This window comes from Leeuwenhoekiella sp. W20_SRS_FM14 (assembly GCF_052119605.1).
In the GTDB taxonomy this organism is placed as follows: domain Bacteria; phylum Bacteroidota; class Bacteroidia; order Flavobacteriales; family Flavobacteriaceae; genus Leeuwenhoekiella.
Genome location: NZ_JBGQOK010000003.1, coordinates 57672 through 173014 on the forward strand (window position 1 = coordinate 57672; position 115343 = coordinate 173014).

The 115343-nt window shown below is 36.7% G+C and carries 103 protein-coding genes, 1 tRNA gene, 2 other RNA genes and 1 pseudogene (2 of these 107 cut by a window edge); 48 read left to right on the forward strand and 59 right to left on the reverse strand.

Annotated features, from left to right (window positions below; translation table 11 throughout):
• The 4 genes from pheT to ACEN25_RS06415 all read left to right on the forward strand — a co-directional run.
• Positions 1 to 648, forward strand: the 3' end of a protein-coding gene (gene pheT / locus ACEN25_RS06400) for a phenylalanine--tRNA ligase subunit beta (RefSeq protein WP_441802192.1). 1779 nt of this gene lie to the left of the window's left edge; only the last 648 of its 2427 coding nucleotides appear in the window; its start codon lies off the left edge, out of view; the stop codon is at positions 646 to 648.
• Between the two features lie 69 nt (positions 649 to 717).
• Positions 718 to 1440, forward strand: coding sequence for a hypothetical protein (locus ACEN25_RS06405; protein ID WP_441802193.1), 723 nt, complete (start codon positions 718 to 720; stop codon positions 1438 to 1440).
• On the forward strand, positions 1437 to 1943 hold the full coding sequence (locus ACEN25_RS06410; RefSeq protein ID WP_441802194.1) for a hypothetical protein: 507 nt from the start codon (positions 1437 to 1439) through the stop codon (positions 1941 to 1943). The genes ACEN25_RS06405 and ACEN25_RS06410 overlap by 4 nt, the downstream gene beginning before the upstream one ends.
• A gap of 150 nt (positions 1944 to 2093) precedes the next feature.
• Complete coding sequence (locus ACEN25_RS06415) at positions 2094 to 2684, forward strand: hypothetical protein (RefSeq protein ID WP_441802195.1); 591 nt, start codon at positions 2094 to 2096, stop codon at positions 2682 to 2684.
• Between the two features lie 74 nt (positions 2685 to 2758).
• Here ACEN25_RS06415 and ACEN25_RS06420 read toward each other — a convergent pair whose 3' ends face one another.
• Entirely contained in the window at positions 2759 to 4384 is a 1626-nt protein-coding gene (locus tag ACEN25_RS06420) for an ABC-F family ATP-binding cassette domain-containing protein (protein ID WP_441802196.1), read from the reverse strand.
• A gap of 171 nt (positions 4385 to 4555) precedes the next feature.
• Between ACEN25_RS06420 and ACEN25_RS06425 the strand changes: the two genes are divergently transcribed.
• Positions 4556 to 5971: a TlpA family protein disulfide reductase gene (locus tag ACEN25_RS06425; RefSeq protein WP_441802197.1), complete on the forward strand. Its 1416-nt coding sequence runs from the start codon at positions 4556 to 4558 to the stop codon at positions 5969 to 5971.
• 86 nt (positions 5972 to 6057) lie between these two features.
• Here ACEN25_RS06425 and fsa read toward each other — a convergent pair whose 3' ends face one another.
• From fsa to ffs, 3 genes are all read right to left on the reverse strand, one after another.
• On the reverse strand, positions 6058 to 6711 hold the full coding sequence (gene fsa, locus ACEN25_RS06430; protein WP_028376112.1) for a fructose-6-phosphate aldolase: 654 nt from the start codon (positions 6709 to 6711) through the stop codon (positions 6058 to 6060).
• Positions 6712 to 6834: 123 nt separating this feature from the next.
• On the reverse strand, positions 6835 to 7638 hold the full coding sequence (locus tag ACEN25_RS06435) for an SDR family oxidoreductase (protein ID WP_441802198.1): 804 nt from the start codon (positions 7636 to 7638) through the stop codon (positions 6835 to 6837).
• A 45-nt stretch (positions 7639 to 7683) separates the two neighbouring features.
• Positions 7684 to 7783: signal recognition particle sRNA small type (ffs, locus tag ACEN25_RS06440), an RNA gene on the reverse strand.
• A gap of 88 nt (positions 7784 to 7871) precedes the next feature.
• On the opposite strand from ffs, the gene ACEN25_RS06445 reads away from it, so the two are divergent.
• The 15 genes and pseudogenes from ACEN25_RS06445 to ACEN25_RS06515 all read left to right on the forward strand — a co-directional run bounded on the left by ACEN25_RS06445 (position 7872) and on the right by ACEN25_RS06515 (position 24384).
• Positions 7872 to 8930, forward strand: coding sequence for a glutaminyl-peptide cyclotransferase (locus ACEN25_RS06445; RefSeq protein ID WP_441802199.1), 1059 nt, complete (start codon positions 7872 to 7874; stop codon positions 8928 to 8930).
• Positions 8931 to 8938: 8 nt separating this feature from the next.
• Positions 8939 to 10477: a hypothetical protein gene (locus ACEN25_RS06450; RefSeq protein ID WP_441802200.1), complete on the forward strand. Its 1539-nt coding sequence runs from the start codon at positions 8939 to 8941 to the stop codon at positions 10475 to 10477.
• A 9-nt stretch (positions 10478 to 10486) separates the two neighbouring features.
• A complete protein-coding gene (locus tag ACEN25_RS06455) occupies positions 10487 to 12997 on the forward strand; it encodes a T9SS type B sorting domain-containing protein (RefSeq protein WP_441802201.1) in 2511 nt (836 codons plus the stop codon).
• 476 nt (positions 12998 to 13473) lie between these two features.
• On the forward strand, positions 13474 to 14808 hold the full coding sequence (locus ACEN25_RS06460; RefSeq protein ID WP_441802202.1) for a hypothetical protein: 1335 nt from the start codon (positions 13474 to 13476) through the stop codon (positions 14806 to 14808).
• 180 nt (positions 14809 to 14988) lie between these two features.
• Complete coding sequence (locus ACEN25_RS06465; protein ID WP_441802203.1) at positions 14989 to 15690, forward strand: HAD family hydrolase; 702 nt, start codon at positions 14989 to 14991, stop codon at positions 15688 to 15690.
• Positions 15691 to 15792: 102 nt separating this feature from the next.
• Positions 15793 to 16836 carry a M28 family peptidase gene (locus tag ACEN25_RS06470; protein ID WP_441802204.1) on the forward strand — a complete coding sequence of 348 codons (1044 nt, stop codon included), beginning with the start codon at positions 15793 to 15795 and terminating at the stop codon, positions 16834 to 16836.
• 170 nt (positions 16837 to 17006) lie between these two features.
• Positions 17007 to 17432 (forward strand): DoxX family protein, encoded by a 426-nt coding sequence (locus tag ACEN25_RS06475; RefSeq protein WP_441802205.1) that lies wholly within the window; start codon positions 17007 to 17009, stop codon positions 17430 to 17432.
• Positions 17433 to 17641: 209 nt separating this feature from the next.
• Positions 17642 to 18367: a DUF2490 domain-containing protein gene (locus tag ACEN25_RS06480; protein WP_441802206.1), complete on the forward strand. Its 726-nt coding sequence runs from the start codon at positions 17642 to 17644 to the stop codon at positions 18365 to 18367.
• A gap of 1 nt (position 18368) precedes the next feature.
• The gene (locus tag ACEN25_RS06485) at positions 18369 to 19385 is read left to right on the forward strand and encodes an inorganic phosphate transporter (protein ID WP_028376120.1); all 1017 of its coding nucleotides are present in this window, start codon (positions 18369 to 18371) and stop codon (positions 19383 to 19385) included.
• Between the two features lie 141 nt (positions 19386 to 19526).
• Positions 19527 to 20126 carry a GNAT family N-acetyltransferase gene (locus tag ACEN25_RS06490; protein ID WP_441802207.1) on the forward strand — a complete coding sequence of 200 codons (600 nt, stop codon included), beginning with the start codon at positions 19527 to 19529 and terminating at the stop codon, positions 20124 to 20126.
• Positions 20127 to 20457: 331 nt separating this feature from the next.
• Positions 20458 to 22746, forward strand: a pseudogene (katG, locus tag ACEN25_RS06495) (catalase/peroxidase HPI).
• A gap of 204 nt (positions 22747 to 22950) precedes the next feature.
• Positions 22951 to 23247, forward strand: a complete 297-nt coding sequence (locus ACEN25_RS06500) for a hypothetical protein (protein WP_441802208.1) — start codon at positions 22951 to 22953, stop codon at positions 23245 to 23247.
• Positions 23248 to 23268: 21 nt separating this feature from the next.
• Positions 23269 to 23544: a hypothetical protein gene (locus ACEN25_RS06505; protein ID WP_441802209.1), complete on the forward strand. Its 276-nt coding sequence runs from the start codon at positions 23269 to 23271 to the stop codon at positions 23542 to 23544.
• Between the two features lie 187 nt (positions 23545 to 23731).
• Positions 23732 to 24025 carry a type II toxin-antitoxin system HigB family toxin gene (locus ACEN25_RS06510; protein WP_441802210.1) on the forward strand — a complete coding sequence of 98 codons (294 nt, stop codon included), beginning with the start codon at positions 23732 to 23734 and terminating at the stop codon, positions 24023 to 24025.
• A gap of 2 nt (positions 24026 to 24027) precedes the next feature.
• Entirely contained in the window at positions 24028 to 24384 is a 357-nt protein-coding gene (locus ACEN25_RS06515; protein WP_441802211.1) for a helix-turn-helix domain-containing protein, read from the forward strand.
• A gap of 572 nt (positions 24385 to 24956) precedes the next feature.
• Here the strand turns inward: ACEN25_RS06515 and ACEN25_RS06520 are convergent.
• The 3 genes from ACEN25_RS06520 to ACEN25_RS06530 form a co-directional block, all read right to left on the reverse strand.
• Positions 24957 to 25032: transfer RNA gene (locus ACEN25_RS06520), tRNA-His, on the reverse strand.
• Between the two features lie 87 nt (positions 25033 to 25119).
• Positions 25120 to 25836 carry a bacillithiol biosynthesis deacetylase BshB1 gene (gene bshB1, locus ACEN25_RS06525; protein WP_441802212.1) on the reverse strand — a complete coding sequence of 239 codons (717 nt, stop codon included), beginning with the start codon at positions 25834 to 25836 and terminating at the stop codon, positions 25120 to 25122.
• A 196-nt stretch (positions 25837 to 26032) separates the two neighbouring features.
• Complete coding sequence (locus ACEN25_RS06530; RefSeq protein ID WP_441802213.1) at positions 26033 to 27208, reverse strand: trans-sulfuration enzyme family protein; 1176 nt, start codon at positions 27206 to 27208, stop codon at positions 26033 to 26035.
• Between the two features lie 129 nt (positions 27209 to 27337).
• On the opposite strand from ACEN25_RS06530, the gene ACEN25_RS06535 reads away from it, so the two are divergent.
• The 4 genes from ACEN25_RS06535 to ACEN25_RS06550 all read left to right on the forward strand — a co-directional run bounded on the left by ACEN25_RS06535 (position 27338) and on the right by ACEN25_RS06550 (position 30790).
• Positions 27338 to 27802 carry a GNAT family N-acetyltransferase gene (locus ACEN25_RS06535; protein WP_441802214.1) on the forward strand — a complete coding sequence of 155 codons (465 nt, stop codon included), beginning with the start codon at positions 27338 to 27340 and terminating at the stop codon, positions 27800 to 27802.
• A 75-nt stretch (positions 27803 to 27877) separates the two neighbouring features.
• Complete coding sequence (locus tag ACEN25_RS06540; protein ID WP_441802215.1) at positions 27878 to 28675, forward strand: MBL fold metallo-hydrolase; 798 nt, start codon at positions 27878 to 27880, stop codon at positions 28673 to 28675.
• 141 nt (positions 28676 to 28816) lie between these two features.
• Complete coding sequence (locus ACEN25_RS06545; RefSeq protein ID WP_441802216.1) at positions 28817 to 29944, forward strand: lactonase family protein; 1128 nt, start codon at positions 28817 to 28819, stop codon at positions 29942 to 29944.
• Between the two features lie 78 nt (positions 29945 to 30022).
• Positions 30023 to 30790, forward strand: a complete 768-nt coding sequence (locus ACEN25_RS06550; RefSeq protein WP_441802217.1) for a hypothetical protein — start codon at positions 30023 to 30025, stop codon at positions 30788 to 30790.
• A 104-nt stretch (positions 30791 to 30894) separates the two neighbouring features.
• Here the strand turns inward: ACEN25_RS06550 and ACEN25_RS06555 are convergent, their stop codons facing one another.
• The 3 genes from ACEN25_RS06555 to ACEN25_RS06565 all read right to left on the reverse strand — a co-directional run bounded on the left by ACEN25_RS06555 (position 30895) and on the right by ACEN25_RS06565 (position 37448).
• Positions 30895 to 32529 (reverse strand): amidohydrolase, encoded by a 1635-nt coding sequence (locus ACEN25_RS06555; protein ID WP_441802218.1) that lies wholly within the window; start codon positions 32527 to 32529, stop codon positions 30895 to 30897.
• Positions 32530 to 32627: 98 nt separating this feature from the next.
• On the reverse strand, positions 32628 to 34376 hold the full coding sequence (locus ACEN25_RS06560; RefSeq protein ID WP_441802219.1) for a TonB-dependent receptor: 1749 nt from the start codon (positions 34374 to 34376) through the stop codon (positions 32628 to 32630).
• A gap of 54 nt (positions 34377 to 34430) precedes the next feature.
• Entirely contained in the window at positions 34431 to 37448 is a 3018-nt protein-coding gene (locus tag ACEN25_RS06565) for a tetratricopeptide repeat protein (protein ID WP_441802220.1), read from the reverse strand.
• Between the two features lie 343 nt (positions 37449 to 37791).
• Here ACEN25_RS06565 and ACEN25_RS06570 point away from each other — a divergent pair, with 343 nt between their 5' ends.
• From ACEN25_RS06570 to ACEN25_RS06580, 3 genes are read left to right on the forward strand one after another with little or no spacing between them, the layout of a single operon-like run.
• The gene (locus ACEN25_RS06570) at positions 37792 to 38475 is read left to right on the forward strand and encodes a cell division ATP-binding protein FtsE (protein WP_028376135.1); all 684 of its coding nucleotides are present in this window, start codon (positions 37792 to 37794) and stop codon (positions 38473 to 38475) included.
• Between the two features lie 15 nt (positions 38476 to 38490).
• Positions 38491 to 39381, forward strand: a complete 891-nt coding sequence (locus ACEN25_RS06575) for a glycosyltransferase (RefSeq protein ID WP_441802221.1) — start codon at positions 38491 to 38493, stop codon at positions 39379 to 39381.
• Positions 39374 to 40306, forward strand: a complete 933-nt coding sequence (locus tag ACEN25_RS06580) for a glycosyltransferase family 2 protein (RefSeq protein WP_441802222.1) — start codon at positions 39374 to 39376, stop codon at positions 40304 to 40306. Before ACEN25_RS06575 ends, ACEN25_RS06580 begins: the two co-directional genes overlap by 8 nt.
• On the opposite strand, the gene ACEN25_RS06585 is transcribed toward ACEN25_RS06580, so the two are convergent.
• Positions 40293 to 40691: a sugar 3,4-ketoisomerase gene (locus tag ACEN25_RS06585; protein WP_441802223.1), complete on the reverse strand. Its 399-nt coding sequence runs from the start codon at positions 40689 to 40691 to the stop codon at positions 40293 to 40295. The genes ACEN25_RS06580 and ACEN25_RS06585 overlap by 14 nt on opposite strands.
• Positions 40660 to 41781 carry a glycosyltransferase gene (locus tag ACEN25_RS06590; RefSeq protein WP_441802487.1) on the reverse strand — a complete coding sequence of 374 codons (1122 nt, stop codon included), beginning with the start codon at positions 41779 to 41781 and terminating at the stop codon, positions 40660 to 40662. The genes ACEN25_RS06585 and ACEN25_RS06590 overlap by 32 nt, the downstream gene beginning before the upstream one ends.
• Before the next feature lie 38 nt (positions 41782 to 41819).
• Here ACEN25_RS06590 and ACEN25_RS06595 point away from each other — a divergent pair, with 38 nt between their 5' ends.
• Complete coding sequence (locus tag ACEN25_RS06595; protein WP_441802224.1) at positions 41820 to 42971, forward strand: glycosyltransferase family protein; 1152 nt, start codon at positions 41820 to 41822, stop codon at positions 42969 to 42971.
• Here ACEN25_RS06595 and ACEN25_RS06600 read toward each other — a convergent pair.
• The 6 genes from ACEN25_RS06600 to typA all read right to left on the reverse strand — a co-directional run bounded on the left by ACEN25_RS06600 (position 42940) and on the right by typA (position 49744).
• A complete protein-coding gene (locus tag ACEN25_RS06600; protein ID WP_441802225.1) occupies positions 42940 to 43950 on the reverse strand; it encodes an acyltransferase family protein in 1011 nt (336 codons plus the stop codon). The two genes, ACEN25_RS06595 and ACEN25_RS06600, sit on opposite strands and share 32 nt — an antisense overlap.
• A complete protein-coding gene (locus ACEN25_RS06605; protein WP_441802226.1) occupies positions 43947 to 45236 on the reverse strand; it encodes an O-antigen translocase in 1290 nt (429 codons plus the stop codon). The genes ACEN25_RS06600 and ACEN25_RS06605 overlap by 4 nt, the downstream gene beginning before the upstream one ends.
• A complete protein-coding gene (locus ACEN25_RS06610) occupies positions 45229 to 46329 on the reverse strand; it encodes a DegT/DnrJ/EryC1/StrS family aminotransferase (protein WP_441802227.1) in 1101 nt (366 codons plus the stop codon). Before ACEN25_RS06610 ends, ACEN25_RS06605 begins: the two co-directional genes overlap by 8 nt.
• Complete coding sequence (locus tag ACEN25_RS06615) at positions 46326 to 47327, reverse strand: GNAT family N-acetyltransferase (protein WP_441802228.1); 1002 nt, start codon at positions 47325 to 47327, stop codon at positions 46326 to 46328. The genes ACEN25_RS06610 and ACEN25_RS06615 overlap by 4 nt, the downstream gene beginning before the upstream one ends.
• 147 nt (positions 47328 to 47474) lie before the next feature.
• Entirely contained in the window at positions 47475 to 47822 is a 348-nt protein-coding gene (locus ACEN25_RS06620) for a hypothetical protein (RefSeq protein WP_441802229.1), read from the reverse strand.
• Between the two features lie 128 nt (positions 47823 to 47950).
• Entirely contained in the window at positions 47951 to 49744 is a 1794-nt protein-coding gene (gene typA, locus ACEN25_RS06625; RefSeq protein WP_441802230.1) for a translational GTPase TypA, read from the reverse strand.
• A 588-nt stretch (positions 49745 to 50332) separates the two neighbouring features.
• Here typA and kdsA point away from each other — a divergent pair.
• The gene (kdsA, locus tag ACEN25_RS06630) at positions 50333 to 51148 is read left to right on the forward strand and encodes a 3-deoxy-8-phosphooctulonate synthase (protein WP_441802231.1); all 816 of its coding nucleotides are present in this window, start codon (positions 50333 to 50335) and stop codon (positions 51146 to 51148) included.
• A gap of 77 nt (positions 51149 to 51225) precedes the next feature.
• Here the strand turns inward: kdsA and ACEN25_RS06635 are convergent, their stop codons facing one another.
• Together ACEN25_RS06635 and ACEN25_RS06640 are read right to left on the reverse strand one after the other, a co-directional pair.
• The gene (locus ACEN25_RS06635; protein WP_441802232.1) at positions 51226 to 52122 is read right to left on the reverse strand and encodes a hypothetical protein; all 897 of its coding nucleotides are present in this window, start codon (positions 52120 to 52122) and stop codon (positions 51226 to 51228) included.
• Between the two features lie 275 nt (positions 52123 to 52397).
• Positions 52398 to 52745: a DUF1801 domain-containing protein gene (locus ACEN25_RS06640; RefSeq protein ID WP_441802233.1), complete on the reverse strand. Its 348-nt coding sequence runs from the start codon at positions 52743 to 52745 to the stop codon at positions 52398 to 52400.
• Between the two features lie 470 nt (positions 52746 to 53215).
• Between ACEN25_RS06640 and ACEN25_RS06645 the strand changes: the two genes are divergently transcribed.
• From ACEN25_RS06645 to ACEN25_RS06675, 7 genes are all read left to right on the forward strand, one after another.
• Positions 53216 to 54826 (forward strand): BCCT family transporter, encoded by a 1611-nt coding sequence (locus ACEN25_RS06645; protein WP_441802234.1) that lies wholly within the window; start codon positions 53216 to 53218, stop codon positions 54824 to 54826.
• A 2-nt stretch (positions 54827 to 54828) separates the two neighbouring features.
• The gene (locus ACEN25_RS06650; RefSeq protein ID WP_441802235.1) at positions 54829 to 55686 is read left to right on the forward strand and encodes a universal stress protein; all 858 of its coding nucleotides are present in this window, start codon (positions 54829 to 54831) and stop codon (positions 55684 to 55686) included.
• Between the two features lie 107 nt (positions 55687 to 55793).
• On the forward strand, positions 55794 to 56423 hold the full coding sequence (locus ACEN25_RS06655) for a hypothetical protein (RefSeq protein WP_441802236.1): 630 nt from the start codon (positions 55794 to 55796) through the stop codon (positions 56421 to 56423).
• Positions 56424 to 56500: 77 nt separating this feature from the next.
• Positions 56501 to 56794, forward strand: a complete 294-nt coding sequence (locus tag ACEN25_RS06660) for a winged helix-turn-helix domain-containing protein (RefSeq protein WP_441802237.1) — start codon at positions 56501 to 56503, stop codon at positions 56792 to 56794.
• A 104-nt stretch (positions 56795 to 56898) separates the two neighbouring features.
• Entirely contained in the window at positions 56899 to 58275 is a 1377-nt protein-coding gene (gene creD, locus ACEN25_RS06665) for a cell envelope integrity protein CreD (RefSeq protein ID WP_441802238.1), read from the forward strand.
• A 63-nt stretch (positions 58276 to 58338) separates the two neighbouring features.
• Positions 58339 to 59013 carry a DUF1361 domain-containing protein gene (locus ACEN25_RS06670; protein ID WP_441802239.1) on the forward strand — a complete coding sequence of 225 codons (675 nt, stop codon included), beginning with the start codon at positions 58339 to 58341 and terminating at the stop codon, positions 59011 to 59013.
• Positions 58997 to 59407, forward strand: coding sequence for a DUF2809 domain-containing protein (locus ACEN25_RS06675; protein ID WP_441802240.1), 411 nt, complete (start codon positions 58997 to 58999; stop codon positions 59405 to 59407). The genes ACEN25_RS06670 and ACEN25_RS06675 overlap by 17 nt, the downstream gene beginning before the upstream one ends.
• 223 nt (positions 59408 to 59630) lie before the next feature.
• On the opposite strand, the gene ACEN25_RS06680 is transcribed toward ACEN25_RS06675, so the two are convergent.
• Positions 59631 to 60836: an NAD(P)-dependent oxidoreductase gene (locus tag ACEN25_RS06680; protein ID WP_441802488.1), complete on the reverse strand. Its 1206-nt coding sequence runs from the start codon at positions 60834 to 60836 to the stop codon at positions 59631 to 59633.
• 148 nt (positions 60837 to 60984) lie between these two features.
• On the opposite strand from ACEN25_RS06680, the gene ACEN25_RS06685 reads away from it, so the two are divergent.
• The 4 genes from ACEN25_RS06685 (at position 60985) to ACEN25_RS06700 (ending at position 63766) form a co-directional block, all read left to right on the forward strand.
• Entirely contained in the window at positions 60985 to 61806 is an 822-nt protein-coding gene (locus ACEN25_RS06685; protein WP_441802241.1) for a GIN domain-containing protein, read from the forward strand.
• An 81-nt stretch (positions 61807 to 61887) separates the two neighbouring features.
• Positions 61888 to 62289: a transfer-messenger RNA gene (ssrA, locus tag ACEN25_RS06690) on the forward strand.
• A gap of 620 nt (positions 62290 to 62909) precedes the next feature.
• Positions 62910 to 63245, forward strand: coding sequence for a cyclic-phosphate processing receiver domain-containing protein (locus ACEN25_RS06695; RefSeq protein ID WP_441802242.1), 336 nt, complete (start codon positions 62910 to 62912; stop codon positions 63243 to 63245).
• A gap of 20 nt (positions 63246 to 63265) precedes the next feature.
• On the forward strand, positions 63266 to 63766 hold the full coding sequence (locus ACEN25_RS06700; RefSeq protein ID WP_441802243.1) for a YqiA/YcfP family alpha/beta fold hydrolase: 501 nt from the start codon (positions 63266 to 63268) through the stop codon (positions 63764 to 63766).
• Between the two features lie 220 nt (positions 63767 to 63986).
• Here ACEN25_RS06700 and ACEN25_RS06705 read toward each other — a convergent pair whose 3' ends face one another.
• Together ACEN25_RS06705 and ACEN25_RS06710 are read right to left on the reverse strand one after the other, a co-directional pair.
• Entirely contained in the window at positions 63987 to 64109 is a 123-nt protein-coding gene (locus tag ACEN25_RS06705) for a hypothetical protein (protein WP_441802244.1), read from the reverse strand.
• Positions 64110 to 64130: 21 nt separating this feature from the next.
• Positions 64131 to 64274, reverse strand: coding sequence for a hypothetical protein (locus ACEN25_RS06710; protein WP_441802245.1), 144 nt, complete (start codon positions 64272 to 64274; stop codon positions 64131 to 64133).
• A 166-nt stretch (positions 64275 to 64440) separates the two neighbouring features.
• On the opposite strand from ACEN25_RS06710, the gene ACEN25_RS06715 reads away from it, so the two are divergent.
• Together ACEN25_RS06715 and ACEN25_RS06720 are read left to right on the forward strand one after the other, a co-directional pair.
• Positions 64441 to 65442, forward strand: a complete 1002-nt coding sequence (locus ACEN25_RS06715) for a hypothetical protein (RefSeq protein WP_441802246.1) — start codon at positions 64441 to 64443, stop codon at positions 65440 to 65442.
• Positions 65442 to 66176 carry a LytR/AlgR family response regulator transcription factor gene (locus tag ACEN25_RS06720; protein WP_441802247.1) on the forward strand — a complete coding sequence of 245 codons (735 nt, stop codon included), beginning with the start codon at positions 65442 to 65444 and terminating at the stop codon, positions 66174 to 66176. The genes ACEN25_RS06715 and ACEN25_RS06720 overlap by 1 nt, the downstream gene beginning before the upstream one ends.
• Positions 66177 to 66215: 39 nt before the next feature.
• On the opposite strand, the gene hsdR is transcribed toward ACEN25_RS06720, so the two are convergent.
• The 11 genes from hsdR to ACEN25_RS06775 form a co-directional block, all read right to left on the reverse strand.
• The gene (gene hsdR, locus ACEN25_RS06725; RefSeq protein WP_441802248.1) at positions 66216 to 68600 is read right to left on the reverse strand and encodes an EcoAI/FtnUII family type I restriction enzme subunit R; all 2385 of its coding nucleotides are present in this window, start codon (positions 68598 to 68600) and stop codon (positions 66216 to 66218) included.
• 1 nt (position 68601) lies between these two features.
• Positions 68602 to 70008: a KAP family P-loop NTPase fold protein gene (locus ACEN25_RS06730; protein WP_441802249.1), complete on the reverse strand. Its 1407-nt coding sequence runs from the start codon at positions 70006 to 70008 to the stop codon at positions 68602 to 68604.
• Entirely contained in the window at positions 69998 to 71314 is a 1317-nt protein-coding gene (locus ACEN25_RS06735; RefSeq protein WP_441802250.1) for a restriction endonuclease subunit S, read from the reverse strand. Before ACEN25_RS06735 ends, ACEN25_RS06730 begins: the two co-directional genes overlap by 11 nt.
• On the reverse strand, positions 71311 to 72795 hold the full coding sequence (locus ACEN25_RS06740) for an N-6 DNA methylase (protein ID WP_441802251.1): 1485 nt from the start codon (positions 72793 to 72795) through the stop codon (positions 71311 to 71313). The genes ACEN25_RS06735 and ACEN25_RS06740 overlap by 4 nt, the downstream gene beginning before the upstream one ends.
• Before the next feature lie 46 nt (positions 72796 to 72841).
• Complete coding sequence (locus ACEN25_RS06745) at positions 72842 to 74008, reverse strand: PD-(D/E)XK nuclease family protein (RefSeq protein ID WP_441802252.1); 1167 nt, start codon at positions 74006 to 74008, stop codon at positions 72842 to 72844.
• A gap of 1 nt (position 74009) precedes the next feature.
• Entirely contained in the window at positions 74010 to 74477 is a 468-nt protein-coding gene (locus tag ACEN25_RS06750; protein ID WP_441802253.1) for a DUF6998 domain-containing protein, read from the reverse strand.
• A 50-nt stretch (positions 74478 to 74527) separates the two neighbouring features.
• Positions 74528 to 75040 (reverse strand): hypothetical protein, encoded by a 513-nt coding sequence (locus ACEN25_RS06755; protein WP_441802254.1) that lies wholly within the window; start codon positions 75038 to 75040, stop codon positions 74528 to 74530.
• A gap of 6 nt (positions 75041 to 75046) precedes the next feature.
• Positions 75047 to 76279, reverse strand: coding sequence for a PD-(D/E)XK nuclease family protein (locus ACEN25_RS06760; protein ID WP_441802255.1), 1233 nt, complete (start codon positions 76277 to 76279; stop codon positions 75047 to 75049).
• A 6-nt stretch (positions 76280 to 76285) separates the two neighbouring features.
• Positions 76286 to 77797, reverse strand: a complete 1512-nt coding sequence (locus tag ACEN25_RS06765) for a hypothetical protein (protein WP_441802256.1) — start codon at positions 77795 to 77797, stop codon at positions 76286 to 76288.
• Between the two features lie 256 nt (positions 77798 to 78053).
• Complete coding sequence (locus ACEN25_RS06770) at positions 78054 to 79418, reverse strand: PcfJ domain-containing protein (protein WP_441802257.1); 1365 nt, start codon at positions 79416 to 79418, stop codon at positions 78054 to 78056.
• A 62-nt stretch (positions 79419 to 79480) separates the two neighbouring features.
• Entirely contained in the window at positions 79481 to 80398 is a 918-nt protein-coding gene (locus ACEN25_RS06775) for a helix-turn-helix transcriptional regulator (protein ID WP_441802258.1), read from the reverse strand.
• 93 nt (positions 80399 to 80491) lie between these two features.
• On the opposite strand from ACEN25_RS06775, the gene ACEN25_RS06780 reads away from it, so the two are divergent.
• On the forward strand, positions 80492 to 80692 hold the full coding sequence (locus ACEN25_RS06780; protein ID WP_441802259.1) for a hypothetical protein: 201 nt from the start codon (positions 80492 to 80494) through the stop codon (positions 80690 to 80692).
• 55 nt (positions 80693 to 80747) lie between these two features.
• Here ACEN25_RS06780 and ACEN25_RS06785 read toward each other — a convergent pair whose 3' ends face one another.
• The 4 genes from ACEN25_RS06785 to hxlB form a co-directional block, all read right to left on the reverse strand.
• The gene (locus ACEN25_RS06785) at positions 80748 to 81839 is read right to left on the reverse strand and encodes a cadherin repeat domain-containing protein (protein WP_441802260.1); all 1092 of its coding nucleotides are present in this window, start codon (positions 81837 to 81839) and stop codon (positions 80748 to 80750) included.
• A 5-nt stretch (positions 81840 to 81844) separates the two neighbouring features.
• Positions 81845 to 82600 carry a hypothetical protein gene (locus ACEN25_RS06790; protein ID WP_441802261.1) on the reverse strand — a complete coding sequence of 252 codons (756 nt, stop codon included), beginning with the start codon at positions 82598 to 82600 and terminating at the stop codon, positions 81845 to 81847.
• 380 nt (positions 82601 to 82980) lie between these two features.
• Positions 82981 to 83610 (reverse strand): 3-hexulose-6-phosphate synthase, encoded by a 630-nt coding sequence (hxlA, locus tag ACEN25_RS06795; RefSeq protein ID WP_441802262.1) that lies wholly within the window; start codon positions 83608 to 83610, stop codon positions 82981 to 82983.
• Between the two features lie 38 nt (positions 83611 to 83648).
• Positions 83649 to 84230 carry a 6-phospho-3-hexuloisomerase gene (gene hxlB, locus ACEN25_RS06800; protein WP_441802263.1) on the reverse strand — a complete coding sequence of 194 codons (582 nt, stop codon included), beginning with the start codon at positions 84228 to 84230 and terminating at the stop codon, positions 83649 to 83651.
• Between the two features lie 199 nt (positions 84231 to 84429).
• Here hxlB and ACEN25_RS06805 point away from each other — a divergent pair, with 199 nt between their 5' ends.
• On the forward strand, positions 84430 to 85272 hold the full coding sequence (locus ACEN25_RS06805; RefSeq protein WP_441802264.1) for a helix-turn-helix domain-containing protein: 843 nt from the start codon (positions 84430 to 84432) through the stop codon (positions 85270 to 85272).
• Positions 85273 to 85282: 10 nt separating this feature from the next.
• Here ACEN25_RS06805 and ACEN25_RS06810 read toward each other — a convergent pair whose 3' ends face one another.
• From ACEN25_RS06810 to ACEN25_RS06835, 6 genes are all read right to left on the reverse strand, one after another.
• The gene (locus ACEN25_RS06810) at positions 85283 to 86422 is read right to left on the reverse strand and encodes a cytochrome-c peroxidase (RefSeq protein WP_441802265.1); all 1140 of its coding nucleotides are present in this window, start codon (positions 86420 to 86422) and stop codon (positions 85283 to 85285) included.
• A 10-nt stretch (positions 86423 to 86432) separates the two neighbouring features.
• Entirely contained in the window at positions 86433 to 87899 is a 1467-nt protein-coding gene (locus ACEN25_RS06815; protein ID WP_441802266.1) for a hypothetical protein, read from the reverse strand.
• On the reverse strand, positions 87886 to 89346 hold the full coding sequence (locus ACEN25_RS06820) for a RagB/SusD family nutrient uptake outer membrane protein (protein WP_441802267.1): 1461 nt from the start codon (positions 89344 to 89346) through the stop codon (positions 87886 to 87888). Before ACEN25_RS06820 ends, ACEN25_RS06815 begins: the two co-directional genes overlap by 14 nt.
• A 10-nt stretch (positions 89347 to 89356) precedes the next feature.
• Positions 89357 to 92713 carry a SusC/RagA family TonB-linked outer membrane protein gene (locus ACEN25_RS06825; RefSeq protein WP_441802268.1) on the reverse strand — a complete coding sequence of 1119 codons (3357 nt, stop codon included), beginning with the start codon at positions 92711 to 92713 and terminating at the stop codon, positions 89357 to 89359.
• 10 nt (positions 92714 to 92723) lie between these two features.
• A complete protein-coding gene (locus ACEN25_RS06830; RefSeq protein WP_441802269.1) occupies positions 92724 to 93836 on the reverse strand; it encodes a FecR family protein in 1113 nt (370 codons plus the stop codon).
• 76 nt (positions 93837 to 93912) lie between these two features.
• The gene (locus ACEN25_RS06835; RefSeq protein WP_441802270.1) at positions 93913 to 94518 is read right to left on the reverse strand and encodes an RNA polymerase sigma-70 factor; all 606 of its coding nucleotides are present in this window, start codon (positions 94516 to 94518) and stop codon (positions 93913 to 93915) included.
• A gap of 502 nt (positions 94519 to 95020) precedes the next feature.
• Here ACEN25_RS06835 and ACEN25_RS06840 point away from each other — a divergent pair.
• Both ACEN25_RS06840 and ACEN25_RS06845 read left to right on the forward strand, forming a co-directional pair.
• Positions 95021 to 98053, forward strand: a complete 3033-nt coding sequence (locus ACEN25_RS06840; protein ID WP_441802271.1) for a beta-L-arabinofuranosidase domain-containing protein — start codon at positions 95021 to 95023, stop codon at positions 98051 to 98053.
• 34 nt (positions 98054 to 98087) lie between these two features.
• The gene (locus tag ACEN25_RS06845) at positions 98088 to 98864 is read left to right on the forward strand and encodes a 3-keto-disaccharide hydrolase (RefSeq protein WP_441802272.1); all 777 of its coding nucleotides are present in this window, start codon (positions 98088 to 98090) and stop codon (positions 98862 to 98864) included.
• Positions 98865 to 98874: 10 nt separating this feature from the next.
• Here the strand turns inward: ACEN25_RS06845 and ACEN25_RS06850 are convergent, their stop codons facing one another.
• Together ACEN25_RS06850 and ACEN25_RS06855 are read right to left on the reverse strand one after the other, a co-directional pair.
• Positions 98875 to 99099, reverse strand: coding sequence for a tautomerase family protein (locus tag ACEN25_RS06850; protein WP_441802273.1), 225 nt, complete (start codon positions 99097 to 99099; stop codon positions 98875 to 98877).
• Positions 99100 to 99153: 54 nt separating this feature from the next.
• The gene (locus ACEN25_RS06855; protein WP_441802274.1) at positions 99154 to 100038 is read right to left on the reverse strand and encodes a DUF808 domain-containing protein; all 885 of its coding nucleotides are present in this window, start codon (positions 100036 to 100038) and stop codon (positions 99154 to 99156) included.
• Positions 100039 to 100245: 207 nt separating this feature from the next.
• On the opposite strand from ACEN25_RS06855, the gene ACEN25_RS06860 reads away from it, so the two are divergent.
• Together ACEN25_RS06860 and ACEN25_RS06865 are read left to right on the forward strand one after the other, a co-directional pair.
• A complete protein-coding gene (locus tag ACEN25_RS06860) occupies positions 100246 to 101112 on the forward strand; it encodes an SdiA-regulated domain-containing protein (RefSeq protein WP_441802275.1) in 867 nt (288 codons plus the stop codon).
• A 224-nt stretch (positions 101113 to 101336) separates the two neighbouring features.
• Entirely contained in the window at positions 101337 to 104942 is a 3606-nt protein-coding gene (locus tag ACEN25_RS06865) for a ShlB/FhaC/HecB family hemolysin secretion/activation protein (RefSeq protein ID WP_441802276.1), read from the forward strand.
• 171 nt (positions 104943 to 105113) lie between these two features.
• Here the strand turns inward: ACEN25_RS06865 and ACEN25_RS06870 are convergent, their stop codons facing one another.
• The 13 genes from ACEN25_RS06870 to ACEN25_RS06930 all read right to left on the reverse strand — a co-directional run.
• Positions 105114 to 105992, reverse strand: coding sequence for a sulfate/molybdate ABC transporter ATP-binding protein (locus ACEN25_RS06870; RefSeq protein WP_441802277.1), 879 nt, complete (start codon positions 105990 to 105992; stop codon positions 105114 to 105116).
• Positions 105989 to 106660, reverse strand: a complete 672-nt coding sequence (gene modB, locus ACEN25_RS06875) for a molybdate ABC transporter permease subunit (protein WP_441802278.1) — start codon at positions 106658 to 106660, stop codon at positions 105989 to 105991. Before modB ends, ACEN25_RS06870 begins: the two co-directional genes overlap by 4 nt.
• Entirely contained in the window at positions 106657 to 107061 is a 405-nt protein-coding gene (locus tag ACEN25_RS06880) for a TOBE domain-containing protein (protein WP_441802279.1), read from the reverse strand. The genes modB and ACEN25_RS06880 overlap by 4 nt, the downstream gene beginning before the upstream one ends.
• Positions 107054 to 107866 carry a molybdate ABC transporter substrate-binding protein gene (modA, locus tag ACEN25_RS06885; RefSeq protein WP_441802280.1) on the reverse strand — a complete coding sequence of 271 codons (813 nt, stop codon included), beginning with the start codon at positions 107864 to 107866 and terminating at the stop codon, positions 107054 to 107056. The genes ACEN25_RS06880 and modA overlap by 8 nt, the downstream gene beginning before the upstream one ends.
• 130 nt (positions 107867 to 107996) lie before the next feature.
• Positions 107997 to 108704: a DsbA family oxidoreductase gene (locus ACEN25_RS06890; RefSeq protein ID WP_441802281.1), complete on the reverse strand. Its 708-nt coding sequence runs from the start codon at positions 108702 to 108704 to the stop codon at positions 107997 to 107999.
• A 66-nt stretch (positions 108705 to 108770) separates the two neighbouring features.
• Complete coding sequence (locus ACEN25_RS06895; protein ID WP_441802282.1) at positions 108771 to 109421, reverse strand: hypothetical protein; 651 nt, start codon at positions 109419 to 109421, stop codon at positions 108771 to 108773.
• 8 nt (positions 109422 to 109429) lie between these two features.
• Positions 109430 to 110083, reverse strand: a complete 654-nt coding sequence (locus tag ACEN25_RS06900) for a YIP1 family protein (RefSeq protein WP_441802283.1) — start codon at positions 110081 to 110083, stop codon at positions 109430 to 109432.
• Between the two features lie 13 nt (positions 110084 to 110096).
• Complete coding sequence (locus ACEN25_RS06905) at positions 110097 to 111146, reverse strand: flavin monoamine oxidase family protein (RefSeq protein ID WP_441802284.1); 1050 nt, start codon at positions 111144 to 111146, stop codon at positions 110097 to 110099.
• 89 nt (positions 111147 to 111235) lie between these two features.
• Entirely contained in the window at positions 111236 to 112207 is a 972-nt protein-coding gene (locus tag ACEN25_RS06910) for a tetratricopeptide repeat protein (RefSeq protein WP_441802285.1), read from the reverse strand.
• A gap of 202 nt (positions 112208 to 112409) precedes the next feature.
• A complete protein-coding gene (locus ACEN25_RS06915) occupies positions 112410 to 112754 on the reverse strand; it encodes a cupin domain-containing protein (protein WP_441802286.1) in 345 nt (114 codons plus the stop codon).
• 3 nt (positions 112755 to 112757) lie between these two features.
• Positions 112758 to 113924 carry a mannonate dehydratase gene (gene uxuA / locus ACEN25_RS06920; RefSeq protein WP_441802287.1) on the reverse strand — a complete coding sequence of 389 codons (1167 nt, stop codon included), beginning with the start codon at positions 113922 to 113924 and terminating at the stop codon, positions 112758 to 112760.
• Positions 113925 to 113996: 72 nt separating this feature from the next.
• A complete protein-coding gene (locus tag ACEN25_RS06925) occupies positions 113997 to 114812 on the reverse strand; it encodes an SDR family oxidoreductase (RefSeq protein ID WP_441802288.1) in 816 nt (271 codons plus the stop codon).
• A 23-nt stretch (positions 114813 to 114835) separates the two neighbouring features.
• Positions 114836 to 115343, reverse strand: partial view of a rhamnogalacturonan acetylesterase gene (locus tag ACEN25_RS06930; protein ID WP_441802289.1) — the 3' portion only. It continues 275 nt past the right edge of the window; 508 of the gene's 783 nt are visible here — the last part of the coding sequence; its start codon lies off the right edge, out of view; the stop codon is at positions 114836 to 114838.

Genomic DNA, 115343 nt, shown 5'->3' on the forward strand with positions numbered 1-115343 from the left:
CATAACTATCCCGGCGGAAGAGAAGAGCACAAACATCTAACCTTATTCTTAAGCGGAAATGTAAATGCTGAAAGCTGGAATGCCCCTCAAAAGCAGGTAAGCTTTTTTAACCTAAAAGGGATTGTAGAAACCGTATTAAGTCGTTTAGGCTTATCTGATTGGTCTGTAAAGCCCGTAAAAAACGCACAATTTTCTGAAGGTTTAAGTTATACCATACAAAAAAAGGGGGTTGTTGATTTTGGAGTTGTTGTAAAATCAATACGCAATCATTTTGATTTAGATCAGGAAATTTTATTTGCTGATTTTAACTGGGATGTTATTCTAGACCTTATACAAGAAAACAAAATTAGCTTTAAGCCTATCCCAAAAAATCCCGCTGTACGTCGTGATTTTGCATTGTTATTAGATAAAGAGACACTTTTTGATGAGATCTATCAAGAGGCTTATGCTGTTGAGAAAAACATACTAAAACAGGTTTCTCTTTTTGATGTTTATGAAGGTTCTAATCTTCCCGAAGGCAAAAAAAGTTACGCTGTGAGCTTCACCTTACAAGACGAAAATAAAACACTTACAGACAAAGAAATAGATAAAATTATGCAGAAACTGCAACAGCGTTTTGAACAACGTTTAAATGCATCGCTGCGTTAATACTTTAGCATTTGTCGTGTTGTAAATTAGTAGCTTATTAGTTAACTTTAAATGCTAAAAAAAAGAAAAATGCTACTAAAAAAAACTAATATTCACGACAAGTTGTTGCGTGAACAGTTTAAAAAAACGAACGAGGACTCTGTTATAAATTGGGTAAACCAATTTTTAAAAAAGACACCGTCTCCAAATGAACGTATCTTAGAAAATCTAGCTAGTGACTCGATTGAAGATACTAATGAGTTTGGCTTTGATCTTTTAGACTCTAAGCGCATATTTCACGAAAAAAGTATTCAAAAAATCTGCATTGATTACAGACTTCGGTTTTTAGATTCACGCTTTTTTAAAGGTGCATTCCCACAGGAAGCACTTACTGAAATTGCTAATTTAGAACAAACACATAATCTATCATTAAGCGGTTTTAAAATAATGGCACCGTCAAAAATGTTTGTTTTAAACAAAACAGACGACCCGCTATTATTTGCACCTATGGGTAATGGGTATTATTACTTAATTCATAAATGGGGAAATGATTTACACCCCTTGAGAAAACTTTTAATGTGGCCATTTAAGAATTTTGAAAATTTAATATTCACCATTCTATTTTCAAGTGTAATAGCCACTATGCTAGTACCTGACGGTTTGTTTACCCGTGAGCAATCTTTTAGCCAGGATGTAATGGTGTTCTTTTTTATGTTTAAATCAATTGCCGCAGTGGTTTTATTTTATGGCTTTGCACTAGGTAAAAATTTTAATAATGCCATTTGGAAATGCAAATTTGATAAAGCTATATGATTAAAGAATCTAATTACGAGCGCGTTTATACTGGATCTGAAATTAATGGAAAGTTTATTCAGAATTACTTAGAAGAAGCCGGTATTCACAGTGTTGTACGTAATGATGGCGAAAGTGCAGTCCGCGCAGGTTTTGGCACTAATTATATCAACCAAACCTTGGTTTTTGTTGAAAAAGAAAACCTTGTAAGGGCTAAGCATCTTGTAGAAAAGGCATTTGTAAATTCTGAAATCTCAGATGCAGAATTAGAAGCAGAAGCCACTCAAAGTAGACTTGAAGATGAGGATCTAGTTACAGAATCAAATTCAACTCTTATTCAAACAGAAAATAAACCAAAACGATCTATGCTTAATCTGGCATTAAATGCCGGTTTATTGCTTTACTCATTGTATCGTTTATACCCGCTTACTCAAGGAGAATCATTGCCTACATTTAGAATTGTACTTAGCGGATTTATTGCAGTTTTTTGTGGTTATACCTTAATTAAGCATTTTAAGAACTAATTTTTCAATAAATATTGAACTCCATTAATCAATCACACTATGATTAGTAATGGAGTTTTTTATTCCTTTTCGTTAAATTTTTATGCCCAGCGCAACCTATTTCATTATTGTTCATCTATAGATTAACAAACAATTTTAAACAAACAACTAATGAAATTTTCACATTTTTTGCTCCTTTCACTTTTTGCACTTAACATTGCCTGCACAAGCTCAGATGACAATTATCAACCTGTTTTAAGCTCTTTTGAAGTATCAAATCTGGTTAGCATTCCCGAATCGAGTTCTACGTATAATTTAAACGATACACTTTACGTAGATCTCAATGTGCCATTATCTATTACAACAGATGCAAATGAAACCGTGAGTCTTACAGAACTGGTACCCAATGCTCAATTTGCAGAATTTTATTTATTTAGATACAAAAAAACTGATACGTTGCGTAAAACTCCTATACCTTTTAAAACTACAGATGTCTTTATTAGTAAAGGCACTGGCAGACTAGCTGCAGATGGTATTGCTCTTACAGCAACTAAAGACACTACAGCTTACAAAGTACGTTTAGGTATAAAATTGAATACGGCAGGAGAATTTTTCTTTGGTCCTTACAATCAAACTACAGTAGATGCGTTTTATACCGTTTTACAAGATGCCAAGACCTTAGATATCGTAGAATTAAAAACCTCTATTTCAGGACAAAATCCCGGAAACCGATTTAGTTTTGAAGTTCTTGCTGAAGAATAAAGCAACGAATTAAACTAGAAAAGCCTTAGTTAATAAATTAGCTAAGGCTTTTTTTATATCTAAAATTTATGATACTATACGTTTACCGAATACATTTGTTGACGTTGCTCTTTAATTTTAGGGTCATTCATATACTCATCAAAACTTAAATAACGGTCGATACCACCGTTAGGAGTAAGTTCTAAGATACGATTACCTACTGTTTGTGCAAACTCATGGTCACTAGTAGTTAGTAAAATTGTGCCTTTAAAGTTTTTAAGACTATTGTTTATAGCCGTAATAGACTCTAGATCTAAATGGTTTGTAGGCTCATCAAACATAAGAACGTTTGCACGTTGCATCATCATTCTGCTTAACATACAGCGTACTTTTTCTCCTCCGGAAAGCACATTAGAAGTTTTAAGCGCCTCTTCTCCAGAAAAAATCATCTTCCCTAAGAAACCTCTTAAAAATACTTCTTCACGCTCCTGCTCTGTTTTTGCATACTGACGCAACCAGTCTACTAAAGTCAAATCATTTTCAAAATACTCTTGATTATCTACAGGCAAATAGGATTGATTTGTAGTAACACCCCACTCATATTTACCTTCTAATGCATTTTGTTTTCCATTTAAGATCTCATAAAAAGCAGTAGTAGCACGGCTGTCTTTAGAATAGACAACTAGCTTATCACCTTTTGCAAGATTGAGATTTATGTTTTTGAATAAAATCTCTCCATCTATAGACGATGCTAATTTTTCAATATTTAAAATCTGATCTCCTGCTTCACGTTCGCGTTCAAATATAATAGCAGGATATCTTCGGCTTGAAGGTCTGATGTCATTTACATTAAGCTTTTCAATCATTTTCTTACGAGATGTTGCTTGTTTACTCTTTGCAACGTTCGCGCTAAAACGACGTATAAACTCTTCAAGTTCTTTTTTCTTCTCTTCAGACTTTTTGTTTTGCTGCGCACGTTGACGTGCTGCTAACTGTGAAGACTCATACCAGAAAGTATAGTTTCCGCTGAAGTGAGAAATTTTTCCGAAGTCAATATCTGATATATGTGTACAAACTGCATCTAAAAAGTGACGGTCGTGAGATACCACAATCACACAATTCTCATAATTAGCCAGAAAATTCTCTAACCAGTTAATGGTCTCATAATCTAAATCGTTTGTTGGCTCATCCATTATCAAAACATCTGGATTACCAAACAAAGCCTGTGCTAAAAGCACACGTACTTTTTGCTTACTGTCAAGATCTTTAACCAGATTGTAATGTAAATCTTCAGAAATACCTAAACTAGATAAAAGAGCAGCTGCATCACTGTCTGCATTCCAGCCATTCATCTCTTCAAATTTCACTTGCAATTCTCCTATACGATCTGCATTCTCATCTGTGTAGTCTGCATAAAGTGCATCCATCTCAGATTTTATTTTATATAGAGGCTTATTTCCTTTAAGAACGGTATCTAAAACAGTAAAATCGTCAAAAGCATAATGATCCTGCTCAAGTACAGACATACGTTTCCCTGCTTCTAAATGCACATTACCACTGGTGGCATCGTCTTTACCCGAAATAATTTTTAAAAATGTAGATTTTCCTGCTCCGTTAGCTCCTATAATTCCATAACAGTTTCCTTGTGTAAATGATACATTCACCTCATCAAAAAGAACTCTTTTACCGAATTGAACTGATAAATTTGATACTGATAACATAGCTTAAACCCTAATTTTTTAATGGTTTGCAAAAGTACAGCTTAAAACCTAAAACAAGAAATATTAACTTTTATAATATATGTTTTAACTTCTAATTAACAGGACACTTCAACCTTCAAAGTTACATTTGATACCTTATTTAAAATTTCTCCTATAGACTAAAAATTACCTATGAGCTTTAAGCTAATCCTAGCGTCGTTCTCAATTGCATTATTATTGGGATGTTCTTCAGATACTAAACACTCAAAATCTGGCACTTATATAGGAGGGGAAATCGTAAACCCTACTTCAAATTATATCATTTTAAAGAAAGAAGATTTGCTAATAGATACTATTGCGCTTGATCAAAACAATAGATTTTCTTACAAATTAGAATCTGTTGAAAAAGGCCTTTATAACATCTTTCATAATGAGCAACAACTTATTTATCTAGAACCCGGCGATAGTTTACTCTTACGTGTAAATACTTTTGAATTTGATGAAACCTTGACCTTTGGTGGTTATGGCGAAGCCGAAAATAATTTATTAATTCATTTTTTTCTTAGAAACGAAGATGAAAATGATTTGATGATTCGTGGTGATGTGTATCAAACAGATCCTGAAACTTTCAATCAGAATATTTTAAAACTGAAGCAAGAGCGAGAACAGCTTTTGGCTAATTTTATAGAGAAGAACAAAGTAAGTTCAGAATTTATTAAAATCGCTGAAGCGATTATTAAATACGATTTCTGCGCTCGCAAAGAAGTATATCCTACTTCTCATTTTGGCGATGATCGCCTAAAATATATGGACTCTCTGACGACAAGTTTTTACGACTGCAGAAAAGAAGTAGATTTTAATGATGCTTCGCTATTAAGTTTATTTTCATATCAGCGCTTTTTAATCAATTATTTCAATCAGGCTGCATATAGACAATATTATAAAACGGAACCTTATAACCCGCAATCGTTTACGCACAACTTGCATAAATTACGTCTCATAGAGACTAAAGTAAAAGATGAGCAGGTAGAGAGTTTTTTATTAACCCGTACCATAAAAAATTATTTAGCTAACAGTAATGATAAAAAAGGTGGTGAGACACTTTATGATATGTATATGCAGCGTATCGCATCTGACGATAATAAAGCAGAAATTAAAGCGCTGTATGAGGCAAATAAAAATATCGAAACTGGCAAACGTATCCCCGAAGAATGGGTCATTAACTCAAAACAAGATACTATTAGCCTAAGAAGCCTTATTAAGAGACCTACTTTCATTTTTTTCTGGTCTAATACAAAGAAATCGCAGGCTAAACGATCACAAGCTTTGGCAAAATCACTTATTCAAAAATATCCCGAATACACATATTTAGCCATTAATGTAAACGATAATTATCAAGATTGGATAGACACTTCAAAACGTTATGATTTTGATTTAACTAAACAATTTCAATTTGCAGATCGCTATAAAGAAATTGCAGATGATTTAGCAATAAATTCGCTTCTCAAAACTTTTATTTTAGATCGAAAGGGTTTTATAATAAACGCACACGCCAACTTATATAGTTCTAATTTTGAAAATGAACTTTTAGAAGGTCTCAACAAATAATAAAATCCAAGATTGAAGATAAGTATCTAAACAAAAAAAATCCTGCTCGATGAGCAGGATTTTTTTGTTATAAAAACTATACCTTCTTAGTTTCCTTTATTATAATCTGCTAAAAATTTCTCTAAACCACTATCAGTAAGTGGGTGTTTTAGTAATCCTTCAATTGCAGAAAGAGGTCCTGTCATTACATCAGATCCTAATTTAGCACAATCAATAACGTGCATTGTGTGACGTACAGAAGCTGCTAAAATTTGAGTTTCAAAAGCATAGTTATCATAGACCAAACGTATATCTGCTATTAAACCTAAACCATCTGTAGATATATCGTCTAAACGACCTATAAACGGAGACACATACGTTGCTCCTGCTTTTGCAGCCAATAATGCCTGACCCACAGAAAATACAAGTGTACAGTTTGTACGTATTCCTTTATCGCTAAAATATTTTAAAGCCTTAACACCATCCTTAATCATAGGAATTTTTACAACAATTTGCTCGTGCAAAGCGGCTAACTCTTCACCTTCTTTAATCATACCTTCAAGATCTGTTGAGATCACTTCGGCACTTACATCACCATCAACAAGGTTACATATATCTACATAATGCTTTAAAATATTATCTCTACCCTTAATGCCTTCTTTAGCCATCAATGATGGGTTTGTAGTCACACCGTCAAGAACTCCTAATTCCTGGGCTTCCTTAATCTGATCAAGGTTTGCTGTATCAATAAAAAATTTCATGTAAAGATTTTTGAATTATCAATTAGTTTCAACTTCAAATTTAAGCAATTAAAACGTCATTCATTGTAAAGAAAAGTTATTATACAGAGCGCTTTAAGCACTTAAACTATATTAACCCCCAACTTAAAGTTTATAGTGATTGAGAAGCAATCGCTCATAGATTTTACCGGGTAGAATACCTTTTAAAAACACCGAAAACCTTTGCATAAATGCACCTACTTTATAGTTTACATCAGGATCTGGAGTATTCATAATTTTATATATAGCTTCTCCCATTAGTTCAGGATTCATTCCTTGATCTACGTGTTCATCCATCAATGCAAGTGACTTTCCGTAGTTCTCTGCATAGGCAGATTCTGTAGATAAAGGAGCATGATATCTTCCGGAAGCGATATTAGTAGCAAAATCGCCGGGAGCTACGTTACAAAGTTTTATATTAAACTCTTTCAGCTCCATACGCAGCGCCTCGGTAGTTAAACCCAATGCACCTTTTGTAGCAGAATATGCGCTTCGGTAAGGCAAGCCCATAAAGCCAGCAATTGAGGTTACGTTTAGTATAAGACCAGACCTGTTTGCACGCATAGACGGCAAAACTTCTTTAATGAGCGCGAGAGGCCCAAAGTAATTGGTTTCAAAAATAGATTTAAGTTCTTCTTCGGGAATTTCTTCTAATGGGCCGGTAATACCCTTACCTGCATTATTAATAAGAACATCTATACGCCCTTCCTTTTCAAGGATATGAGCGACCGCATTTTTAATTGTGGCACGATTTGTAACATCAAGAGCAACAAAATGAACTCCGTTTTCTACTGGCTGTTTAGGAGACCTGCTGGTACCGTAAACTGTATATCCTTTAGTAACGAGATAATGTGCTGTAGATTTTCCAATTCCGGAAGAGGCTCCTGTGATCAAGACAACTTGAGACATAGTAAAATTTTAGAGCGGGGAAAATACGTAAATATAAGGCATAAAAAAAGGCAAGCTACCTACATCACACCGCTACGACCATCTACCCTTGCTGCGTTCCCGCCCTGGGGGAGTTCGACAGGAGCTGGTTGTGTAGGACTTGCCAGCTGCAAATATACAGTAATAGTGTAGCAAACCAAACGTTTTTTAAACTGAATTTATTGATTTAACTTGGTCTCAAAATTTAAGTCCTTATGCGCATTTATAACCTTCTCGTTATCTTTGTTTTATCTACTATCGCTACTTCTTGCGGTAACGGAAAAGATATTAGTAAAAGTTTTTCTATAGCATTAGATAAACCTGCTCAAACCCTAATTAATGGCGAATCGCTAAATATTAGCCTCAAATCTAAAGGGGATATAGAGATCGATTCGGTCACTTATTATTTAGATGATTTTAAACTGGGACATAAAAAGGATATCGCACCACTTCAGACTGAAGTTAAAAGTTCTAAACTAGGCAATAAAGAGCTAAAAGCCGAAATTTTTGCAGGAGGTAAATCTGCGATTATCAACACAACGCTAACCTTTGTTTCTAGTCAAACTCCGTCTTTATTTACCTATGAGATTATAAATACCTATCCTCATAACACAGAGTCTTACACGCAGGGTTTAGAATTTCACAATGATACTCTATATGAGAGCGTGGGTGAGTATGGGCATTCTGCCTTACTGAAAACAGATTTAGCTACAGGTGCAATTCTAAATCGTATAGACCTTGATAAGTCCTTTTTCGCCGAAGGCTTAACGATTATAAATTCAAAAATCATACAACTTACCTGGCAATCTAATCAGGGTTTTATTTACGACCTCAATACCTTTAAAAAGGAAGGTACTTTTCAATATTCTAAAAGCAAAGAAGGCTGGGGTCTTTGTAATGACGGTCAAAAGATCTATAAATCTGACGGTACTGAAAAAATATGGATTCTAGATTCTAAAACGCTTGCCGAACAGGATTATATACAAGTTGTAGATTCTAAAAAAGTGCGCTCAAAATTCAACGAGTTAGAATGGGTTGATGGTAAAATTTACGCAAACAGCTATCAATTTGACAGTATCTCGATTATAAACCCAGAGACGGGTGCTATTGAAGGTGTTGTGGATTTACGTCCTCTAAAAAAAGAGATTAAAACCATAAAAGATACCGGTAATGAAGTACTTAATGGAATAGCTTACAATCAAAATACTAATAAACTATACGTTACAGGTAAACATTGGGACAAGCTCTTTGAGATACGCATACTTAAGAAATAAGTAGGGCCTTGAAAAAACACATTCATTTTTTAGTCGTTTTTCTTACGTTAATTCTTGTAAGTTCCTGCCGAGAAGATTTTGAACCCACTCTAAGTGATGGAGGGTTAGAATTTTCTAAAGACACGCTATTTCTAGACACTGTTTTTTCAAATATATCAAGTAGCACATATAGATTAAAGGTCTTTAACAGGTCTGCAAATCTTATTACAATTCCACAAGTAGGTTTGGCAAAAGGAGAAAATTCTGCTTACCGCTTGAACATAGATGGTCGTGCGGGTAAAACGTTTGAGAATGTTGAACTCCTACCTAAAGACAGCATATTTATTTTTGTTGAGATCACAGCAGATACAGCACTTCAGAATACAAATCAGTTTTTATACACAGATCATATACAGTTTGACAGTGGTGCTAATTTGCAAAAGGTAGAATTGGTTACGCTCTTACAAGATGCTGTTTTTTTATTTCCGAAGCGCAACGCTCAGGGCATAAAAGAAACTCTCAATCTGGGAACAAACGCTGATGGCGAACCTGTAGAAATTGAAGGTTTTTTTTTAGACGATGAGCAGCTCACCTTCACTAATGAAAAACCCTATGTGATTTACGGCTACGCCGGAATTGCCGCCGGAAAAACCCTTACTATAAATCCCGGAGCGCGATTACATTTTCATCAAAATAGTGGTATTATACTCGCAAATAATGCACGTCTAGAAGCTAATGGATTGCTAAGTGAAGATCAGACCATATTGGAAAACGAAATCATTCTCGAGGGTGATCGCCTAGAACCTCAATTTGCAAATGTTCCCGGGCAGTGGGGAACCATCTGGTTTACACCGGGCAGTACCGGTAATTTAAATTATACCACTATAAAGAACAACACCTTTGGCCTTTTAGCAGAGGGGCCTTCTGCAATGACAACCGCAGCGGTTACACTCTCTAATACTCAAATTTATAATACAGCACTCGTAGGTCTTTATGGGTTAAACGGATCTGTTCTAGGTGAAAATTTGGTAGTAGGTAACTCCGGGATTTCTAATCTATGGTTGCGACTGGGTGGCGACTACACATTTGTACATAGTACCTTTGCAAACTACTGGACGCAGAGTTTTAGAAATACGCCTGCAGTACAAATTGATAATTTTTTAGAAACGGAAGCCGAGCTACAAACTGCAGATCTTACTAAAGCCTATTTTACAAACTGCATAATTTACGGCAATAAAGCTGAAGAACTAAGTCTTAGCCGAGTGGTTGCAGCTGGATTCAATTTTAAATTTGAGAATTGTTTAATTCGGTTTGATGATCAATTTAATGATTTTGCAGATCTAGCCGAATACAATTTTACAAATGAAGCTTTCTATAAAGATATAGTGCGTAGTGAGAATCCACTTTTTAGAAACACCGCACGCAACGATTACCGAATAGACCTTACCTCGCCTGCAAAAAACATTGGCAACCCACAAGCCTCGCAACAAGTTCCTCTAGATATCTTAGGGATTTCCCGAGCCGCAAGTAGCGATGCAGGTACCTACCAAAGCACAACTTTTGAATAAATTTAAATAATGAGAAAGAATAGCATTACTAAAATTTCAACTTTACTCCTATTCCTTCTCTTTTTAGGTATTAGTCAAAATGTAATTGCAATGAGTCCTCCTGAGTTAAAAGCTACCGGAGATCAGGAGTATTGTCCGTTATCAACTATTCCTATAGTCACAACTTTCACCTTAACTAATCCTTCAGGTAGTGCAATCAATGCTGTTTATATTCAGATTGCATCAGGATATCAGCGTGGAAGTGATATTCTGGAACTTTCTCCAAATCCTAACGTCTCAACTAATTTTAATAGTGCAACCGGAAAACTAACCCTTACTTTTACTTCCGCAGTTTCTACAACAGAAATCGAAGATGCAGTTAAGGCGGTAACCTATAGAAGTACTTCTGCTACCGTATCTGGTGAACGCGTATTCTCAATTACTATAGGGGAAGCAAATTATCTCCCATCTACGGGCCACTATTACATGTTTATCGCTGCTAATTTAATCACATGGCAAGATGCGCGTATTGCGGCAGAAGGTAAAGATTATTACGGTTTGAAGGGATATCTCGCAACATTAACCTCTATGGAAGAAGCTATTCTTTGTGGAGAACAATCGCAAGGCTCTGGGTGGATAGGTGGCACAGATGAACAAACCGAAGGTGTGTGGAAATGGGTTACCGGTCCTGAAGCCGCAAATGGCGGACTAATATTTTGGAATGGTACTGCTAATGGTAGTACTCCTAATTTTGCTTTCTGGAATACAAATGAACCCAACGACGCTAATGGCGGAGAGGATTATGCGCACATTACAGCTCCCAACATAGGCATTCCCGGTGCCTGGAATGACTTGCGCACTACAGGAGAACAAAACACTGATTATCAAGCCAAAGGATATATTGTAGAATATGGCGGAATGCCGGGAGATCCTACACTAAATATTGCAGATGACACACGTATTTTTATTCCGGAGATCACCGTAACAACAGGAGATGCGCGTTGTGGTCCCGGAGTAGTTAATTTGAGTGCAACATCAAATGGCGCAACACTTAACTGGTACACCGCTGCCTCCGGAGGCACTCCCATTTTTACTGGTGATATCTATACTCCAACAATTACATCGACTCAAAATTTTTATGTTGCAGCAGAAGCTGCGGGTTGCCTAAGAGGTAAACGAACTTCAGTACGCGCGGTTATGCTAGATGATGTAGTAGCCGCAAATCAAATTACATTCACAAATTGTGATGAAGATGGTACTCCTGATGGTTTTACGAACTTTAATCTGGAGGAAGCAATCCCGTTTATAACTTCAGACACAAATACCACAGTTACATTCTACAGCAATTCGGCTGATGCAGATTTAGATTCAAATTCTATTCGAGCAAGACCTTATAATAATAGAAACGGTCAGACCGTTTTTGCGCGTACCACCGCAGCAAGCGGCTGCTACAAAGTAACTCGTATTGATCTGGCGGTTTCTGTAACAAGCCTACCTACAGGATATGAAGAACAACTAGACACTTGTGATACTGATGGTACTGTAGATGGTTTCGCTTCTTTTGATCTTACTCAGGCGACAAACCGAATTAGTACGCAGTTTCCAACAGGAAGAAATCTTGTAGTTAGCTATTTTAGGACCGAAGAAGATGCGCTACTCGAACAAAATGAAATTTTATCTCAAGATGCCTATAGAAACGAAATCTCAGGTCAGCAGGTTTTGTTTACTCGTATAGAAGATAATACGCAGGGATCTTGTTATGCTATTGGTCCTTATGTAAGGCTAAATGTAAATCCTATCCCTGTATTTGAGTTAGCAGATCTAGAAAGCATATGCGTAACCGATCCTAATTTTACGCTGCAAACAATAAATGCACAGGGCATTTATACTTATGAATGGCGCGATCAAAATAATGTGGTTTTAGGCACTAATCCTGATTTAGTAATAACCGCACCGGGAAGGTATAGCGTAACCGCTCAAACACCTTCTGGTTGTAATTCTGAAGTTAAAGAAATTACAGTCATAGCTTCTGAAGCAGCAACAATAACCCGAGACAATATAGCAATTACGACATTAGACGGGCAAACGCGTTTAAGCATTATAAATGTAGCTGACTTAGGAGCCGGTGACTATGAATATACCTTAGATGAAGCTTTAGGACCCTATCAGGATTCTCCTGTTTTTGAGCAGGTTTCTCCGGGTTTAAGAACACTTTATATTCGTGATAAAAACGGATGCGGTATAAGTAGTATTCAAATTCCTGTACTGGGGTTTGCAAAATTCTTCACCCCTAACAATGATGGCTATCACGATACATGGACTCCCCTGGGTCTAAGCGAAACGGAATATAGTGCCGTTACAATATCTATTTTTGATCGTTTCGGTAAACTTTTAAAATCAATTTATGGTTTTGATAAGGGCTGGGATGGTACCACGCGTGGAGTTGCATTGCCTTCAAGCGATTATTGGTACACAGTTACACTTACAGATATTAACGGGGTTATTTCAGAATTTAAAGGTCATATGACGCTAAAAAGATAGTTTCCTGTTCTACAAAATCTTTAAGAAACTAATAGTCAAGACTTCTACAATTCATTGATTAAAAAAGATGGAAATAATCTGACAGATAGATTTTAAATGTTAATTTTTTATTAATTTTTAAGTTTCAGATTTTTGAAACTTTGCGGTCCTCTTCTTTAAACAATTGTATTTACGCTTATAAAAAGCTTTTATTGATTTATACGCTAATTTTTAACAAAATAAGTATTAAATCAACAATCAAATTCTAAGCTTAACTACATAAAATACACTCTGAAAAACACCCTTTTAGACTAAAATATTCATTCTTTAGATTAACTACACACTTATCGTTATTTGTAAATCGCTAAGTATCAATTAATCTATTTTTGAGGCTATCTGAGTTAATAATGCGACAGTTTCTAATACAAAGTGTAGCATAATTTACCTTTTAAAAAACATTTAAAAATAGATCCCTATAAAGAAAAAATTACGCCTTGATGAAAAAATCGGTATTTATTCTTTTATTGCTAATTGTACAATTAGTAACTGCTCAAAAATCTAGTCATATGGATGGGCAGGTAAATATTTCATTAGAAAATGAAACCATAGATGGTGTTTACACACTCACCAATTTACCTGTAAATACGCAGACCCTTTCCTTTAAACTTAATGAACACATTAAAGTAAAAACTATTGAGCTTGATGGTGATCGTATCGCGTCGAGTAAAGTGCCACAAAATTGCGAAGACTGTCTCATATATACTGTAATTGTAGGCTGCGAGGTAGTAATTACACCACAGTCTCAATTGAGAATTACTACCGAGGGGAAATTTAAAAAAATTGATGATTCTAAAGACATTAAGAAATATAAAGGCGAATTAGTTTACTCCAATGGTGTTTTGCGTGCAGGAGAAAATAACAAATGGTATCCTGAGGTTATGAAGCGTAATAGTAATTCTGCAAAATATCTTGACCCATTTAATTATACCTATGCCATTACTGCTAACTGTGACGACTGTGAAAATCTTTACATAGGTAAAGGTGAACCCAAACCAAGCGGATCTACATTTGAAAACAAGCAGGTTGAAGGCGGAATAATTTTACTAGCCGGAAATTTAAATTTTCAAAAGGGTAAATACGCAAATTACATAAACGTAGATGCACAGGATATCCCTAAACTTGAAGAGCGCTTTGCGAAGACTCGTGGCTTTTTAGAAGATATTACTAAGGTAAATGATCCTGATGGTAAAATTGTTTACGCGCAGGTTTCTTCTCCTATCTACGGAAGTGAAAGTGTTTACAACACCATTTTAAATACAACAAAAAACGTAAACCCTAACAAGATAGATATTACTATTGAAGAAGATGAAGCCTACTACTTTTTAGCAAATGCATTTAAGCCAGAAGATAAACTGGACAAAATGCTGCTGCAATCTTTAGCGAAGTATGTTAAGTTAAAATATATTGAAGAAAGTAACCCACAACATTATGCCACTGTGTCTACCTATGTTCAAGGTCAGGCTGTTGATATAGATAAACGAAAATCAGGATTAAACGATCAACCACAACTACAAGCTCTATTAATTACACCAGAGCAGTTTCTTGATATGGAAAACGAATTGGGTAAAGAAAAAATGGCTGCCTTTATTCAGGATGTATTTAAAAATCTACGTTCGGGTAAAAAAAGTATGCAGGTACTTGTAGACAGTATGAATGCTATTGAAAACCGTACCGACTATCTTGATAAAATGGAACGCGACTTTTTAACACAATTCGAAATGCGTGCCGTAGCGCCTGAAGCCTATGATGTAATAACTAGTTGGGACAATTAAAAATTAATTTAGTTTACATTTAAAAGAAGAAGCACTTAGCACTTATGTTTGAGTGCTTTTTTACATGCAACTATATTTAAAATTTTTAATTAAAGTTTCTTCTACTTATCCTTATGTGAGGTTTAAATACTTTAATGGAGTTCTTATCTTTAAATCATTTGAATTCAAAACTGAAGTCTTTTGGCTAAAACAACCTATACCCACAAAATCCCTGTAAAAGCGCTCATCTTTGATATGGATGGAACGATGATCGACAACATGATGATTCATCACCGTGCCTGGCAAAAAAAACTTAAAGATTTAGGTTTAGAGATGTCACTTGAGGAAGTGAAGCGAGATATTCACGGGGTTAATAACGAGATTATACGCAGACTATTTGGGAATCGCTTTTCAGAAAAAGAAATCGCACAAATTGCGTGGGATAAGGAGGCCGCATACCGAGAGATTTATGCTGATGATATAACGATGTTACCTGGTTTACAGGAATTTTTAGATACTGCAAAGGCATTAAAAATACCTATGGGAATAGGTACAGCAGCACCTAAAGAAAATGCAGAATTTGCAATTGAAGCTTTATCACTACAACCCTATTTTAAAACTGTTGTTCACAGTGATATGGTACAACGCGGCAAGCCAGACCCACAGGTATTTGAGATGGTTGCAGAGCAACTTACTATTAAACTTTCAGAGAGTCTCATTTTTGAAGACAGTCCTACCGGGGCAAAAGCTGCCGCAAATTGTAATTCAAAATCAATTATTTTGACCACTACACATTTAGAGTCAGAATTTTCTACTATACCAGCCATTCAACATTTTATGCCCGACTATACTCACATTAAGATTTCTAAAGGAACTAAAGATTTATTCTATATTGAATACTAAAAAGTTGATTAAGATTGTTAGAATTAAGCTAAAATTTAACAATGTAGTTACTTCACATACCGCAAAAGTGTATTTTTAAAATCTTAAAAATCAAAATCATTTATGAAAAAAATAATGTGGATGACCGGTGTACTGGCAAGTGTATTGCTCGTTAAATGCGGTCCAAAAATGAATGAAAATACAAAAGGCACCTCTTCTGAAACTTCTATGATCGATGTTGATCCTATGCCATTTGCAAATAGCATCACAGCAGACGAACTTAAAGAAATGCTTTATGTGTACGCCTCAGATGAGTTTGAAGGTCGTAATACCGGTGAGCCAGGTCAGAAAAAGGCGGTAGCCTATTTAAAAGAATATTATGAAAATCAAGAAATAGCGTCAGCTTTAGATAGCACCTATTTTCAAACTGTACCTGAAAGCTTTTTTAGAGCCGGCAGTGGCATAAAAGCTTCAGAAAACGTAGTTGCTTATATAAAAGGAAGTACTAAGCCAGATGAGTATATAATAATTTCGGCACACTTAGACCACGTAGGTGTAAGCGATACCGGTGAGGTTTTTAATGGTGCAGATGATGATGGTTCTGGTACAGTAGGACTTTTAGAAATCGCCGAAGCCTTTAATGAAGCTGTAAAAGCAGGATATACTCCACAACGCTCAATTGTATTTTTACATGTTACTGCAGAAGAGAAAGGCTTATACGGTTCTCGTTATTATGCAGAAAACCCAATATTCCCTATTGCTAATACGGTAGCAGATCTTAATATAGATATGATAGGCCGTGTTGATGATGCTCACAAAGACAACGAAAATTATATTTATTTAATAGGTTCAGATAAATTAAGTACTGAGTTAGACAGCATTTCTACTGCTGTAAATAACAAGTATATGAATATTGATCTTGATTACACCTATAATGATGAAAACGACCCTAATCGTTTTTACTACCGTTCAGATCATTACAATTTCGCTAAACAAGGTGTACCTATAATTTTCTACTTTAATGGGGTTCACGCAGATTACCATAAAGTATCTGATACGCCAGATAAAATTAACTACCCTATGCTCGCTAAAAGAACCCAGCTAGTGTTTTTAACCGCCTGGGAGCTTGCCAATCGTGCCGACCGTATTGTAGTTGATAAAAAATAAAGTTTGCGCTACGCGAAAACTTCAAAGCTCCTTAACTTTTTAAGGAGCTTTTTTTATAAGCCTATACCATGTAAAAACCTGTCGTATGTATAATTTACACCTCCTTTAACACGACTGGTTAAAAGAGCTACTTAAATTTACAGCTTATAATTTGAAGAAATCCCTATACCATGAATATTAAAACAACCAAAATACAGAATGTATTTAGAATAATAATCGGAAGCATTATGACGCTGGCAGGCGTAGGTCACCTTACTTTTCAACGAGACGAGTTTCAAGCTCAAGTGCCTAATTGGCTACCTACAGACCCTGCATTCATAGATTTTGTAGTTTTGGCTTCGGGTGTGGTAGAAATACTTTTTGGTCTGTCTATGATTTTCTTAGTGCGATATAAAGTCAAAGTAGGACTGGCTTTGGCGCTATTTTACATTTTAATATTTCCCGGTAATATCTCACAATATACAAATGGCATAGATGCTTTTGGACTTGATACAGACGGCAAACGTCTTATACGTTTGTTTTTTCAACCGGTACTAATTCTTTGGGCACTTTGGTCTACAGGTGCATTGAAGTTTTTATTAAAAAAAAGGAACTGAGTAGTCTCAATACCTGTTTTGCTTGATCAAAATATCAATAGAGTTAGGATATCAACTACAAATCTAGAAAATTAAGATACGTTCTTTGAAGTTTACTTTCTACTCCTAAAATTCCCTATAAATAATTTCAACAGATAGATATATGAATCAAATTTAAATCTATATTTAATCCCTATAAACCCTATAGGGATTATAGATATTAAATTGAAATGATAAATAGTAAAATCTGTTTTTTTACGTACAGCTTTTTGCTGGCATTTAGCACATTTCTAAATGCACAGAAAACGATAGATCATCAACAGCTGCTCTGGACCGGATATTCTTTAAAATTAAAAATTAATGAATCCTACCAGCTACGGCAAGAAATAGAAGAGCGCACTTACTGGTTTCCGTGGAGACAGCACCAGTTTATAGCACGTACTATGGCAGAACGCAAACTTTCAAAAGGATGGAGTGCTGCTACGGGTTTAGCCTATTTAAAACAAACTTCACCTCAAGATCCCACAATAAAGTCATACACTACGACCGCCGAATTAAGACCGCTCGCAGAGCTCGCTTATACTCAGGAGTTGGGTGCAAAACTATCTTTAAATCATCGTTATTGGGGCGAATTTCGGTTTTTTGAACAACCCAATGGTTCTTTTGACTTCGGTAATATACGTGCCAGATATAAGCTAGAACTGCGCTATGCTCCCACTGCGCAACTCACCTTTAAAGCCTTTGATGAAATTCACTTAAATATAGGTAATAGCATCGTTCAAAATGTTTTTGATCAAAATCGATATGGCTCCAGCGCCCAATATATGTTTATTGAAAATCTAGGCATAGAACTGGGCTATTTTAACTGGTTTCAGCAACGAGCTTCGGGTACAGATTTTTACAACCGCAACATCATACGCCTCACCATTCATCATAAATTAAAGCTCAAGAGTTAATATGTCTAATCTGGTTCACATACTTACCATTCCCTTTTTACTGGCGATGTTTCTGGCTATCAATATGGGCGGTAGCGGTACAGCTCCGGCTTTCTCTGCAGCCTATGGTGCAAACGTCATAAAACGTTCTATAATACCGGGACTATTTGGTATTATGGTTATAACTGGTGCACTTCTAGCCGGTAAGGAAGTATCACTAACACTGGGTAACGGCTTGCTCGAGCAAAGTTATTTTACGCCGTTTAATACGGCCGTAATTTTATTTTCGGTAGGCTTGTCTATTTTTATATCCAATCTATTAGGTGTACCACAATCTACGAGTCAGGCAACGGTACTTTCAATAGCCGGTGCAGCCACCGCACTTGACGGTTTAAATACATATAAGCTTTTTTATGAGGTTATTCCGGCCTGGATTATTCTACCACTTGTTGCATTTCTTATAATGCTCATCCTTTCAAAATATATTTTTCCACAGTTAAAAAAACGAGTAGTTACAGCAAACTATACGCATTTAGGAAAGCATAAAGCTTTAAAGGTTATGCTTATTATATCTTCACTTTATGTGGCCTTTTCTATAGGTGCAAATAATGTTGCTAATGCCGCAGCTCCTATTGCTTCTCTTACGGCTAACGAAATTGGTGAAGAGGCCATTCAAAACTTTTTACCTATCATTATTCTTTCGGTATTAATTGTTGCGCCTTGTTTTGCAATAGGTAGTTCATTACTAGGCCATAAAGCCACAGAAAAAACCGGGAAAGGTATTGTAGAAGTGAGTCCGTTTTACGCTACAATAATTGCCATGCTCGTTGCCAGTTTATTACTAACAGCATCTGTTACAAAGGGGATTCCTACCTCACTCGTTCAACTTAACGGTGCTGCATTTATCGCCTTAAGCATTAGTAAAAATGGCTTTAAAGAGACCTTTAAAAACAAAACGGTAAAACGCTTTTTTACGGTTTGGAGTATCGCTCCTATATTTGCTTTTATTTTAACTTACCTGCTTATCACCTACATTTAGACATTAAAAACTCTAAACCAACTGCGGAATAAAAAAACAGTTCAATATAATTTTCTACATTTAAGGAGAAGTTTTCAGTATTCAAAAATTCTATTAGGAGTCAAGTCCAATTATTGAAACTTCACTACGTAATTGCACTACATGGAAAACTGGATTGAAGAAAAACTTGTTTTAAAAAGTGATACGGTTAAATTAATTCCGTTAGAGAAAACACACCGCGATGGACTTCTAAAAGCAGCTTCAGACGGAAAATTGTGGGAGTTATGGTATACTTCTGTTCCTTCGGCAGCTAATATAGATGCTTACATTGAAACTGCGCTAAATCAAAAAGCACAAGGTCTTGAATACCCGTTTACGGTATTTGATGTGAATACAGACACTATCATAGGCTGCACCCGTTTTTACTCTTTACAGCCCGAACATCGCCGACTTGAAATAGGGTATACCTGGTATGCCCAAAGTTATCAGCGTACCGGCGTAAATACGCATTGTAAATATCTATTATTGCAGTATGCTTTTGAACAATTAAACTGCATTGCTGTACAAATTGTGACCAACTGGTTTAATTTAAAATCACGAGAAGCTATTGCGCGATTAGGAGCTAAACAAGATGGTATTTTACGCAATCATCGCATAAACAATGACGGAAGTTTCCGGGATACTGTAGTATTTTCTATTACAGAAACCGAATGGATGAGTGTCAAGAAAACTCTAAACTATAAAATGGCATACTATTCTTAATTTAATGTAACAGCTAAAATTGCAGCTCTTCAAACAATTAATAAAAGCTTTTGTCACATCACGCTTAAAAACTACTTAATCGCTCAAATTCCTTAAATTAAGTTTTATTACCACAAGACTTTCCGCAGAAAAACATCCTGAATCTTAGGTTTTATACAAAATTTAACGCCTACCACGCTAGATTTTACGAGGTATCTAATATTTTAAAGAGTGTATTAAAATAAGGATCTAGAATGCATTCAATATGCTATTCAAAACTTCTGTTGATTTAGTAAATCACCTGTTTCTTCCCCATTTCAAAATACATTTAATCAAAAAAAAAAAAAGAACTATGAAAGACATTAGTAATTCTGAAGGTCTCGAGCAATGCCCATTTCGCGGTGCACGTGTAGGAGGCGCTTTAGGAACAGCACCACAAATTGATGACTGGTGGCCCAACCGCTTGCAAGTAGAATTATTACATCAGGAACAACCTGTTGCAAATCCGTTAAGCGATGAGAGCTACAAAGAAGCATTTAATAAGATAGAATTACAACAGCTTAAGGCAGATATTAAAGAGCTCCTGGTCACCTCTAAAGATTGGTGGCCTGCAGACTACAACAATTACGGTCCGCAGATGATACGCAAGGCATGGCACTCTGCCGGTACCTACCGTATTGCAGACGGTCGTGGTGGTGCAGCCCAGGCGATGCAACGCTTTGCACCTATTAGCTCATAGTGGGATAACGGAAATATAGATAAGTCCCGTCGTCTTATCTGGCCTATAAAAAAGAAATATGGCGCAGCAATTTCCTGGGCAGACCTAATTGTATTAACGGGTGATTGTGCCTTAGAAATTATGAACTTCCCAACCTTTGGCTTTGCTGGCGGTCGTCGCGATGCCTGAGAACCCGATCGCAGTACCTATTAAGGACCAGAATTTTGGGATGGTAAGCGAGTAAATGAAGTACCTAAAAGCACAGATCATTTAGGTCATCCTGATGAGATGGTAAGTGAAAAATTACGTTGGGTAGGTGGTCCTAAAGATGCATATCACGATTTAGAGAATCCGTTAGCGGCAACGCACTCTAACTTAATATATGTAAATCCTGAAGGGCCGGGCGGAAATATGGATCCTATGGATTCTGCGCGTAACATTCGCGAGTCGTTTAAACGCATGGCGATGAATGACGAAGAAACGGTAGCTTTAATTGCCGGTGGGCATGCTTTTGGTAAAAGTCATGGCGCAGTACCTGCAGATAAAATAGGCGCAGCTCCAGAAGCAGCACCTTTACATCAGAAAGGTTTTGGATGGCACAACCCTGTAGGTAATGGTAATGGTGCCGATACTTCTACAAATGGTATTGAGGGATCGTGGACACCCAACCCTACAAACTGAGACAACACCTACCTTACTAATCTCTTTGCTTTTGACTGGAAGCAAGTAAAAAGCCCTGCAGGTGCAGGACAATGGACACCTATAGACCCAAATGCTCCCAAAACACCAGATGCCCATATACCCGGCAAGATGGATGATTTAATGATGATGACGTCTGATATCGCATTAAAAGTAGACCCTGCTTCTCGTGAGGTTTGTGAAAAGTTTTTGAATGACTTTGACTATTTTACAAATGCCTTTCTAAAGCCTGGTATAAATTAACGCACCGTGATATGTGACCAAAAGACCGTTATTTAGGTCCTGAGGTTCCTGAGCAGGATATGATCTGGCAAGATCCTACCCCAAAACGTGATTATGACCTTATTGATGCTGCTGATGTTGCGACATTAAAGCAAGCTATTTTAAATAGCGGTCTTAGCATCTCGGCATTAGTAAATGCTGCGTGGTCTTCTGCTGCAATTTATCGCCATAGTGATAAACGTGGAGGCGCAAACGGTGCTCGTATTGCTTTAGAACCTCAGAATAATTGGGACCTTAATAGACCCGAAGAACTTAATCTGGTTTTAAACACGCTAAAAGACATAAAAACCAATTTTAAAAATACGCAGAACGGAAACAAACAAGTTTCTCTTGCAGATTTAGTAGTTCTGGATGGTTGTGTTGCTGTTAAAAAAGCTGCGCAGAATGCTGGTTTTGAAGTAGAAGTTCCTTTTACTGCCGGTCGTACCGATGCAACACCAGAACAAACTGATGTAGAAAGCTTTGACTGGTTAAAACCTGTTTCTGACGGTTTTAAAAATTATCATAATGACAAGGTAGGTTATAAAGTTGAAGCCGAACTTATTTTCTTAGATCGTGCTCAACTTCTATCTATATCTGCCCCAGAATGGACCGTACTTGTGGGTGGACTGCGTGTTTTAGATCAGAATTTTGATTATCCTAAGCACGGGGTGTTTACAGAGCGTCCCGGCCAATTGACTAATGATTTCTTTCAGGTGCTTACCAGTATGGATTATGAGTGGAAACCTCAAAATGAGGAAGAAACTTTGTTTAATGTAAACGCCCGCACTACCTAAATACACCGCAACCCGCTGCGATTTAATATTTGGTTCTAATCCGCAACTGCGTAACCTGGCTGAAGTTTACGCTGCAGATGATGCACAAGGGCGTTTTGTACACGACTTTATAGCTGCCTGGGATAAAGTGATGATGCTAGACCGTTATGACGTTAAAGACGAGTAGAAATTAGACGTTAGAATATATAAAAAGCCCGATTGCTGCAAAAGCTCTAGGGCAATTTTTATGGGGTTTATGTAAAAAAATGCAGAAATTATTTATACAAATGAATTTAATTTTAAAAAGAATTTCAACGGATATTTAGATTGAAAATAACTTGATTTATTAAGATTTGAATAATTATATTCGTTAGTAATCAATCAACTAACAATGAATAAAAAATCAAATAATTATTGCACCACAGCAGCACTATTCTTTACTCTTTTTTGCAGTATGCAATTGCTTTCACAAAAACAAGGAAGATTTCTGGATGTCTCTATAGGATTAGGTATAACTGCCCCAATGGACGAAAGTGAAACCGGCAATGAAGATTTTATAAGTACCGGGTTTTATGCACAGGGAGAATATGTAATGGGTCTTAAAACCTGGTTTAGTTTACGCCCCTATGCCGGCATTATTTTAACCACAGATAGAAATAGCTCTGAATATGCAGATGCTCCTAGTTAAGAAGTAACCTCAAATGCTTTTTTGCTGGGTGGTAAAGCGCGCTTAGTTGCACCCATCCCGTGGGTTGCGCCTTACGTCGAGTTAGGTGTGGGACTTTCTGCAGGATCGTTTAAAACCTTGACTCCATTTACCTCTCTTGATAAAAAAGGCGTTTTTCTACACATCCCGGTTACGTTGGGTCTTGCTCTGGGACCTCAAAACAATGTAGATCTTGAGTTTACCTACTACTTCCACCCTGTTTTAGAACAATTCTCGGGTGCAGCAGCTGTGGGGCTTACCATTCCTGTAAACTGGTAAATTCTAATTTGTTTGATTATAGATAAGCTTAAAAGAAGCTTTGAAATTTATATTTTTTTTATAAAATCATGTATTGAACTAGTTACAAAATAACATAAAGTTTAAGCTTCACTTGTAAAGCAATCCGAAAAATAAATAATTACCATTTTGGTAATTTTGTAGTATATTTGTGACAAATAAGTATTACGTGCGAGTAATAGCAAAAAGAACTTTACGAGATTTTTGGACAAAACACGCTGATTGTGAACAACAATTACAATCGTGGTATAGAGAAACCGAAAAATCTCAATGGAAATATATTAATGACCTAAAGAAAGAATATCCAAGTGCTAGCATTTTAAAAGAAAACCGAATTGTTTATAACATTAAAGGCAATACGTATCGCCTAATTGTAAAATTCAACTTTGAATATGAAATATGTTGGATACGATTTATTGGAACTCACGCAGAGTATGACAAAATTGATGCAGATAATATTTGAATATGAAAGTAGCACCTATAAGAAATGAGAATGACTATCAAAATGCGCTCAATAGACTTGAGGATATTTTTGATGCAAAAAAGGGAACTGACGAAGGAGACGAATTAGAAATCATTTCAATATTAATTGACCGATACGAAAATGAAAATTTCCCAATCGAAATGCCAGATCCAATTGAGGCAATAAAATTCCGAATGGAACAAATGGGAATGAATCAAAAAGATTTAGCAGAAGTTGTAGGTTTTGAAAGTAGGGTAAGTGAAATACTTAACAAGAAAAGAAAATTAACGTTGAGTATGATAAGAAAACTTAACACTAATCTACATATCCCAACTGAAGTTTTAGTTCAGGACTATTGAAATAGAAAGTGGAATTCATTGCTAATGAAAATGCTGACTTTTGGACCGAATTTAGTTACTATGAACAAAACGAAATTAGAAAAGGTTTAGCACAACTGGAAGCAGGTAAACATTTTTTAATTGGAGATGTTCTCAAAAAAAGGTGTATTGCAGGTTTTTCTTTCTGATTTTTTGTAAGGAATAAGTACTAAAGATTAATACCTATTTAGAAGAAAATTGGAGATAGCGCGTAGAACCAATTTTCACATAAAAAATTGGGTAAATTCAACAAGTTTTTTAAAATGGGAAAAGGTCTAAAGATCTACCCTAGAAGATAAACTATTCAAGTGTGTTGGATTAAACAAATTATTTCTACCGAATAGAATTTAGTAAAGAAGCAATCGAATTCATCTCCTCTTTTAATATAATACAAAACTCTAAAACTTAGGAAACATCTAAAATTTTGATGCTTCAAAGAAGCACTTAAAAATTTAAATACTAGCTTGAAATTAATATAGCAAGATTAATTTTCTTCAATTCAAAACCTATACAAACGAAAAAATCCCTGCATTTCTGCAAGGATTTTTACTTCCGGGTGGAAGATCGGTCTCGAACCGACGACCTCCTGAACCACAATCAGGCGCTCTAACCAACTGAGCTACAACCACCATTTAAAAAACATAATTCGCTAGCGATTTATGCGGGTGCAAATGTAAAGCAAATACCTATTATGAGCAATACATTATAATAAAAATTTTAAATCAAATCAAAAATTGAGTCTACAGCTGCGTAACGTTCTACTGTAAAGCCCTCTGCATACTCAGTTCCTATTAATCTTCCCAGGTCTTGCGCCCGGTATCGTATGCTTTCCTGAAAATTCTTACTGCTAATCGGCGTATTGTCTTCTCCTGCCTTAGGATCGTAAAACTGTGACCCATACGCCATCACAGATTGCATTTTAATATCTATAAACCCGGTAATATCTACAACTATGTCGGGTTTTAAGTTTTTCCACTGAATGTAATGATACACATGTTTGGGTCTCCATGCCTCCTGTAGCTGCCCGTCCATATGTGTTTCAATTTTTTTGAGTCCACTTAAAAAACACGCATCACTAGTGAGTTTACTGCCTTTACCGTGATCGATATGACGATCGTCTATAGCATTGCATAACACAATTTCGGGTTTGTACTTGCGTATAATTTCAATGATGCGCAGTTGTGATTCTTTGTCATTTACAAAAAACCCATCTGCTAATCCTATGTTTTCGCGTACGCTTAAACCTAAAATTGCTGCTGCAGCTGCTGCCTCCTGATCACGTATTTCTGCAGAACCACGTGTTCCAAGTTCGCCTCTGGTTAAATCTAAAACGCCACATTTTTTACCGCGACTTATTTCTTTTGCCAGTACGCCCGCACAGGATAATTCTACATCATCGGGGTGAGCGCCAATAGCTAATATATCTAATTTCAATACGTTGTTTTTTTATAAGGTAATTAAGTCGTACAAACCTATTTAAACTAACTCGGGCTCTAGTTGTTTATAGTTTGTCGATCAGTATTTAGTCTACAATATTACTTTTAAACCTACTGTCTCAACTTTTATGCAATTACAACTGACTCAAAATATAATCTTTGACGTTAAACTTATTAATCAAAGTACGAAACAGTTAAATACTAAAATTCAAACTATCCTTAACTACTTTTTCTAATGCTTGTTCTAAATCTGCGATTAGATCTTCTTTATCTTCTATACCTACCGAAAATCGTAACAAACCATCGTCGATTCCCTGATGCTTGCGCTCTTCGGCACTCAATAAAGCGTGTGAAGTTTGTGTAGGCGATAAAATAGTAGACTCTACCCCGGCAAGACTCATAGAAGGTTTAATAAGTTTTAATTCCTTTAGAAAGGCAGCTGTATCTAATTCTTCAGACAGTTCAAAAGAGAGCATTCCACCAAAACCGCTCATCTGTGATTTTGCCAACTCATAGTCTGGATGCGACTTCAAACCCGGATAATAAACGGCCTGTATTTCCTCTTTTTTATCCAACCATTTCGCTAGCTTCTTCGCATTTTTATTATGTTGTTTAACTCGTAATACCAGAGTTTTTAAACTGCGTTCAAGCATCCACACGCTAAAGTCGCTCAAGCTGCCACCCAGATTTTTGGCTTTATGCCAAATTTGCTCCATATGTGCATTAGAAGCAGCTACCGCGCCCGCAAGAATATCACTGTGACCGCCCATATATTTAGTAGCACTGTGTAAAATAATATCTATACCGTATTGTGCTGGATTTTGATTTACCGGTGAAGCAAACGTGTTATCAATCATAGTTACAATACCTTTAGCCTTTGCAACATCTGCAATCATTTGCATATCGGTAATGGTCATTAGTGGGTTTGAAGGCGTCTCAATATATAAGACCTTAGTATTTGCCTGAATGGCTTTTTCAAAATCTTCACGAGCCAAACCATTTGTAAAGGTGTATTCAATACCCATTTTTGAAAACTCCTCTTCTACCAGATTAAAGGTTCCGCCGTAGAGTGTTTTTTGTAAAACTATATGATCGCCGACATTTAAAAACGCCATTAAAGCGGTGCTTACTGCCGCCATACCACTACCAAAAATCATCCCCGCTTCTGTGCCTTCTAAAGCAGCTATTTTTTTGCCCAACATTTCCTGATTAGGCGTATTGAAATAACGCGGATAGCGCTTTACCGCAACATCTTCATAAGCATAGGAAGTTGACATATAAATAGGCGAAATAGCCCCTTTGAACTGGGTATCTTCCACTTCACCCACGTGGGTACAAATTGTATTTTTTCCGAATTTAGGATTGGTCATGGAACTTATTTTTAATGAGCACCTAATTTACAAAAAGCAGTAGTAAAATGACGTTAAGGCTTTATAAAATGGAAGCCAAAGGCTTAAAATAAATACACAATCTGTTTTACCTTTACCATTCACTTTAAGATGATTCTTTTGATTTTTGACACTTACAAACCGCAATATGCTACTGCTTTTGAAGCCCTCAATCTCAACTGGCTTGAGCAGTTTTTTGTAGTAGAACCTCACGATAAAGAGGTTTTAAGCGACCCTTCAAAATTTATTATACAAACCGGTGGCGATATTCTGGTTGCTAAGCACGAAGATAAGGTTGTGGGCGTCGTAGCATTAATGCCCGATGAAAACGGTCTATTTGAACTTACAAAAATGGCTGTAGATGCTCAGTTACGCGGTCAAAAAATAGGACAGCAATTGTTACAATTTACTCTTGATTTTGCGCGTAAAAAAGGATTAGAAACCCTTATACTCTATTCTAACCGCAAACTGGAAAATGCAATTTACCTGTATCGTAAATTCGGTTTTGTAGAGATTCCTTTAGAACAACCCAATCCTTATTTACGGGCAGATATAAAAATGCAAATCAAGCTTTAAGCTTTACAATTTCTTTAGTACGTTTTCATTATTTTTCTTAGTTTCTTTGTCCTTCTAAAACTAAAAAAATTGAAAATGAAAACATTAGTACTAACAGCGTTAACAGCTACGCTTCTATTCAGCTGTAAAAATGAAAATAAATCAGAATCTTCTTCAGAACTTGAAGAGACTGCAATGGTTTCAGACTCAACTGTAGTAGAAGCAACATTTAACATCACTCCTATTGAACACGCAACCGCAGTTTTTGATTTTGGCGATGCGGTATTTTACATCGACCCTGTAGGTGGTGCGTCAGCTTTTGAAGGTCAGCCAAAACCTAATGTAATTCTCGTTACAGATATTCACGGAGATCACTTAAATGAAGAAACTTTAAATGCGGTAGCAGATTCTACCACTACAATTTTTGCTCCACAAGCCGTTGTAGATGCTTTAAAAACAGATCTTAAAAACCAAGTAACGGTTATCGCAAATGATGAAGTTAAAGCCTGGGATGGTTATGAGCTTACTGCAATACCTATGTATAACCTAAGAGAAGAAGCAAAACAATTTCATACTAAAGGCCGTGGTAATGGCTATGTGATCGAAAAAGACGGGATGCGCGTGTATTTTTCTGGCGACACCGAAGATATCCCGGAGATGCGCAATCTTAAAGACATCGACAAAGCATTTGTTTGTATGAATTTACCATATACAATGACTGTAGAAACGGCTGCAGATGGTGTGATTGCTTTCGCTCCTAAAGAAGTGTATCCATACCATTTTAGAGGTCAGGACGGCTTAAGTGATACCGATAAATTTAAGAGCTTAGTAAATGCTGCAGGCATTGATACCGAAGTAATTATGCTAGACTGGTACCCAAACAAAACAGAATAATCAATTTTAACGCTTAAAAATCCCGATACCTTTGTATTGGGATTTTTTTTGCTTTTTACCCAAAGTATACAATAGACTCAAGAAATACATTAATTTTAGATTTCGCTTAAGCGGAAAGTCAACACTAATCCACAACTGTTTATGAAATCTATAGTACTTGCTCTAAGTCTGTTCTGCATTATATCCTGTAAAAACACCGAAACAAAAACCGAAACATCAATGACCCAATCTACAGCAAATGAAGAAGAAATCACCTCGTTTTACATAGGCACCTATACAGATGGAGCAAGTAAAGGTATTTACAAATTAGCATTAAAAGAAGACGGGAGCTTTACAGAACCAGTTCTTGCTGCTGAAGTATCAAATCCTTCATTTATAAGCTTCAATAAAAACAAAAATGTATTGCTCGCTGTTAATGAAAACGATCCCGGTACGATTGAATCCTTTCAGGTTAAAGCCGATACGCTATTGCAATTAAATCAAAGTCAAACCGGCGGAGCGCACCCGTGTTTTGTAGTTACAAATGATCAGGATTATGTTTTGGTTGCTAATTACACAGGCGGTAATGTAGGATTACTGAAACTGAAGAAAGACGGTAGTTTAAGCGAGTTACTAGATGTACAGCAACACAAAGGCAAAGGCACCACAGATCGTCAGGAAGGCCCACACGCGCATTCTGCCTGGTTTATTCCCGATGGTAGCGGCATTATTTCGGTAGATTTAGGAACTAACCAGTTGTGGTTTTCTTCAATCAATACCGAAACTAATAAACTGCAACCTGCAACCATTCAAAAGCTGGACTTTGAAGAAGGAGCAGGTCCTCGTCATTTGGTTTTTCATCCAACAAAAAACTTCGTTTACGTGTTGAACGAACTCAACAATACGGTAAGTCAAATTGAAACTCAAGACGGAAATTACAAGATTGTAAGTACCACTTCTATTCTTCCTGAAGACTTCAACGATTTTTCTAAAGCGGCAGACATTCACATTTCTCAAGATGGTAAGTTTGTCTATGCTTCTAATCGCGGTCACGACAGCATTTCTATTTTAGAAGTTCAGGAAGATGGAAGCTTAAAACTTGTGGCTAACGAGCCTACAAGAGGTAAAGATCCGCGTAATTTTCAAATCACTCCAGATGAGAAATACATAATAGTAGCCAATCAAAACGGTAATAATCTGGTTTCTTACAAACGAGATTCTATAACCGGTCTGTTAACCTATGTTGCTCAGGTAACCGCTCCTGCTCCTGTTTGTATTTTGTTTGAGTAATTGAGCAAAAAGAATATAAATTATAAGTATTTAATACTTTAGGCTATACATAAACACCCAACTATTTCAATACAATTTATGAAAAAACTATTCTTATTTCTACTCGTCAGCTACTCCTTTAATTTATGTGCTCAAACAAATAATCTTGACGGAATGTGTTTTAAAGTTTTAAAAAAAGACACTTACAATCATTGCTTACAAAGCGGGTCTGACGCTGCCATTCATTTGTTTGATGTACTTCCTAAAATTAGAGATTACAAATATACAGGTGATGCTAATTATAATAATCCGAATAACAGCAACACTATATTTTATCCTTCTTATCAAAATACCGCACAAAAATATGAGCTCAAACAATATATAAAAGTAGACCAGGGTAATTCTGAAATGATTGTTACTATCACAGATTTAGATCTTGCAGATATTAAAGGTAAACAAGAATTTACAGAATCTATTGAGGGTATGAAGAAGCGTTTTAAGGAACGTGGTATTGAGATACCTGCTGAAATGGAAAATGTTTCTTATACCGCTAACAGGTTGCAATTAATAAATAGTTTTAAAACGATGTTTAACGTGGCTAAACAGTTGAATACAGATTATTTACCTGCGGAAGGTGTGGGAATGATGACCGTGAATTTAGACAACTTTGAAAATGCTTATGTGGTATATAAAGACTTAGAAAAAGAAGCAAATTTTAGTGCTTCTTATGCGGATAGGTATCTGTTTACAATTCAAATTAAAAATGTAAATAAATATAATTCCTGCAAAACATTGATGGCATATTTATCTCCATATCTCGCAGAAGTAGCATTAGGATCACTAGATCGAAATATTTATTTTAAGTAATTTCATTTATTTTATATACGTATTATGGTGGCATTAAAATGACAAAAAAAAGCACCCTTCTGAAAAAATCAGAAGGGTGCTTTTTAATTAGATGTGATTCGAATCTACTTTACTTTTTTGCCACCTAACCAGGTTTGATTCACTTTTAGATTGGGAATTAAATTTTCTTCAACAGTCATAATATCTTCATCCATTAAAATAAAATCTGCAAACTTACCTACTTCAATACTTCCTTTCTCAGCTTCTTCAAAATTAGAAAATGCAGGCCAAATGGTCATTCCGCGTAACGTTTCTTCACGGGTTAAGACATCTTTCATTTGAAAACCGTTCTCGGGAAATTGTTTTAAATCTTTACGGGCAACCGCTGCGTAAAAAGTATAAAACGGACTCACCTGCTCTACCGGAAAATCGGTTCCCAGAGCGATAATGCCAGATTCTTCGAGTAATCGCTTGTATGCATAAGCACCTTTCATACGACGTTCCCCTAAACGATCTTTTGCCCAGTACATATCACTGGTAGCGTGTGTAGGCTGTACAGAAGGTAAAATATTATCGTCAAAATAATCAAAGTCTTCCTGTGAGATAATTTGCGCGTGTTCAATCTTCCAGCGCTTATCTGACTGCCCTTTTAAAGCTTCGGTATATGCATTTAATATAACAGTATTTGCAGAATCACCAATAGCATGCGTATTCATTTGAAAGTTAGTCTTAGCCAGTTTTTGAGCCAGATTATACATACTGTCAACAGGAGTAACTAAAGCACCATAATGCCCGTCACGATCTGCGTAAGGTGCTCTCAACGCTGCGCCACGGGATCCTAAAGCCCCGTCACCATACACTTTTACAGAACGCACATTCATTTTATCGGTTTTTAGAATACCACGTTTTAAGAAATAGTCAACGTCAGCAGGTGTATTGCTTATCATCGCATACATACGCATATCTAAGCCTCCCGCTTGTTGTAAGCTGTCTATAAGCAGAATCGTATTGCGATCTAAACCGGCATCATTAACCGTTGTAAGACCATAATCAAAACAGTATTGTTGTGCATCTTGCAATGCTTTCACTTGCTGATCACGGGTCATTTGCGGCATAATAGCCGTGATCAAATCCATAGGATTATCAATGAGTATACCGGTAAGCTCCTTACCGTCTCGCATAATCTCACCACCTTCAGTTTGTGTTGTTGCATCTATTTGCGCCAGGTCTAAAGCTTTTTGATTTACTAACAAAGCGTGACCGTCTATACGTTGCAACGCAACCGGCGTATCAGGAAAAAGTGAATCTAATTTTTTCTTATTCGGAAACTCTTTTTGTTCCCAGTCGTTTTGATCCCAACCTCTTCCGTAGATAAATTCTGAAGGATTTTCTTTTTGAAAAGCAACAACTCGCGCCACCACCTCATCAAAACTTGTGGTGCCTACTAGATCTACATTCTGCAGTGATTGACCAAATCTATAAAAATGGCAATGAGCATCTATAAGACCCGGAAGAATGGTTTTTCCCTGAGCATCAAGAACCTCTTTTGCAGTGTATTTTGCCTGCAAAGAATCTGATAATCCTATTGCGACAAACTTCCCATCTCGTACAGCAAAAGCTTCTGCCTTTGAAAATTGAGCATCTACTGTATAAATATTTGCATTAATTACGAGAAGATCTACACTCTCTTTTTCGGTTTTTTTATCCTGGCAACCTACCACTACAAAGAGACTTAAGAGTCCCAACAAAGCAAAACGCATATTTATTTTTTTTTACGAAAGTACAAATTAAGCGGGTTTCTCCTAAAACAAAAAACTCCCGAAATTCGGGAGTTTTTAAAGATTTTATTGTACTAAAATCACCAGTCAAAACGGTAGGTCGCCCCGGCCATCCCCTGTAATCCCTGTACCGGGTAATTAATATAGCGCTGGTAATTATTGCCTAACGCATTATTTACGCGTGCAAAAAACGAAAGTTGATCATTAAAGCGGTATCCTACGTGTGCATTTGCATCAAAGAAACTTTCTAATGAAACTTTTATAGGGTTTGTACTAATCGCTGTTGTGCGCACATCTGTTTGATCAAAACGCTCCCCTACGTAAAATAAGGTTACTCCTGCAAACCAGTTTTTGTCGATCTGGTAGTCTGCAAAGAAAGAAGCTTTAAAGTCTGGTAAATTCCATGCTTCTTCTTCTAGCTCTGTTTCATAACTAAATAACTCTCCATTAACACGCATTTTTAAATTGCTGTTTACGTCAAAGTTTAATTCTCCAAAAAGAGAAAGCGTACCCAAATCATCATTTACTACTCCAAACGAGTTTCCAAATTGATAGCCTGCTGCACCCATTGCATCTGCGCTCCCCACAGTTCTCGCATTATTTTTAAACAATAAACGGTTATCTTGAGACAAATAGCTCGCGCGCAGGTTGTAGCTCATCGCACTGCTTAATTTACCTTTTATACCACCGTATAAATCAAATTTCTGATCTGTAGGAGAAATGGTATTTAATGTTGGTGATACAAACGGATTTTCTGAAGCTAACTCCTGATACGTGTTTTGTTTTAAGTCACCTTCTAAACCTCCATAAATAATAAAATACTCATCTACCAGACGGTACGATGCTCTAACGCTAGGATATACTTTAAGGTCTGCTTTAGAAGCATTAGGATTAAAATCTGCAGCCACATTCACCCCTAAATCAAGCGTTAAGTCTTCTTTTAAAATTTGAATACTTGGGTTTCCGCTTACAATTAAATGCGTATAATCTGTTTCCGTAATACCCGAATCTTCATTTTCAAAACTTCCGTTTACGTAATCAAGTTTAAGGTCTAAGCTTAATTTTTGCTTAGCGATAGGCACCATAAATTCTGGCGCGACTACTGCTCGTATTTCGCTAGATTTAAACGAGTCTCCAAAATATCCTACGCTTGCTGTTGCTCCTTCAAAAAAGCCTTCATTAAATTCTATAGCTCCACTTAAACCAGCATTGTAAAAACTATGTGTAGGATCTATATTTTGTACAATTGTTTGCGTTTGTGCCACAAGCGGATCTAAACCGTACCAATTGTATAATTTGTGCCCCAGGTCTAAATCTGTACGCCAGTTGAAATTGTTATTACGCGAGCTGTAATTCAAATTTAAATCGGTATCATAAAACTTATCGTCGAGTACCACATCTTCAATACCACCTTGCGATGAATTGTGATTTAAATAAATACCGAAATTTGAATTTCGGTCTATTTCAAAATTGGTGTACAGTTCGGCCAAAGCACTGGTATACGTACCAAAACCTAACGTCACATAATTATCATACAACTTTACAGGCTTAGCCTTTTTTACCGCTGCCGCTTTACCCTTTGCTGGCGCAAAAGTAGAGGCTACCGGTACACTAAAGATCCCGTAAGTTACCTTCTTCTTAGCCGTATTCACAGAATCGTTTAAAGCCGGAGTCGCTTTTACCTTAAAGGCATCACCTATCTCAGGAGTATAAGGCTTAACTACATTTACAACTTCAGTTCCTAAATTATCTTTATCCTGTGCCTGTGCATAACTTGCTGCTGCCAGTATAAAGCTTAAAGTGAAAATTGATTTTATATTTTTAATCATTGTTTGATTGTTCTAATTAAGTTGATTCAACAAATTTTTAAGCATTGCTGAATTTTAATTTTCTCCTAAAGATGAATTCGTTTTAGACTCTGCTGCTTTGATGCGCTTTAGTTCTTGCTTTGCTTCTGCAACTACCTCAGGATAATCTGTAAAGTTTGTAATTACACTGTCTAAAATGTAAGTCGCCTGGTATGCATCGCCTAACTCGTAAAAGTTTTTAGCCATTAATACCAGCCCTTTTGCACCATACTCTTTATAACCGCTGTAATCTTTAGCCAGTTTCTGAACCTGTACATTAGAGCCCTTGAAGTCAGCTTTTTTGTTTTTAAAGAACGCATCGTAATACAAGGCTTCTGCAGCTAATTCTCCTGTTGCTATTTTTAGAACCTGCGCATACGCCTCTGCTGCACGACTTTCATTATTCGTTTTCATCGCACTACGGGCAATGATTACCTGAGCATCACTTTTTACCTTATTATCAATTTTAGCATTTGCTAAAACCTTCTCTGCATAAGAAACAGATTGCACGTAATCTTTAAGTTCGTAATGTGACTTCATCAAGTTACTCTGTGCAAAAATGGTATTCTGTGGTATATCAGACTCATTCTCTAAACGCTGAAGCACCGGTACAGCAGCGGCATAGTTACGCTCACTTAAATAAACCTGCCCTAAACGTGCTAATGCCTGCTCTGTAAACTCGCTACGCTCTTTATCAATAACATACTTGTAATGCGGGATTGTTTTCGCAAACTCCTCTTTACCAAAATACAACTGCCCCAGGTAAAAATGTGCTTCCATAGCACGTTGCCCATTAGGATATTCTTTTAAATATTTTTCAAAATTTTGAATAGCCACCGCATTGTTACTGTTTACAAATTGTTTTTCCGCGGAAGAAAAAGCAGCATCGTCTAATTCTGAATCTTCTACAGAAATATAATCAAGACCATTTGCCCAGCGGCCGTATTCTTCTACCTGCCCGTTGTCTATGTAAATCAACTTTGCAGAAGCAACTGCCTGAACCCCTTCTGGAGTTCCCGGATAATCCTGAGCTACTTTTTTAAACAACGCCAATGCCTGCGGACTGCGACCGGTATTATCGTAAATAAGTGCTTTTTTAAGCTGCGCTTTTGCAGCAAACTTACTTTTTGGTATTTCACGTACCAGACGATCATAGGCTTCAATACCTTTATCGTTATTACCAGTAGCTACATAAGTGTTACCCAATTCATATAAAGCATCATCGCGGTAGCTCGATTTTGGGAACTGAGCTGTAAAACTGTTTAACGCCTCAATCTTTTGAGGGTTACGATCTACAAAACCATAACTAATCGCTTTTTGAAAAGTTGCATAATCGCGATCACCTCCCGGCATCTCTATTGCTGCATTGTAAGCTTCCATAGCCGGCCAGTATTTACTGCTTATAAAATAGCTGTCTCCCAGACGCATAAACGCATCTACTTTACGCACATTATCTGAAGCGCCAGACTTGGTATAACTTTCAAAATATTTGATTGCCTGATCGTAGTTTTTCTTTTTGAAGTAAGCATAACCTAAGTTGTAACCCAGGTCCTTATATTCTGGCAACGTACGCGCCGCATTGCTTTGCTCAAATTGCTTAAATGTTAGTAGTGCATCGTCTATGTTATTAAGCGTGTACTCACTTTCTGCCTTCCAGTATAATGCGCGAGCTGTAAAATTCGCAGTACGCGGATCTTTAAGTGATTTTTCAAAATTTGCAATCGCTTCACTATAATTTCCGTCATTGTACAATTCGATTCCTCGGTAGAATGCTACTTTCTGGTAGGCTTCTTTGTCTTGAAAATTTCTATTATTTTCAATCAGCGCCATAGCCCCTTCATAATTTTTAGAAGTAATGTAAGAATCAATTAGAAGCGTTTCTAAGGTTTGACGCTCTGTTGTATTAGGGTAGGCTTCTAAGTAATTTCCTATTGCCTGCGGTGCCGGCTCATATGCATTACCTATCTCGTAACTTAACTTAGCATAGTTTAAACCACTATCTTCTTTAATCTTTGGCACAAAATCCATTTGATACGCATTACGAAACGCATTAAGCGCTTCCTGCTTGCGGTCTGTTTGTAAATAAGCATCGGCAAGATGGTAATACGCATTTTGAGCCACACTGTTTTTACCGTCTACAATCTTATTGAATTCCCCTATTGCGCTTTCAAAATCGCCTTGTTTGTAATAAGCATAGCCTAACTGGTAGTAATCTGTGTTAGACCAGCGACCACGTTTACCTTTATATTCTTTTAAATACGGAAGTGCTTCTGAAAAATTACCCAGATTAAAATAACTCTCTCCTATTATTTTATTTAATTCTGAAGCATCTAAGCGGGTTGCGCCAGGCAATTGCTCTTTAGCTAATTGTATCGCTTCCTCAAAATTTCCTTTTTTAAAGTTTAAATCTGCTTTAAAATAACTCAGATCTTCCCGAACGCCTTCTTCTGCTTCTACTTCTTCAAATAGCTGACTTGCTTCTTCGTAATCATCATTTTCATAAGCCATAAACCCTTCATAATACTTGGCTTGCGGACCGTATTTTTCTGAGTTACGTACGCGTCTAAAATATTCTTTTGCCTCGTCAGGACTGTTAGTTTTTAAATGAACATATCCCATATTAAAGTTAAAACGCTCCAGTTCTAAATAACTCAAGCGGTCTAAATCTACCTGCTCATACCAGCGTTTTGATGCTGCGTATTTACCGTTTTCAAAATAATATTCTGCTACATCGTAGTACGCTGCATTTCGTTTTGTACTTGTGGGGTAAGTTTCTACAAACTTTTCCATAGAAGCATCTGCACCACTTTGATTGAGTCGTACTGCAGCATTAGCGATATAATACGCACAATCTCCTTCTATCGTAGGGTCTGTAGTTTCCTGCTTAATTTCTCCAAAAAGTGCCTGAGCAGCCAAATATTGTTTACTGTTGTATAAGGTAAGTGCCTTATTGTATTTTGCAAGCTCATTTGTAAAAGCCTCAGACTGCTGTGCAGTAACTGCGGGCAACGTAACCAGCGTTATTAGTGCCAGAAGTACATATTTCTTCATCATAAAAATGGTTGTGTTTAAATTCAATTAGTAGCGATTCTTCAGCGTTAGCTAAACTAAATGACTACTACCAGTAACGCTACAAAACTAGGATAATTATATCTAGAGTACAGTTCTTCAAAAGAACTTTAAACGCTTATTTTAAACGAGTTTTCAACAAGGCTTTGACGTGCGGAGCCTGTAATCAAATCAAATAGTTATTGTACTTTTGATTTCGGTTTTAAAATGACAGTATATAAATCGTATGATGAATGCTACTTTAAAACTGAATTGAATCAGCCAACTAATATCTGTAGATTTTTAGCAGTTAATCACCACACTGAGTGGGTTTTATTTATTATATTTTATGTCAACACCGGTTCTGCAACTTAAAAATGCATCTATTTTTCAGCGTGAAAGCCTTATTCTTTCAGATATAAGTCTTTCTATAAATAAAGGTGAGTTTGTATATCTCATAGGTAAAACCGGAAGTGGTAAAAGTAGTTTTATGAAAACGCTTTATGGTGATTTACCCTTGCAACAAGGAGAAGGCACTATTGTAGATTTTGATTTAGTGACCTTAAAAGAGAAGCAAATTCCTTTTTTACGCCGAAAACTTGGCGTTGTCTTTCAGGATTTTAAATTACTAAATGATCGTACCGTAAAAGAAAATCTCAAGTTTGTTTTAAAAGCAACCGGCTGGAAAATTCAGGCAGATATGGATACTAAGATTGATGAAGTCTTAGACAAAGTAGGTATGAAAACAAAGGGCTTTAAATACCCTTATCAGCTTTCTGGCGGTGAGCAACAACGTGTAGCAATTGCCCGTGCTTTGCTCAACGACCCTGAGCTTATTTTAGCAGATGAGCCTACCGGAAATCTTGACCCGCAAACTTCTGTAGAGGTTATGGGTGTGCTTCAAGAAATTAATAAAAATGGAAATACCATTTTAATGGCGACTCACGATTATGCATTGCTTTTAAAATACCCTTCAAAAACGCTTAAATGCGACGGAAATAAAATCTTTGAAGTCGTACAAAAGACCATTTAAGTTTAACTTGTAGGTATGTTATCTATTCTCATACCGGTTTTTAATACTGATGTTTCAGAATTGGTTTTCAGCATTCGCACTATGGCTGAAACCTTAAATCTCGTATACGAAATACGGGTGGCAGACGATGCATCTACAGATCTTCAGAAACAATCTAAAAATCAGTTTTTAATAGGTCTTCAACATTGTACCTATACGCAGTTTGAAACCAATAGAGGTAGAACCGCTACCAGCCAATTTCTTGCAGAAGAGGCGCACTATGATTGGCTTCTTTTTTTAGATGCAGATGTATTGCCGGTTAACTCAGATTTTCTTGAGCAAATAGTTTTAAATATGCAGCGTGCTCAGGTTATTTTTGGAGGTATCGCATATGCTGAAAAAATCCCTGAGAAGAATCAAATGCTGCGATGGGTTTATGGTAAAAACCGCGAAAGCCGGTTAAAAAACGAACGTGAATTGAATCCTTACAAATCTATCACCGCAGCGGGGTTAGCCATCACTAAAAGTCTTTATCTGGAGTTGCATATGCCTCTTACAAATTTGTATGGCTTAGACATTTATCTAACGTATAGATTAAAAAAACTTAAGGCAGTGGTTCTGCATCTTGAAAACCCGGTGATGCATTTAGGACTTGAAGATTCTGAATCCTATCTTCAAAAAACTTATGAGGGTCTGCAAACTTTAGTCTATTTGCAGCGTCACGACCTTATTGCAAAAGATTATAGGCCTATACAGCAAATCGCACTTAAAATGCAAAAAACAGGTGTTGCTAATGGCTATTTAAAATTGTTCCACCGCATTCAAAAGCAGGTGGTAAAAAACTTGATTTCTTCAAATCCCTCGTTAAAACTCTTTGATGCCTATCGTTTGTATTATTTTCTTAAAATCCTGAAAGAAGATGCCTAAAATCACTGTCGTCATACCGCTATATAACAAGGCAAATTTCATTAAAGAAACCTTACAATCTGTATATGCTCAAAGCTTCACAGATTATGAAGTAGTAGTTATTAATGACGGGAGTACCGATGGAAGTGAACATCATGTACTAAGTCTTAAGAATGAGAAAACAATACTTATAAATCAGTTTAATAACGGACTCTCAAATGCCAGAAATACCGGAATAGAACACGCTTCGGGTAGCATAATTTGCCTTCTTGATGCAGATGACTTATGGCTTCCCAATCATCTTCAAAAGATTGCCAATCTCGTTGATTCCTATCCTGAAGCTCAGCTTTACGGTACTGCTTACAGCGAATTATTACCTAACGGATTACTCGTAAAACCTAAGACAAAAACAAGTTTTAAAGCAACTACTCTTCTCATTGAAGATTATTTTAAAACAAGTGCACAACAGCCGTTTATTACTCCCAGTAGTTTCGGTTTTAAAAAAAAAATCATTCGCACTATTGGCGGCTTTGATCCAACAATAACCTACGCTGAGGATACCGATTTTTTTATACGTGCAAACCTTAATTATAAATTGGCTTTTGACGCTACTACGACCTGCCACTATAGATACGAAAGTGAAAATCAAATTACGCGCAGCAAACTGAGTTTAAAAAAACAACCTGATTATGCCAAATATCTATTAGAAAATGCAGGTAATGACTCCTTAAAGAGGTTTATTCATCTAAACTATTATTACCTCTGCAATTCGTATAAGGCAGAACGCGCTACTGAAGCCTTCATAGCCATGAGAAAAAATGTAGATACCGCCTTTTTAAATAGCAAGCAGCGTTTTTTATTATATGCACCTCCAGCAATGCTCAACAGCATACGCTATTTTAAACAGAAAATGCTTTTTAAAGGCAAGCGACTTACGACTTTTTAAATGCGACAAAATCTTCAAAGTCACGAATATAATCGTCTTCTTCAAAAGTATCTTCGGCTGCAACCAGGCAAATACCAGCACTTGAAAAATTATCAAGCTCACGCCAATATCCATTAGGTATCAACAAGCCTTCATTAGGTTTATTTAACGTAAAAACCTCCTGGCCGCTGCCTGTTTTTATAAGCACATCAAAACTTCCTGATAGCGCAATTAGAAATTCACTTTGTTTACGATGTGCATGACCACCACGCGAAGCGCCACTAGGCACGTCATATAAATAATAAACCCTTTTAAATTTAAAAGGGAGCGAATCTTGTTCTATTACCGAAAGATTTCCTCGTTGATCCTCTATCTTAGGTAATGCTATGCGTCTGGGAATATTCATAAATGCGTTCCAAATAATTTTGCCAGTCTGTACTAATTACTGAAGTGTCAAATTTACGAATACTAGCTCGGGCAGCAGCCTTAAATTTAAGTCTAAGTTCGGTGTTTAAGGCTAATTCATTCATGGCCTTTGTTAAGCCTTTAAAATCTTGATACGGCACGAGAATGCCGTTACTGCCATCTAAAATTTCAGCGGGACCGGTAGGACAGTTGGTCGCAATTACCGGAGTTTGACACGCCAGACTTTCAAGAATCACTCTGGGAAATCCCTCGTAGTTACTACACAATACCGAAAATAGCGCATTAGCTACATAGTTTTCAGGGTTCTTGACAAAGCCTTTAAAATGCACATGATGTTGTAAATGTTTCCTTGCCACCAGTACTTTTAAAGTTTCAAGCATTTCGCCCTGTCCCAGAATCAACAAATCTATATTATGTTCGGGCAATATACTTTCTGCATACGCTTCAATTAATTTATCAAATTGCTTAACACCCCGTTCTAATCTTCCCGAAGCAATGATATATGTATTTTGAATACCATCTGGTAAACCATAATAATCTGCGTAAGATGCTAACGAAATAGAATTGGGTATAACTTCAATATGTTGAAGCTTGTAGCATTTTTCTAGCTCTAATCTGGTTAAATGACTGAGTACATTTATAAAGCTATTCTTAAAAAACCATTTGTTGAGCGTTTTATTTTTCGGAAAGTAATACGCTATATGTGAACTGCGCACCATATAAACCGGAAGACTCGTTTTGTAAAGAAACTTTCTAATTACAATTTCCTTTATAAGTGAGTTGCGCATTCTAAAATCAAGAATCACCTGAATCTGATGCTTTTTCAGGTAATTTTTAAAATAGAGGAACCTTTTTAATTTATTAAAGGGATCATTACGGGTATTCTTCAATAACCCAAGATTTAGCAAATTCCCCTTGTAGTCATACCCTATTGCATCTGTAATTGTACAAAGGTGCACCTCATAGCCTAAATCTGTAAGTTCAATTGAGAGTAAAGCCGCAGATCGCTCTGCACCGCCTCCCGCTAGTGACTCAGTTAGAATACCTATATTTTTAAGCTTTGGTCTCAGAGAATGTGTATCTTTTCAGGCTAAAAGTAACGCAAATTATGAGAATTCTGCTGGTAGGTGAATACAGCAATCTGCACAACAGTCTAAAAGCCGGACTGCAAAATTTAGGTCACACCGTGACTTTAATGAGCACCGGTGATGCTTTTAAAGATTACCCTTCAGACGTAAAACTAAAAGCAAAGCGTATAACCGGTTACTCGCTGTTAAACTTTTATCGAAAAGCCCTTTACCGACTCACAAAATTTGATATTGTTACGCTTGAAATTGGTTACAGAGCATTAGATTATCTGGTAGATCAAAAACCTTATGATGTTATTCAGCTTATTAATGAATACCCCTTAAAAACTCCTTATTTTATAGAACGTAGAATTATAGAACGGCTGCGGCAATTAACTCCTAAATTAGTTATTCTGGCCTGTGGCGATGATTTAATTTATTTGAGCAACCTTAATAAACTGAAGCATCATCCTATTTTACAACATCCTGAAATTAAGTTTCCGTATAGTGAGCAGTATATTTCTTTAAGTCATAAAAAATACCACGACTTCATATTTAAATTAAAGGACCTCATTATAAGTACAGATTTTGATTACCATCCTGCTTATACAAACGTGGATGATTATTATGGTCTTATTCCCAATCCTATTCATTTAGAAAAACTCGCTGCGCTACCACTTCCTAAACCGAATCCTATTGTGATTTTTCACGGCATCAATCAGGTAAATTATTATAAAAAAGGAAACAACTATTTTGAAGCAGCACTTAAAATTATTCAGACTAAATATCCCAATCGTGTTCAGGTAGTTTCAGTTTCTAATATTCCGTATGCCGAATATATAAACGCATACAATAATGCACATATCATTTTAGATCAGACCTACGCCGAAGATCAAGGTTACAATGCTCTGGAAGCGATGGCAAAAGGCAAAGCAGTGTTTACCGGTGCCGGTAAGCTTTTTACAAAACACTACAAGCTTGCTAAAAACAGTGTTGCTATACATACTATACCTGACGCTGAAAAAATCGCTGATGATTTGGAGCAACTCATTTTAAATCCTTCTCGCATCGCTGAAATAGGCTTGAATGCCCGAAAGTTTATTGAAGAATATCACGATAGTACTGCTATAGCAAAACAATACATTAAAGCCTGGGAAACGGCTAAAACCAAAACTGACGCAGTTTCCGCTTGAGTGGCATTTCAAAATAGCGATATGAGAACCAACTTACTACAAGTATTATTAGAAAACACAGGCTTATCAAAAGCCATATATTTATTCCTAAGTGGTAATGATTTACAAAACGATAGGCATAACGTATAATTAGCTGATGCCAGAGGTAAAACCCAAAACTGAGTTCTCCTAAAAATAGCATCACCCTATTAGTTAAAAGACGCGATATATATCCTTTTTGAACTGCAAAAACACCAATAAAAACCGTCATAGGAATCCAATAATAGATTGAATACCGCAACACTTTAGGAAACAATGGTGCCGCCCAGTAAAATCCTATAAGCAGTAAACACGCAACTATTTCGTAAAATGTGAATTTGGGTTCGTATTTTTTAAATACTACATTTTTTAATATTTGAAAGAGTACCATTCCCAATACAAAATCTGCTAAACGCAAAAACGGATTCACATAAAAAAACCAGTGCTGCCAGGCTTCGGGTACAATTTGCATTAAGCCAAAAATAACCAACATAACTAAAATAGAACTTCCCAGTAATGCTTTCGCGGAAGCCTTAGGTATCCATTTAATAAGTATTGGGAAGAGCATATAAAAGAAAAACAAATCTGATATACTCCACGCCAAACCGTTAAAAGAAAAATAATAATCTGCCACAGGAATAAAACTTTGAAGCATAAAAATACTGCTCACCAATTTTAAAACTTCCTCAGTAGGCTCAACCGTAAATGCATCTATTGTGAGTGGAATTGCAACCAGCAGTGTGAGCATATACAAAGGATATAATCTACTAAATCGAAGTTTTAGAAATGCACGTCTAGTAAACCGCTGCTGCACAAATCGCTCTTGATACACATACGAAAGTATAAACCCACTAAGACTGTAAAAAAAGGCGTGTCCTATGGCATCTTGTAAAATACCTATATGATGTAAAAACACCATGAAAGCAAAAACAAAACGCAATGAAGCCAGTGATTTAATCATAATCTACCGAATAAGGATTTGTAAAATACCCCAACCATAACCAGCAAATACAAGGCATAACTTAATAAATGTCCCATTGCTGCACCTATAAACCCATAAGCATCTATAAAAAACCGGCTAGACAGGTAGATGATTGTTAATGAAAGTATTTGAGTACCTATAAATAACCAAAATTTATTTTTTGCTACTAATTGATATGCAATTACCAGGCTGGCCACCCTAAAAAAATCTCCTGCAAGTTGCCATACAAAAATAGATCGCATCTCTAAGAATGAGGCATTAAATACAATCTTTATAATATATGATTTCAACAAAAAAATAAGAATCAAACCAACTCCAAAAAATGGCAAAATGGTTTTATAAAAATTTAAAACCTCTGTTCTAAATTCCTTTTTTGAGGCAACCGCAGAGAGCTTAGGTAAAAAATAAAGTGTCATCAATGTGGTGGCAAACATCATATAATATTCAGAAAGGCGCAGCATCGCATCCCAGTAACCGGCATTTACAATTCCGTCAGTTTTAATAATATGTTTACGAATCGCTATATAAACCCAGGGTGATGCAATTGCAGAAAAAAGAGTCATCCCGCCATAAGATGCTAACTTTTTTACGATTTCAAGATCTATGCGCGCTCTTACAATTTGCAAAAAATAATGCCGCTTGTTCAACAGAAAAACACCTGTTATCCCTAAAGCCATTACTCCCGAAATTACTAAAGCGAGTAAAGCTCCAAAAAGATTGAAGTAAATAATTAATAAGGCGGAAACGACCACACCCAGAACATTAGTGGCTACATTGATTTGAATGACTTTTTTATAAGCTCCCATCCCATTTATAACATTTACCAGTAATGCATTAAGAGTAAATAGAGGCAATACAAAACCTGTAATTTTTATTATAGATGTATAGTCATGTACTCCATTAAACACAAAGTAATTTATAGGATTTGAGAACACTACTAAGATACAACCTACTACTATCGAGCATCCTAATCCTATTTTTAGAGCAGTCGCTACTAAACGATTAAATCTGGGTTTCTCAGTTTTATATTCAGCAGTATATTTAATGACCCCGTTACTAATACCCAACTGACTTACGCTCTGTACCGAGCTTAAAAAGTTACGCAAATCCCCAAGAATTGCCATTCCCGAAGCGCCCAGATAAAACGCAATTAATTTTGAAATGATTAACCCGCAAACCACACGCACAAAAATACCTATGGCATTAAACGAACTTACTTTAAGCAGTATATTTTGTGCGATAAGCAGTCGTAAATACTTAAGCATTATACGCGTTTAAAACTGCTATTATGATTGTAATTTCAGATTCGGTAAGTGTTGTATTTAAAGGGATGCTTACACTCTCGTTTGCTAAGGTTTCCGTTATGGGAAAGCTGAGTGCATTGTAGTCTTTTAAAGCCGCCTGCCTAAACGGCGGTATAGGATAATGAAGTGCAAAACCAACTTGACAAGATTCTAAATACTTTAAAAAATGTGATCTGTTTTTAACCCGAATTACGTAAACATAAAAAACATGATTTTCAGATAAATCCCAAAACGGAAGTTTTATATGTTCATTATTAATTTCTGCAGCATAGCGCGCAGCAATTGATCTGCGCTGGGTATTTCGTGCATCTAAATTGTTTAGCTTCTCACTTAAAAATAGAGCTTGTAACGGGTCTAAACGCGAATTAAAACCTGCATACTCATTTTCATAGGCTGAACTTCTACCGTAGTTTCTTAGTTTTTTTATAATCTCTGCAAGGGTTGCATCTGAAGTTGTGATCAAACCTGCATCGCCTAATGCTCCCAGATTTTTTGTAGGATAACAGCTGAACGCAGCAGCAAGACCAAAATTTCCGGATTTACAATCATTTAATTTAGCTCCATGAGCCTGGCTAGCATCTTCAATCAGCAGTAAATTGTGCTTTTTAGTATAAGCGGAAATTGCTTCAACTGCTCCTAATTGCCCATATAGATGTGTGATTAAAACCGCTTTTACAGATGCATCAGGCACGCCTATTTTCTGTAAATCAATATTAAAAAACTGTTCTTCAACTTCAACAAATACAGGCTTTAACCCGGCACTTAAAACCGCAAGAACAGTAGCGATATACGAGTTTGCAGCGACTATAACGCCGTCTCCATTATTTAGTTTTCCTTGTAGCTTTAAGCCTTCAAAAATAAGCCGAAGTGAATCAAAACCATTTCCTGTCCCGATGCAATGAGATGTGTTACAATACTTTGCAAATTCCAGTTCAAATTGAGAAACAGCACCTCCTAAAATAAAAGTACCATCCTGTAAAAAATCATCAAAGCGTTTCTTAAACGAGGCTGTAAAGGGCGCATTAACTTTCTGAAGATCTAAAAACGGAATCATAGTATAACATCATTAAGGAGGGTATGATTTGCTGTAGCGACGTTATAGGTGCGCTGAACGCGAGTTCGGGCACCGAAACCTTCTTTCCAGAATTGGAGTCCGCCATTGAGCTTCTTACCGGCTTCTTCGTTTGAAGTTCCAAAATCAAAATAATATTTTTCTTTACTATATTTTGAAATTAAATAATCAAAAAGCAAATCTAAACTTCCCAGTTGCTGCCGGTCTTCATTCGCCGAAAGGTATTGAACGTGTGCTACTGTAGGCGTTTCGAAAATAGTAGCGCCCGCTACGCAGGTTTCTTCTGCATCAAGCACATTAAACTGACGTATATTGTATGGAAATTTTTCGGCAAGCATACTAATCTCCGTTAAGCTATGAACAGGTATAGTGTCGTGTCGTAACTGCAGGTTTGGGATAAGAATGGTATTCCAAAAAGATGTAAAATCTTTAGTCTCTACGAGTTCTAAACCGTTATTTTTTGCTTTCCGTATTCCGTCTTTACGCGAGCTGTGTAGTGGGATGCGGTTACGTAAGTCAATTACGGAAGCTGCTTCGGTCTTAACGAGTGTTGCTTCCGTTAGAAATAGCAAATAATCGAGTTCATCTCCGGATAATTCCTGATAAAATTGCGGCAACACTTTAATGTCAAGTGTTAGCATTCCGCTTTGCGAAAGAAACTGAAGTAACTGTTTAAAAACTTCTAAGACAGTCTGCAGGCGTATTTCGGCTTCAAGCACAAGACCACCATAGCTTAATCCTTGATGGGAATAGACTTTGTTTCCGTCTCTATTTGCAGGAAGCACCCCAAGCACCTGGTCGCCTTCAAAAACCATTAAACTATAATCTTCAAACCGATCGTTATGATACTCCATAAAATCACGCTGAAATAAGAATGAAGTATTTTTAGAACCTTTGTAGGTTCCGTTTAACGAAGCTACAAAGCGATCCCAACGGGATTTGTATGCTGTAGTATATTTTACAATTTTGAAAGTTGACAAACGTGCAGTTTTAGAACGGGGTAAATTACAAAAAATTGATTTGAGCTACAGCAATCAAGGTTTAGGATTACTTCTGGAAATTTGCTAAACTAAAAAAGCACTTCTGGGTTAGAAGTGCTTTTTTAATCGTGCTTATAGCCGTTAATACTACTCGCTAATTTTTATAGTATATTGTTCTACAGAAGTTACAAAATAATTACCATCTCCTATAGACCCTTTATTTGTAATCTCTAAATAGTCTTCACCGGTGTAACCTGTATCTGCAAGATATTTTATCGTAAAAGCATCTATAAATACTTTTCCGTGTTTTGGTGCTACCGAAACTTCACGACCACCCTCAACAGGCGCAGTTTCCCTAGAAGCTATAAGTAAGGTATCATTAACCTTTACTTGCAGTTCTGCGGTAGTAGTAGGGAAATCCTGATCATCTTTAGAACAACTACTGGCAAATAGTATTCCCATTAAAACCATTACCAACTTAAATCTAATTAACATACAAACTGTTTTAGCGTTATATAAAATAGATGTAAAATAATAAAAAAGGTTGCGTCAAATTAAAAAGAATGCAAAAAAAAAAGCACTTCCTTGCGGAAGTGCTTTTTGTTATAACTTAAAACGTAAGATTAAATCTTGTTACGTTTACGATCATTTTCATTTAACCATACCTTACGTAAACGCAGGTGGTTAGGTGTTACCTCAACATACTCATCTTTCTGAATGTACTCTAATGCTTCTTCTAATGAGAATTTAATTGCAGGTACAATCTTCGCTTTATCATCTGCACCAGATGAACGTACGTTAGACTGCTTTTTCGCTTTGGTAATGTTGATATTCATATCATCCTGACGTGAGTTTTCACCAATTACCTGACCTTCATAAATATCTTCACCTGGAGATACGAAGAACTTACCACGATCCTGTAATTTATCAATAGAATACGGAATTGCATTTCCGTTTTCCATAGAAACTAAAGAACCACTAATACGTCCTGGAATAGTACCTTTAAAAGGCTGATACTCTTTAAAACGGTGTGCCATAATAGCCTCACCTGCAGTAGCTGTAAGTAATTGGTTACGTAAGCCAATGATACCACGTGATGGGATCATAAACTGGCATATCATACGCTCCCCTTTAGCTTCCATACTTAGCATCTCACCTTTACGCATAGAAACCATCTCAACAGCTTTACCAGAAACATTCTCTGGTAAGTCGATTGTTAATTCTTCTATAGGCTCACATTTAACACCATCAATTTCTTTAATGATTACCTGTGGCTGACCTATTTGAAGTTCGTACCCTTCGCGACGCATAGTCTCAATTAATACAGAAAGGTGTAATACCCCACGACCAAAAACCATAAACTTATCTGCACTACCAGTTTCTTCAACACGAAGCGCTAAGTTTTTCTCAAGTTCTTTAAATAAACGATCTTTAATATGACGTGAAGTCACAAATTTACCGTCTTTACCAAAGAAAGGAGAGTCGTTAATAGTGAATAGCATGCTCATTGTAGGCTCATCAATAGCGATAGTCTTCAACGCTTCAGGATTTTCAAAATCTGCGATAGTATCACCTATTTCAAATCCTTCAATACCTACAAGTGCACAAATATCACCCGGAAGAACTTCAGGAACTTTTAAACGTCCTAAACCTTCAAAGGTGTGTAATTCTTTAATTTTTACTTTTTTAACGCTACCGTCACGCTTCACTAAAGATACTTGCATACCTTCTTTAAGAGTTCCTCTTTGTAAACGACCTATCGCGATACGACCGGTAAAAGAAGAGAAATCTAATGATGTAATAAGCATTTGTACTGTACCTTCTTCTATTTTTGGTGCAGGAATGTGCTCCATAACCATATCAAGAAGTGGCTCTATATTTTCGGTTTGATTTTCCCAATGATCACTCATCCAGTTGTTCTTAGCAGAACCGTAAACGGTAGGGAAATCTAGCTGCCATTCTTCGGCACCCAGTTCAAACATTAAGTCAAAAACCTTCTCGTGAACTTCTTCTGGAGTACAGTTTTCTTTATCTACTTTATTGATTACCACACAAGGCTTAAGACCTAAGTCTATCGCTTTTTGAAGTACAAAACGGGTTTGTGGCATTGGTCCTTCAAAAGCATCAACTAATAAAAGTACTCCATCAGCCATGTTTAATACACGTTCTACCTCTCCACCAAAATCGGCGTGACCAGGAGTATCAATAATGTTGATTTTTGTACCCTTATACATTACTGAAACGTTCTTTGACGTAATAGTAATACCGCGTTCGCGCTCTAAGTCATTGTTATCCAGGATAAGATCTCCCGTGTTTTCGTTTTCGCGAAACAATTGACAATGGTACATGATTTTGTCAACCAACGTAGTTTTACCGTGGTCAACGTGAGCGATAATCGCAATGTTTTTAATTTCCATAAGATGCCCTTATTTTAAGGGCGCAAAGATATGGTTAATTAATGGATTTTTAAGCACTTATTTTTAATTATAATCTGGGCGGCTTGCTGCTTATTAAAAAACTTCTAAAAAATTGAAAATCAGTCACAAGCAGCAACCGGGCTATTCGCTATATCTTTTTTGCTAACAACTTTACGCAATACGCCAAAGGGCGTAGAAAGCCTCTCGTTTACAAAAAAGGATACCGCTGCTATCCCTGCCGCGGGTTTATCTTTATTGCTGTTGCTGTTTCCAGTTAATTGAAAATCGTAATTATTTATATTTCCTGTTTTATTCTTTTTTTGTACTTAAGTGCTGGTAGTTGTAATCAACGATAGGTTCTCGACTGCGCTCGAACTGACATACCGCTTTATTTTTAAGGTTTTAAGTTTCAATTTCTCTTTTCTCTTTTCTCTTTTCTCTTTTCTCTTTTCTCTTTTCTCTTTTCTCTTTTCTCTTTTCTACTTTCTACTTTCTACTTTCTACTTTCTACTTTCTACTTTTAACCATTAACTTCTAACTTTTTTCCTATTTCTAAAGCCTTATCTTTACAGCTTTAAATCCCAGACAATGAAACTCACAAATATTCCTAAAATAAAATATACAGATTCTAACAACTTCTTCTTACTTGCAGGACCCTGCGCCATTGAAGGCGAAGAAATGGCATTACGCATTGCTGAAAAAATTGTTGGAATCACTGATAAATTGAATATTCCTTATGTATTTAAGGGAAGTTTTAAAAAAGCAAATCGCAGCCGTCTTGATAGTTTTACAGGAATTGGAGACGAGAAAGCTCTAAAAATTCTACGCAAAGTTTCTGAAACTTTTGACGTACCTACCGTAACTGATATTCACGTAAATGAAGATGCCGCTATGGCTGCTGCTTATGTAGATGTTTTACAAATACCTGCGTTTCTGGTACGTCAAACCGATCTTGTTGTGGCTGCCGCCGAAACCGGTAAAGTTGTCAACCTTAAAAAAGGACAATTTATGAGTCCGGAATCTATGCAACACGCCGTAACCAAAGTAACCGAAACCGGCAATGAAAATGTATGGATTACCGATCGTGGGACCATGTTTGGATACCAGGACATGATTGTAGATTTTAGAGGCATCCCAACCATGCGTCAATATGCACCTACCGTACTTGATGTAACCCACAGTTTACAACAACCCAACCAGACCAGTGGCGTAACCGGTGGTCGTCCTGCACTTATAGGCACTATGGCAAAAGCCGGTATTGCTGCAGGTGTAGATGGTCTGTTTATAGAAACGCACTTTGACCCTAAAAATGCAAAAAGTGACGGAGCCAATATGCTTGATCTAAGTTTGCTAGAAGATTTATTGACCAAGCTGGTAGCAATACGCAAAGTGGTTGCCGAGTAAAAACAAAATGTATAGAAGTAAAAAATCCGTGCAGAAAATTAATTCTACACGGATTTTTTTGTTTTGATAGTATTTTATTAATCAAGAATCCATTGCAATAAATCTTCCTGATCTACAATAGACCAACTGTGCGGATGTCTGGTTCCATCTGCCCTATACCCCTTATCTTCAGTAGTAATAAGCTCAACCTGTTCGTAATCCTGACTCATCAAAAACTGAGACATTCTTTCTAAATGGAACGCATTCATTTGCTCATACTCAACACCCATATTTTGTTTCCACCAGGTTTTATCTGGCTCCGTGTACAAACGGATTTTAGTATTCTTTAAAGCTTTAAGGTTTTGGAAGTTTTCGGTTTCATAAACAAACGAACTGTACTTTTCATAAGGAGTGATTTCAACATCAGGATCTCCTAATTGGGTATTAAAGTATTGAAGCATAAATGCACTTTCCCCAGCAGCAGCGGGTGAAAAATTACGCTCCACATTTTGTTTGGCTATACGATACATTGCTGCAAGATCTATAGGAGAGTCAACTGCAAAAACACCAACCGGCTTGATGCCGTACGCTACATTTTCAGTCAAATAATTACTAATTAAAAGAGCCATTGCCCCACCACTAGATAAACCCCCTATGTAAATGGCATTCTTAGGAAGATTATTTGAGGATATCAATGTTTGTAACATTGCAGCCAATTGAGTTTTCTCTTCATCTTGTAAAATGATTTTTCTATTGTAATTTAAATAGACTACTGCTACATTTTTTGAAATAGCTAAATCCGTTATTGGAAACTCGTTTTCAATACCCACTCCATCTTCACCAAATCCACCAAAAAGCATTAATACGGCATCGGTTTTTGATGGCTTGTACAGTATATAATTTTCAGTGTTAAACGTTTCTGGTTCCTGTGCTATAACTATACCTGTGCATAAAATAAAACATAACAGCATTAGACTTTTCAAAATTCTTCTCATTTTATTCTTTTTATCTTGTTTGATTGATCAATCAGTTTTGTCTTGAGATTTTAAACTCAATTTATAGGCTTCTAAATCCCATTTTATATCAAAATTGATAAGATGAGGAAAAAAATAGAAAAAGACCCGGTATATAGATTACTTCGTTTATCAAAATACTACTTATTTTTAACTAAGAACAAATTTATCAATAACTAAGAAACCTAATTAAATTAGTTTTTAACTATAAATATTAGGACTTCAAATAAGAAATCTATTTCAGTTGAGTCAGGTTTTTATATTAAAAGCTCTTTCATTTGCTCTAAAAATCCAATTGCAATTTCTGCATCTAGTTCTTCTAGATTTTGATAGCGCAGCGAACGTAAATTTTTTCGGTTTTCTCCTGCTGTAAGTTTTCCATTAAGGTCATTGAGCATTATTCCTTTAGGAAAACTAAGCTCGACAAAAGTTTTTCTAAAATTTAGAAAACAAAACATCCTACCATTCAAATAATAAAATGGCAAATGCCATTTATACAATAAAACTGCTTGCGGCACGGCGTGTTCAATTAGTACCTGCAATTCGATTAAAATACTTCGATACGGTTCGGGCTTTTTAAGAATGTAATCTTCAGCAGGATTCATTACTAATATTCTTTCAACTCTAAATGTTTTCTTAAAGTTAAGCTTAGCATCTTAAATAACTATTAAATGATCTGTCGAAAATCCGTATTACATAAAATTCCGCTTAGTTTTCCAGTTTAACCCTACAAACAACATCAAAACCTACAACCTTAAAGCCCTATCCTCTATTAATTAGTTCTGATTATTTTTTTTGTAGAATGCTTCAGTCAGAAGGATAAGAAACCCAAATTTGAGTTAGGCGGTAAACCTATTTAATTTGGTGTATTCGTCTTAAAACGAAAAACAAGAATTTACAGATTCTTTTCAATATGTTTTAAAAATTTAGTAACACTAAAATATGTGCAGGATATAATTAATCCTTGGCTAGACGGAAACTTTGTAGATGATTTTGCAGTAGGTAATCCCGATGCAAAATGGGAAGCTCGGTTTAATATAAATGTTGGTTACTACTTTTAATGAAATAAAAAATTATGGCAAAAAAAATTACACGCAGTGACGAAAGGAAATCCATCTTTGGCTTACAGGTCAACGGACCCGTATTTTTTACTTCGGCAATAATTATTGTAATAAGTATTACACTTACGATCCTATTTGAGGAAAAAGCGCAGAAAATATTTAGTGATATACAGCACGCGGTAGCAGAAAAAGCAGATTGGTTTTTTATACTATGTATCAATCTCTTTTTGATTTTTCTGATTTATCTCGCTCTAAGTAAATATGGGAAACTAAGAATAGGTGGTCAAAAAGCAAAACCCGAATTTAAAACCATATCCTGGTTTGCTATGTTGTTTAGCGCAGGTATGGGTATAGGATTACTGTTTTTTGGCGTTGCAGAACCTGTAACTCATTTAACAACCCCGCCTACCGCAGCTCCTAATACGGTAGCCGCAGCGCAGGAAGCGATGAATTTCACCTTTTTACACTGGGGATTTCACGCCTGGGGTGTTTATGCGCTGGTAGGATTAGCCTTATCCTACTTTACCTATTCCCGCGGCTTACCCCTTACCATCAGGTCTGTTTTTTATCCTTTTTTAGGAGATAAAATACACGGAAAGATTGGAGATGCGATTGATATTTTTGCGGTTCTTGCAACACTTTTTGGACTGGCAACCTCGCTAGGCTTTGGTGTACAGCAAATTGCCAGTGGTTTAAATCATGTTTTTGGTGTTCCCGATGGTACGCTTACTCAGGTGTTATTAATCGCCGGTATAACATTAATAGCAACCACCTCTGTAGTTCTGGGAGTTGATAAAGGGGTGCGTATTTTGAGTGAATGGAATATGCGTATTGCGGTTGTATTACTCTTACTTGCTTTAATTCTAGGTCCTACCCTCTTTATCTTCCGCTCTTTTGTTGAGAATACAGGAAGCTATCTCTTTAATTTCATCAAAATTTCTACCTGGAGTGAGACTTTTGAAGGTTCATCCTGGCAAAATAACTGGACGGTATTTTACTGGGGCTGGTGGATAGGCTGGTCTCCTTTTGTGGGTATGTTTATTGCCCGTATTTCAAAAGGTAGAACCATTAGAGAGTTTATTTTGGGCGTGTTATTAGTACCTTCTTTAGTTACCTTTTTCTGGATGTCCACTTTTGGTAGTGTTGCTATTCAACAGGCACTAGGTGGTAATACAGCAATAGTATCAGCGGTACAGGATGATGTTGCTACGGCACTTTTTATCTTTTTTGAAGACTACCCACTCTCAATGGTTATAAATGTTGTTGCGGTTATTCTTATAGCAGGCTTCTTCATAACCTCATCAGATTCTGGCTCTCTTGTTGTAGATAGTTTAACTACCGGAGGAAAAATTGAAGCTCCGGTAGGTCAGCGCATCTTTTGGGCAATTACAGAAGGTACTGTTGCTGCTGTACTTTTAATTGGCGGTGGCCTCGAGGCATTACAGACCGCAACCATTGTCACCGGTTTACCCTTTGCTATTATTTTACTGATTATGTGTTATTCCCTCTACATAGGACTGCGGGAAGATTATCAAAAATTAGAAAAAAAGAAATCAGAAAAGCAGATGGACGATTATGAAGATGTTGTAAAAGAAATTGTCGCACGTAGGAAAAAAGCCGAATAAAAATGGAAAAAGTAAAAAACATACTCGTTGCATTAGACCTGTCTTCAATAGATAAATATCTAATTAAATACAGCTCGTTTCTCGCCGAAAAGTTAGCGGTAGAAAACGTTTATTTTGTTCATAACATTAAAAAATACGAGATTTCAGACCTGTTTGAAGAAGAGTTGCAAAAAGTGAACCTTGACCAACTCATAGGCGACGAACTCAATGAACAGATTGAAAATACATTTACTGCCAATGTAAATTGGGAAGTGCTTATTTCTGAAGACTCTAACACCGAATCTCTCATACATTATATCACCAATAAATATCAGATTAATCTTGTTGTAGTAGGTAACAAGCCTGCAAAAGATGGTACAGGAGTGGTAACTTCAAAATTATTGAGATTATTAAAATGCAGTATACTTACCGTACCTAAAACAGCCGAGTTGCATTTAGATACCGTTTGGGTAGGTACAGACTTTTCAAGCCCATCCCGAAAATCATTTTTCTTTGCAGAAGAACTGCGCAATATAACAGCTGTACACTTAAATGCACTTCATATTTATCGAATTCCTATTCAGTTTTCTCAATATGTTGTACGTGATAATGCGCTGGTAAAAGTAGAAACGCACCTCAGACAAAAATCTGCTAAATTCTTTAAAAAACTAGCGGTAACTCCTCCTGATACTAATGAATTTCTCTTTGCAAAGGACAAAAGCATCGGTCAGAAATTTTTAATGGAGATCGAAAAACGCAAACCTCATTTGGTAATTCTTTCAGACAAAGGTGGCAGCAATATCTCTACGCTGCTAATAGGAAGTCTTACTGAAGAGCTTTTTAATGAAAGCCTTAGCTCCCCGTTACTGGTAGTGAGGTAATTTCTGAATGAGAGCAATAACTAAAAGCTTCACCTTTTTGTGAGGCTTTTTTTATTTTTGGTTTGTACAAAATTTTAGTTTTACTTTGCATTTCAAAGTACTTTTGTATGGAAACAAACAACTATCTCAAAGATATTAGCGACATCAAAAATATGATGAGTCGCTCGTCTCGATTTATTTCACTTAGCGGACTCTCCGGAATTCTAGCAGGCATTTACGCACTTATAGGCGCAGTAACTGCCTATTTTCAGATTCAAAAGTTTGAAGACTTAAGCTATACAGAGACTCAGTATATCTCAGATGACACCTATACCACCCTCTTTTTCAATTTAATGGGCATCGCGCTTCTTGTACTTTTTGCAGCCGTAGTGACTGGTTTAGTACTCACTTTACGCAAAGCAAAAATACAGAATGAGAAAATCTGGAATCCTATTTCAAAACGCTTATTGGCAAATTTTGCGATTATGCTTATTGCCGGTGGTCTATTTTGTATAGTCCTTATTCAATATAATATTGCCGGGCTGGTTGCTCCTGCAACACTTTTATTTTATGGTCTTGCCCTGGTGAATGCCAGTAAATTTACCATTGGTGATATTAAATACTTGGGCATAGTCAATATAATAATTGGTCTTATTGCAACACAATTTATAGGCTACGGATTGTATTTTTGGGCATTGGGCTTTGGTGTGCTTCATATTATTTATGGAGCTATATTGTACAACAAATACGACCGCTAGTACCCTCGCCTTATCCCACCCCTAACCCCTCCCTAAGTGAGGGGAACTAAGAATTAGAACATAAACCTTAAAACAACTTGAAAAACATCATTCAACATATAAATAAAGCTTTTGACCATCGTATACGTCTGGGAATTATGAGTATACTTATGGTTAATGATTTTGCCGATTTTAATATGCTTAAAGAATTGCTGGGCGCCACAGACGGCAACATCGCCAGTCATACTAAAGCGCTCGAAAAAGAAGCGTACATCAAAGTTGAAAAATCATTCATTAACCGAAAGCCTAATACACGTTATATCGCTACTCCATTAGGTAAAGATGCGTTTACAAAACATATTGAGGCTCTAGAAAAACTGATAAACCCATAATACTAAAATCTATTTTTTTACCAATCTACTTTGTATTTCAAAGTACTTTACTAAATGAATTTTTATTTACTAATAAATAGTAATCACTTTTTAAAATTCTTAATATGAGCACACAAGAACCACAGCAGCACAACAAGATTATCTATTGGGTTAAAAACTCAATCACTGCACGTATGTTTATGGTAGGTTTTCTTACCCTTATTCTCCTAATTCCGCTATTTTTTGTGCAAAATCTTATTGAAGAACGCGCCTTTCGGCAGCAGGAGGTAGTAAGCGAAATCAATGAAAAATGGGGAGATGAAGTCTTGATTTACGGACCTATTTTTAAAATTCCGTATAAAACCTATCATGAGAAAGCCATTACAAATAAACAAACTAAAGAAGTTTTAACTGAAGTTGTAGAAGAAATTAAATACGCGTATTTCTTTCCCGAAAAATTAAATATAACCTCAACGGTCAATCCCGAAATTAAAAACCGAAGCATTTACAAAACCACGGTGTTTAGTTCACAAACCCTATTAAACGGAACGTTTGCCGTCCCAGACTTCTCTGATGTATCACTTCAGCCTGAAGATATCCTGTGGGATAAAGCGCGCGTTATTTTAAAAACCTCTAATTTAAAAGGCGTAAGCGCCGAGGTTAAGATTAAACTTAATGAAGATAGTTATCCCTTTTCATCAAAATACGATACTCATGAAAATCCCAGAACTAATGGGTTGAATATGCATTTAATGGAAAGTAAACCTATTGAAGTTGCTCAACTTCCGAAGGAAAAGGCAGTTGCATTTAGCATTAATTTAGAAGTAAACGGTAGCGAACAAATACGTTTTGTGCCCATAGGCAAAACTACCGAAGCTCAAATTACTTCTAATTGGGAAACAAACAATTTTACGGGTAACTATCTTCCCTATAATCAAGACAAGCTTACTGAAACCGGCTTTGATGCGCGCTGGAACGTACTGGATATTAACCGCCCCTTCTCGCAACAATTCTTTGACCGTTTACCTGATTTGAATGCGTATGCTTTTGGTGTAAATTTTATGATTCCGGTAGATGAGTATCAAAAAAGTGAACGAACTGCCAAATACGGTTTTCTGGTTATTGGTCTCACCTTTCTTATTTTCTTTTTAATACAGACATTAAGTAAAATACCTATTCATCCGTTTCAGTATCTGATGATTGGTATTTCACTAATTATGTTTTACACGCTACTCATTTCTATTTCTGAGCACAGCAGTTACTTCAACGCCTATTTTGTTTCCGGTTGTTCTGTGGTTATTTTGATCACGTTATACTCTAGAAGTATTCTCAAAAACGTAAAGTTTCCTTTATTTATTGGTGCTTCACTAACCCTATTGTACAGCTTTATATATGTCATTATTCAGCTTGAAAATTATGCACTGCTCGTAGGTAGCATTGGGTTATTTATCATTCTTGCAGTAGTTATGTACGCTTCGCGGAAAATTGACTGGAACTCTTAAACAATGCTAAAAAATAGAAGCCGGCTTGCTCCTGAGCAGGTTGGCTTTTAAAAAACTAATTTTATGAAAACAGTATTTCTTCAAAACTATCAACACTTAAAAAGGCTGACTTTTGCCGCTGCTGTTTGTGCTCTTTTGATAATGGCACGCATCAAAATAACCCACAGTTTATTTGGCTTATTTCTAATTTGGAATCTCTTTTTAGCACTTGTTCCGCTAGGTATCACGTGGACGATGCTGTATTACAAATCACTGCTTCAAAAGCCTATTTTATTAAGCCTGTTAACGTTTATCTGGGTTTTATTTTTACCCAATGCGCCCTACGTATTTACAGATTTTGTTCACTTAAAAATGAATACTACCGGTCAATATCTATTTGATTTTATACTCATTTTGGCATTTTCCAGTTTAGCATTATATGCAGGATTAATTTCGGTGGTGGCAATGCAAAAAATCTGGAAACCAAAAATAAACAGTGTAATGTTACATATGCTTACCTTTATAATATTTTGCCTGTGCGGTTATGGTTTATATCTGGGTAGAGTACTTCGCTATAATTCGTGGGATGTACTTACTAACCCGCTCGCCTTGCTACACGATGTATGGTATTTTGTAATAAACCCTTTTGATAATTGGCCTATTTTAGTTGTTAGCGCCAGTTTAGGGCTACTGCTGATGTTAATTTATACCGTTCTTAAATCTCTTAAATTATTAAATACAGATGAAACTAATCCGTAATTCTCGTCTCGCCTATCTGCTGGGATTTGTGTTTATTTTAATTCTAGAAATTGCCATCGCTATCTATCTCAAAACCGGTTTTATACGCGCAAATCTGGGAGATTTCTTAGTAGCGATTTTGCTGTATTGTCTATTAATGACTGTATCTAACACATCCGTTAAAAACGGATTGTTCATCACCCTGGTTTTTTCTTTTATAATAGAATTTCTTCAGATTATTAATCTCACACAATTCTTTCCTATAGCCTATAAGAAATGGGCCGCTTTAGTATTTGGCAGTCATTTCTCATGGTTAGATGTATTAATGTATACTTTAGGAATTTTAACAATTTGGGGTGTAGAATATGCACAATCTTCTCGACCTAATTCCCAAAAGCTTCCGAAGATAAAGTAGCTATCTGTGGTTGATTAGGCAATACAAGGATTTTATAAGTTCGCTAAAAGGTTTTTCGACTGCGCTCAAAATGACTTTAGAGGAGCTACTACTTACTTTGTTTTTCGTTTTTCGTTTTTCGTTTTTCGTTTTCCCGTTTTTCCGTTTTCGTATTTCGTATTTCGTTTTTCCCCTTTCGTTTTTCGTTTTTTCGTTTTTCCCTTTTCGTATTTCGTTTTTCGTTTTATTCTTTACCGTCTACATAATCCTGCAGGTAGCTAAAGCGTTTTGTTAGCTTACCATTTTGTGTCATACGGGCGCGTTGTAGAATACCATCTTTATCCTTATCAAAAAATGCCGGCATTACGTGTTCTATAAACATCTCACCAAAACCTTCACTGGCATCCTTTGGCAATTCGCAGGGTAAATTATCTACTGCCATTACCGTTATTGCACCTTCAGCATCCATTGCTACTTCAGTTTCAGTCTTGGCGTCATAACCATAAAAAGGATCTGCAATGGTAGAGGCACGCAGCGTAGAGGCTACGGGGCCATCTACATCACACGAAATATCGGCAACCACTTCTATCTTAAAATTTTCAGCTTTAGCATCTTCCCGGGTAAATAAATATGGAGCACCATCACCATAAAAATGACCTGCTATAAAAAGCTGTGTTACTTCCGCGAAGCGCATAAAATTAGATTCATAACCTGAGGGGTCTTTAAAGAATTCAGCATTACTGGCAGCTGAACCATCTTTTTTTCTGGTGTAATCTTTTATCCCCAGCTGCACATAAACCGCTTGCTTAAATATTTTTGTGAGATACTCTGTTACCGAAACTTTTTTAATACCCATCGTATTTAAAATTTCGGCAGCTCCGGTTGCTACTTTTCCGGTTCCGGTAAGGGCTATTTTTAAAGCGGGCAGCTCAATTTTAGCCAATTGACCGTGCAATGCATCTACATCTGTTAATGTTGATGCCGGTGGCAAATCATACAACTTATGTTTTAAACCGTAGGCTCTAAAACCATTGTAAGCTCCAACCAGGCCTGCATATCTTCCGAAGCCTATTAAGCGCAAGCCGCGCTTATTTGTAATTACTTCGTGATCATAAAGCTCAATATTTTTATCTAAAACAGCTTTTAGTAAGGCTCTGTTATACGGTTGTTTTTTAATGGTATGGCTAAAGAAAAAGTACTTCTTATTCGGTATCAAATCCTCAATGCGCACCTCTTTAACACCTAGCATTACATCAGCTGCAGACACGTCTTGCAACACTTCAAACTCGGCCTTCTCATAAGCTACATCCGGAAAAACCCGTACTGAAGAAGATTCTACTATAAACCGGGCTTTAGGGAATCGCTCCTGAGCGTTAGTCATAGAAGTAGGCGACAATACCGCTCTGTGATCTGGTGGTGTTTTTCCTTCTTTAAGTAATGCAAATGTAATGTGGGTCATGTATTGAGATTTTAAGTCTGTAATTTACAATTTTAATAGATTTATGCACAGGTATGCTAACCTCGGGCGGGTTAAGTTTTAATAGTTTATTGAGATAAAAGTGTTAACATTCTGCGTATTTTTGAGAAAATAAAAAATTATGAAATTTAAACTACTTGTTCTCGCTGTAACTACAATTTTAACCTCGTGTAGTGCGCAGAATAAAATTAAAGGAGATAAAGACGTAATGTCTATTGTGGGAAAACTGGAATCTGGTATCAACACGGTAGAGATAGGTGAAGGTATTGAATTAGAATTGGCACAATCGCCTAACAACAGTTACATTTTAACTACAGATCGCAATCTGGTAAGTGTAATTGATTTTAAAGTGACAGACAGTGTTCTAGTGATAAAACCTAATATGCGCATTACTAATGCTAAGGAGTTGAAAGTTTATTTAAAGTTAGACAACCCGCAACATATTATTCTTAAGAAGGATGCCGAATTTAAGTCTCCCGGGCTTCTTGAAGTTCCTGATTTTACGTTAACCGCATACGATGCTTCAAGGTTTGAATTTAAACTGAATAGCGATATAACCATGTTTAACCTTATGGGGAACGCCGGGGGTGATTGCAGATTAAATGCTAAAAATTTCACCTTAAAAATGACCGATCGTACTGATCTTAAAGGCGATTATAACACTACCGAAAGTACTTTTACACTTGATGAAAACGCAGAGTTTTCGCCAAGAGGAAAAACAAACACGCTGCAATTAACCTCATCAGGAAAATCAAATTATAAAGGTTCGCGATTTGAATCTAAAGACGGGTACGTGACTTTAAGTGGTCGCACGGCTACTGAAGTGTATGCAGCCAATAATTTAAAAGTATATGCACAGGACAAGGCTTCTGTAAAGGTATATGGTAAAGGAGATATCAAGACCGAAGCATTAAAAGATGATGCCTCTATAGAAAAGAAATAAAACAATAATCCTTGATAGTTTGAATGCCGAAGAACTTTAGTATCTTTGCAGCCCTCAAATTATCGAGGATATTTTAGAAACGGGGTCGATTTGGTTTTGACAGCGGGTCTAATTGAGTAGTAAGCACGCCGAGCGCTGGGACACAAGCTCGTAAATCTCATGTTTCACACTTTTTAAACGGCGAGAATAACTACGCCATGGCTGCATAATCCGAATCACAGTAGGATTTACTTAATCTCATACAAGGTATGAGACCATGATACCTCTGAAAAGCCTTGGTTTACGGCGTTTCGCTTAGAGGTACCGAAAAAGTAAACATAGCTATCGCAGGGTCTTGATGTGGTAGTGAAACTTAATCGAGAATAAGGTATTGCTTGGTAGTTGCCGACCGGGTTGTATTCGAAAAACAATTGGCAAATAAGCGCGTAGAAAGCTATTGAGTTGCCTGTTTGCACGGCGGTTCGAACCCGCCCGACTCCACAATTTAAAAATCCCTAAGCCTTTTTGCTCAGGGATTTTTTGTTATGTGTTAAAAGTTAATTGAAACAATCTGTCTCTAATAAACCTGATTTAGAATTTACACACTTGAGCCAATGCGGTGAAGCGCAGCTAGCCCGCCCGACTCCACAATCTTAAAATCCCTAAGCCTTTTGGCTCAGGGATTTTTTGTTATCTGTTAAAAGTTAATTGAAATGATCTATCTCTAATAAATCTGATTTTGAATTTACAGGATTGGAGCCAATGCGGTGAAGCGCAGCTAGCCCGCCCGACTCCACAATCTTAAAATCCCTAAGCCTTTTGGATCAGGGATTTTTGTTATCTGTTAAAAGTTAATTGGTCAAAACCTCATTCTAGCGAAGTAATTTTTCTAGCTTCAAGATCAAAATTGTTGCGGCGAAGCTAACCCGTGTTTTTCGATTTAAAATTTAAATGCTGAAGCTACTCGCCGTAAGTTAAAAAAGGAATAGGTGCGACACCTATTGGCGGTAACGGTCTTTAAGTTTACAGAACTAAGATTTTAAGGATCAAACGCAGTTGAATTTGACAAATGATTTTTTTTAGTGCTCATATAACACTATTTTGAAATCTATAATGATTCCCAGATGTATCAATTATTTTTAGACGATATACGCACACCCGAAATGGTCTATAAGCCCAAGCAGGCTCAGGAATTTGTAGTGGTGCGCAGTTATGATGCTTTTGTAAACTATATCGAGGAAAACGGCCTGCCAGAATATATAAGTTTTGATAATGACTTAGGATTGGATGAAAATGGAAACTTGGCTCCTGATGGTTTGGCCGCTGCCAAATGGCTGGTTTATGAGTCTGGGCTTGATCTGAAGAATTTGGAGTTTTATGTACATTCGGCTAACCCGGTTGCGGCAGAGCAAATACGGGGTTTGTTGACTAATTATATTGATTTTTTAAAACGAAATTAGCCCACTATACATTTTAAATTATGACCATACTCTACCTTCACGGACTCGAAAGCAAACTTAGTGCTGCTAAGAAAGAGATTTTAGAACAGTACGCCACCGTTATAGCACCAGATTTAGACTATAAAAATAATCCTGATGCGGTACAAGAGATCTACGAAGCCTATAAAAAGGAAGCTATAGATTACGTTATGGGCAGCAGTATGGGTGGCTTTGCAGCATATCATTTGGGTTTATCTTTCAACAAACCGGTATTGCTCTTTAATCCTGCTTTAGTGAAGCGCTCTGTACCTCAAAACATACCTAACTTTAAAACTCCGAGTTCTGGATTTGGTCAGGTGGTTGTAGGCGGAAAAGATACGGTCGTTGATCCGGCTGATACGCTGCGCTTTTTAGGCGACCGACTTAAAGCGGGGTTTAATTACCGCTTACATCTGCGTGCCGAAATGAGTCATCGTACTCCGCTGGAAGTGTTTGAGGAGGAGGTGAGGGGGTTTTTTGAGTATCGGGAAATAGTGAGATAAGACTATAAAAAAACCCATCTCATTAGAGATGGGTTATCAATAAATTTAATTGTTTTCTCTCGAATGATGATATTCTTGGTGATCAGGGTTCAATTGATTGCCGTGATTTACATCATCAGGATGATTTTCTGAATTATTATCTTTTGTATTCATCATTTAAAAATTTAGATTTTAATATCATTAGTTACAAGTTACAGTTTTATTACTCTTATAAACACCGTTACTTTTTTTTACGCTTGGATTCAGAAACTTCCGGTTTTTCCGTCGTTTTATTCGATCTCTTTTTACCCGAAGGCTTTCCTGTTTTACTAGGCGCATTTGGTAATCCTTCTTTTTTAGCCATACTTTTAAACTTTTGATTTTGTTACTTTTTTCCGTTTGTCGATGCAGCACTTTGCGCTCGTGATGCAAAACTTCCTTTAGAAACACCACCAGTACCGGTACTTTTTGCACTTGCACTCTGAATGCGTGCCGCTGCAGCTTTAGACATTGAATTTGATTTTCCCATAATTTTAAAGTATTTGATTAATTAGGCAGAACTATTCTCCCTTTCTTGTACCAAAACTAGACTTATCGATTATTCTATTTTACCATTTGTTACAAACCAGTTATATTTGGGATTTTATAGTATGTTTTTGTGAAATCGCAAAATAATTACAAGTCTTAATCCCCAGATGTATCAATACAATTTAAGTCTTCAACAAGCATTAGAGGAAAACGAAATGCTCAATGTATTAGTTGAAATTTTAGTTTTCTTACTAATACTAATTTTCATACGAAATCTTTACAATCTTATTAAAAAGAGATCCTACCGAAAAAAGTTTAAAACTTTAGAAAAACAGTATAAGTCTGATCAAGAAACCATTGTTATACAACAGGAGGATCTTGATATATTAAAAACTGAAAGCTTAAATCTCGAGCGTAAACTCAATGAGCAAAAGAAATATTTTACTTCTAAAATTCAGGACAAAGAAGAAGAACTAAAAAAACGTGAATCTAATCTTGAATATCAGCGTAATGCTTTTGAAAAATATGCAGGTTTTAAAATTGTAGATGCAAATAATTCCCGACTGGGAGCACACTTCCTTAAGAATGTGATTAGTCATATTTACGAAGATTTAGAAGAAATACATTCATCCCAAATGTCAAGTGAAAAACTGAATGCAGAAGCTAAAACCCTTTTGCCCATTAAGGCTTTAAAAGATATTTTTACATTGCTTGACTATACGGTAGCTGTAATTCAAAGAGATACGGTATCTATCAACGAAGAAATTAAACACATTCAACTTTTTATTGCTGTAATTAATTATCTTAAGCCTAAAACTACGGTTGACTTAACACTTAATTTGACTCTGAAGGATCTCCAATCTCTTCAAATACGTCCAACTTTGTTCTTCCCGTTTATTGAAAACGCACTTAAGCACGGAGACCTAAACAGAGATGATAGTAAAATAATCATTGAAGCAGATATTAAATCTGATAACAGGTTAATATATACTGTTTTAAACAGTTGCGAATGCATTTCAGTAGCTAAAAAAGAAACGGATGGGAAAAATGAATTTGGTTTAAATGCACTAAAAAATCTTCTAGACACCTATTATCCTAAAAATGAATTAGAGTCCAGACCCATAACTCATAATCTTTATCTTTCAAAACTTGTAATTCCTGTTAATTAATGATTAGATATATACTTGTAGACGACGACCAAAAAACTCTTGAACGTGTTAAAGTTAAGATCGATAGTATTGCTAAAGATTATGATCTTAAACATATAGCAAATTATAGCAGTTCAAAAGCAGCAGCAGAAAGTATTACGCAAGACAGTTATGATTTGTTAATTGTTGATTTTGAGATGCCTGTATTTAATGGTCTTGAATTAGCAGAGAAAATTGCCGTAGGTAAAAAAGTGATTTTTCTCACCTCAACAAAAGATAATGAAAAGCGCGTTATAAACGCTATTGATATTGCAGGCTACCTTACTAAACCATTTGAGATTCAGGAATTTGAGAATGTCCTTAAAAAAAAGATATTAATTAATTATAATACTGCTAAAAATCATCAAAACACTCAAAATTATTTTTTGAGTGTCTCTAAAAATAGAGATATAAATATTGTACTTGATAAGGTTTATTATATACGCAAAGGCAGACAGAATTATGTAAATGTTTACGGATATAAAGATGAGATCATATTCAAAAACGTTAGACGAACTATAAGTGATTTGGCTAAAGAATTAGAGTGCCTCAATTTTATAACCATTAATCAAAGTGTTATCGTAAACAAAAATTGGATAAAGGAAAGAGACAATTCGTACGTTGAGCTCTTTGACTGTAAAGAAAGCTTTGAAATTAAGCAGTCTTTTAAAAGCTCCTTCATTGCTAAAATCAAAAATGCATTTAGTAGATTATAAAGTTTATTAATTTGTGTTATTTTAAAAAACACACCTACTCTAAGCTCCATACAAATACCCCTGAAAATTGATAAATGCATTCCGAATGCTGGGTATATCACCAAGTTTCGTTTTAGCATCTGCAATAGCGTGATACTTTAATATAAGGAGTTCGCCAAGTTTGCTGTCGTCTAATTCTTCGACACCTGATGTTACATATTGCTCTAGTACAAAGCTTAAAAACTCCTGCTGTTCGGGACTGTAACTGGCGAGATACACTTTAGCACGTTCTGCGCGATTTAGGCGGGGTACCAATTCTTTTTGATAAGCGATGTAGGATAATACATCATACAAATCTGAATCATTCCCATGAACAACTTCTTTCAAATCTTCTAGTTGAGCCGCAGTATAACCGCGTTCACTCATTTCTTCCAAAAGCTTTTTACGGGTATCGGGCAAACTCCATATTTTACGTAACTCCTCTTCATTTTTAAAAAGTGAAGGAATATCACCAAATAGAAGTTTTACAAATTCTGCTGCCCCAATAGGCTTTCCGTCAGGGCTGTAAAAAGAGGTTTTAACCATACTGTCTAAAGCACGTACTTTATGATCTGCCAGTTTTACTTTAACCATATTGCCTAAAGGCTTATCACAAACGCAAGGATCGTTACCACAAACGTAACAAGGCTCTGTGGGTTCTTCTACACAAATACAGGGTTGTTGCCCACAGGTTGTACAGGCCTTTTTAGGAGGTCGTAGTGTAGGCGGCTCTGGCTCTATTGGCTCGCCATCCCATTCGGGGTCTTTAAAATGCTTGTGGGCTTTTACAAAATCATAGATTGTAAAGAACTCCTTCCCCTCAAACAAACGCGTACCTCTACCTAGGATTTGCTTAAACTCAACCATAGACTTTACCTGCCGCAATAACACAATATTGCGGACTTCCGGGGCATCTACACCGGTGCTCAATTTTTTAGACGTGGTGAGTATGGTTGGAATATTTTTTTCGTTATTCTGGAAATCACGCAGGTGCTGTTCCCCAATTTCTTTATCACCCGCGGTAACCCGATGGCAGTAGTTTGGATTAGTACTGGCACTATATTGATTGATTAAATCGCGTATGGCAGCAGCGTGAATTTGAGTGGAGCAGAAAACCAGCGTCTTCTGGTTTTGATTAATCAAATCCATGAAGAGTTTTACACGATATTCCTCTCGCTCCTTAATTTCAATAATAGTATTAAAATCTGCCTCAGTATATTCACGATCCAGATCAACTTCGCCTGAAATCACCTCATCATCCTCTGTAAATTGATAGGTATCAATGGTGGTGTTGAATTCTTTTAAACGAAAAGGCGTCAGGAAACCGTCATTAATACCTTCTTTAAGTGAATAGATATATACCGGATCTCCAAAATAGTTATACGTGTCTCCATTTACATCCCGTCTTGGGGTTGCAGTAAGACCTAATTGCACCGCTGGGCTGAAATACTCCATAATATCCCGCCACGAACTTTCATCATTTGCACCGCCGCGGTGACACTCGTCAATAATGATAAAGTCAAAGAAGTCTCTAGCATATTCCCCAAAATACGCCGTATCATCAGGCCCACTCATAAAGGTTTGAAAGATTGTAAAAAAAACACTTCCGTTTTTAGGAACACGGCCTTTCTTTTTGATTTCGGAAGGTCTGATACGGACTAAAGCATCGTCCTCAAACGCATTAAAAGCATTAAAGGCCTGATCTGCCAAAATATTGCGGTCTGCCAGAAAAAGTATTCTGGGCATACGTGGATGATAATCGCTAGTTTGTGCCGAAAGATTCCAGCGGCTTTGAAAAAGTTTCCAGGCTATTTGAAAGGCAATAGCCGTTTTACCCGTACCGGTAGCCAGCGTTAACAGAATACGATCTTTACCTCTAGCAACAGCATCTAAGGTTTTATTAATAGCGTTTTCCTGATAATAACGCGGTTGCCACGTGCCTCCACGATCTTCAAAGGGGATGGTATGAAATTGCTTACGCCAGTCTGTTATTTTCTGCTCTTTTACCGTTTTAGGTTGTGGAAAGGTAAGCTCCCACAATTCATCTGGCGTAGGAAAAGAAGCAACATCGCCTTCTTTACCCTCTTGCATATCTATGACATAAATCTGATCGCCATTGGTACTATACGTAAAACGCACCTGTAAACGCTCTGCATAATCTTTGGCCTGCCCAACGCCATCAGTATAGTATTTATGACGCGCTTTGGCTTCTATGATGCCTAACTTTTCATTTTTGTAAATGAGTACATAATCTGCATCCAGTGGTTTTGAACGTCTCTTTTGCCCCAGCAATCTCCCCTGTGTAATAGGAAACTCCCTGCGTATCCTACTCTCAGGCACTACTCCCCAACCAGCTGCTGCTAATGCCGGATCTATGAGTTCTGCTCGTGTTTCGGATTCGTTCAAATTATTTTGAATATTTACTTAAACTATACCTTTTCTGGATATCTACCAAACTCACATTATAATTATCATCTCCAACAAAATGGGCTATAGAATTTGCAAGCTTTCCTTCCGTTTCAAAACTTGATTGAAAGGTGAGTGTAACGGTTCCTCTAATAGTTTCATTTTGAATCAACGGCATCTTTTGCGTTTTATATTTATTATAAAGTTGATTGTTGTATTTTACAAGTAATGAAGCATAAAGATTAAAAATCCAATGAAAATTATCTTTAGTTCGGAAGGGGAGAAGAATATTGTCGAACTCTTTAGCCAAAGTATCTATTGAATATTTAGTATTCTCTAAATTCATATAAACTTTAGGATATTTCTCGTATAAAAAAGATAAAAGAACAATCAAGTCTGGTAAAACATCTTGATGTTCAGGAAAAGTGCTTATTGTAAGTCTTATTCGCGCAAAACATTTGTGTAGTAATCTCAACTTAAATTCTTCCTGTGAAAAAAGCATTTTAGAAATGTTTCTTAAACGGCTTTGATCATTACTATAGGGTGGAACTTGCCGAAAACTTTTATTTGTAAAAGACTTAAAATCATAATATTCCAATAAATATTCAATGTATTGCAATTGATTTGCTTCTGGAATATTAAACTCCAAATCAATAAACCTTCTTAGATATTCTGCAGCGTTTATGTTATCACTGCCGTAGTACCCACAAACCGCGTGACCCAGTTGCTCTTTATCTATGGAAAGAACAAACACAATACCGGGAACGGAAAACAGGTGTTTAATACGTTCTAAAACACGCACTGCATAATCAGGACGGCAACGGCCTAACTCGTCAATAAAAAACACAACCGGTTTTTTTGAATCTACTTTCTTTACAAAAGCTTCTAAGCTTTTTCTAAAATCCTGTATTCCTTTCTTTTTTTCAGAAAATGCCTTTAATTCTTCTTCAACTTCCTCAGTAGTATAGGTTGTTACTGCTTCTACAATTTCTGTAACAGCCTCATCACCTATAGCTTTACTAGCGGCTCCTTTAATTACAGCCGGGGCTACTTTTCGTAGAAAGGTTGCTGCATTTTTTAAAACAGAGTCAAACCTGGCTTCTGCTTCATTCTTAAGTTCTTCCAGTTCTGAAAGCAATGCAATAATTACATCATCCTGAAAGTCATTTTCCCAGGCATTAAAATACAGGGTCTCAAAACCCTCATTTTTTAACTGCTGCTTCCACATTTTAATAAAGGTGGTTTTACCAGCTCCCCACTCATTATTAACCGCCATTACAAAACCATCGGCATAAGTACTTACCACGTTGGTCAAAGCTTCGGCATAGGGCTTTCTATCCAATTTACAATTTATAAACGGATCACTACCGTCGTCGGGTATGCCAATAGGATCGTGTTTAATTTTCATTATAAGCTGCATTGGGCTCTGCGGCCATTTTTGATTCTAATTCGTCAACAATAAAATCATGCGTCAACTCACCGGTAAAGGCTTTTTGCAATATTGATTTTTTGAGTTCTTCTAAACTCAAAATTTTTAGTTTATATGATTTCACAAGTTTATTCTGTAGCAATTCCATCTTTTGAATTAAAGCAACCATGTTCTTCTGTTCATCCAAATTTGAACTCATCGGAATTTTGAACGTTACTAGGGTTTTAATTGGTAATTGCGGTTGCGCTGCTCCCGATGTTTTTTCAATAATTTGCTTTTTTACAATTGAAGACCTAAGTAATGTAAACAAATATTCAGGTAAAATTTTAGAATTATTCACTCTAAAAATTAACATCCCTGAATTGATACGTATGTGGTCAAATTCTACTTCATCATCGTACCACCCCAAATTCCCAATTGTTCCTCTTGTGGTCATTACAATATCCTGACGCTTTAATTTCCCTTTTCTTAATAAATCATCTTTTTCTTTCGAGATAAATACCACATCTGAAAAATCAAAACCATTCGGTCTAACATTTCCTGTATTCATAAATACACAAAAACCTTCTTTTAAGTAATCGGACTTTTTGGGATAGTTTTTACCTCGATCACCGTCTACAATTTTAAGTAACGAGTTATCACCAAGACTTCTCTCCTCCCAACCCTCACCTTTTTGGCTAAAAATCTGGTTGAGTTTTGATTGAAAAAGTTCTTCTGCATTTTGAATGTTTTTTTCAATATTGGCTTTGGCCTGATCTATAGCTGCAAATGCCTCATCTAAAATAGAGACAATCTGTTTTTGTTCTTGAAGTGGAGGATAGAAAATTTGAAGATGCTTCAGAGATTTAAAATATATACCAACAACATTTGTAGTTCCACTTTTCATTTTTTCTAGATCACGCAATACACGTTCACTTGAAAATGCATAAGTCACAAATTCCGGTATAATGAAATCTTTAAAATTTAGCCTTAGAATATTATTATTAAATAAGGTAACTCCTTTGTAATCTGATGTATAAATACAAGTTTTTCCAACAAGCTCAAAACTATTTCGTGTATTAAATAAAAAATCTTTCTGCTTTAAAGAATATTTATCTACATCTTCAGGAGAAGCTTTAACAAAGCTAAATGACTCTTCATTTAGTCCATTTTCATTCCTGATATTATGCATTTTGAAATAACGAAAAGGGTATTCGTTATTTTGTTCCTTGTTATTCCTGACTAAACCAATCTGGGAAAATGATATCAATTGCTCTAAAGTTTTAATCTTCCACCCCTCTCTCATATCAGCTCCTTTATAGATTGCAGAATGGATTGTGTTTCGGTGTCCAACAGTTCCATTTCCGCTAAAATAGCTTCCGGGCTACGTAAGGGTGCTTCTTCTGGGATGTTGGGGTTCTTGACGCTTAAGTCGTAGGTATAGTTCTCTACTGCGCTCGAATTGACATTTATTTTGAGATTCCAGGATTTTTCAGTCTCTGCTCCGGGGCCTCCTGTATCGCGGTTTGCCAGGCTCAGTGAGACGAATTCCGCTAAATCGTCGTCATTGAGTGGGTTGGTTTTCCCCATATTTCTACCGGGGTCCAACTGGTAATACCAGATGTTGCGGGTAGATTCTCCCTTTTCAAAAAACAGTACTACGGTTTTTACACCCGCTCCTAAAAAGGTACCCCCCGGCATATCGAGTACGGTATGCAGATTACACGTTTCCAGCAGATACTTTCTTAAGCTTACCGAGGCATTGTCTGTATTACTTAAAAAGGTATTCTTAATAACAATGGCAGCACGCCCACCGGTCTTAAGCGACTTGATAAAATGTTGTAAAAATAAGAAAGCGGTCTCCCCGGTTTTGATGTCAAAGTTTTGCTGTACTTCTTTACGCTCTTTACCTCCAAACGGTGGGTTTGCCAAAATTACGTTGTAGCGGTCTTTTTCCTGTATACTGCGTATATCTTGCGTAAGGGTATTGAGGTGCACAATATTAGGCGCTTCAATACCGTGCAGGATCATATTCATCACCCCAATTACATAGGCCAGATTCTTCTTCTCTTTCCCGTAAAAGGTGTCCTTTTGTAAGGTCTTTAGATTGCCGGTAGTCTTTTCCATCCGGGCATACATATACTCAAAGGCCTCACATAAAAACCCTGCAGAGCCTACAGCCCCATCATAAACAGTCTCGCCTATTTGCGGGTTAACCACCTCAATCATCGCACGTATAAGGGGTCGTGGCGTATAGTATTGCCCACCGTTACGCCCGGCGTTACCCATATTCTTGATTTTGGTCTCGTACAAATGACTCAGCTCGTGCTTGTCTTTTGCTGTTAGAAAAGGTAGCTCGTCTGCCAGCGTCAGGATTTCACGCAGGTTATATCCACTTTTGATCTTATTATCCAGTTCGCTAAAGATCTCTCCAATCTTATATTCAATCGTCTGTGGATTGTCTGTCTCAACCTTAAATTTTGCCAGATACGGAAAGAGTTCGTTGTCTACAAACTCAATAAGATCTGGTCCCGTGAGTGCGTTTTTATCGAGCTCACCATCTTTATCCTTTGGCATTGCCCAATTAGACCATTTGTATTCTTCAGCCAGAATAAAGGTGTATTCTTTGCCTTGTAAAGCCGCTTCATCTGACTTTTCTTTTTCGAGTTCGTCCAGGTATCGTAAAAACAATACCCAGGAGGTCTGCCCTATATAATCTAATTCACTATCTGCACCGGCATCTTTGTATAAGATGTCGTCTATATTTTTAAATGTTTGTTCGAACATTGTGGGGTATTAATTGATACGTGGCGTAAATATAAGGATTGTGGGGTTAGGGTTTGGATCTGTATTGAGTTAGAAAATCATCTAACTTTTTGAAAATAGATATGAGATGATCTTCTTTCATTTTGTCAACGAGATAACCGCTTAAATTTTGAAAATTTAGCATCTCTTCACTGTAGTGTTTAGTAGCAAAATGGCACCAATTTTTATTAGTATCCTGATAAAACGTATTGGCAATAATTTTTTTCTCTTCTTCACTAAATTCTATTTCGCTATAAATAGATCTGTCTTTTAACGCATTGCCTTGTAACTCCACAATGACATTTAATCGATTATTAGCATTGTCCCATAGATGATCAAACCCTACCGTGAACATCAGATCCGGATTTCGTTTTGAAACAGCATACCTCAATCTATCTCTACCTTTCCCTTTTAGCATTAAATTACCCAAATCTTTATCAATAAGATTCAATGTAGTTTCTATTTCTTGAACTACATAGGTTTCAACTCTCTCAAAGAATTTTTTAGCTTTCAATAGATCATCTTTGTGATTCTTATAGAATTCAATCTCTTGAGGCTTCAGTGCTTTTGTACTCATATTGTAAATGTTTTGTGCTAAATCTTTTAGAAATACAGTATACTTATCACTTGCTTCTAAAAGATAAGGCCCGCTGTTTTTGATTATACGCTGTAAAAATTCTTTGTGTGTAATATTTATGTAATGCTTAGCATTCGTATGGTGCTGATATTTATAATCAGGTACTGCAAATAAAGACATAATAATGCCTATTTTATTTTTATTAGGATCAGCTGCTACCTTCACACTATCCCAATAGTCATCTAAGTCATTGTAATCAATATGATGGTAAACCTTATTCTCAATAATTATTGCCTGCTCTTCATTGTGAAGTAAGATGTCTATACGCCCTTTTTTATGGGTAGAATATTCTGTGTCAATTGCAAATTCAAAGAAATTCTCAAACTTAGAACTAGTTATACCTAACTTTTCTTTTCGCAACTCAACCAATACACTAACAAACAGCTCTTTGAAACCGTGTTCCCCATTTACATCAAAATAGAAAGCATATATATTTGATAACACATTCTCGTAATGCGGTTGTTTCGCAATTTCAAGAAAGGTTAGGGGCTTTGGTTGTACGATTGGTATTTCTGTATTGTCTAGAAAGTCCTGGAGTTCTTCAAATTTTTCTGTCATATTATCTGACTTTTTTTATTTTTTGGTCTTTTGGAACCATCTTATTAATTCTTCTCAATTTGTTGCCTGATAGTTTTGCATAGCCGTTAGAATTACCTTTAACAGGCTCTCCAGTTATGTCATTTATGTAATTTGCTTTTAAAAAAGAAAAAGTTCCGTTATACAATTCTTCTAATTCGCCCTCTTCATTTATATGAACACTCAGTACATAGTCTGGTGGGTTTTTATGCATATTAATGTAACACGCGTTGCCCATTGAAGATTTAATCTGCACCTTCTTTCCAGAGGATATTTCTCCTCCGTCATGGGTTTGATTATTTTGATTGTAAGATTTTATGCCATACGCTGCCTCAACAAGCACTTCTCCAATATCACCAACTAGATTACCGTCTAATGTAAATTTTTTATGATCGTATTTTTTTCGTAGTTCTCTAATTATTTTATTTAATTCGTTTATCGCTTCTATCATGGAGTACGTCTTACACTATTTTTAATTTTAAGTTCTAACAGCAAGCTGACCTATCTTCTCTCAAAAGCATTCAATTCCCAAACGGCCAGACTTTGTTCACCTGCCTTCTCTCTTGCAGCTTCGATAACAACTTTATATTCTTCTATAGTTTTCATTTTAGTCCAGGTTATTCTGGAATGAACTGGTAATTTACCCTGAATGATACGATCTATTGGAAAATGAGGTGGTTCGTTTACCCAACCCAAAACCCAATAATATTTGAGAATGAGATTAAGTAATTTTTGAGCAATACCCACATTTATACTTCCGGTACTTAAAAGGTCTTTGTAGTTGACTGATTCTTGAATTATATCACGTAGGTTTTGTATATGAACATCATCAATTACAGGTTTATTTTTATATTTTGGGATTATTTCCCTTTCAATGAACCCGCGCATACCCACCCTAAACAGGCGACGTTCATTTTCTGAATTAGGGCCATATATTCCAGAGCGTTGCAATGCCCCTCCAAAAGCAAGAATCCATATTTCATCTTTTAAAAAACGTATTTGGGAAGATGTCATAATTATTTAGCTCAACGATTTTACAGTTTGTGTATGTGTAAATACAAAATCAACGATTTGTTGAACTGTATGATCAATTAGTTCCTGCCTATATGATGTTGATCCATTTTCATCTTGAAATTGAGATAAAATTCCTGTGCTTTTCAAATTCAACGAATTACCCTCTTTCGTTTCTAAGGTCTGGATTATAGGATAATGAGTAGTTAAATTTAGGCCTTTAGCGTAATTCTGGTTTAATTTAACAGCAAGTTCGCTACTCCCTCTAGCATTGAAAATTCCGCAAAAAAGAGGTCCGCCTTTTCCATTAAAATATTCTATACCGAAACTTAAATATTTAGGTTCAACTCCTTCTATTTGAATAGAAATACTTGATTCAGGAGAGTCAATGGCATCTTCAACATCAACGATATATCCAGACAATTTAGATTCCAAAGATTTTTTGATATCCCATCTAAACGATTTCTGAATTTCTAAAACAGCTTCATCAAAAGTATTGGATATTTGTTCTGCAGATTCCAAATTGGTTTTGATGGTATTTTTTAAATCAATCATGAATTTTGTTTCTAAACGATTTGTAATTTTTTTAACTAGGTTAAGGTATTGACGTACACCTTGATTTACATAAGCATTAGTACATTCTTTGAGTGAATTTTCAAGCCAAATTATAATGTCCTCACTGTAACTTAATTTAAAAAAGTCTTTATTAACTATTAAATCTCCTGAACTTTCCTTTGAAGGATCTGTACCCTTCTTGGTTAGATAAAAAATGATATCCTTTTCTCCTTTAAAATTAGAATACCTCACTATTTGCTGATCCTGATCATTTGCATCAATTTTATTTTCAATAATAATTCTCTTTTCGTTATTGTAAAGCAATATATCAATACGCCCTCCTATGTTATTTTCCCTATCGATTAAGCCTACACTTTCCTCAGTTTTGACTTTAAGATTCTTAATGAACCTTTTGATTTTATCTTCAATATTCCCATCTTCTTCTAAAAGTTTTGTTTTCAAAAATGCAACTTTAAGAAACTCTTTCACAAATAAACATCCCTGATGGTGAGATCCCTTGGGGTTAAGCAATTCTGCGAGCATTGCAGAATGCGTATTGTTCTCATAACGCTCAATCTTAGTGATACTGAAAATATTAAAATCTTCTCCAGACTTTATAAGTTCCAGTTTATTTTCAGCTATTAGCGATTCTGTTTTTGATAACAGTTTTTCTAGTTCTTTCCCCATAAATAGTTATATATTGTTCTTAATAAATAATTTAGGTTCCTTTCCGGTATTGTCTATCATAATTTCATTTGTTTTTTGAAAACCCAAATTGATATCAGCGTTCATAGTTTCTAAACTACGATAGCTAGAATCACAAATTTCAAAAAAGGACTCAAAGGATTCTCTACTTTTCTTACCCAAAGTATCAATATCCGTTTTTGCCAGAATTGATTGCTGCTTTAATTCTGCAAATCGATTGTCAAGCTTTTGATTAAATTCTTCTACACTATTCTTCAAAGAATCATAAATCAAATCTTTTCTAGTAAAGCCCTCAATATCAGATTTTAATTCATCAATCCGGCCCAGTCGGTCGGCATCCATATTTGTAACTGACATACTCATCTTTAATTCTATAAGCTGTGTCATTTGATATAATTCTTCTGCTGTAACAGCTGATTTTAAAGAATATAAAAGTCCCAAATCCTCAATTTTTTGATTGATTTTTTCAACCTTTTTATAGGTACTTCCCAGAATATTTCCGGCTGAGTCAATTCCTGTTTTAACTGCACCAACTGCTTTTGAATTTTTTATACTGGTCATTCCTTTTGAAAAAAGATTCCTGCCTTTCTCTAAAACAGTAGCCTCTTCATCTAAAATAGTTTCGATTTCTATATTATTAACATCAACAGTTAAAAGTAACTTGTTTATTTCCTGCATCTTCTCAATACTGCTGATAACATACTCTTCTCGTATTGTTTGAAGGTCGTAGGCTATATGTTCAAGATGTACAAAATCTTCTACTACAAAATATCTACGTTCTGCATATTTTTTTAAGGATACATAGGCATACTTCATTTTTGACTCCCGTTCGATGTGGTGCATTCTTGTAAGATTGTCTAATTTATCTAGAACCTTGTTTAATTGTTTAGATAAATTATTAAAGTAATACTGACCGGTTATCATAGAAGCCATTTGGAATATAATTAGCGGAGTAAAAGCAGATGCTCCTGCATTTTGAAAGCCCTGATGTTTTCCAAATTTCTTTCCAGCTCCTTCGGTGATTGAACTTAAAGTACCGTCCTTATATTTTATTAAACTTGCTGGATTTGCAGTTGTAGTATAGAATCCTTTAGCTGATTGAATAGCTGACCCCCCTAAACTTCCTGCACCAGTTACACCGGAAAAAATATTAGCCCAACTACTTTTTTGGTCTGGACTCGTACTAACCTCAAGCCAGTCACTTGCCACTAAGCTATTTTCCAATAATGAAAATGTCAAAGGTTCTTGCTCATCTGTCTTAGCCAAAGAAAAACTTTTAGCCACCTGTAAGTCGGTATTTGCTCCTATTTCATTGCTATCTGAGTCTTCATTGTAGGACTGAAAATACCTCACCTCATTCTTAGGGGGTTGCTTTTTCAATTCTTCAATTTCTGAAGTAAGGGAGTTATATTGATTAAGAATCTTCATTTGAGATTCAATTAAATTTTTCTCAATCCTATCAAAACCTATAAGATTTCTTAGCCACGTTTTTAGACTCATTTTTCGATTTTTTTATTTTGTTAATTATTTAATCACTTCTTTAAAATATTCCAGGATCATCACCATCGCCAGCGTATCGAGTTCGCAATAGCGCAGGAGTCCGTTTTCGATTTCCAGACGCTCGCGTTTGGGTACGTCTTCAAATTGTAAGTTTTGAAAAGATATAGGTCAGGTATCTGTTGTTTGTCTGGGGCGTCATAGCTTGTTATTTCAAATTAAAAGAATTCTTTTTTAGTTTTTTTACGGAAATCCTCATTTAGAGTAAATTAATGGTTAAATCATTTTGATCTGCCCACATTTGCAGTATGTCCTGTTCTGCCTGAGTACAGTGCCTATTCAGTTTCCCCTTACATTGAAGTACGGTTTGCTCTGGCAGATGAATAGTACAGCAGGGCTTAAACCCATCTTTACCTAGTTTACGTAATCCAAAAATGTGGGTACTTCCGTTAATGCATTGTTTTAAATAGGTATGTACACAATGTTGTAACTCTTTGGACTCCCTGTACAACGTGACAGAATCTGTAATTTCTTCAATAAGATAAATCACGGCATCCAGTTCTGCTTTATAGCTTTGAAAAGGTTTTGGCTTCCAGGAAATAGAAGCTCTTTTCAGAACAGATTCTAAAAATCCATACCGATGCCAGTGTTCTATATCCCGGCCGATCGACTTTAGCGTCCTGCCTTTTAAGTTGAATCTGTTGCCATTTATAGTACTTCTATACCTTTTGTGTTCCAGATAATCGACATACGTTCTGGGTTCAATATTTTGATCTTGTGACGTATATCGGATGTACAGGCGCACGGCATCTATCCAAAACTCCAGATCTTTTTCAAATCTATCGATATGCTCCTCCCAGATAAAAGAACAGTTTAACAGTTTAAGGATAATTTCTAAATGATCTGGGAAATGTTTGTAGAGACGCACCAAACTACGGTAATGTTTAACCGTATCTGTATCCTGAAACCACTCTTTTTTTGAAAGTTTGATAGCCCCATATTGAAACAGATTTGCCTCCTGCTTTGATAAGCCCAGAAACGGAAAGGTCTTTCTAAGGCTGCGTTCCTCAAAAAGCACGGAAAACATCCGGCGTTTAAATGCAGGCAGATTGGTTTTTGAAGTATCAATAAAACCCGGAATTATCAAAATACCACCATATACAACTTGATGAAACTGTACACAGGCTTTTAAATCCCGTATGCATTTAAGATGCCTGATTACATGTTCGGAATAGACCGTCAATCGCTGCGGAAACTTTCCGTAAAAACACGCCAATTGAATCATACACTGTGCGATTAAATCGGTTTTTAATCGAAGCTTTGTTTCCAGAATTGCGGTCATAAAAATAAAACTGCGCTGCAGTTCTTCGTAGTTATGTTGCTTGATTAAATAATCATCAGCCATCAGGTAATTAAGCGCCGATACGTAGAATGCATACCTATAGTCGCTCTTGTCAAAATGAGTGCTAAACAGGTCTATCCAGGAGTAATAGATTTTAGCCTCACTTAAACCGGAAGTGCTGATCTCCAGCCCAAAATCCTGTAGTTTGTCATCCAAAAGTTGTAGCGACTGGCGTACTCCCGAAGCTAACTCGTATTGCAAAAGAAAATGTTTCAGTTCCATAAGCTTTGATTGAGATTCAAAGCTAAAAAGCATTACCGCCAATTTACGACGGACTAAAAATATTAATACTGATCCAAAGCTTCCTGAAGCATCGTTTTTATTTCTTCCCGAAGCTCAATAGGTTCCAGTACTTCAGCAAAACAGTGCATTTTTAAAATCTGAATTTTAAATTCGTAATTGGGTATGATTCGATAAGTTACGATACCGTGCTCCTGTCCTTTTTGCCAGTCAATCTTTTGAGAATGGTGCAACGGCAGGCTCTGCAAATACTTTAAATGCTTGTGATAGACTTTTAATTTTATGAGTTTGGTTTTTCCGTCTCCCTCATTAAAGTTGAGTCCGATAATGTTGTGAAACCGGTTCAGTTGGTCTTCATAATCTTTATACTTGATCCTGCTCGCGTCGGCAGTTTCTAAATCCTTAAGGCGGTCAATACCAAAAGTGCGTATTTCACTGGTTTTATCAGGAACGCCAATCAAGTACCAGCGGTTTAGGTATTCTTTAATTTTTAACGGTGATACGATGTAATTCTTTTCCGTATTTTCCCAATAATTAATATGTTTAAATGTTATTTTTTGCCGCTGCTGAATAGCCGTTATAAGAGTTTTAACCAAATCAATTCCTTTAAAAATAGAAGAATTGTCTAACTCAACAATATCTGAAAACTTACTTAAATCTGTTTTACCATCTTGTAGCAATTGGCCTACATTAGCAAACTCTACCATTTTTAAAAATTCGTAGGTAGCGTCTAAAGTACTGTCGTCAATTTTATAGCCTTGTAGGGAAGAATCATAATCAATAGCAATAAAAAGTTCGTTACGTATTGCAGCGAGATCCCTTTCTAGGGTTCTTCTAGACTTAGGGATAGAATCTACATCAGGATACAGACCCTTCATTATTTCTGCCTGACTTATGCCCGGGTTATTCTTTACCATACTAATGATTTTACCTAATCTCGAAACTTTATTGTATGTACTCATCCTTTTATTTTTTATAAAGATAAATTTTACTCCGACATAAAATGACGGTGCTAAAAATTAATTTTACTGAAACTAAAAATTATGAATGCCAGGATGAAACTGTTACTTGAAGAACGAAAGGTAAAATTAGAACTTTTGAAAACCCAACTCGAAACGAGTAAAGCTTTAGTATTTGAAATAAAAAGCGCTTCGGCCTCTGTTCAAAAATACGAGCAGGCAGCAATCGAGTGGGAGATAGAAAAATTTATAGGTCAGTCAATAGAAAGGATTGAGGAGTTGATGAGAAGCCAATAAAAAAACCTGCCAATTGGATTATTGGCAGGTTTTGAAGCATATTTAAAATCTCTATTTAGAAACCGTGATTAAAATATTCAATGTCATACGTATGATCACGTGTATCATAGGTAAGTATTAACTTATACATTGAATCTTTACAAATAAAAAGTTGTTCTGCCGAAATAGTTGTGAGTTCAACACCGTCCCTATTTATCGTAAAGAATATCCCTTCCATATGAGTGCCCCTAGCAGCATTAGCGTCATTCTCATCAAATTCAGGAATAGATAGTTCTAATTTAATAATAGTTCCTGTTATTTCTGTAAATGAAAATAAAATCTCCTGACCATCTTTTGTGAACGACTCGGCTCCTTTAAAATATCCTGTATCACTGGTTGTTTCTATATAAAAATAGCTGGACGAAGGCGGTATTCCGCAAAATAAGTAATCACTAAAGCCTCTGAATAAAATACTGTAATTTGCTACAGGTTCTTCTACGTCATTTAAATTTATCGTTACTGAGGCATTTTTAAAATTTTCCCCACTGCTCACTTGTATAACAGCAGCTATTACCGGATTTCTCTCAAAATCAAATAGTGAAGCATCACTAACATAAAGATTGCCATTTGCCTCGTTAATATATAACGCACCCTCTGGTTCTTGATTAAGTATGCGATAATTTAAAACATCAAGGTTTGTAGATGTTTTAACACTGCCCAACAATTGATTAATAGTGGGATTTTCATTAATTGATATATTTAAATCTTCAACATTAAGTATAGCTTCTTCTACGTCTCTTAATTCTACTACAACCTTGGCTGTTGCGCTCAAAGAATCTGTAAAAACTTCTACCTCTGCATACAATTCTGAATTGATTTCAAAATCAAAAAGAGACGAGTCTTTAACAAAAAGTTTACCAGTTCTTTCCTGGATTGCTAGTGCTCCCTGCGGTGAATCATTTTTAATCTTATAACTAAGCAGAGTGGTGTCTGTATGTGTAGCTCTTAGCATTCCCAGGTAAGTCTGTGATCGAGGATTTTCATCTAAAATCACAAACAGATCTGCAGCTTCAATAGCCAGGCGATCTTCCGTGTTATCAAAATCAATTTCCTCTACATCACAGCTTAACAATCCAATAAAGCAGAATACAAAAAATAATTTTCTCATGCTGCTTATTGCAAATAGGTAAAAGTGGCTGTATAAAACGATTCTTCATTTTCATCAAAGTTTACTGCCTTTACAGTAGCAGAAACCGGATAACTATCTGTATCATAAACATAATCAACATCAATCTCTACAATCGGTTTATTATTTTGATCTCTGTACAAAACCTTAGAAGGATTATTTTTGAATAATAATTTTCTTGCCTTAATTATTTCTGACGCTTGAGGAGTCATTGAAAAGTTTAGCTGTATCCCATCTAATACATCTATAATTCCGGCAGACTTTAACGTGAAAAAATATGGATTTGGAGCATCATCATAAGTTATCTCGGCAGTATACTCAACCTTACGTAACGTATTATTTTCATATATTTCCTGAAAAAATACCAGCTTTGATGGATTCAGATTAGAGTCATATTCTTCAATTTGCCCTACTTCAAAGGCGTCATATGGCGATTGGTAAAATTCTTCAATACTCAAATTATCTCCTTGACCTGTAACATTCACTAAATCTCCATTTGAGTAAATAAAACGGTCTGTGTCTTCCCCATTCGAGACACTACTTAGACGATTGTCTCCATCATATTCTAAAAATAGAGTTGTTTTATCTGAAGAATCACTTATTGAAGTTATAATGGCACTACTCACTAATTTTTCAGCAACTTTTCCATTTACTTCTTCAAACTCATCAGAAACCGAGTCATCACAGCTTATAGATGTAACAGCCAATACGATTAATGTCTTAGTAAAATAATTTTTTCTCATTTTTGATTTATTGGTTAAAAAATAGATTTTGGATTTGGCCAATTTAGCCTTGATAAACTTAGCGACTGTCCAAAGAATTATTTTACAGAATTCCTCATTCAACTGAAAATTTACCTTACTACGAAGTATAAAAAACTAATTATTAGCATTTTGAATAAATTAAAAAACCTCATTTAAATTGATAAGGTTAAAACGCTATTTACACATATATTTTTAAGTAAAAATTTGAATAAAATTGTACCTGTAAAAAACCAATAAAGTTGTGAGATGGGACAATTACAATTCTACCAACTCAAAGAATAGCTCACCACAATAAACAAAAAAAAACCCTTGCAAATCAGTCGATTTGCAGGGGGTTTTTCTTTTTAATGCTGCTTCAATTATGCATTCAGTATATCGCGTAATTCTTTTGCTGCAGCTGCAGGATCTTCTGCCCCGTAGATTGCACCGCCGGCAACGGCTACTACGGCTCCAGATTCTTTTACTGCTTTGATGGTATCCTTATTAACACCACCTGCGATAGATACCGGTACACCGGCGCTTTTAGCTTCATCGATTAGCACCTGTACAGAATAACCGTCAAGAGCCTGCTCGTCTAAACCAGCGTGTAATTCAACAAATTTTACACCAAATTCTGAAACTTCTTTGGCACGTTTTACGCGGTCTTTTACACCTATGGTATCTACAACCACACCTTTATTACGCTCATTGGCTGCTTTAACGGCACCTTTTATCGTGGCGTCATCTACAGACCCTAAAATCGTAACAAAATCTGCTCCTGCATCAAATGCAAGACCCGCTTCTAACTCACCGGTATCTGCGGTTTTGAAATCTGCAAATACCTGCTTGTCAGGAAATGCATCTTTCATCGCTCGTATTACCGAAACACCTTCACTCTTAATTAACGGCGTTCCTAATTCTATAATATCTACATAAGGTGCTACTTGCTTTGCAAGAGCCAGTGCCTCTTTAGTACTTAATAAATCTATTGCTACTTGTAAATTAGTCATAGTATTCTTTTTTTTATTTAGTTATTGTGTATTGCGTATTATTCTAAATTAGAATGTCTTTTATATAGTTCTTCTGCACTACTCCCATCTATTGACCACAAGGTTTGTATCAATGCATCAAAAAATAAGAGTAAGGCTTGTTCAAACAAACTGCCTGCATATTGATCAGACACCGTATTATCGTGTGCCTGTTTTTGAGCTGCTGGTATGTGTACAACATACGTACTCAATGCCGCTAACTCTGAAGTTTTATCAGTCGTAAAACTTATAACGTTTGCTCCCACTTCTTTAGCCGTCTCGGCTGCTCTAATTACTGTAGCCGTGGTTCCAGATCCAGAACCTGCGATAAGTAAATCACCTTCCTGTATGGCCGGTGTGGTGGTCTCTCCTACAACATAAGCATCAAAACCTAAATGCATCAAACGCATTGCTGCTGCCTGCATCATAAGCCCACTACGTCCCATACCTATTAAAAAAATAGAACCTGCATTTGTAATGGGTGCAATTAAATTGCGTAGTTCTTCAAAATCAAAATGCTTCACTAGTTCTAAATGCTCATTCAGTATAGCGGTCATGGCCTGCTCACTAATGTTTGCTAAATCGCGATCTATAGTTTTCATACTGTATTTACTTTTTTTATATGCAGCAAAGTTACCTGTTGAAGGCGCAGCGCAGTGTTACTATATGGCAGATGTCTGGTACAATTTGCCAATCACACATAAACTTTTGTTAAGAAGCCCTGGTATTGTGGTACTATATGGAAATTAGATTCTCTTTACATTATATTAAACTGAAAATTAACCTAACGCACTCCCTAAAATGCTAAGCGATAAAACCATCTACATACGTGATCTTGCAAATTGTCCTCCTTCGTATTTAGATGACCCCGGAAGACGTGAGTTTTTTGAGATCGTATGGTTGAATAATGAGGAAGCATTACACGAACCACAGCATGATTTTCAAACCCTACGAGGCGATTGGATTTATTTGATTCCGCCTTATCGTGTACACCAGCTCAATAAAGCGGGTAAGAAAGGAGTACTTATTTCGTTTAAGCAAGAACTCCTTGAAGATGACCTCAAGGAATTTTTACTCGATGTTTTTAGAATGTTTAATATTCAGGGTGAGTTTTCCTGTCTTCAGGTTACCGAACAAAGTGAGAAAGGTCTTCTGGCGATTTACAAGTTGATGAACGAAGAGTACAGCCAGGATGAGGTAAATCTCATTATGATTAAAGCGCTTCTCAAGGTTTTTCTACTGAAATTAATTCAGTTAAAAGAACAGCATTTTACCCTGCAAGATATTAATGAGAAACGCATTTATGAGTTTATGATGCTCATTGAACTCAATTTTTATGAAGAACGTAAAGCAGCCTTTTACGCAAACAAACTCGATATGAGTACCAAGCGACTCAACCAAATATTGAAAGAAAAACTCGATAAAACGGCAGTTCAGTTAATACACGACCGGGTTATTCTTGAAGCGAAACGCCAAATCATTCACAGCGAAAATACCATTAAAGAAATCGCTTACAATCTGCAGTTTAAAGACCCGTCCTATTTTAGTCGGTTTTTTAAATTACACACCAATCAGTCTCCAAACGAATTTCAGGATAAGGTTAAACAACACGTGATTGTACACGATAATACCTTGTATGCTTAAACTTATCCTTTTATTCCGGCAATTGCGGAGCACGTATACGCGTATCTCCAGAAGACAATGTACCTATAAAAGCTTCTAAGGCATTCATTTCGTCACGCGTAAGATTTAATTTTTGAAGTAATGGGGAGACTTCAGGAATTAGCGAATCCCGGGGAGTTCCTAAATATCGTTTTTGAACCACCTGAGGGTTTCCCAGATTGTAAAATTCAATAACATCTTTTATTGAGGGGAAATGACCGTGATGCATCCACGGGCCGGTGCGGGCTGCTTCACGCAAGGTAGGTGTCCTAAATTTACCAATGTCTGCAGTATCTCCGGTTACATTAAAGCGTCCAAAATCTTCATCTTTAGTTCCAAATAAGACCTGCCCGTCATTATGGTATTGATTATCGCTAAAATACCCTGTATTATGACAATTGATGCACCGGGCTTTGGTTCTAAACAGATGCAATCCCAGCACTTCTTCATTTGTAAACACCTCGGGTTTGTTGTCTATAAACCGATCAAATTTACTGGTGTGACTTACAATGGTACGCTCAAAGGTTGCAATTGCTTTTTGAATTTTATCCAAGGATACTTCTTCCGCTCCAAATGCCTCTTTAAATAAGGGTTTATAACCTTCAACTGCTGCAATTTTATCAACAGCAATATTCAGTTCTTCATTCATCTCTACCTGATCTGCAATGGGAAAACGCGCCTGATCTTCCAGACTTTTTGCTCTTCCATCCCAAAACAATTCGTGAGCAAATGCCGCGTTCATAATGGTCATCGCATTCCGTTTACCGTTTTGACGATCGTGGCCAAAGGAACGCGTGATATTATCGGTCCATGCAAGCTCCGAATTGTGACATGAAGCACAGGCTATTTGCCCACTTACAGACAATCGCGGATCAAAAAATAACTTCTTACCCAGATCTACTTTTGCTTTAGAAAAAGGGTTATCCTCAGGATGAATCACTTCAGGCAAATGCCCAATATCCTCAAAGTCTGTTAAAGAACTATCCAAATGGGGTTTTGGCCAATTTTCAGGATTCCCTGATGCATAGACTTCCCGTAAGTAGGCTATAGACTCATAATCTGCTTCTGCTGCCTGTTCTTTACAACCTACACAAACACCTGCTAAAAATAGTAATCCAAATAACAATCGCATAGGTAAGAGTTTAAAGTTCGATTTCATTTACACAACTATTTCCAGGCAGATCTACAGGATCATCATACCCCCTATCACTGTAAATAAAGTATTCTGAAGTTATGGTGCCCCCATACAATTCTTCATTGGTAACTCGTAGCTGCATTTTTATTTCCCAAAGAGTCGCATTGACCTGTCTATAAGTTCCTGACCCTGAAATTGCAAACTCATACAATTTATCATCCCGGCTTGAAATCGCAAGAAATTGCGGGATGACCGAAACCGTACCCTGGGTAGTGTTGGTTCCATTTTCAGGAAAAAATTCGATTGCCGTTTCGATATTAAAACCCGGTGAAGTATCTGCATTAGTTGACTCATTGTCAAACCAACGTTGCAGGTTAAACGGGTTAGTAGTTCGGTTAGGCAAAGAAGACTTAAAACCCATTTTAAATGCGTCATAATAAATATCATCATCGGTCTCGGGAGTACCGTTATCTGAACCTAAAATCGCATTGGGATCATCTGCAGATACTACTACAGGCACGGCAAATGCTGTCCAGGATCTCCAGGTACATAGGCCATCATTATCGTGATCGATCCAGTTTTCGCCTCGTGCTAAATAAAACGGATTGCTGATGTCGTAAAAATGCGAAGCAGGATTAGTTGCTAAAACCCGATTGGTCTTAATCGGTTTTATTACCAACAAATTACTATTGCCTAAAATTTGATAATTGGTTACCGGTGCAAGCGATACAATAGACTGAAAGTTTACATCGTCATTAGCCAGATTTTCATTTAGTGTAAGGGTATATTCAATAAAATCTACACCTAATTTTGAGCGTTCGAGATCAAAATCAAATCCATTTAAATATTGAAACAAAGAAGCATCATCAATTTCTGAAGCGATATAACCTGCCGGAAATTCTACTCTAAAAGTGGTGGTCTCCCCTGCTGTACCGGCTAACTCGATACGACTGGTATTAAAACGATACGAAGTGTTTATGTCTCCCAGTGCTAATGTAAAAGTTGTATTAGGACTCGTAGTGTTTAAATTTCCCAGTTGAACCGAAGCATCAGAAACCGAAGTCAAGGTAAACTCGAGTTCGTCATTACCTGTCCATCGGTCATTGAAGGTTACAAAAATGGTATCTGTAGGCTGTGTTGCCGTAAAACTAAGTTGCTCGGGTATTGCTGTATACGCCGTTGCAGGTAAAGTAGATGCGATTTCATAAGCGGCTGTAATCGTTCCTTCAAGTGATCGCGAACTCATACTTACCGGGATTTTTACCGTCTTTAATGAGGTATTGGTATAGCTAGACACCGGAAGCCGGCCTCCGGTTACCTCAGGAAATTCTAGCGGTTCGTTGTTGCTGTTAACTAGAAAATTAAATCGTACAAAGGATGTAAAATCCTGATTTTCCTGATTGCTTAGATCATCATCTGTACACGCCAAAATGATTCCTAAAACGAGTAATAATAGAAGTTTAGTAGCCTTCATTTTGTATAAGATTTGCGTTAAGATTTATATTATTTTGGGGTATGGGAAGTACAAAAAAGTTTGATGGGTAATTGAGTGTACAGGTTTGTGCAATACACCCGTCATTGCGGTTTATAGAGCGACCCTGACGTTTAAGATCAAAAAGTAAATGCCTTTCAAAAGCGAGTTCACGCCTGCGCTCCAGAAAAATAAATTCTTCGAGATTTGAGGCATCTGTAAGGGCTGGTAAGTTTGCTCGTTCCCGAATTGCATTTAAATACCCAAGCGCATCACTAGTACGGCCAAGTTGCTGTGCCGCTTCTGCTGCAATAAGATACACCTCACTCAATCGTATGACCGGAGTAGACGGTTCTCCCTGAAATTTTTTAGTAAAATAATAGTTTCGGTTTACCTGCTGTATCCCTTCTAAAGTTGGTAAAGAAGCCTCAATAAACATGTCTTTACGTATATCATCTGCTTCGTATAAATCGAGTAAATCTTGTGATGCAACAAAATCGCCGTACGAGGTTGACGAACTTATACCGTAAGTTGCTGCCAGCGATCCTCCTAGTGATCCATCAGTGTCTCGTCGCACCGAAAGTTCTAATAAGGTTTCTGAAATGGGTGCCAATGGCTGTTCCCATGAGGCTACATAATCTCCCTGAGGCGTAAGCGTCACACCTGAAGTTAAAATCACATCTTCTGCAAGGTCAAAAGCATTTTGCCAGTCTTGCTGAGATAGATAAACACGTGCTAACAAAGCTTTGGCATTGGCTAAATTTACATACGAATAATCTGGACCGGCAAGAACCTGTGTCTTTGTAAAAAGATTAAGCGCGGTATTAAAATCGGTTGCAATTGCATCATAGGTTTCGGTTAACGTTGCTCTGGCGGCATACTGCAATTCTTCCTGTAAACTTTCGGTTTTATAAACAATTCCTTTTTTAACTTCCGAAGAAAAATTAAAATCCTGCGCATAGACCTGTACCAGCATGAAATGCATTAACCCTCTAAATACAAGTGCTTCTGCGTGAATCTGATCACGCTCTTCTGCGGAAAGATTTGCGGCAGTATCCAGATTTTCAATAATAAGATTAGCTGCATTTATATTTGTATAACAGGCATCGTAAAAACTATCCAGGTCACTATCTAAAGCCGTATCAGTAAAGCTATAAACCTGTTCCAGATTTGCCGGCACATTGATTTGACCTACTCTACTTCCTGAAGCTACGGGTGAGAATTTTATATTTCCGCCTTGTAAATCTGCATAAACTGTATATGGGCTTGTACGTAGTGTAGCTTCTACATTAGAATATAAACCCGCGAGCGCCTCGAGTATTCCTTCTTTAGTTGCCAGTTGCTCGTCTATAGATATCTGACTACCGGGTTCTTGTTCTAAAAAGTCACTACAGCCTAAAACACTAAGACTTAGCAACACTATCGTAAATTTTAAAAATATATTTTTCATAACTGTCTGGTTAAAAACTGGTTTTTAATCCGCAAGAAATTGTACGTGCCTGAGGATAGGTAAAATTGAGTTCGCGTATGCCATTGCGCCCATTTGCAGGGTTAACTTTATACCAATACGCAACATTAGAAACATCTACAAATACTGAAAGCTGATCTAAAAAGAGTTTTGAAGTATCTATAGGCACGTTATAAGAAAGATTGATGTTACTTAATTTTACAAATGTGGCGTCATACACATTCTTGCTCATATTTGATGCCAGCGGATTTGAGCTGGTTACTACCGGCTGTAAAGCTGAAGTATCACCGGGACCACGCCAGTAATCAAAAGCATTTACAGAAAGATTACGATTTGTAGTTACATTATACTGTGAGGACAATATATCTGATATAAGCTCTTTACCTCCTATTTGATAAGAACCTCTCACTGCCAGTGTAAACCCTGTCCCTATTTGAAAAGTGTTGCTAAAACCGCCATAAGCATCGGGTTGTCTGTTGCCTATAGGCTCCCAGTCATCTTCATTAAATAAAGAGCGATAGGTGGCTAAGTCATAAACTTGTCCGTTTTTTGAGACCAAATCACGTCCTGTAGCAGGATCGATACCTACCCAGTTAATTCCCCAAATGGTAGAGGTGCTGTAGCCTATTTTTTGAGCCAAAGCATTTGAAGCAATCGAGTAATCGCTACCAAGACCTACTAAATCGGTCACTTTATTATCTAGCGTAGCCAGATTAAAAGAAGTGCTCCATTTAAATTTTTCTGCCGTAAACCACTTCATACGCACACTAAATTCAAAACCTTTATTGTACATCTGTGCTGCATTAAGCTGCAGGGCACTAAACCCATTTTCGGTTGGGATATCGCGAGAGGTGATTAAATCTTGTAAATCATCATAATAATATTCTGCAGTAAGTTGTAACCTGTTAAATAGATTGAGATCTAGACCTGCATTGAACTTATTATTCTTTTCCCATTTCAACTTAGGGTTGGGTGCTGCACTGGGAGAAGCTTCGCTAAGAAAGTTATAACCACCATTAATTCTGCGGGTATAAAGACCCAAAGATCTGTACGAACCTATACGAGAGTTTCCTGTACTTCCGTAACTGGCTTTTAATTTTAAGAAGTCTAGCCAATCTACAGAATTTAGAAAATTTTCTTTAGAAACAATCCAGCTCAAACCTGCACCGCCATTATACGCTATGTTACTATCGGTCCCAAAAACAGAACTTTCATCTCTTCTAAAGTTTGCGAGAAGAAAATATTTACCCTTATAATTGTAATTAAACTGCGAGTAAAAAGATACTCTCGAGTTGTTGTTCACATCAACGCGGTATACCTGATTTGAAAGACGCTCATCAACTTCGGTAGCAGGATCATCATCCTGTATAGCATCGCTCACGGCATTAATCACACCCGGATTGATAAAACCGATACCCGAATCGTAAGCCAAATCGGTTTTTTCTTCACTTAGTTCTAACCCACCCAAAATATCAAAATGGTGAACGCCTAATTGTTTTTCGTAAAAAGCTTGTGTTTGCCAGTTCCAGCGGGTAGAATTTCTAGCGTTTATAAGTCTGCGTCCCCATTTGGGATAGCTTACACCATCTAGAATAAAAGTTCCGTTCCCCTGTCCGCTTTCATTTGCCCCAGAAAAATAGCGGTCCTGCGTTTTGTCTTTGTAATCCAGACCAAAAAGAGAAGAAACCTTTAAACCGGGTGAGAGTTGATACCCTACATTTAAGCTTCCCAAGATGCCGTAAGCATCAGATTCATTTCTGTTTTGCGCTATTGCAGCAAAGGGGTTTGCCAGAGTGGAAACCCCGATGTCTGCAAAAGAACCATCCTCATTATACGGTGCTATTGTAGGGATAAACGCATAATTGTAATACGAGTTAGGCTCGGTATTTTGAATATAGCTGGGAGTAAGCGAGATTCCTATATTAAATTTAGGTGCAGTATAGCCAAGACTTACATTTCCGTTAACTTGTTTTGCACCATTACCCACCTGCGGTTCATCTATATCTAAATAGGTTACACTGGCTCTATAGTTGAAGCGTTCTGAAGCACCTGAGGCGCTTAAATTGTACTTTTTGTAAACACCTGTTTGATTAAGTAAGTCAAACCAATTTGTGTTTATAGTTGTTTGTGGTAAGAGATTACCTCCTGTATTTTTGAGGTATTCATTGCGTAATTGTGTGTATTGATTACCACTTAGATACTTGATTTGATTAATCGCTTCAGAGATACCCAATTGAGACGAAAAATTAAATTTAGTCTTACCACGCTTACCTTTTTTTGTGGTTATTATAATAACCCCATTTGCACCATCTGCACCATAAACACCTACAGCGGCTGCATCTTTTAAAACATTTATACTTTCAATATCATCTGGAGCTATTTGTGCTAAAGGATTATTAAATGTCTCTGCAGCAATTCCTGAACCATCAAAAAAGGCATTATCAATTCCCGTTTCTTCAGTCATTATCACACCATCTATAATAATTAGTGGCTGGGTAGATGTTCCTAAAACAGCATTGCCTAAAGGTGTTAATGAGCCTTGACCACGTATATTAATTTTCACCGGGCCACCTACTCCAGATGTATTTTCAACCAAAACACCGGCTAGTTGTCCTTCAAGCATTTTATCAACACTTTCGGTAGCTTGCTGTGTGGGTATTTCTTCATTAGTAAGTGTAACAATACTTCCTACGACCTCTTCCTTTAATTTTTTAGTTCCATAAGAAGAAGTTATAATTACCTGATCTAACTCGTTTTGAGCTTCTGCAAGTTGAATTGCAAACCTACTTTGGTCACCTACCTGAATAATTTGGGACTTGTAACCCAAATATTTTATCTCAAGTTGGGTTTCTTCAATAAGAGTTCCGGTAAGTTTATAAAGAAACTCCCCATCAAGATTAGTCATCGCACCTTTACCGGTATTCAAAATTCTAATCGTAGCACCCGGAAGTCCGTACCCATCAGGACCCGTAATTTTACCTTTAATAACTCGCGTTTGGGTTTGCTGGGTTGTTTCTACTTCAGTAGCCAGAATAATAATTTGTTCTCCCTGAATGCGATAGCTGTAGGGAAGCGTATTAAAAACGGCATTGAGCAGTGTTTTTACGGTGCCCGTTATGGTTTTAGTTTGAATGCGTTGTTGTAAATCTACCTTTCCGACATTGTAAACAAATCGATAGGAAGTTTGTTTTTCGATGCTATTGACCACTTCACTTAATGTCGTGTTTTCTAGGTTTAAGGTAATTGATTTTTGTTGTGAAAACGTATTCTGACTGGTTAACAGAACTATAAAAACAAAAATGATTTTTAAAACACGACTTGTTTTAAAGGTGTGTAATAATGAATTCATACGCAAAGGCTTAATTTTTTGGAGAAGGTTGAGTAATATTGATTTGGTTGTTTTTAATGGTAAAATCGAATGGAGTGTCTAGTTTGAGTAATTGTAAAATTTCTTCAATACTACGCTCTAATTTTACGGCACCACTAAAGGTTTGCTTATTGAGAGCCTCGTAGTCATTTAGAATCTTAACATTAAAATGTCTTTCTAACGTTCTAAATATTTCGGTGCTGGGGGTATTATTTAAAAGTAGTTCGCCACGCGTCCAGGCAGTAATAGCTTCAATATTTTTATTAGCCTTAATTAGGCTTTTAGAACTCTTTGTATAAGTAGCCACTTCACCGGGAATTAAGGTTAATTCTAAATTTGAGCCGTTTTCAAGTCCTACCTGTACACGCCCTTCTTCAAGTGCTGTTTCAACGCTATTCATTTCGGTGTAAGCCTGTACATTAAAACGAGTTCCTAAAACGCGAACATTAAGCCTTGCTGCGTGTACTATAAATGGCTGATTTTCATTTTTAGCTATATCAAAAAATCCTTCACCGGTAAGTCTCACTTCACGGGTTTTGCCGGTAAATGAGCATGGGAATTGAAGTGAACTACCCGCATTTAAATATACCACCGAACCTTCTGAGAGTATAATTTTATAGGTTTTACCGAAGGGTACTTTAATTAATTGGTTAGTCACCTTAAGCGTATCTTTTTGCTCCAGAAAATGAATTTCATCTTTAGCAACTTCTGCAACGACCGTACCTTCTAAAGTGGTAATAACATCTTGAGTAACATTTGTAAGATTATGATTCTCTTCTTGATTAATCTTAAGCACAATAGACTCCTCTATTTTGGGTTTATTTTGTTGAGTAGCAAACCAGGCAAGGCCCACTCCTACCAGAACTATAAATATTGCAGCATAACGCCAGGGTTTAAATATTTTTTTAGAAAGTTTAAGTTGTGCCCTATCGTGTTTTAAACGTGCAGGTGCAATCGTACTGGATTCTGATAATGCCCAGGCCGTTTTTAATCTTATAAACTCCTTTTTATTGAGAGGATCTTTTGCTATCCAATCAAACAATAAAGCCACTTCTTCTTCTGAAGCTTCATTATTAAAGTATTTATAAAGAATTGATGAATTCATTGATTTTTAGAGTTGCTTTATATTAGGTACAACTCAGAATCAGCAAACCCTATGTTAAATTGTGAATTTTTTAAGATTACTTTAAAATCAGAGCAATTAAAAAGGCCGGAAGGTAGTCGGTAAGGGATTCTCTTAAGTAAGCTAATGCCCGTGTCATATGAGCTTCTACCGTTTTTACAGAAATAGAAAGCTCCTCAGCTATTTCTAAATTTTTTTTATGCTCAATTCGTTTCATTTTAAATATCAACTGCGTTTGCTCTGGCAATTTTGCAATTAAATGAGCAATTGTTTCCTCTAATTCTAATAGGCTAAAACTATCAAAATCGAGTGCATGCAACACTTCTAAATTAAGATTGCGTTCTTTATCGGCCAGGGTTTTGTCTTGATATTTACGCACCACTTTTTCGTGCTTTAAAAGATTGAGACATTTAGATTTTGCCGAGGTATATAAAAAAGATTTAATTCCCGCAGGTTTATCAACCAGATTTCTATTTACCCAAAGATTTACAAAAGCTTCCTGAGCTACTCCCCGTGCTTGATCTTCATCATAAACAAATTGCTTACTAAAACCAACAAGCGCCGCGTAATACGACTCAAAATAGTGCGTAAAGGCACGCTCATTTCCTTTTTTGAATTGAGAAAATAGCAATGCATCTGTAGCGTCTTTATTTTGTAGGGGCATTAAATGAATCTTACAACTACAAACTTAAGGCTTACTTAGAATGAAAATGAATAATGGCAGAAAAATTAAATTGAATAATCACTTATTTAAATTATTTAGTCACTCTTAAAAGCTTCTAAAATTTAAGAATCCTGTATTCGCCTAAATTGCTCATATCTTCCCTACAAGATATTTCCCGTGGTACACATTTGCTTAATTTCAAACTTTCATAACAATCTTAATCGCAACACGTGTGTTAAGAATGATTTTTTAAAGTAGCAGCGTCTTCTAGAGTAGATACTTTGATCTGAGAGTGTGCAACAATTTCTTTTTTGATACTATTCTCTCCATTTGAGGAGCTTGTTTTGTCTTATTCTATTAAAATAGTATCAAGTACGGTTAACATCAGATCAGAATCTTATCCCGCTAATTGTAACTTTACGTAACTCGTATGCTTCGCTATATAATTTAAAGAATGTATATCACAGGCCTACACATTAGCAGTTTTTCTAAATCTAAAACTATGAATGCTTTTAAATTTTCTCCTTACCTGGTTTTTTACTTCCTATGCGCTATTTTCTATAGTACACAATTACACGCGCAAAACGGAGATCAAATTCTGGATGGTATTGGAGAAACAGGACTTATCGCTCGATATATTTTTGATGAAAATGTAAAAGACTGGTCACGTAACAATCTACACGCCACAATTAATACTACTGAAAACTCTTATGTAGAAGACCCTGTATTTGATAAAGTACTCCATTTAAAAGCTACCTCTAAAACTTACATCACGCTTCCTGCAGCTACCCTAAATGACATCGAATCACTTAGTATTTCGGGTTGGATTTATTTAAATTCTGAAATTCAAAACGCAGCGTTTTTTAACTTCGGAAAGAATACAACTACTCAATTTTTTGTAGCTCCTTCAGGAACCAAAAAAGAAAATGGTTTAGTAACCAGAATTTCTAACGATTCCAAAGTCATTGCTGAAACTAAAGTTGATGCACTTCCTGTAAAAAAATGGCAACATATAACCGTTGTTATCGATTTCCCTGCCCAGACTATGCACACGTATATAAATGGTGAATTAGCAAAAACAGCCGGTGATTTAAAATTTGATTTGGATGCAATTTTTGGTAAAAACCCTGTAATAAGTATAGGGAAATCACTTGATGCCAAACTGCACGACTTTAGAATTTACCGCATTCCGTTAAGCGAAAATCAAATAAATACGATTTATAATAACTCTCTGAAAGGTGAGGAAGGTGTTGTTAATGAGCGTAAAGAACTTGAAGATGATTTGCCGCAGTTTCCTAAAGATACACCCCAACTTTATAATCAATTTTTAACTGGAGTCTCTGATGTAACGGTCACCACACTTGTAGGACAATTACCCAGATTACCCCGTTATGTAAATGGTATGTATAAAAAAGGAATTAAAGGACCGCAAGTACGGGTTCTTTGGCCTGCTCCTACAGATAATGCTTCGGTATTAAAAACAGGTACTTATGAAGTAACCGGAAATGTACCCGGCACCAGTTTTAAACCTAAAGCAACAGTAACTGTAACTACTGCAAGCACACAAAATACACCAGAACGCAAACTCGAAACTTTTGATCTTAGCGCTGTTTCGCTTAATGCAGATTCACAAGGGCACAGTTCAAAATTTATTGAGAACCGGGATAAGTTCATCAATACGCTTGTCGAGACCAATCCAGATGCTTTTCTGTATATGTTTCGCAATGCTTTTGGTCAACCACAACCTGAGGGTGCAGAACCTTTAGGTGTTTGGGATTCACAAGAAACCAAATTAAGAGGTCACGCTACGGGTCATTATCTTACTGCTATTGCACAAGCCTATGCCAGCACAAGCTATGATGTGACACTTCAAAAAGCATTCGCCAAAAAAATTGACTATATGGTCAATACGCTTTATGAGTTATCACAACGTTCGGGTAAACCTAAAACGGCAGGTGGCAGTTTTGTTTCAGAGCCTACAGCGGTTCCTGTAGCAGCAGGTAAAACCGGTTATGATTCTGACTTGAGCGAGGCAGGAATTCGCACCGATTACTGGAACTGGGGCACAGGATTTATTAGCGCATACCCGCCAGACCAATTTATTATGCTAGAACACGGTGCTAAATACGGTACTGAAAACACAAAAATCTGGGCGCCCTATTATACACTGCATAAAATTCTTGCAGGTCTTATGGATGTATATGAAGTTACCGGAAATGAGAAAGCTCTTGAAGTTGCAAAAGGTATGGGAGATTGGGTACACGCCCGTTTAAGTCAGGTTCCTACCGAAACACTCATCAGTATGTGGAACACCTATATCGCAGGAGAATTTGGCGGAATGAATGAGGCTATGGCACGTCTATCGCGTATAACTAACCAACCTCGCTATCTGGAAACAGCAAAACTGTTTGACAATATCGACATGTTTTATGGTGACGCGCAACACTCCCATGGTCTTGCAAAGAATGTAGATACTTTTCGCGGTTTACACGCAAACCAGCACATTCCTCAGATTGTAGGTGCTCTAGAAATGTATCGGGATTCTAACGCTCCCGAATATTTTAAGGTTGCCGATAATTTCTGGTACAAGACCAAAAATGACTATATGTACAGCATAGGTGGTGTGGCAGGTGCCCGCAACCCGGCTAATGCAGAATGCTTTGTGAGTCAGCCGGCAACGCTTTATGAAAACGGACTTTCGTCCGGAGGACAAAATGAAACCTGCGGAACGTACAATATGCTTAAACTTACCCGCAACTTATTTTTATACGATCAGCGTCCCGAATATATGGATTATTACGAGCAGGGATTATACAATCAGATATTAGCATCGGTGGCAGAAGACAGCCCCGCAAATACGTATCATATATCGCTGCGTCCGGGTTCGCAAAAGCATTTTGGCAATGCAGATATGAAAGGTTTTACCTGTTGTAATGGTACGGCATTAGAAAGCAGTACCAAACTTCAAAATTCGATTTATTTCAAAAATGAAGACAACACAGCACTCTATGTAAACCTGTACATTCCCTCAACTTTAGACTGGAAAGAACGCAACATCACCATAAAGCAAGAAACAGCTTTCCCTAAGGAAGATCACACTCTTTTAACTATAAACGGAACAGGAAAATTTGATCTAAATGTGCGTGTTCCGAGTTGGGCAACAGGCGGATTTACAGTTAAAATTAATGGCAAGGTTCAAAAAACAAAAGCAGTGCCTGGTACATATATTTCAATAAACCGAACATGGAAAAATGGAGATACGGTAGAATTAACAATGCCTTTTCAGTTTCATTTAGACCCGGTGATGGATCAGCAGAATATCGCAAGTTTGTTTTACGGTCCGGTTTTACTAGCAGCACAAGAAGATGCACCACGTAAGGACTGGAGAAAAATAGTATTAAAAGCAAATAATCTGGGAGAAACCATTTCAGGGAATCCTGAACACTTAGAATTTACAATTGATGGTGTGATTTTTAAACCTTTTTATGAAACCTACGGAAGACATTCTGTTTATCTTGATGTAGCTTTAGAATAATACCGATATTTATAACACAACAACAACTACAATTATGCGTGTTTTTAAATTGATGGTATTCTTACTTCCTGTTCTAGGTTTGTTATCTTGTAATCAACCGGCAGAAAATGAATGGGAAATTTTGTTTAACGGTAAAAATTTAGATGGTTGGGAAGCCAAATTTTTTCACCACGAGTTAGGCGATAATTATGCCAATACTTTTCGTGTTATAGATAGTGCCATCGTGGTGAGTTATGAAGATTATGACACGTTTGACAACCGCTACGGGCATTTATTTTATAAGCAACCCTATGAATCCTTTCATCTAAAATTCAAATACAAATTTACAGATGAATGGATGCAGGATGCACCCAGTTATACATATCGCAATAGTGGCGTTATGTTTCATTCACAAGATCCTAAAACTATTTTAAGGGAGCAGGACTGGCCTATTTCAGTAGAATATCAAATGCTGGCAGAAGCCGAACCGGGAAAACCCAGACCTACCGGAAACATGTGTTCCCCGGGAACTGATGTGTTTTATAAGGGTGAAAAATCTAATGATCATTGTATCAGTTCGTCTTCAAAAACCTATACCTGGGACACGTGGATTGAAGCAGAACTCATCGTTTATAAAGACTCGCTCGTAATTCATAAAGTAAATGGTGAGCAAGTGCTTGAGTATACAAAAACTCAGACCGGTGGCGAAGTTGCCAATGGTTTTGACCCACAATATAAAGTAGATGGTAAACCCCTTACAAGCGGTTATATAGGTTTACAAGCCGAAGGTCAGGGAGTCATCTTTAAGGATATCAAGCTTAAAAAGTTATAAGCTAAAACTCTTAATACGAGTAACCCGGTTTTTTAGTAAGCGTATCCATATGTGGTGCAATCTCAGTGTTATACACCTGCTCTTGCCAGTTTTCTTTGGGTACCTCTTCTATTGCAACAGAAATAGAAGCTTCAGACTTACCTAAAGATTGTTGCAGGGTTTGAGACAATGCTTCGGTTACTTTTGTTCGCTCTTCTTCAGTTAATGGAAAACTCTTAAGTATGATGTGTGGCATTGTGCTGTTTTATTTAATTAGATTCCGAAGAAAAAATAGTATGCGAAAAGAACTTTAGTGCGCTGCTTTGGGTTTGATTATCTTTTTAGCACCATTAAATATCAAAAGAACAATAAAGCCAATAAGCAATCCTGCAAGGAATTCAAAAATGATTGCCGGCAAATGCAAAATTTCTTCTAAATGGTGAAAAAAGTCCAGATTATGCACAAAAATTCCTCCGGCAACAAGGAAAAGTGCGATGGTACCTATTACACCAAGGCTTTTAATTACCCAGGGCAATGCATTTACTAAAAACAAACCAACCTTGTCTGAAAAGCTATCTTCCTCCTCATTTAAGTTGATCAGTTTAGTTCCAAATTCATCCATACGCACGATGAGTGCAACAATTCCGTAAACGCCCACGGTAGCCAGAAAGGCAATGACGGTAACAACGCCAATCTGAGTTGCTATGGGTTCTGTGCTCACCGTACCCAAAGCAATAATTACGATCTCAACAGACAGTATAAAATCGGTTAAAATTGCAGATTTTACCTTTTCCTTTTCACGGGTCATTAGCTCCTCTTTAGAAAGCTTGTCTAAATTTTGAATGTCGTTATGCTTCTTGTGAGGTACAAAATACTCGTATAATTTTTCTGCACCTTCGTAGGCAAGATAGAGCCCTCCTAAAATTAGGATCACCGTTATTGCAACCGGTAAAAAGGCACTCAGCAAAAAAGCAATTGGTAAAATGATGACTTTATTGAGAAGCGAACCTTTAGTAATTGACCATAAAACGGGCAGTTCACGGTCAGACATAAACCCCGAAGCTTTCTCTGCATTTACAGCCAGATCATCGCCTAGAATACCGGCAGTTTTTTTACCTGCTACCTTACTCATTACTGCAACATCATCCATTAATGCTGCTATATCATCTAAAAGGGCAAAAAATCCTGAAGCCATAAAGCCTGTTTTTGGTTAGGGCAGCAATATAAGTTCCCAATTTTTAAAATGGAATTAAATATTTTATAATTTATTAGATTATATATGTGTTTAGATTTCCATTAAGCCTACAAACATTAAAGTTATTTTAAAGCCAGACCCGTGTAGAATTCTATTTCTTAGTTTTACTTCAATTAAGAATAAATGAAATCTTTGTAAAATTCAGCTATGAAATATCTTGCACATTATGTGATTGTTGGCGCGTTGTGCTTTTCTGGCATATTATCCTATGCTTTTTATAAAAAATCAATTGCTGAAGAAAAAGAGATACTAGAAAACGCTACTTACACTATTGTAAAAACCTGGGAATTGCCAGAACTTTTAAACGAGGTAAGCGGTCTGGCCTGGGTTAACGATTCTACACTCGCCTGTATACAAGACGAAGACGGTTATATTTATCATTATAATTTGAATAGCGAAGAGATTTCTTATGACGTAGAATTTGCTGAAAATGGAGATTATGAGGCCATTGCATTAGACAGCACAAACGCATATATAATGCGCAGCGACGGTCGTATTTTTGAGGTTCTTAATTATATGAAAGACACATTAAATGTAAGTCATTTCAATACCCCCTTTGACGAAGACAATAATATAGAGAGTCTTGCTTTCAACCCTAAAACGCGTAATCTTATCACAGTTTCTAAAGATAAAGGACTCAATGAAAAACGGTTTAAGGGTATCTATGAAATTCCCTTAGATACTAAAGTTCAGAAAGAAAATCCGGTGGTACAAATAGATATGAATGCCGAAGCTTTTGCCGATTTTCAAAAGAAAAAAGAACAAAAAACCTTCAATCCTTCAGATCTGGCAATTCATCCAAAAACAGGAGATTATTACATTGTAGATGGTAAAAAGCCAAAATTACTCATCCTAAATCCTAATGGAAGTATTAAAGCCCTACACGAATTAAATACCTTTCACTTTGCGCAGCCCGAAGGAATAACTTTTAGTCCAGACGGTAAACTTTATATTGCTAATGAAGCTGCTTCGGGTGTAGCAACTCTTATGGAAGTCACCCTTGATGAACACTAATATTTCAAAGCGAGCTACACAGCTGTACGGCTTACTTTTCGCATAAATTTTTAAGAAAAATTCGGTCAATATAAAACTCCCCGCCAATCTATTGGGTTGAATTCTTAAAACTACTATTCAAAAACTCTTAACACTTCATTAAAACAGTGTTATAGAGGGTTAAAAGTTTTTAAGCATTAACATATTTACTATACTTTCGATTTTTAAAATTTCACCTTCACCATATGATTCACAAATACGCACCTGCGGTACCCTCACAGAATAATAAAATATATTTATTTTTTGTCCTTTTACTCATACTAAGCCAATTTGGTTTTGCCCAGGAAAAGGAAATTGAACAGGTTTTCTATTTTACAGGCAATACCGAATTGCAGACGGGAAATCCTACCCAGTCGGTTTTACAGGCTATAAACACCATGTCTAAAAGCGATAAACATGCAACCTTCGTAGCTTTAGGAAACATCACTAAAGACGGGTATCCTCCAAAAAAATCAGACCGAAAAAAAACGGAAGAACTTCTTGAAAGCAGCATTATGCAACCCTTAAGTGATTTTAATGGGAACGTAATTTTTATGCCCGGGGAAAATGAATGGAATAAGAATGGTCACGAAAATATAGATGATATGGAGTCTTTTATACAAGACCATACCAAAGTCAAATTCTGGCCTAATGACGGTTGCCCTCGCGAAATTGAAGATCTAGGTATGAAAAACACCGAACTGTTGATGATAGATTCACAGTGGTTTCTTGAAGATTGGGATGATCATCTGTATCTCAACAACAAATGTGACATTAAAACTCGTGATGATTTTTTTGCAAAGTTTAAAGATGATCTAAAAGATGAGCAAAATAAAACGGTTATAGTTGCGGTGTATCACTCGGTTTCTACAAATTCTAAACAAAGTTTTATAGAAAGTATAGGTGGTACGAGTAAAGAAGATTTTCATAGCAATGAACGTGAAAAGCTAGGCGGTACTTTAGAAACCCTGGCAGGTATGTTTCCTGATGTGATTTTTGTTTCGGCAAGTGACCGAAACCTTCAATACCTCACGCATCACGATGTTCCTCAAATTATAAGTGGTGCTGCATCTGCAAAACTCGATAAGGTACGCAACACAAAAGATGATGAGTTTGCGGCTAAAACAAATGGTTTTGCACGACTTACGGTTTATAAAAATCGCAGTACTAAGGTTGAGTTTTTTGAGACTGGTAAGGGAGAAACTAAAAAATTATTTGAAAAAGTAATACGCTCTGAGCAAACACAGCCTGAAGAGGTAACCTATCCTGACATTAGTAATCTTGGGCCTACATTTAAAACTTCGATCTACACTAAAGAAGAAACAAACAAAAGCGGATTTTACCGAATGCTATGGGGTAATCATTACCGAGATTTGTACAGTAGAGAGGTTGAAGCCCCTGTACTTGATTTATCAAAATTACCTGGTAATCTTCATGCAATTTCAGAAGGTGGTGGTAATCAATCGCGCTCGCTACGCCTTATAGATGATGAAGAACATGAATATACGGTTCGTGAAGTTCGTAAAAGTGCGGTACGCTTCATTCAGTCGAAAATTAAAGATCATTATGTAGAAGATTTTATGCAGAATACCATCGCAGAAGATATTGTACAGGACTTTTATACCACTGCACAACCCTATGCCCCGTTTGCCTTAAATCCTATTTTTGACAGTTTAGCTATTTACAATGCACAACCTAAACTCTATTACTTACCAAAACAGAAACAATTGGGCATTTATAACGAAGATTATGGTGACAAGCTGTATATGTTTGAAGCTCATGCAGGTGACGAGAATAAAGATTTTTCACGTTTTGGTAATGCAGACGATATTATAAGTACAAAAGATCTATTAGCTGAAACTCGCGAGTCTAAAAAGAATCAGGTAGATGAACCCACGTATTTGAAAATTCGTTTAATGGATTTTATTGTGGGTGACTACGACCGTCACTACGACCAATGGCGTTGGGCAGAGTACGAAAAAGAAGACGGCAACAAATCATATAAAGCCATTCGTCGTGACCGCGATCAGGCGTTTCCTAAATACGACGGCCTCGTACTTAGTATTTTAAAAATGGGGATGATTGATTTTCGCTCTATGGAAAAATATGATGATGATGTTGACAATGTCAAATGGATGAGTCGTTATGCATATCCTCTTGATCAGGCTTTTTTGAAGGAAATTACCTGGGCAGACTGGGAAAAGCAAGTACAATTTATTCAGGAAAATCTAACTGACGAAACAATTGACAAAGCTTTTGCTACGCTTCCCGATGCTGCACAAGATGAAAGCATTGTTAACATCAAACGTAGTTTAAAAGGACGCCGTGATAATCTTGAATCTATCGCAAAACGGTATTACGATTATTTAATGAGTCACCAGATTATTACCGGAACCGGTGAAAAAGATGACTTCTTAATCACACGCCAACCAGACGGAAAAACAACGGTAAGGTTAATTACTTCAGAAGATGTTATTTTTGAAAGAACGTATGATCAATCACTTACTAAAGAAATCTGGATTTACGGTCTTGATGATGACGACACCTTTAAAATCACAGGAACCGGCGATCATTATATTCCGCTTAAAATTTTAGGAGGAGAAAACAATGACATCTACGATTTTGAAAATACTAAACGTGCAAAAGTGTATGATTACAAGAGTAAGAAAAACACATTTACCAATTCGGCTACACGCAGATGGTTAGTTGATAGTTATACAATTAATAACTACAATGATGCTTCTCGTAAATTAAATGCAAACACATTGTTCCCAAGTATTGGTTTTGACCCGGATGCCGGTTTTAAAGTAGGTGTAAAAGACACTTATACAACTTATGGTTTGGCTAATAACCCGTTCTCAACTCAACAATCTATAACAGCACAATTTTATTCAGCAACCAGCGGTTTTGAACTTATTTATCAAGGTGAATTTGCTCACGTATTTTACAATTGGAATTTTGCCTTAGATGCACGCTACACCAGCCCTAATTATGCAATCAATTATTTTGGAATCGGAAACGACACGTTTTATGACGATGATGCCGTAGATCGCGATTTTAACCGGGTACGCATCAAACAATGGAGTGTCTTTCCATCTTTAAAATACAGAAAGGATAATGTAACAATTAGTGTAGGTGCCGGTATTGAGTCCCTTAATGTTGAGTACGATATAAACGGTGTTACAGGTATTAATATACCTCCTGTAAATTTAAACCCTACAGATGATGTGTTTGACAATCAAACCTATGTCGGTGCAGAAGCTAGTTTTCAGTATAAAAATAAAGCAGGTGAGATTGCTTTTATTAGAAGAGGGTATCAGTTTGATCTGGTTGCGGGTTACAAGTCTAATATTGATGAGTACCACAACGAGTTTACTTACCTAAAACCAACCCTTTCTGTTGATATACCCTTACACCCTAGCGGAATGGCCGTTTTAGCAACAAAAGTAGGTGCACATATGAATTTTGGAGATAATTACGAGTTTTACCACGGGGCTACTTTAGGCGGAAATCAAAGTTTAAGAGGTTTTCGTAATGAGCGTTTTAACGGACAAACATCATTTTATCAAAGCACCGATTTACGAGTAGGACTTTCTGAAATTAAAACCAACTTTATACCGCTGCGTATAGGTGTTTCTGCAGGTTTTGACTATGGTCGCGTATGGACTGAAAACGATAATTCAGACCAGTGGCACAACAGTTACGGGGGTTCTGTATTTATAAACGGATTTAAAGCACTTACCGCAAATGTGGGTTACTACTTGAGTGATGAGTCTAACCGCTTAGTTTTTACTTTAGGTTTTGCGTTCTAAAACTGAGAACACAATTTAAATCAAATCAAAATCCTGCTTTTAACAAAGCAGGATTTTTTGCTTTACAACATTATCATTTTAACCCGAAGTAAAAAGAAATATCCAGAAGCACTTTAACTAGAGAAGCACAACTGCTTAGCATTCTGAAAATGAAAAATAGTGAATACTAAACTATCCTTCTAATTTATAGAGTAAAGGGTTGAATGCTTTAGAAACAACCAGTACTTTGTCTCCGGGTTTTAAGTGTTCTGCCTCCTCATGTTGAATGACCACTTTAACGACTTCGGTATGAATGCGCACCGTTACAATGCTTATAATTTCTTCTATATCTATTTTTAGAACTTCACCAGTGAATTTAAATTTTCCACTTAGATTTTGATTAATAAATATCTGCTCGGGAGTTCCTTGTTTTGTAATTAAACCATTTTCTAAACAAATCACGCGATCTGCTAGTTTTACAATTTCGCTAATATCGTGAGAGATAAGAATCGTGGTTAAATTAAATTCGTTATGTACGCGTTTGAGATATTCCTGCAGCTTGTATCTTATTGTAGTGTCTAAAGCGGCCAGTGGCTCATCAAGTAATAGAATTTCAGGTTTTTGAACGAGTGCACGTGCCAACGCGACGCGCTGTTTTTGACCACCGCTTAATGTATCAGGTTTACGGGTTTGCAACTGGCCCAACTCCATAAGTTCTAAAAGATCTGGGATTGAGTTATTCTGGCTTTTTTTTGCTTTAGCAAACTCTAAATTCTCAAGAACCGTCATATGCGGAAACAACGCATAATCCTGAAAGACATAGCCTACTTTTCGTTTTTGAGGCTGAAGATTTACTTTTTTTGAGGCATCAAACCAAACCTCATCATGAACACTAAGAGTTCCTGAATCAGGTTTCATTAAACCGCTAATCATACGTAAGGTCGAGGTTTTACCCACACCCGAAGGCCCATAAAGATTAACAAACTCACCCGCTTCAATTTGTAAATTTAAACGTAATAGCATCTCCCCTTCTGCCGCCTGTAACGTTTTGCTGAGATCAAGTTTTATCATTTGAAGAAGCTTTTAAAGTAATTTCCGTTTACGAGATAAACCAGAAGCAGTATGCAAAAAGTGATTGCAAAAAGTACCAGTGAGTAAAAATTAGCTGCGTCATAATTAAGCGCTTCCACTTCATCGTAAATTGCTATAGATGCTACTTTTGTTTTACCGGGAATGTTTCCACCTATCATCAAAACCACACCAAACTCTCCTACCGTATGCGCAAATGACAATACTATACCGGTTAGTATTGCCGGTTTAATTTGAGGAAACTGAATTTTAAATAAGGTTTCCCATTTTGATTTTCCCATCACGTAAGAAGCTTCTGTAATGGACCTGGAGATCGAACTCAAACCAGATTGTATAGGATGCACCATAAACGGTAAACTGTAAATTACGGAAGCAATTACTAATCCTGTAAATGAGAAAACCAGTTTTATACCCAAAATAGAATTTAACCAACTTCCCACCCCATTATTAGGACTAAATGCCATTAAAAAATAAAATCCTAGAACGGTGGGCGGTAAAACCAGAGGCATACTTACTAAGGTTTCTACAACCGGTTTTAAACGGGATTTAGAGTTGCTAAGCCAGTATGCAATGGGAGTTGCGATGATTAATAAAATTAAAGTAACCACCAGAGCAAGTTTAAATGTGAGTAACAGCGGTTCCCAATTCATAATCTACGTAGCATAACTTCGTTTAACTTAACCATTGCTACAACCTCACTTGAGACCGCAAGATTTAGCTTCAAAACTGCTGCTGTACTTATGATTGAAGTAAGAGCACCGGCAGTAGTACTTAGTTTGATTTTACTTAATAATTTTCCTTTTTCAATACCTAAAATGGTCGCAGGTAGTTGATTTTGCAAACTCACATTAGATTGCTCACCTATTCCTATAATTACTTCAGTTTCTTTAAAGACAAGCGATACTTTATGTTCTTTTTGTAAATAGTCTGCAATTTGCGGGGTATCAATCACGATTGCTTTGAGAAATAACTCAGAAGTCACAGCAACCTCAACTATCGTTAAATGGCCGCTTACTTCCAAAGCGTGTATATGACCGTGTAGTTTATTCATTTCCCGAATATCCAAAATCTGAAAGTATTTTCTGCGCTTCAGGCGAAAAAAGATAATCATAAAAAGCTGATGCCGCATTTAAGTTTGCGTCTTCCCGGTTAAGCACCACCACGCCCTGAGCTATGGGATCGTAAAGTTTTTCATCGATAACAGCCCAGTTACCTTTGTTTTTAAGTGCAGGAGATTTTACTACTGCTAATGCTGTAAAGCCTATCTCGGCTGCGCCCGAAGTTATAAATTGATTCGTCTGAGCTATGCTTTCGCCATAAACCAGCTTATGGGAGATAAAATCGTATAAATGCTGACTTTTTAATACTGAAATAGCCGCACTGCCATAGGGTGCAGTCTCAGGGTTTGCCAGTGCAATATGCTGTATAGAAGCACTGGTAAGCATACGTAAAATAGGCAATGACTCGTCTGAATAGGACCATAAAACCAGTTTACCGTATGCATATATCTTAGGAGGATTTATTGCCATCCCGGCATCATATACCGCCTGCGGATAGGTTAGATCTGCCGCTACAAAAATATCATAGGGCGCGCCTTCTTTAATCTGAGCGGTAAGTTTACCTGATGAACTTATTACAATCTGGCATTTTACACCTGTTTTGGCCGTAAAGTCTGCTGCTAATTCGTGAATTGCAAACTGCATATTTGCCGCAGTTGCGATACTTAAAACGGTTTCAGATTTTTGGTTACAAGTAACAAAAAGCATACTAATACCAAGTACGGTTAAAACTACGGGCAGTCTATTTACAATCTTAAAACTGTTGTGCATTTTTAAATAGAGTATGAGTGATAACAAAATAAGGCTTTTAAAACGAACTTACTCTGAGAGAAACTAGAACAAATCGTCAAAAATTTACCGTGCACTAAAAAAAAACGCTTTCAGGATTCTGAAAGCGCTCATCAATAATGTACTAGTTCTATTTTTCTTAATCACAATTTCCATCTGCATCGCAGCTCTGCCCTTGCATCACTTCAAATTCTAGCGAATTGTGTTTAGCGTGCCACTCGCTGTATGCTTTATCAATAACTTCAGAAAATTGCTCTTCGGGTTGTGCTCCAGAAACCGCATATTTTCGGTCAAAAACAAAAAATGGAACACCGCTTACTCCCAGTTGCTGTGCTTCTGCTATATCCTGCTCTATAAAAGCAGCAAAGTTCTCTTCTCTCAATTCGGTATGTATCGCTTCTTCAGTAAGGCCTACTTCTACACCCAACTGTACAAGTACATTTGTATCATCTACATTTAAACCGTCTATAAAATACGCTTTCAACAAGCGTTCTTTCATAGCATCCTGCAGACCTTGCTGACCAGCAAGATGTATCATTTGATGCCCTTTATGTGTATTTGCGACAATTACCTTATCATAATCAAAATCAAGACCGGTTGCCTTAGCATAATCGGTTACGTGATCTATCGCATTTTGTGCCTGCTCTGCACTCATACCCTTGCGATCTTGTAAATACTGTTTGCTGTGTATCGTTGCATCTGTTTTAAGATCTGGTGCTAATGAAAAACTCTTCCATATAACTTCTATGCGGTCACGATGTGAAAACTGCTCTAAAGCTTTATCAAAATTACGCTTGCCTATATAGCAAAACGGACACATGATATCACTCCATATTTCGACTTTCATTGTATTTGGTGTCATGTTATAATTTATAGGGGTTACCAGATACTAGTCGTAAAAACAGCGTATACCTTACAATGGGCTAAGTTTAGGCGCTGCCGAAACGCGAATGACAAAATCTCCTACAGTAGTTGATTTTAGAGAAAAAGGTATCGTAAGTGGAAACAAACCGGCCAATGTATTAACTGAAAATTTATCTACTTCCTGACCCGGTCTCGAGTTGTCTGAATAGATATAAATACGTAGCGTCTCTGGTAATGAATCTACCAAAACATATTCTCGCATAAATGAAAGTGCCTTTGCCTTACTTTTTTTAGGATAATCTATTTTCTGCGCCACCAGGTTCGCCTTAAAACTATTACCCTCAATGTCTGTTAGCCGCATTTGAGGTACAAATAACTGTTTTTTAATGCCTAAACAATCACATAGACTATATACCGAAATACGATAAATGCTATCTGGTTTCGGAGCAAACTGAAGCATTTTAAAATTAGATCGAGTCAACGAATCGGCTTTATAAATAAGTACAGGATCTTCTACTTTTAAACTGAATTTATAGTCGGTATTAGATTTTAAAAGCGGTGTTTCTTCCGGTAGATAGGATTTAAAATCTATAATAGGTTCGCGATTAATTAAATCCTGATACGCCTGTAAACCATTTAACTTAGCAGCGCAAGAACTTAAAAACACTAAAGCAACTAAAACTACTAGCTTTTTGTACATATTTTAGTTTATAATACTGAAAAAAGACCTGCAATAAGTAAAATGGGTAAGATGAAAATAACTATAGGCAATAGCAGATTTAAGATTGCAGTAGCTATTGAGCTTTGTTGCACTTCAGAAATACCTATAATTATGAGAACAAGCGAACAAATTACCAGAACCGTTTCTAATAAAACCGAACCCCAAAATGCAATATTTTCTAACATTCCGCCGCTGGTAATATCACCCTCTGCCTGAAATAATGCTATTCCGTAAATACCTACCTGAGGTACTAAAAAAACAAGAGTTAAAATCATAGGTAACGACCCGTAGGCCAATACCCGTAGAATACTTTTTGAATCTGCCTTACCACCTACCCATTTACCGGTATAACTAAGTAACGAAGCATAAATATAATACGACACCCACCCTAGTAGAGCACCGCCTACAATACTAAAACCCAGTACGGCTCCCAAACTTAAATTATCTCCTAAATTTTTATCTAATGCACGATCAAAGCCACGTACAATTCCTGCTAAAATGAGTAATATATAAACGTGCTCATCGTATTTTTTAGCTTCTATAAATTTGAATACTTCCCGCGGAAACACCCATATACGCGTAAATAGTTCACGGTCTGTCAGGTTTTCTACAGATTCTTGAGGAGGAGTAGTTTGTTGCATAGGCTAATTTATTTTAAGGGTTTTCGCTAGCAATTAATTTTTGAGCGGTTTCATTTGCTGCATATACAGCACCATCCATATATCCCGGAAACTCAGTTGCCGTTTCTGAACCCGACACCAGTAATCTGTCTTCAAAAAATGAATCCTGAAAAACAGGATTCCCATTATTTTGATGAGGAAAAAGCGGACTCTCAGAAGATTCATAGGTATGCGTTTCCCGGCTCCAGATGCATTCTTTATATTCAATAAAACGGGTTACCGGTTCGCCAAAAACATTTTTTAACTGGTTCATAACCCGCATCTGGCGTTCAGTAGCATCAAGCAACTTATAAGAAGCATTCATAAAACCACACAACGCATATTTAGAACGCTTGTGATCGCAGTGGTCGTAAAATTCAATTATAGGTCCGGTATTGCTAAACAAGGTTCCAGACAGCTTATTTTCTTCCCAGAATGGTGTCTTAAAAGTTAGTGCCACTTTGATAGAATCTTCCATCCAGGTTTGTGTTTGTTGAGCCGTATGTGTTATTAAATCGGGTAAAGCCGGTGAAAATTGAATACGCTTAGACCACAATTTTGGCGGAAGCGCAAGAACCACTTTATCGGCTTCAAAAACATCACGCGCTTTAACGACTACTTTATCAAAATGAAACTGAATTTCGTTAACCGGCTGATTGAGCAAAACCGCATTTTTAGCTAACTTTTTATAAAGTGTTTGTATTAAATGCGAAGTGCCGCCGGCAATACGATAACTGGGCGGTTGGCTGGGTACTTGAATAGATTGTGCCGGAGAAGTAGAAAACGGCTGAAAAAACACCGTACCCGTCATATACTGTTCAAAAGAAGAAAGGCCAAGCTCCTTTAGTAAAGCGATTAAATATGTATGTTGATCACCAAACCAGGTAGCACCCAATTCTACCGGCCTCTCAGCGGTATCAAACGCGGTATGTATTCTACCTCCTACCCGATCTCTGGCCTCCAAAATTTTAAAAGGAATTCCTTTTTGCTGTAAACGGTATCCTGTTAACAACCCACTTAAACCCGCACCTATTATTAATATCATCTAGTAAAATTAAGGAAGCTTTGAATTAATTGTAATATAATAAAGTGAAGTTAATTTGAAAAAATCCATTTTCATAGACTCTTCACATTCTAATCCGTATTAATATCGTTTGCTTCTAAGATCTGATTAAATTGTGCTTCATTACCTGCTTCTTTCATTTCAGCATAAATAATGCGCATCACTTTTTCAGCATCTGCTCTGTAGGGCGATTTAAGTTCAATATAGCGCTTATAAGCCTTACACATTGCCTCAAGCCCTTTCTCATTTTCATTTAGTTTTAGCGCATAAATGGTTCCTATACCGTAAAATACCTCAGGATTACTGGCATCTATTGCTGCCAGACGTTCATACGATTTTAGAGCGTTGGCGTAGTCTTCTTTATACTGATAAACGATGGCAATATTTTGTAAGGGCATCAAGCCATAGGGATCAACTTGTATCGAGCTTTCATAAGCTGCGATTGCCTCGTCAAATTTGTTCAGCTTTCTATACATCAATCCCAGATTGTCCCACGCAAATGCAAAATCAGGATCTTCTTTGACTGCTTTTTCAAAATAGGCAGCAGCCTTCGCAAATTCTTCATTTTCTGAAGCATCAACACCATCAACATAATACATATAGGCTTTGCGATTTTCAGACAGTGATTTATCGCTTTGTTTGTCATTACTTGTAATCGTCTCTTTTAAAGCCATACAATTTTGCATCATATAACGCTCTACTGTATAATAATAATCTTTGTATTCATCAGACTCCTTATTAGTATTTATGACAATATCTATTTTTTGTTTACCATCTTCACTTACCACCGCATCTTTATCAGGATTTATATTTTGAAATTTTGAACCCATCTGGTATGCACCGGCTAACTCGTCAAGGCATTTATTGATTTCTAAAGCAACCTCTGCCCTATGCTTATCGTAAGTACTTATCGCATCTATACACTCACAAGCATTTTTTGATAATTGGCTGAGAAGAATATCTTGTTGAGAACCGCCTTCTTCCTGAGCAAACGCCGCAAAAAACCCGAGCATAACATTTAAAAATAGTAGTGTTTTTTTCATCCTTAAAATTTAAATAGCAGACTTTTATCTCACAGATTAATCATTATCTGTAATTATATTAACAAGATAGTATATAATTTTAAATCCTAATTACAGCTTTTCTCATTTGTGGCTGATTAGCTCGAAATTTTCATCATTATATTCTGATACCAATTCAGCATTAGCGCAAAAAAAAAGCAGCTAAAAAGCCGCTTTTCAAGTTTTATAAAAAATCTTCCCGAGCCGGATTAAAGGCGTCTATGAGAATCCCTTCTTCCAGACATTCGGCACCGTGGGGTGCGTGCGGGGGAACGTAAAAACCATCACCGGCTTCCAGAATTTCGCTGTTACCATTAATGGTAATCTTAAATTTACCCGAAGCCACATAAGATCCTTGTGTGTGCAAATGGTCGTGAATACGGCCTATGGCTCCGGGTTTAAATTTTACACTTACGACCATAAGGTCTTGGTTGTGCGCTACAATCTGACGGGTAATCCCGCTATCTGCCTGTTCCCAATTAGCTTTATTAGATTTAAAAAATAAATCGATTTCCCTTTTTATGGACATTGATTATCGGTTTTGCATAAATTCGATTCCGGCAATAACGCCACGTAATTCTGCCAGACCTTTTAAACGGCCAATTGCGGTATATCCCGGGTGCGCCAAAGGCTTCTTTAAATCATCGAGCATCTGATGCCCGTGATCAGGACGCATAGGTAATTGTTTACCGCGTTGCTTTTCTACTTCTAATAATTCGTAAATCACAGCCGGCATAGGCACGTCACCTTCTAAATGATTGTCTTCATAAAAACTGCCGCTGGTATCGCGTCTTGTACTGCGCAAATGTATAAAATGAATGTGGCTGCCATAGTCTTTAACCATTTGTACCAAATCATTATCTGGTCGTGCTCCAAAAGAGCCGGTGCAAAACGTAATTCCGTTAAAAGCACTAGAATTATCTGCCAATAAACGAGCGACATCTGAAGCTTTGCTCATAATACGTGGCAAGCCAAAGAACGCGTGCGGCGGATCATCTGGGTGTATCGCCATCGCTACACCTGCCTGCTCTGCAGTGGGTAAGACTGCATCTAAAAATAGCTTTAAATGTTCTTGAGCTTTAGCCTCGTCAATAGTTGCATAAGTATCTAAAGCTTCTTGAAAAGCAGTTAAGGTATACCCTTCTTCTGCTCCAGGTAGTCCGGCAATTATTGCACTTTCTAATTTCTTTTTTTCTGCTTCAGAAGCGGTATTCATAAAATGTTTCGCATCTGCAAGTATAGACTCCTTATAGTCTCGCTCTGCATTGTTACGTTTAAGCATAAAACAGTCAAAAGCTGCTAAAAGTGCCCATTCAAAACGCAATGCCGTTGCTCCGTTTGCCAGCGGATATGCCAGTTGAGTACGCGTCCAGTCTAACACGGGCATAAAATTATAACACACCACATTTACACCTATCTTACCTAAATTCTGAAGCGAAATCTTGTAATTCTCTATATGCCTCTGAAACACTCCGGTTCGGGTTTTCATAGGCTCGGTTACTGGTAAACTTTCAACCACATGCCAGTCTAAACCTGCCGCATTAATTTCGGCTTTACGCTTCTCAAGCGCTTCGAGTGTCCAGATTTCTCCGTTTTTAATTTCGTGCATCGCGTGTACCACACCGGTTGCACCTGCCTGTCTTATATCTTGAAGCGATACAGGATCTTTAGGCCCGTACCAACGCATTGTTTGATTCATCTTATAACTTTTAAAGGATAACAGATCGCAAAAGCATCTGCCTAATTCTAAATTTGAAATTAAAATGCAGCATTAAACGCCTGCAAATACTTTAAAACCACCATCTACAGTGACAACTGTACCGGTAACAAAACTTGCGGCATCGCTGCACAACCAGTGAATGGCACCATTTAAATCTTCAGGGTTACCAAATTTTCCCAGGGGTGTATGTGCGATGATTTTTTCACCTCGATCGGTAAGACTCCCATCCTTATTGGTTAATAAATCACGGTTTTGCTCGGTTAAGAAAAAGCCCGGCGCTAATGCATTTACCCGAACCGGATTTTCCTGCTTTTGTGCAAATTCTACTGCCAGAAACTGCGTAAGATTTTCAATAGCAGATTTTGCTGAAGCATAGCCCATCACCCGTGTAAGAGGTAAATGAGCTGCAACTGATGAGATATTAACCACACTCGCCTTTACTGATTTTTCTAATAACGGAAGGAAAATTTGCGTAGGCAAAAAGGTTCCTATGTAATTCAAATCGATCACCTTACGCATCTGCTCTAAGTCTGCATCTGCAAGCGTCTGGTTAGGCATAATTAAAGCTCCGGCCATATTGCCGCCTGCGGCATTAATCAAAACATCTATATAACCTAAATGCTCTGCAATTTCCTCTTTTACCAGCATCAAAGCTTCTTTATTGGTTACATCTGCCACTACGCCGGTGGCCTCGTGCCCATGTTGCTTGATGCTACTTACCAGCGCATCAACTTTGTCTTTGCTACGCCCCAAAATCACGACGTGAGCGCCTGCTTCAGCTAGTGATCGAGTCATCGATTCACCCAGAACACCGGTTGCTCCGCTAATTACAATTATTTTATTCTCTACAGAAATCAACGATTTCATATTCTTGGTTTTTTGGTTATTGTTTAGTCTTTTAAAGAAACAATTTCTTTGCTTAAAACGGAATCTTTTATATAGGTTTTTAATGCTAAACCCTGTCGTACAACTTCCTGTAATGCTAATGTAGCGACCAAAGTTGCCCCTAATTTAGAAAGGTGTGTATCATCGTGTTTTTCGGTTTTGTAATACGTGTTTTCACCGGCTGCAAAATGCAAATGCAGCTGTTTAGAACCTTCTACTCCATATCCTTTTTCAAGTCTTTCAGTTAGAAATTGAAGATCTAGAAATGGTACATTAAGATCTTTTGCGGTCATGCGTACTACTAGCGGATAGTCCCCGTGCGTATCTACTAAAACACCGGCATCATTAAAATTACGTCGCACAATAGACGACAGTAGAACGGGAATCGCACCTTTAGCTCGCGACTCGTTTACAAATCGCTCCAAATTGTAGCGGTATTGCGTAAACGGGAAGGTGTAGCGTGTACTGTCTAGAATTTTTTCGTCATTATGACCAAATTGTACAAATAGATAA

What these genes read in the sequence shown, in the direction of transcription:
- ACEN25_RS06405 (WP_441802193.1), top strand. Translation starts at nt 718, where the DNA reads ATGCTACTAAAAAAAACTAATATTCACGACAAGTTGTTGCGTGAACAG.
- ACEN25_RS06410 (WP_441802194.1), top strand. Translation starts at nt 1,437, where the DNA reads ATGATTAAAGAATCTAATTACGAGCGCGTTTATACTGGATCTGAAATT.
- ACEN25_RS06415 (WP_441802195.1), top strand. Translation starts at nt 2,094, where the DNA reads ATGAAATTTTCACATTTTTTGCTCCTTTCACTTTTTGCACTTAACATT.
- ACEN25_RS06420 (WP_441802196.1), bottom strand. Translation starts at nt 4,384, where the DNA reads ATGTTATCAGTATCAAATTTATCAGTTCAATTCGGTAAAAGAGTTCTT.
- ACEN25_RS06425 (WP_441802197.1), top strand. Translation starts at nt 4,556, where the DNA reads ATGAGCTTTAAGCTAATCCTAGCGTCGTTCTCAATTGCATTATTATTG.
- fsa (WP_028376112.1), bottom strand. Translation starts at nt 6,711, where the DNA reads ATGAAATTTTTTATTGATACAGCAAACCTTGATCAGATTAAGGAAGCC.
- ACEN25_RS06435 (WP_441802198.1), bottom strand. Translation starts at nt 7,638, where the DNA reads ATGTCTCAAGTTGTCTTGATCACAGGAGCCTCTTCCGGAATTGGAAAA.
- ACEN25_RS06445 (WP_441802199.1), top strand. Translation starts at nt 7,872, where the DNA reads ATGCGCATTTATAACCTTCTCGTTATCTTTGTTTTATCTACTATCGCT.
- ACEN25_RS06455 (WP_441802201.1), top strand. Translation starts at nt 10,487, where the DNA reads ATGAGAAAGAATAGCATTACTAAAATTTCAACTTTACTCCTATTCCTT.
- ACEN25_RS06460 (WP_441802202.1), top strand. Translation starts at nt 13,474, where the DNA reads ATGAAAAAATCGGTATTTATTCTTTTATTGCTAATTGTACAATTAGTA.
- ACEN25_RS06470 (WP_441802204.1), top strand. Translation starts at nt 15,793, where the DNA reads ATGAAAAAAATAATGTGGATGACCGGTGTACTGGCAAGTGTATTGCTC.
- ACEN25_RS06475 (WP_441802205.1), top strand. Translation starts at nt 17,007, where the DNA reads ATGAATATTAAAACAACCAAAATACAGAATGTATTTAGAATAATAATC.
- ACEN25_RS06480 (WP_441802206.1), top strand. Translation starts at nt 17,642, where the DNA reads ATGATAAATAGTAAAATCTGTTTTTTTACGTACAGCTTTTTGCTGGCA.
- ACEN25_RS06485 (WP_028376120.1), top strand. Translation starts at nt 18,369, where the DNA reads ATGTCTAATCTGGTTCACATACTTACCATTCCCTTTTTACTGGCGATG.
- ACEN25_RS06490 (WP_441802207.1), top strand. Translation starts at nt 19,527, where the DNA reads ATGGAAAACTGGATTGAAGAAAAACTTGTTTTAAAAAGTGATACGGTT.
- ACEN25_RS06500 (WP_441802208.1), top strand. Translation starts at nt 22,951, where the DNA reads ATGAATAAAAAATCAAATAATTATTGCACCACAGCAGCACTATTCTTT.
- ACEN25_RS06515 (WP_441802211.1), top strand. Translation starts at nt 24,028, where the DNA reads ATGAAAGTAGCACCTATAAGAAATGAGAATGACTATCAAAATGCGCTC.
- ACEN25_RS06530 (WP_441802213.1), bottom strand. Translation starts at nt 27,208, where the DNA reads ATGACCAATCCTAAATTCGGAAAAAATACAATTTGTACCCACGTGGGT.
- ACEN25_RS06535 (WP_441802214.1), top strand. Translation starts at nt 27,338, where the DNA reads ATGATTCTTTTGATTTTTGACACTTACAAACCGCAATATGCTACTGCT.
- ACEN25_RS06540 (WP_441802215.1), top strand. Translation starts at nt 27,878, where the DNA reads ATGAAAACATTAGTACTAACAGCGTTAACAGCTACGCTTCTATTCAGC.
- ACEN25_RS06545 (WP_441802216.1), top strand. Translation starts at nt 28,817, where the DNA reads ATGAAATCTATAGTACTTGCTCTAAGTCTGTTCTGCATTATATCCTGT.
- ACEN25_RS06550 (WP_441802217.1), top strand. Translation starts at nt 30,023, where the DNA reads ATGAAAAAACTATTCTTATTTCTACTCGTCAGCTACTCCTTTAATTTA.
- ACEN25_RS06555 (WP_441802218.1), bottom strand. Translation starts at nt 32,529, where the DNA reads ATGCGTTTTGCTTTGTTGGGACTCTTAAGTCTCTTTGTAGTGGTAGGT.
- ACEN25_RS06560 (WP_441802219.1), bottom strand. Translation starts at nt 34,376, where the DNA reads ATGATTAAAAATATAAAATCAATTTTCACTTTAAGCTTTATACTGGCA.
- ACEN25_RS06565 (WP_441802220.1), bottom strand. Translation starts at nt 37,448, where the DNA reads ATGATGAAGAAATATGTACTTCTGGCACTAATAACGCTGGTTACGTTG.
- ACEN25_RS06570 (WP_028376135.1), top strand. Translation starts at nt 37,792, where the DNA reads ATGTCAACACCGGTTCTGCAACTTAAAAATGCATCTATTTTTCAGCGT.
- ACEN25_RS06575 (WP_441802221.1), top strand. Translation starts at nt 38,491, where the DNA reads ATGTTATCTATTCTCATACCGGTTTTTAATACTGATGTTTCAGAATTG.
- ACEN25_RS06580 (WP_441802222.1), top strand. Translation starts at nt 39,374, where the DNA reads ATGCCTAAAATCACTGTCGTCATACCGCTATATAACAAGGCAAATTTC.
- ACEN25_RS06585 (WP_441802223.1), bottom strand. Translation starts at nt 40,691, where the DNA reads ATGAATATTCCCAGACGCATAGCATTACCTAAGATAGAGGATCAACGA.
- ACEN25_RS06595 (WP_441802224.1), top strand. Translation starts at nt 41,820, where the DNA reads ATGAGAATTCTGCTGGTAGGTGAATACAGCAATCTGCACAACAGTCTA.
- ACEN25_RS06600 (WP_441802225.1), bottom strand. Translation starts at nt 43,950, where the DNA reads ATGATTAAATCACTGGCTTCATTGCGTTTTGTTTTTGCTTTCATGGTG.
- ACEN25_RS06605 (WP_441802226.1), bottom strand. Translation starts at nt 45,236, where the DNA reads ATGCTTAAGTATTTACGACTGCTTATCGCACAAAATATACTGCTTAAA.
- ACEN25_RS06610 (WP_441802227.1), bottom strand. Translation starts at nt 46,329, where the DNA reads ATGATTCCGTTTTTAGATCTTCAGAAAGTTAATGCGCCCTTTACAGCC.
- ACEN25_RS06620 (WP_441802229.1), bottom strand. Translation starts at nt 47,822, where the DNA reads ATGTTAATTAGATTTAAGTTGGTAATGGTTTTAATGGGAATACTATTT.
- typA (WP_441802230.1), bottom strand. Translation starts at nt 49,744, where the DNA reads ATGGAAATTAAAAACATTGCGATTATCGCTCACGTTGACCACGGTAAA.
- kdsA (WP_441802231.1), top strand. Translation starts at nt 50,333, where the DNA reads ATGAAACTCACAAATATTCCTAAAATAAAATATACAGATTCTAACAAC.
- ACEN25_RS06635 (WP_441802232.1), bottom strand. Translation starts at nt 52,122, where the DNA reads ATGAGAAGAATTTTGAAAAGTCTAATGCTGTTATGTTTTATTTTATGC.
- ACEN25_RS06640 (WP_441802233.1), bottom strand. Translation starts at nt 52,745, where the DNA reads ATGAATCCTGCTGAAGATTACATTCTTAAAAAGCCCGAACCGTATCGA.
- ACEN25_RS06645 (WP_441802234.1), top strand. Translation starts at nt 53,216, where the DNA reads ATGGCAAAAAAAATTACACGCAGTGACGAAAGGAAATCCATCTTTGGC.
- ACEN25_RS06650 (WP_441802235.1), top strand. Translation starts at nt 54,829, where the DNA reads ATGGAAAAAGTAAAAAACATACTCGTTGCATTAGACCTGTCTTCAATA.
- ACEN25_RS06655 (WP_441802236.1), top strand. Translation starts at nt 55,794, where the DNA reads ATGGAAACAAACAACTATCTCAAAGATATTAGCGACATCAAAAATATG.
- creD (WP_441802238.1), top strand. Translation starts at nt 56,899, where the DNA reads ATGAGCACACAAGAACCACAGCAGCACAACAAGATTATCTATTGGGTT.
- ACEN25_RS06670 (WP_441802239.1), top strand. Translation starts at nt 58,339, where the DNA reads ATGAAAACAGTATTTCTTCAAAACTATCAACACTTAAAAAGGCTGACT.
- ACEN25_RS06675 (WP_441802240.1), top strand. Translation starts at nt 58,997, where the DNA reads ATGAAACTAATCCGTAATTCTCGTCTCGCCTATCTGCTGGGATTTGTG.
- ACEN25_RS06685 (WP_441802241.1), top strand. Translation starts at nt 60,985, where the DNA reads ATGAAATTTAAACTACTTGTTCTCGCTGTAACTACAATTTTAACCTCG.
- ACEN25_RS06695 (WP_441802242.1), top strand. Translation starts at nt 62,910, where the DNA reads ATGTATCAATTATTTTTAGACGATATACGCACACCCGAAATGGTCTAT.
- ACEN25_RS06700 (WP_441802243.1), top strand. Translation starts at nt 63,266, where the DNA reads ATGACCATACTCTACCTTCACGGACTCGAAAGCAAACTTAGTGCTGCT.
- ACEN25_RS06705 (WP_441802244.1), bottom strand. Translation starts at nt 64,109, where the DNA reads ATGGCTAAAAAAGAAGGATTACCAAATGCGCCTAGTAAAACAGGAAAG.
- ACEN25_RS06710 (WP_441802245.1), bottom strand. Translation starts at nt 64,274, where the DNA reads ATGGGAAAATCAAATTCAATGTCTAAAGCTGCAGCGGCACGCATTCAG.
- ACEN25_RS06715 (WP_441802246.1), top strand. Translation starts at nt 64,441, where the DNA reads ATGTATCAATACAATTTAAGTCTTCAACAAGCATTAGAGGAAAACGAA.
- ACEN25_RS06720 (WP_441802247.1), top strand. Translation starts at nt 65,442, where the DNA reads ATGATTAGATATATACTTGTAGACGACGACCAAAAAACTCTTGAACGT.
- ACEN25_RS06730 (WP_441802249.1), bottom strand. Translation starts at nt 70,008, where the DNA reads ATGAAAATTAAACACGATCCTATTGGCATACCCGACGACGGTAGTGAT.
- ACEN25_RS06735 (WP_441802250.1), bottom strand. Translation starts at nt 71,314, where the DNA reads ATGAGAGAGGGGTGGAAGATTAAAACTTTAGAGCAATTGATATCATTT.
- ACEN25_RS06740 (WP_441802251.1), bottom strand. Translation starts at nt 72,795, where the DNA reads ATGTTCGAACAAACATTTAAAAATATAGACGACATCTTATACAAAGAT.
- ACEN25_RS06745 (WP_441802252.1), bottom strand. Translation starts at nt 74,008, where the DNA reads ATGACAGAAAAATTTGAAGAACTCCAGGACTTTCTAGACAATACAGAA.
- ACEN25_RS06750 (WP_441802253.1), bottom strand. Translation starts at nt 74,477, where the DNA reads ATGATAGAAGCGATAAACGAATTAAATAAAATAATTAGAGAACTACGA.
- ACEN25_RS06755 (WP_441802254.1), bottom strand. Translation starts at nt 75,040, where the DNA reads ATGACATCTTCCCAAATACGTTTTTTAAAAGATGAAATATGGATTCTT.
- ACEN25_RS06760 (WP_441802255.1), bottom strand. Translation starts at nt 76,279, where the DNA reads ATGGGGAAAGAACTAGAAAAACTGTTATCAAAAACAGAATCGCTAATA.
- ACEN25_RS06765 (WP_441802256.1), bottom strand. Translation starts at nt 77,797, where the DNA reads ATGAGTCTAAAAACGTGGCTAAGAAATCTTATAGGTTTTGATAGGATT.
- ACEN25_RS06770 (WP_441802257.1), bottom strand. Translation starts at nt 79,418, where the DNA reads ATGGAACTGAAACATTTTCTTTTGCAATACGAGTTAGCTTCGGGAGTA.
- ACEN25_RS06775 (WP_441802258.1), bottom strand. Translation starts at nt 80,398, where the DNA reads ATGAGTACATACAATAAAGTTTCGAGATTAGGTAAAATCATTAGTATG.
- ACEN25_RS06780 (WP_441802259.1), top strand. Translation starts at nt 80,492, where the DNA reads ATGAAACTGTTACTTGAAGAACGAAAGGTAAAATTAGAACTTTTGAAA.
- ACEN25_RS06785 (WP_441802260.1), bottom strand. Translation starts at nt 81,839, where the DNA reads ATGAGAAAATTATTTTTTGTATTCTGCTTTATTGGATTGTTAAGCTGT.
- ACEN25_RS06790 (WP_441802261.1), bottom strand. Translation starts at nt 82,600, where the DNA reads ATGAGAAAAAATTATTTTACTAAGACATTAATCGTATTGGCTGTTACA.
- hxlA (WP_441802262.1), bottom strand. Translation starts at nt 83,610, where the DNA reads ATGACTAATTTACAAGTAGCAATAGATTTATTAAGTACTAAAGAGGCA.
- hxlB (WP_441802263.1), bottom strand. Translation starts at nt 84,230, where the DNA reads ATGAAAACTATAGATCGCGATTTAGCAAACATTAGTGAGCAGGCCATG.
- ACEN25_RS06805 (WP_441802264.1), top strand. Translation starts at nt 84,430, where the DNA reads ATGCTAAGCGATAAAACCATCTACATACGTGATCTTGCAAATTGTCCT.
- ACEN25_RS06810 (WP_441802265.1), bottom strand. Translation starts at nt 86,422, where the DNA reads ATGCGATTGTTATTTGGATTACTATTTTTAGCAGGTGTTTGTGTAGGT.
- ACEN25_RS06815 (WP_441802266.1), bottom strand. Translation starts at nt 87,899, where the DNA reads ATGAAGGCTACTAAACTTCTATTATTACTCGTTTTAGGAATCATTTTG.
- ACEN25_RS06820 (WP_441802267.1), bottom strand. Translation starts at nt 89,346, where the DNA reads ATGAAAAATATATTTTTAAAATTTACGATAGTGTTGCTAAGTCTTAGT.
- ACEN25_RS06825 (WP_441802268.1), bottom strand. Translation starts at nt 92,713, where the DNA reads ATGAATTCATTATTACACACCTTTAAAACAAGTCGTGTTTTAAAAATC.
- ACEN25_RS06830 (WP_441802269.1), bottom strand. Translation starts at nt 93,836, where the DNA reads ATGAATTCATCAATTCTTTATAAATACTTTAATAATGAAGCTTCAGAA.
- ACEN25_RS06835 (WP_441802270.1), bottom strand. Translation starts at nt 94,518, where the DNA reads ATGCCCCTACAAAATAAAGACGCTACAGATGCATTGCTATTTTCTCAA.
- ACEN25_RS06840 (WP_441802271.1), top strand. Translation starts at nt 95,021, where the DNA reads ATGAATGCTTTTAAATTTTCTCCTTACCTGGTTTTTTACTTCCTATGC.
- ACEN25_RS06845 (WP_441802272.1), top strand. Translation starts at nt 98,088, where the DNA reads ATGCGTGTTTTTAAATTGATGGTATTCTTACTTCCTGTTCTAGGTTTG.
- ACEN25_RS06850 (WP_441802273.1), bottom strand. Translation starts at nt 99,099, where the DNA reads ATGCCACACATCATACTTAAGAGTTTTCCATTAACTGAAGAAGAGCGA.
- ACEN25_RS06855 (WP_441802274.1), bottom strand. Translation starts at nt 100,038, where the DNA reads ATGGCTTCAGGATTTTTTGCCCTTTTAGATGATATAGCAGCATTAATG.
- ACEN25_RS06860 (WP_441802275.1), top strand. Translation starts at nt 100,246, where the DNA reads ATGAAATATCTTGCACATTATGTGATTGTTGGCGCGTTGTGCTTTTCT.
- ACEN25_RS06865 (WP_441802276.1), top strand. Translation starts at nt 101,337, where the DNA reads ATGATTCACAAATACGCACCTGCGGTACCCTCACAGAATAATAAAATA.
- ACEN25_RS06870 (WP_441802277.1), bottom strand. Translation starts at nt 105,992, where the DNA reads ATGATAAAACTTGATCTCAGCAAAACGTTACAGGCGGCAGAAGGGGAG.
- modB (WP_441802278.1), bottom strand. Translation starts at nt 106,660, where the DNA reads ATGAATTGGGAACCGCTGTTACTCACATTTAAACTTGCTCTGGTGGTT.
- ACEN25_RS06880 (WP_441802279.1), bottom strand. Translation starts at nt 107,061, where the DNA reads ATGAATAAACTACACGGTCATATACACGCTTTGGAAGTAAGCGGCCAT.
- ACEN25_RS06890 (WP_441802281.1), bottom strand. Translation starts at nt 108,704, where the DNA reads ATGAAAGTCGAAATATGGAGTGATATCATGTGTCCGTTTTGCTATATA.
- ACEN25_RS06895 (WP_441802282.1), bottom strand. Translation starts at nt 109,421, where the DNA reads ATGTACAAAAAGCTAGTAGTTTTAGTTGCTTTAGTGTTTTTAAGTTCT.
- ACEN25_RS06900 (WP_441802283.1), bottom strand. Translation starts at nt 110,083, where the DNA reads ATGCAACAAACTACTCCTCCTCAAGAATCTGTAGAAAACCTGACAGAC.
- ACEN25_RS06905 (WP_441802284.1), bottom strand. Translation starts at nt 111,146, where the DNA reads ATGATATTAATAATAGGTGCGGGTTTAAGTGGGTTGTTAACAGGATAC.
- ACEN25_RS06910 (WP_441802285.1), bottom strand. Translation starts at nt 112,207, where the DNA reads ATGAAAAAAACACTACTATTTTTAAATGTTATGCTCGGGTTTTTTGCG.
- ACEN25_RS06915 (WP_441802286.1), bottom strand. Translation starts at nt 112,754, where the DNA reads ATGTCCATAAAAAGGGAAATCGATTTATTTTTTAAATCTAATAAAGCT.
- uxuA (WP_441802287.1), bottom strand. Translation starts at nt 113,924, where the DNA reads ATGAATCAAACAATGCGTTGGTACGGGCCTAAAGATCCTGTATCGCTT.
- ACEN25_RS06925 (WP_441802288.1), bottom strand. Translation starts at nt 114,812, where the DNA reads ATGAAATCGTTGATTTCTGTAGAGAATAAAATAATTGTAATTAGCGGA.